At 56.2% G+C, this 102686-nt stretch carries 75 protein-coding genes and 1 riboswitch; of the genes, 36 read left to right on the plus strand and 39 right to left on the minus strand.

Annotated elements, in window-relative coordinates; all coding sequences use genetic code 11:
* Positions 1-105: 105 nt before the first annotated feature.
* Positions 106-798 carry an exopolysaccharide biosynthesis polyprenyl glycosylphosphotransferase gene (locus P1X16_RS30430; RefSeq protein ID WP_277236543.1) on the plus strand — a complete coding sequence of 231 codons (693 nt, stop codon included), beginning with the start codon at positions 106-108 and terminating at the stop codon, positions 796-798.
* Between the two features lie 449 nt (positions 799-1247).
* A complete protein-coding gene (locus P1X16_RS30435) occupies positions 1248-3398 on the plus strand; it encodes a family 43 glycosylhydrolase (RefSeq protein ID WP_277236544.1) in 2151 nt (716 codons plus the stop codon).
* Positions 3399-3483: 85 nt separating this feature from the next.
* Here the strand turns inward: P1X16_RS30435 and P1X16_RS30440 are convergent, their stop codons facing one another.
* Positions 3484-4587 (minus strand): hypothetical protein, encoded by a 1104-nt coding sequence (locus P1X16_RS30440; protein ID WP_277236545.1) that lies wholly within the window; start codon positions 4585-4587, stop codon positions 3484-3486.
* A gap of 496 nt (positions 4588-5083) precedes the next feature.
* Between P1X16_RS30440 and P1X16_RS30445 the strand changes: the two genes are divergently transcribed.
* Both P1X16_RS30445 and P1X16_RS30450 read left to right on the plus strand, forming a co-directional pair.
* Positions 5084-6010, plus strand: coding sequence for an adenylate/guanylate cyclase domain-containing protein (locus P1X16_RS30445; RefSeq protein ID WP_277236546.1), 927 nt, complete (start codon positions 5084-5086; stop codon positions 6008-6010).
* 386 nt (positions 6011-6396) lie between these two features.
* The gene (locus P1X16_RS30450; protein WP_277236547.1) at positions 6397-7689 is read left to right on the plus strand and encodes a cysteine desulfurase; all 1293 of its coding nucleotides are present in this window, start codon (positions 6397-6399) and stop codon (positions 7687-7689) included.
* A 113-nt stretch (positions 7690-7802) separates the two neighbouring features.
* Here P1X16_RS30450 and P1X16_RS30455 read toward each other — a convergent pair whose 3' ends face one another.
* From P1X16_RS30455 to P1X16_RS30465, 3 genes are all read right to left on the minus strand, one after another.
* Positions 7803-10019, minus strand: a complete 2217-nt coding sequence (locus P1X16_RS30455; RefSeq protein WP_277236548.1) for a bifunctional alpha,alpha-trehalose-phosphate synthase (UDP-forming)/trehalose-phosphatase — start codon at positions 10017-10019, stop codon at positions 7803-7805.
* Between the two features lie 54 nt (positions 10020-10073).
* Positions 10074-10955: a cyanophycinase gene (locus tag P1X16_RS30460; protein WP_277236549.1), complete on the minus strand. Its 882-nt coding sequence runs from the start codon at positions 10953-10955 to the stop codon at positions 10074-10076.
* A 1430-nt stretch (positions 10956-12385) separates the two neighbouring features.
* The gene (locus tag P1X16_RS30465; protein WP_277236550.1) at positions 12386-12598 is read right to left on the minus strand and encodes a hypothetical protein; all 213 of its coding nucleotides are present in this window, start codon (positions 12596-12598) and stop codon (positions 12386-12388) included.
* Positions 12599-13182: 584 nt separating this feature from the next.
* Here P1X16_RS30465 and P1X16_RS30470 point away from each other — a divergent pair.
* The 3 genes from P1X16_RS30470 to P1X16_RS30480 all read left to right on the plus strand — a co-directional run bounded on the left by P1X16_RS30470 (position 13183) and on the right by P1X16_RS30480 (position 17671).
* Entirely contained in the window at positions 13183-13590 is a 408-nt protein-coding gene (locus tag P1X16_RS30470; RefSeq protein ID WP_277236551.1) for a hypothetical protein, read from the plus strand.
* 92 nt (positions 13591-13682) lie between these two features.
* A complete protein-coding gene (locus tag P1X16_RS30475; RefSeq protein WP_277236552.1) occupies positions 13683-16061 on the plus strand; it encodes a TonB-dependent receptor in 2379 nt (792 codons plus the stop codon).
* A 53-nt stretch (positions 16062-16114) separates the two neighbouring features.
* Positions 16115-17671: a PepSY domain-containing protein gene (locus P1X16_RS30480; protein ID WP_277236553.1), complete on the plus strand. Its 1557-nt coding sequence runs from the start codon at positions 16115-16117 to the stop codon at positions 17669-17671.
* Positions 17672-17691: 20 nt separating this feature from the next.
* Here P1X16_RS30480 and P1X16_RS30485 read toward each other — a convergent pair whose 3' ends face one another.
* The 5 genes from P1X16_RS30485 to P1X16_RS30505 form a co-directional block, all read right to left on the minus strand.
* Positions 17692-18951, minus strand: a complete 1260-nt coding sequence (locus tag P1X16_RS30485; protein ID WP_277236554.1) for an efflux RND transporter periplasmic adaptor subunit — start codon at positions 18949-18951, stop codon at positions 17692-17694.
* A gap of 31 nt (positions 18952-18982) precedes the next feature.
* A complete protein-coding gene (locus P1X16_RS30490) occupies positions 18983-23404 on the minus strand; it encodes a CusA/CzcA family heavy metal efflux RND transporter (RefSeq protein ID WP_277236555.1) in 4422 nt (1473 codons plus the stop codon).
* Between the two features lie 300 nt (positions 23405-23704).
* Positions 23705-24106, minus strand: coding sequence for a hypothetical protein (locus P1X16_RS30495; protein ID WP_277236556.1), 402 nt, complete (start codon positions 24104-24106; stop codon positions 23705-23707).
* A 421-nt stretch (positions 24107-24527) separates the two neighbouring features.
* Positions 24528-25163: an NAD(P)H-dependent oxidoreductase gene (locus P1X16_RS30500; protein WP_277236557.1), complete on the minus strand. Its 636-nt coding sequence runs from the start codon at positions 25161-25163 to the stop codon at positions 24528-24530.
* A 272-nt stretch (positions 25164-25435) separates the two neighbouring features.
* Complete coding sequence (locus P1X16_RS30505; RefSeq protein WP_277236558.1) at positions 25436-26482, minus strand: LLM class flavin-dependent oxidoreductase; 1047 nt, start codon at positions 26480-26482, stop codon at positions 25436-25438.
* Between the two features lie 1887 nt (positions 26483-28369).
* Here P1X16_RS30505 and P1X16_RS30510 point away from each other — a divergent pair.
* From P1X16_RS30510 to P1X16_RS30525, 4 genes are all read left to right on the plus strand, one after another.
* Positions 28370-29230 (plus strand): aldo/keto reductase, encoded by an 861-nt coding sequence (locus tag P1X16_RS30510; RefSeq protein WP_277236559.1) that lies wholly within the window; start codon positions 28370-28372, stop codon positions 29228-29230.
* Between the two features lie 480 nt (positions 29231-29710).
* Positions 29711-30646 carry a helix-turn-helix domain-containing protein gene (locus P1X16_RS30515; RefSeq protein WP_277236560.1) on the plus strand — a complete coding sequence of 312 codons (936 nt, stop codon included), beginning with the start codon at positions 29711-29713 and terminating at the stop codon, positions 30644-30646.
* A 210-nt stretch (positions 30647-30856) separates the two neighbouring features.
* Positions 30857-31759, plus strand: a complete 903-nt coding sequence (locus P1X16_RS30520) for an AraC family transcriptional regulator (RefSeq protein ID WP_277236561.1) — start codon at positions 30857-30859, stop codon at positions 31757-31759.
* Positions 31760-31859: 100 nt separating this feature from the next.
* The gene (locus tag P1X16_RS30525) at positions 31860-32717 is read left to right on the plus strand and encodes an oxidoreductase (protein ID WP_277236562.1); all 858 of its coding nucleotides are present in this window, start codon (positions 31860-31862) and stop codon (positions 32715-32717) included.
* Positions 32718-32847: 130 nt separating this feature from the next.
* Here the strand turns inward: P1X16_RS30525 and P1X16_RS30530 are convergent, their stop codons facing one another.
* Positions 32848-33210 (minus strand): hypothetical protein, encoded by a 363-nt coding sequence (locus P1X16_RS30530; protein WP_245126500.1) that lies wholly within the window; start codon positions 33208-33210, stop codon positions 32848-32850.
* Between the two features lie 151 nt (positions 33211-33361).
* On the minus strand, positions 33362-34063 hold the full coding sequence (locus P1X16_RS30535; protein WP_277236563.1) for a carboxypeptidase-like regulatory domain-containing protein: 702 nt from the start codon (positions 34061-34063) through the stop codon (positions 33362-33364).
* Between the two features lie 1150 nt (positions 34064-35213).
* On the opposite strand from P1X16_RS30535, the gene P1X16_RS30540 reads away from it, so the two are divergent.
* Entirely contained in the window at positions 35214-36416 is a 1203-nt protein-coding gene (locus P1X16_RS30540; RefSeq protein ID WP_277236564.1) for a trypsin-like peptidase domain-containing protein, read from the plus strand.
* Between the two features lie 354 nt (positions 36417-36770).
* Here P1X16_RS30540 and P1X16_RS30545 read toward each other — a convergent pair whose 3' ends face one another.
* Entirely contained in the window at positions 36771-37751 is a 981-nt protein-coding gene (locus P1X16_RS30545; protein WP_277236565.1) for a tyrosine-type recombinase/integrase, read from the minus strand.
* Positions 37752-38112: 361 nt separating this feature from the next.
* Between P1X16_RS30545 and P1X16_RS30550 the strand changes: the two genes are divergently transcribed.
* Genes P1X16_RS30550 through P1X16_RS30560 form a run of 3 tightly spaced genes read left to right on the plus strand, consistent with a single transcriptional unit; the run spans position 38113 to position 40775 of the window.
* Positions 38113-38577 carry a RidA family protein gene (locus P1X16_RS30550; RefSeq protein WP_277236566.1) on the plus strand — a complete coding sequence of 155 codons (465 nt, stop codon included), beginning with the start codon at positions 38113-38115 and terminating at the stop codon, positions 38575-38577.
* Between the two features lie 20 nt (positions 38578-38597).
* On the plus strand, positions 38598-39701 hold the full coding sequence (locus tag P1X16_RS30555; protein WP_277236567.1) for a D-TA family PLP-dependent enzyme: 1104 nt from the start codon (positions 38598-38600) through the stop codon (positions 39699-39701).
* Between the two features lie 3 nt (positions 39702-39704).
* Positions 39705-40775, plus strand: a complete 1071-nt coding sequence (locus tag P1X16_RS30560) for a membrane dipeptidase (RefSeq protein WP_277236568.1) — start codon at positions 39705-39707, stop codon at positions 40773-40775.
* Positions 40776-41228: 453 nt separating this feature from the next.
* On the opposite strand, the gene P1X16_RS30565 is transcribed toward P1X16_RS30560, so the two are convergent.
* From P1X16_RS30565 to P1X16_RS30585, 5 genes are all read right to left on the minus strand, one after another.
* Positions 41229-41852: a glycosyl hydrolase family 8 gene (locus P1X16_RS30565; RefSeq protein ID WP_277236569.1), complete on the minus strand. Its 624-nt coding sequence runs from the start codon at positions 41850-41852 to the stop codon at positions 41229-41231.
* Positions 41853-41896: 44 nt separating this feature from the next.
* Positions 41897-42526, minus strand: coding sequence for a glycosyl hydrolase family 8 (locus P1X16_RS30570; RefSeq protein ID WP_277236570.1), 630 nt, complete (start codon positions 42524-42526; stop codon positions 41897-41899).
* Positions 42527-42649: 123 nt separating this feature from the next.
* Positions 42650-45331, minus strand: coding sequence for a glycoside hydrolase family 3 C-terminal domain-containing protein (locus P1X16_RS30575; protein WP_277236571.1), 2682 nt, complete (start codon positions 45329-45331; stop codon positions 42650-42652).
* 246 nt (positions 45332-45577) lie between these two features.
* Entirely contained in the window at positions 45578-47158 is a 1581-nt protein-coding gene (locus P1X16_RS30580; RefSeq protein ID WP_277236572.1) for an alpha-L-arabinofuranosidase C-terminal domain-containing protein, read from the minus strand.
* 425 nt (positions 47159-47583) lie between these two features.
* Complete coding sequence (locus P1X16_RS30585; RefSeq protein ID WP_277236573.1) at positions 47584-48210, minus strand: DUF1349 domain-containing protein; 627 nt, start codon at positions 48208-48210, stop codon at positions 47584-47586.
* 371 nt (positions 48211-48581) lie between these two features.
* Between P1X16_RS30585 and P1X16_RS30590 the strand changes: the two genes are divergently transcribed.
* The 3 genes from P1X16_RS30590 to cbiB are packed head-to-tail and all read left to right on the plus strand — an operon-like array spanning position 48582 to position 52043.
* Positions 48582-50054 (plus strand): cobyric acid synthase, encoded by a 1473-nt coding sequence (locus P1X16_RS30590; RefSeq protein ID WP_277236574.1) that lies wholly within the window; start codon positions 48582-48584, stop codon positions 50052-50054.
* 19 nt (positions 50055-50073) lie between these two features.
* Positions 50074-51105 carry a threonine-phosphate decarboxylase gene (locus P1X16_RS30595; RefSeq protein WP_277236575.1) on the plus strand — a complete coding sequence of 344 codons (1032 nt, stop codon included), beginning with the start codon at positions 50074-50076 and terminating at the stop codon, positions 51103-51105.
* Positions 51081-52043 (plus strand): adenosylcobinamide-phosphate synthase CbiB, encoded by a 963-nt coding sequence (cbiB, locus tag P1X16_RS30600; protein ID WP_277236576.1) that lies wholly within the window; start codon positions 51081-51083, stop codon positions 52041-52043. The genes P1X16_RS30595 and cbiB overlap by 25 nt, the downstream gene beginning before the upstream one ends.
* Here cbiB and P1X16_RS30605 read toward each other — a convergent pair.
* The 3 genes from P1X16_RS30605 to cobN are packed head-to-tail and all read right to left on the minus strand — an operon-like array spanning position 52040 to position 59699.
* Positions 52040-53374: a cobyrinate a,c-diamide synthase gene (locus P1X16_RS30605; protein ID WP_277236577.1), complete on the minus strand. Its 1335-nt coding sequence runs from the start codon at positions 53372-53374 to the stop codon at positions 52040-52042. The genes cbiB and P1X16_RS30605 overlap by 4 nt on opposite strands.
* A gap of 45 nt (positions 53375-53419) precedes the next feature.
* Complete coding sequence (locus tag P1X16_RS30610) at positions 53420-55411, minus strand: magnesium chelatase subunit D family protein (RefSeq protein ID WP_277236578.1); 1992 nt, start codon at positions 55409-55411, stop codon at positions 53420-53422.
* A complete protein-coding gene (gene cobN / locus P1X16_RS30615) occupies positions 55404-59699 on the minus strand; it encodes a cobaltochelatase subunit CobN (RefSeq protein ID WP_277236579.1) in 4296 nt (1431 codons plus the stop codon). Before cobN ends, P1X16_RS30610 begins: the two co-directional genes overlap by 8 nt.
* A 263-nt stretch (positions 59700-59962) precedes the next feature.
* On the opposite strand from cobN, the gene P1X16_RS30620 reads away from it, so the two are divergent.
* The 8 genes from P1X16_RS30620 to P1X16_RS30655 all read left to right on the plus strand — a co-directional run bounded on the left by P1X16_RS30620 (position 59963) and on the right by P1X16_RS30655 (position 68253).
* Positions 59963-60595 carry a cytochrome c biogenesis protein CcdA gene (locus tag P1X16_RS30620; protein WP_277236580.1) on the plus strand — a complete coding sequence of 211 codons (633 nt, stop codon included), beginning with the start codon at positions 59963-59965 and terminating at the stop codon, positions 60593-60595.
* 71 nt (positions 60596-60666) lie between these two features.
* Positions 60667-61242 carry an AAA family ATPase gene (locus P1X16_RS30625; protein WP_277236581.1) on the plus strand — a complete coding sequence of 192 codons (576 nt, stop codon included), beginning with the start codon at positions 60667-60669 and terminating at the stop codon, positions 61240-61242.
* 23 nt (positions 61243-61265) lie between these two features.
* Positions 61266-61467: riboswitch (cobalamin riboswitch) on the plus strand.
* Positions 61468-61496: 29 nt separating this feature from the next.
* Entirely contained in the window at positions 61497-62723 is a 1227-nt protein-coding gene (locus P1X16_RS30630; protein ID WP_277236582.1) for an ABC transporter substrate-binding protein, read from the plus strand.
* Positions 62720-63814, plus strand: a complete 1095-nt coding sequence (locus P1X16_RS30635; RefSeq protein WP_277236583.1) for an iron ABC transporter permease — start codon at positions 62720-62722, stop codon at positions 63812-63814. Before P1X16_RS30630 ends, P1X16_RS30635 begins: the two co-directional genes overlap by 4 nt.
* A gap of 3 nt (positions 63815-63817) precedes the next feature.
* Positions 63818-64852 (plus strand): ABC transporter ATP-binding protein, encoded by a 1035-nt coding sequence (locus P1X16_RS30640; RefSeq protein WP_277236584.1) that lies wholly within the window; start codon positions 63818-63820, stop codon positions 64850-64852.
* A 57-nt stretch (positions 64853-64909) separates the two neighbouring features.
* Positions 64910-67114 carry a TonB-dependent receptor gene (locus tag P1X16_RS30645; RefSeq protein WP_277236585.1) on the plus strand — a complete coding sequence of 735 codons (2205 nt, stop codon included), beginning with the start codon at positions 64910-64912 and terminating at the stop codon, positions 67112-67114.
* 4 nt (positions 67115-67118) lie between these two features.
* Positions 67119-67622 (plus strand): bifunctional adenosylcobinamide kinase/adenosylcobinamide-phosphate guanylyltransferase, encoded by a 504-nt coding sequence (locus P1X16_RS30650; RefSeq protein ID WP_277236586.1) that lies wholly within the window; start codon positions 67119-67121, stop codon positions 67620-67622.
* A 22-nt stretch (positions 67623-67644) separates the two neighbouring features.
* Positions 67645-68253: a cob(I)yrinic acid a,c-diamide adenosyltransferase gene (locus P1X16_RS30655; RefSeq protein ID WP_277236587.1), complete on the plus strand. Its 609-nt coding sequence runs from the start codon at positions 67645-67647 to the stop codon at positions 68251-68253.
* A 532-nt stretch (positions 68254-68785) separates the two neighbouring features.
* On the opposite strand, the gene P1X16_RS30660 is transcribed toward P1X16_RS30655, so the two are convergent.
* The 7 genes from P1X16_RS30660 to P1X16_RS30690 form a co-directional block, all read right to left on the minus strand.
* Positions 68786-71005 (minus strand): bifunctional alpha,alpha-trehalose-phosphate synthase (UDP-forming)/trehalose-phosphatase, encoded by a 2220-nt coding sequence (locus P1X16_RS30660; protein ID WP_277236588.1) that lies wholly within the window; start codon positions 71003-71005, stop codon positions 68786-68788.
* Positions 71006-71516: 511 nt separating this feature from the next.
* Positions 71517-72563, minus strand: coding sequence for a M14 family metallopeptidase (locus P1X16_RS30665; protein ID WP_277236589.1), 1047 nt, complete (start codon positions 72561-72563; stop codon positions 71517-71519).
* A gap of 57 nt (positions 72564-72620) precedes the next feature.
* Positions 72621-74003, minus strand: a complete 1383-nt coding sequence (locus tag P1X16_RS30670; RefSeq protein WP_277236590.1) for a DUF3526 domain-containing protein — start codon at positions 74001-74003, stop codon at positions 72621-72623.
* A gap of 3 nt (positions 74004-74006) precedes the next feature.
* Positions 74007-75425, minus strand: coding sequence for a DUF3526 domain-containing protein (locus tag P1X16_RS30675; RefSeq protein ID WP_277236591.1), 1419 nt, complete (start codon positions 75423-75425; stop codon positions 74007-74009).
* 3 nt (positions 75426-75428) lie between these two features.
* Positions 75429-76136, minus strand: coding sequence for an ABC transporter ATP-binding protein (locus tag P1X16_RS30680; protein WP_346771277.1), 708 nt, complete (start codon positions 76134-76136; stop codon positions 75429-75431).
* Between the two features lie 136 nt (positions 76137-76272).
* Positions 76273-78702: a TonB-dependent receptor gene (locus tag P1X16_RS30685; protein WP_277236592.1), complete on the minus strand. Its 2430-nt coding sequence runs from the start codon at positions 78700-78702 to the stop codon at positions 76273-76275.
* A gap of 279 nt (positions 78703-78981) precedes the next feature.
* On the minus strand, positions 78982-79332 hold the full coding sequence (locus tag P1X16_RS30690) for a hypothetical protein (RefSeq protein WP_277236593.1): 351 nt from the start codon (positions 79330-79332) through the stop codon (positions 78982-78984).
* Positions 79333-79577: 245 nt separating this feature from the next.
* On the opposite strand from P1X16_RS30690, the gene P1X16_RS30695 reads away from it, so the two are divergent.
* Entirely contained in the window at positions 79578-80504 is a 927-nt protein-coding gene (locus P1X16_RS30695) for an AraC family transcriptional regulator (RefSeq protein ID WP_277236594.1), read from the plus strand.
* Positions 80505-80609: 105 nt separating this feature from the next.
* Positions 80610-81371, plus strand: coding sequence for an SDR family oxidoreductase (locus tag P1X16_RS30700; RefSeq protein ID WP_277236595.1), 762 nt, complete (start codon positions 80610-80612; stop codon positions 81369-81371).
* Positions 81372-81381: 10 nt separating this feature from the next.
* Here P1X16_RS30700 and P1X16_RS30705 read toward each other — a convergent pair whose 3' ends face one another.
* Positions 81382-81795, minus strand: a complete 414-nt coding sequence (locus P1X16_RS30705) for a helix-turn-helix domain-containing protein (RefSeq protein WP_277236596.1) — start codon at positions 81793-81795, stop codon at positions 81382-81384.
* A 79-nt stretch (positions 81796-81874) separates the two neighbouring features.
* Between P1X16_RS30705 and P1X16_RS30710 the strand changes: the two genes are divergently transcribed.
* Positions 81875-82720, plus strand: coding sequence for an SDR family oxidoreductase (locus P1X16_RS30710; protein WP_277236597.1), 846 nt, complete (start codon positions 81875-81877; stop codon positions 82718-82720).
* Positions 82721-82864: 144 nt separating this feature from the next.
* Here the strand turns inward: P1X16_RS30710 and P1X16_RS30715 are convergent, their stop codons facing one another.
* The gene (locus tag P1X16_RS30715) at positions 82865-83683 is read right to left on the minus strand and encodes a rhamnogalacturonan acetylesterase (protein ID WP_277236598.1); all 819 of its coding nucleotides are present in this window, start codon (positions 83681-83683) and stop codon (positions 82865-82867) included.
* A gap of 776 nt (positions 83684-84459) precedes the next feature.
* On the opposite strand from P1X16_RS30715, the gene P1X16_RS30720 reads away from it, so the two are divergent.
* From P1X16_RS30720 to P1X16_RS30735, 4 genes are all read left to right on the plus strand, one after another.
* Positions 84460-85971, plus strand: a complete 1512-nt coding sequence (locus tag P1X16_RS30720) for an FGGY family carbohydrate kinase (protein WP_277236599.1) — start codon at positions 84460-84462, stop codon at positions 85969-85971.
* A 42-nt stretch (positions 85972-86013) separates the two neighbouring features.
* Positions 86014-87342 (plus strand): xylose isomerase, encoded by a 1329-nt coding sequence (xylA, locus tag P1X16_RS30725; protein ID WP_277236600.1) that lies wholly within the window; start codon positions 86014-86016, stop codon positions 87340-87342.
* A 244-nt stretch (positions 87343-87586) separates the two neighbouring features.
* The gene (locus P1X16_RS30730; protein ID WP_277236601.1) at positions 87587-88579 is read left to right on the plus strand and encodes a substrate-binding domain-containing protein; all 993 of its coding nucleotides are present in this window, start codon (positions 87587-87589) and stop codon (positions 88577-88579) included.
* A 367-nt stretch (positions 88580-88946) separates the two neighbouring features.
* Complete coding sequence (locus tag P1X16_RS30735; protein ID WP_277236602.1) at positions 88947-89996, plus strand: LacI family DNA-binding transcriptional regulator; 1050 nt, start codon at positions 88947-88949, stop codon at positions 89994-89996.
* A gap of 99 nt (positions 89997-90095) precedes the next feature.
* Here P1X16_RS30735 and arsS read toward each other — a convergent pair whose 3' ends face one another.
* The 4 genes from arsS to P1X16_RS30755 form a co-directional block, all read right to left on the minus strand.
* A complete protein-coding gene (arsS, locus tag P1X16_RS30740) occupies positions 90096-91145 on the minus strand; it encodes an arsenosugar biosynthesis radical SAM (seleno)protein ArsS (RefSeq protein WP_277236603.1) in 1050 nt (349 codons plus the stop codon).
* A gap of 124 nt (positions 91146-91269) precedes the next feature.
* Entirely contained in the window at positions 91270-92166 is an 897-nt protein-coding gene (locus tag P1X16_RS30745) for an SDR family oxidoreductase (protein WP_277236604.1), read from the minus strand.
* Positions 92159-93157: an NAD-dependent epimerase/dehydratase family protein gene (locus P1X16_RS30750; protein ID WP_277236605.1), complete on the minus strand. Its 999-nt coding sequence runs from the start codon at positions 93155-93157 to the stop codon at positions 92159-92161. The genes P1X16_RS30745 and P1X16_RS30750 overlap by 8 nt, the downstream gene beginning before the upstream one ends.
* On the minus strand, positions 93157-93849 hold the full coding sequence (locus P1X16_RS30755) for a TIGR04283 family arsenosugar biosynthesis glycosyltransferase (RefSeq protein WP_277236606.1): 693 nt from the start codon (positions 93847-93849) through the stop codon (positions 93157-93159). Before P1X16_RS30755 ends, P1X16_RS30750 begins: the two co-directional genes overlap by 1 nt.
* Before the next feature lie 366 nt (positions 93850-94215).
* Between P1X16_RS30755 and P1X16_RS30760 the strand changes: the two genes are divergently transcribed.
* On the plus strand, positions 94216-95004 hold the full coding sequence (locus tag P1X16_RS30760) for a DUF547 domain-containing protein (protein WP_277236607.1): 789 nt from the start codon (positions 94216-94218) through the stop codon (positions 95002-95004).
* Positions 94994-95668: a DUF6134 family protein gene (locus P1X16_RS30765; protein ID WP_277236608.1), complete on the plus strand. Its 675-nt coding sequence runs from the start codon at positions 94994-94996 to the stop codon at positions 95666-95668. The genes P1X16_RS30760 and P1X16_RS30765 overlap by 11 nt, the downstream gene beginning before the upstream one ends.
* A 91-nt stretch (positions 95669-95759) precedes the next feature.
* Here the strand turns inward: P1X16_RS30765 and P1X16_RS30770 are convergent, their stop codons facing one another.
* The 4 genes from P1X16_RS30770 to P1X16_RS30785 form a co-directional block, all read right to left on the minus strand.
* Positions 95760-96242 carry a hypothetical protein gene (locus P1X16_RS30770; protein WP_277236609.1) on the minus strand — a complete coding sequence of 161 codons (483 nt, stop codon included), beginning with the start codon at positions 96240-96242 and terminating at the stop codon, positions 95760-95762.
* 258 nt (positions 96243-96500) lie between these two features.
* Positions 96501-96842, minus strand: a complete 342-nt coding sequence (locus P1X16_RS30775) for a hypothetical protein (protein WP_277236610.1) — start codon at positions 96840-96842, stop codon at positions 96501-96503.
* A complete protein-coding gene (locus P1X16_RS30780) occupies positions 96839-97600 on the minus strand; it encodes a ParA family protein (protein ID WP_277236611.1) in 762 nt (253 codons plus the stop codon). The genes P1X16_RS30775 and P1X16_RS30780 overlap by 4 nt, the downstream gene beginning before the upstream one ends.
* 455 nt (positions 97601-98055) lie before the next feature.
* Positions 98056-99024 (minus strand): GNAT family N-acetyltransferase, encoded by a 969-nt coding sequence (locus P1X16_RS30785; protein ID WP_277236612.1) that lies wholly within the window; start codon positions 99022-99024, stop codon positions 98056-98058.
* 1018 nt (positions 99025-100042) lie between these two features.
* Between P1X16_RS30785 and P1X16_RS30790 the strand changes: the two genes are divergently transcribed.
* Entirely contained in the window at positions 100043-101332 is a 1290-nt protein-coding gene (locus P1X16_RS30790) for a replication initiation protein (protein WP_277236613.1), read from the plus strand.
* A gap of 157 nt (positions 101333-101489) precedes the next feature.
* Here P1X16_RS30790 and P1X16_RS30795 read toward each other — a convergent pair whose 3' ends face one another.
* A complete protein-coding gene (locus tag P1X16_RS30795; protein WP_277236614.1) occupies positions 101490-101936 on the minus strand; it encodes a MarR family transcriptional regulator in 447 nt (148 codons plus the stop codon).
* A complete protein-coding gene (locus P1X16_RS30800; RefSeq protein ID WP_277236615.1) occupies positions 101929-102348 on the minus strand; it encodes a VOC family protein in 420 nt (139 codons plus the stop codon). The genes P1X16_RS30795 and P1X16_RS30800 overlap by 8 nt, the downstream gene beginning before the upstream one ends.
* Between the last annotated feature and the right edge of the window lie 338 nt (positions 102349-102686).

Genomic DNA, 102686 nt, shown 5'->3' on the forward strand with positions numbered 1-102686 from the left:
TATATCTTATCAATATTCCATTAAAAACTTAGATTTTATGTATCCAAGTCAACGGTAGTGACGTATCTTCGCCACATACTCCTATTATCTTAGATTTTTTCCATAATGAGCACGCTGACTCTCACCTGCGAGCCTACCTCACCAGTAGTACAGCCTTTGCTGAACTTTAATGGTTTCAATCACATCCCCCCCAAACTAGTAGTGCAAGGGTCGCGTCGAAAGCGCGCTTTCGACCTGATTTTTGCTGCCTTAGTTGTGCTGTTTCTACTTAGCTGGCTAATGCCGCTTATTGCCTTACTAATCCGCCTCGAATCGAAAGGACCCATACTCTTCAAGCAACTTCGCACCGGCAAAAATGGCAAGCCATTTTACTGCTTCAAATTCCGAAGCATGCGCACAAGCGCCGATGCTCATCTAAAGCAAGCCACTAAGGGTGACAGCCGTATCACCAAGGTTGGGGCATTTTTGCGCAAGACCAGCCTAGACGAATTGCCGCAGTTTATCAACGTGCTTAGAGGAGAAATGTCGGTTATTGGACCTCGGCCGCACATGCTTCGCCACACTGAGGACTACTCCAAGGTAGTACACAATTTTATGGCACGCCACGCCATCCTGCCGGGCATTACGGGCTTGGCGCAAGTATCGGGCTACCGCGGCGAAACCAAGGAAACCGAGGCCATGGCCAAACGCGTCGAAGCGGACTTACAGTACATTCAGAACTGGTCGTTCGGGCTGGACCTCAAAATTGTGGGGCAGACTATTGTCCAGGGTTTGAAGCCTCAAGAACACGTGTTTTAAACGCTAAAGCTGTCGCCGTCTAGGTGCAGCTTGGAAGCACTTGCGCCGAGTTGAGAAGCTGTGAATTATCTGCGGGTGGGGCAGGGGAGGCGTACGTAGCGGAGGGACGTAATCGCAGAGCTACCTTCGAAGGAACATAGCTTAATTTCAGTAGAGCATACAAATTGGTGCCAGCCGTTATAAGAATGGACTGCTGTGTACCGGCTACTTAGGCTGCAGAGGGATAGTTGATTGCCTAAGGTCTAGGAGAGAAGTCTCCATAGATCTTATCAGTAGAAGATGGCGGAAAATCAGTGAAAAGCGAGTTGTAGACGAATTTCTACCCGTCAAAAGGCTAGTTTACCCCGCTTCCACTACTAGCGGGCGCGCAACCTTTGTAATGAAACTCGATCAGAGTTTACTACTCGTTTCACTCTCGCTTTTCCAAACCCGCCAGCTCGTTTTCATCTATGAAAGCACCTTTTCTGCTGTTGCTCCTATTCCTGAGTGCTGTGCTACTAACGGCGCCGGCCGCCGCCCAGGCCCCGAAAAAAGAGAAGTACAATGCCTATCTGTTTGCCTACTTCACTGGCAACGATAAAAAGGAAGAAGCTATTCGCTTCGCGCTTAGCAACGACGGTTACCACTACGTGGCCCTAAACGGCAACCGGCCAGTTGTCAGCTCTGCTGCCATCAGCGAAACGGGTGGCGTGCGCGACCCGCACATTTTGCGCGGAATTGACGGCAAAACCTTCTACATGGTAGCCACCGATATGGTGTCGGCCAATGGCTGGAGTTCTAATCGGGCCATGGTGCTCCTCCGCTCTACCAACTTGGTGCACTGGACGTCGAGCGTCGTCAATTTGCAAAAGAAGTACCCCGGTCAGGAAGCGCTGCAACGGGTGTGGGCCCCGCAAACCATCTACGACGCTAAAGTTGGGAAGTACCTGATTTACTTTTCGCTGAAGCACGGCCAAGACCCCGACAAAATCTACTACGCCTACGTCAACAAGGATTTCACCGATTTGGAAGGCGAGCCCAAGCAGCTGTTTTTCAGTCCTACTAATGGTGCCTGCATAGATGGCGACATTGTGACCAAGGGTGGGAAGTACTACCTGTTCTTTAAAACCGAAGGCCAAGGAGCCGGCATCAAAATAGCCGTATCCGATAAGCTGACCGAGGGCTACGTGCTGCAAGACCGCTACGTGCAACAAACCAAAGACCCAGTGGAGGGTGCGGGCACCTTTAAGCTCAACAACTCCGACGACTACATCCTCATGTACGACATGTACACGACGGGCAAGTATCAGTTTACTCGTACCCGCGACCTGCAAAATTTCACGGTGGTCGACAACGAGATAAGCATGAACTTTCACCCGCGGCACGGCACCGTGATGCCCATTACCGATCAGGAAGCCGCCCGGCTGGCTGCTCGCTGGCTTACACCGGCCGATGTGCTACAGCGGGCGCAAAACTCGTCTATCCGCTCGCTCAACACGGTAGCGGATACTGTCAGCCGCCAAGTGAAATTACAGGTGATGCCGGGCACCAACCTGCAATCGTTCGACCCGAAATTCGTGGGCTTCGGGTTGAACGTGACGCCGCGCGGGGCGCAGAACTTCGCGAGAGGGCCCGTAAAGTACACGGTAGGTCAGGGCCGCCAGCAGCAAACGTACACCGTCTCGGTTGCTGAAAATCACAACCCGGCGCTACGCGGGTACTACGCCGACCCCGCCATTATGTACGCCGAAAAAACTGGCAAATTCTACCTCTATCCCACCAGCGACGGCTTTACCAACTGGTCGGGTACTTACTTCAAAGCTTTTTCGTCAACTGACCTCGTGAACTGGCAGGATGAAGGCGTGATACTAGATTTGCCGAAAGACGTCAGTTGGGCTAAGAAGAGCGCCTGGGCGCCTTGCATCCTCGAGCAAAAGACTTCCACCGGCTACCGCTACGCCTATTACTTCTGCGCGGGAGCCAAGATCGGGGTGGCCCTGTCCGAGAACCCAACCGGCCCATTCGTGGACTCAGGCAAGCCCCTGCTCGATCAACTGCCCGCCGGCGTCAAGGGTGGCCAGCAAATCGACCCGGCTGTGTTTCGCGACCCCCAAAGCGGCAAGCTGTACCTGTATTGGGGCAACGGGTATATGGCCGGCGCCGAACTCAACGATGATCTGGTATCGCTCAAGCCAGAAACTGTGCGCATTCTTACTCCGGATGCCACTTTCCGCGAGGGTGCCCACGTGTTCTACCGCAACGGCAAGTACTACTTTATGTGGAGCGAAAACGACACCCGGGACCCCGAATACCGAGTGCGCTACGCCACCTCCACCTCGCCGCTGGCTCTGCTCACGGTGCCAGCCAACAATTTGGTTGTCAGCCAAGATCCGGCGGCTGGCATCTACGGCACCGGCCACAATTCGACCATTCAGCTGCCCGGCCGCGACGAGTGGTACTTGGTTTACCACCGTTTCACGTACCCCGAGGGCATCACCATGGGCAAAGCAGCGGGTTTCCACCGGGAGGTATGCCTTGATAAGCTGGAGTTCAACGCCGATGGCAGTATCAAGCCCGTGCAACCCACCCATGCCGGTATTCAGCCGGTGAAAGTAAAGTGAGGAAACCTGGTGGTAGGTAACTGCCCTCGGCATCCGAAGGTCCGCATTGCCGGGAACAGTTACCTTAACATACAGCCTAGTTGCTTTAGAAGCGCAATCCGGCGTTTAGCCCTAGCCAGGCACGCGTGTTGGTGCGGCCATGGGTTTCGTTGAACAGCTCGAGGTGCCGGCCGCCGAGGCGGGAGCCATAGGTTGACCGTTCTGAAGCCCGGTAATTGGAAACCATGACGTTGAGCGTGGGCCCTACGAGAAGGGTAGTGCGGCTCGTAGGCGACAAACGCCACCCAATCATCGGGCGCACCTGATTCAAAAGATTAAGCTCCTTGGTCCAGCCTTTCTTTTCGTTTACTTGAAAAGCGAGAGCGTCTACGCTCAGCGTCAGGCGTTTGGTTGGTGCTATTTCGGTGCCGAAACCGTAGCCCAAGCCCCAGCGGAAGGTGTCGCTGAAGGGCTGTGCGCCCACTGCGATGATGTTATAAAATTGGTGCGAAGCGCCCATCTTGTATGCCGCGTTAGCAGGTAGCGCCTCGCTGGTCCATACTTCGGCTCGGTGGTAGCCGTGCCGCACTAAACTGAGTATCCCAATCGAGGCTCCGGCTACCGAGTCGGCAATGTTGACGGGGGCCAATTGCAAGCCTTTTACCGTGCGGGCTATGTTGAGCAGGCCGGCCACTTGCACGCCCCGAACCTTGCCTGGCGTTACGTTCGCTAAGCCCGCTACCTGGTTGGTAGTGGCGACATTTTCTGCTGAGCCTTGATAATTCAGTAAGCCTGCCACCTGAGCACCCTGTACCGAACGCACCGTAATGTTGGCCAGGCCAGCTAGTTGAGCTCCCTGCGCAGGGCCACCAACTAAGTTAGCCAAGCCCGCCGCTTGTAGCCCCTGCACCGAATCCCGGTCCACGTTGAGCAAACCTCCTAGCTCCAAGCCGTTTACCCCGGCCGCGTAGCCGGCTAGCAGGTTCAGCGAAACCGTATTTATGGTACGCCCTCCATGCAAGCCATTCGTGCCGAGCGGGGAAACCAAGGTAAGTTGAAAAGGCTGTTGTTGGTGCGTTGGCGGAACCACCGGGCCTTGGGTGTCAGGCGTAGCAGGCGTTACGGAAGCAGACTGTGCGTGGGCGCCAAGCAAGGAATTTGCCAGTAAACCGGCAAAGCAAATGGCGTAACGGAAAGACGCGTTTTTCATAAAAGGGTACTGGTTAAGCAAAGATGATTCCGGTGCCAGCTACTTCGTGGGCATAGCTTTCCCGGTAAGCCGTCGAAATGGGTTTTGGCCATGGCAGCCGGCTGGTAAAAACCTTGGTAGGGTGAAAGGAAGAAAGCAGGGCCAACCGCCCGCTTGCATGAAAAAGAGGTGCTGAAGCTTACCGCACGCCCTCGAATGAAACGTTTCAGCTATAAGAGACCTAACCCGGTCTTTACCCCCACGCTAGAATGAAAAAAACTTAAAAACTTGGTTAATCGCTTGATTTGTCACTGACTTTCAGTTGCTTGTAAAATTGCGCTAGGCAAAAAACAAAAGCAATGGGCGCTCTAAGCACTAAGGCTGCTTTTAGCGGTGCTGCAGGTAAGTGGCTGTGGCGGCAGCTGGTAGCAACGTATCCTTCCTGCCGCATGATAGCGGCAAAGAAGCCTTAGTAGCGCATCTTTGTGCTCGTGCTTCCCCTGCTACCTTTTGCTCTATGACGCCGCACCTGTACGTGTTGCCCGACCACCGCGACTTGGCTATTGCTCCCGGTCAAAGCATCTTGGCGGCTACTTTGGCGCAGGGTATTGCCCACGTGCACGCTTGCGGCGGGAAGGCTGAATGCTCTACTTGCCGGGTACAGGTGCTGGAGGGACTGGCCTATTGCTCGCCGCGCAACGCCTGCGAGCAAGCCTTAGCCACGCGGCTGAACCTGCCCGACAACGTGCGCCTGGCTTGCCAGACCACCGTAGCTGGCGGCCACGTGCGCTGCTCACGGCCCATCCTCGACACCCTGGATCTGGAGTTGACGGCCCAGGAGTTTGAAAACCCCGACCAGCAACTTGGCCAGCAGCAGCGCGTGGCCGTGTTGTTCTCCGACATTCAGGATTATACCGTCTTTGCTGATATCCTGCCTCCCTACGATGTGATTCACATCCTGAACCGCTACTTCGGTGTGATGAGCGAAATCGTAGCAACGCACCACGGCTATATCAGCGACTTCATCGGCGACGGGCTCATGGTGGTATTTGGGCTGGAGCACCCGGCTACCGCTGTTACCGACGCGCTGGCAGCTGGGCAGGCTATGCTCCGCAGCGTGGAGAAGCTTAATCCTTACTTGCAGCAGATGTACAACTGCTCTTTCCACGTGCGCATTGGGCTGCACTATGGCGAGGCTATAGTCGGTCATATCGGTGCCCGTGGCTTTCGTAAGCTGGCCACCATTGGTGATACGGTGAACGTGGCCGCGCGCATTGAAAGCGCGAACAAGAAGTACGGCACCCAGTTTCTGGTGTCGGAAGAGGTGGTGCAGGCTGCGGGTACTGCCTTGCAGGTAAATCAGGCCTTCCTAACACCGCTGAAAGGGAAAAAAGGCTTGCACCGGCTTTATGAAGTAGCCATTCAAACCGCTCCAATGGAGTAGGCTCAAGCCTTGCTTGTTGCTTAGCAACATTTGGTGGGGTAGGGGACCTTGGCACGCAAGCAGCTTCTCATTCACTTATTTGGCTGTGCCGGCAAGTATTTGTGCATAAGCCTAATTCACCAAACCGCTTGATTGCTCGCTTGCGGTTGAAGTGCACAATAGGCTATGATGCTCTCAGGGCCTCTAGCGGGTTAGAGACAGGCCTATAGTTAGACAGGGTAGTCCCTAGGCCTAAGGGGAGCTTTTCTGTATTTGTACGGAGCGTAAATGCGGGTTTTTTGGGTTGTAAACGCAGGTTGGGGCTCGTATAACACTGGATTAAACTCCACCCAAACCGGCCGCGCTTTCATGCTTTCGTGGAGCGCAGCCGGCAACCCTTTTGCTTTATGACACCCACCCAAACCGCCACCGCCCGCAACCACACCGGGCAGGCCTCAATTCCCTCGGCCTACGATGTAGCCCGCATCCGTGCCGATTTCCCCGCCTTGCAGCAGCAAGTCAATGGTCAGCCCCTGATTTACTTAGATACTGCTGCTTCCTGCCACAAGCCCCGCGTGATCGTCGAGCACCTGCAGCGGCTGTATCTGCAAGACTACGCCAAGCCCAATGAAAACCACCCCATGAGCGTGGCCATCACCGAGCAGAAAGAAGAAGCCCGGCAGAAGGTGGCTGATCTGCTTAATGCTTCCAAAAACGAAATAGTGTTCGTGCGCGGCTGCACCGAGGGCATCAACCTAATAGCTACTTGCTTCGAGCGTAGCCAGCTACAGCCCGGCGACGAAATCATCGTCACGATGATGGCCCATCACTCCAACTACTTGCCTTGGGAGCTGGCTTGTCGCCAAACTGGGGCTCTGCTAAAGGTGCTGCCCATTACGCCCAGCGGCGAAATGGACTTAGACCAGCTAAAAGACGCCATTACCGAAAAAACCAAGCTTGTTGCCGTCGAACATTCCTCGCATGTGCTAGGGACCATCAACCCTATCAAGCAGATTGTGCAGCTAGCGCACAAGCGCAACGTGCCTGTGCTGGTCGACGGGGCGCAGGCTGCCCCGCACATGCCCGTAGATATGCAGGATCTAGGCTGCGACTTCTACACTTTCTCGGCCCACAAAATGGGTGGCCCTAGCGGGGTAGGCGTACTCTACGGCCGCAAGTCTTGGCTAGATAAGCTGCCGCCCTATCAGCTTGGCGAGGATATGGTGGACACCGTTAGCATCGCCCGCACTTTTTCTTCGGCTGAATCCAAGTACAAATCGGCGCCGGAACGCTTTGAGGGTGGCACTCACGCCTTTGCCGAAATCATTGCCTTCGGCCACGTCATCGACTACCTCAACGGCATCGGCCGCCAACAGATTCAGGAATATGAGGAAGGGTTGCTGCACTACGTTACTCCCAAGATGGAAGTCATGGACCGGGTGCGCATTATCGGCACGGCCCCCGAGAAAGAGCCGTTGGTTTCCTTCACCCTCGACGGTATTAAAGCCAAGGATGCGGAAAGCTGGTTCAACAAGCACACCGGCATTGCGCTGCGCGCTGGCGACCTTAGCGCCCAGCCCCTGATGAAGTCGTTTAATTTGGAAGGCGTCCTGCGCATTTCCTTCGGGTACTTCAATACCCACGACGAAATCGACCAGTTTATGGACGCGCTACAGCAGTGCATCCGTGAAAAAGGCTAACGCCGCTCAGATAACTAGTTACTTAAAAACGAAAAAGGGCCAGGCGTTTCGCGCCTGGCCCTTTTTGAGTTTGTACTGGTATAGCTCGCCTGAAATTAGTAGGAGCCGACCTTTCAAGCATTAATGGCAGTAGGTTGGCTTACTACCTCGGTCTGGAGCAAGCTACCGAGAAGCTTGCGCACGTCCGTTACGTCGGTAACGGCAAAGCGGGCCAAGGAGCGGGGCATAGGACCCACTTTTATTGTGTACGCCTCGGGAGGCATGGCCCCAAAAGTGTCCTCGTCGGTGCGGTCGTCGCCTAGGGCCAACACAAACCCTGGGTGCTCGGCTCCGAGCCACTGGGCGGCAGCAGAGCCTTTGTTGATGGCTACGTGTTTGACTTCCAGTATCTTATTGCCTTCCAGTACCTGCAGGTCGGTGTTGGAAGTCATAAAGCTTAGGTGGCTAAGTAAGTCGCGGGTGCGCACGTCTGCAAGTCCAGGGTCGGCGCGGCGGTAGTGCCACACCAGCGAGTGACTTTTCTCTTCGACGAAGGCCCCGGGCGTGCGGCTCACATACTGGTCTAAAATAGGCAGGAAGTCGCGTTTCCATTCGGCCCGCAGCCCTTCCTGAATCAGGTGCCACTCGCCACCGGCCCGGCGGAGCCACACCCCATGCTCGGCAATAAAGTCCACAGGTAAATGTCCGAGCCAGCTTTCCAGGGAAGCCCGGTCGCGCCCGCTGATAACCACCACCCGGTTGCGCGCATCCGAGGCTAGTTGCGCTAACAGCGTAAGCAACTCGGGGTCGGGCTGGGCGTGTTGCGGATTGGCTTGAAAAGGCACCAGCGTGCCGTCGTAATCGAGCAGCAGCAGGCGCTGGTCGGCCACCTGATAGTCGTGGCGCAGCTGGGCTTGAACCTCGGCATCGAGCACGTCGGTGGCCAGGGTGAGCTGCTTGATTTTCGCGTACGACAGACGGTCCATAAACAGCTTGGTCCAAGCAAATACGTCGTACTGCTGCACCAGCGCTTGCATGGCCGTCATGCGGGTACGCTGCTCTTCTTCGGGCATGAGCAGGGCTTCGTGCAACGCCTCGGCTAGTTGGCCGGTGTCGGTGGGGTTGATGAGCAGCGCCTCGTTCAGCTCCTGCGCCGCCCCGGCCCGCTCGCTTAAAATCAGCACTCCCCGCTGGTTGATTTTGCTGGCAATAAACTCCTTGGCCACCAGGTTCATACCGTCCCGCACGGGCGTTACCAGGGCCACATCGGCTAAGCGGTACAGCGCAGCCAGTTCATCGAAGGGAAACGAGCGGTAGAAATATTGAATTGGGGTCCAGCTAATGGTGCGGTATTGGGCGTTGATGCGGCCTACTAGCTCGTCGATTTCTTCTTTCAGCGCCGCATACTGCGCCACTTGGTCGCGCGAGGGCACCACCACCATCAGTAAGCTGACACGACCCACCCACTCGGGATGGCGCTGCAGCAATAGCTCGAAAGCCCGCAAGCGCTGGGCAATACCCTTGGAGTAGTCGAGCCGGTCGATGGAGAGTACCACGCGCGCATCGTGCAGGGCCTGGCGGTAGGTTTGCTCGTGGGCCTGCGCCGCTTCTGAAGCTGCCGCCTCGGCGTACCGCTGGTAGTCGATACCCATTGGAAAGGCATCCACGAGTACTGTCCGCGAAGGCGTTTCAATCAGCCCGTTGTGGTTGGGCAGCCCTAACAGGTGCGACACGGCACTGAGGAAGTGGCGCATGTAGCCGTAGGTGTGGAAGCCGATAAGGTCGGCGCCAATCATGCCCTGAACCAGTTCGGTCGCCCAAGGCAGTACCCGGATCAGCTCGTAGGAAGGAAACGGGATGTGCAAAAAGAAGCCAATGGTAGCATCGGGCCGCTCCCGGCGCAGCATCTCGGGTAAGAGCAACAATTGGTAATCGTGCACCCAGATGGTATCGTCGGGGCCGGCCAGGGCCAGCACGGCCTGGCAGAATTTCTTGTTGACGGTCACGTACGCTTCCCAGTGCTCGGGCTCGTAGGTGGCGTACTGCGTGAAATAGTGGAAAGTCGGCCAGAGTGTGGAGTTACTAAAGCCTTCGTAGAAATCCCGAATTTCGGCATCCGTCAGAAACACCGGGGCCATGCTATCTGCTTTCAGCTGCTCGGTTACGTGTGCTTGCTCGGCAGGCTCTTCCACCGACAAGCCGGGCCAGCCTACCCACACATTGCCTTCGGCCCGGTAGATGGAGCCCAGGCCTGTGGCCAATCCGCCTTCGCTGGGCTGAAACGTGAGACCCTCGGAACTGCGCTGCACCTTGGTAGGCAGGCGGTTGGAAATGATTATTGTTCTGGACATCTGTCTTCAACGCTAGTAAGGGGCACCGGCAACGCCGCCGCAAATGATAGGAGCTTAGGCCGGGCTGCTGGCCATTGAAGAGGAATACGTTTCCTCGACACCATTGAAGCCCGGCAGGGTAAACAGTTGACCTTTGGAAAGCATGTGCAGCCGCAGGTCGCGAATAGAAAACACTTGGCCGGCCGCAATTTCATAGATGGTATTGCCGCTGCAGTTGTGGCCGTCCACCACTACTACCATGCCGTTGCCGAGCACTTCCAACTCACTTCCATTGCGCACGAGCACGGCCGTATCTTCTTCTAAGCCCAGGCCAATGCAGCCAGGATTGGTAGCAATGATCTGGGCCATGCGTACAATACGGCCCCGAGCCACAAAATGGGTATCGATGGCCACGTCGCGCAATAATTGTAAACCAGTGGTAATGTGAATTTCATCTTTAACAAACCCGGCGTTGTTTCGGCCTTGATAAATCATGGGCGTACTCATGGCCGCGGCTCCGGCGCTGGTGCCGGCAATCAGGATGGGCTCTTGTTGATAGCGCTCGGTGAGGCGGTGCAGCAGCTTGGTGCCACCGAGCAAAGCCGTGAGTCGCAACTGGTCGCCGCCGGTCAGCATCACGCCGTCGGCCCGGTCGATGACTTCTACGGCGTCCGGGCTGTTGGCTTGCTCACGGCTCTGAATGTTAAGCACTTCGATGCGCTTGATGCCTAAGCTTGAAAACACATCGACGTAGTCCTGAGCCGCTTCTTCTGGTTCTTCGGAAGCCGTCGGTATCACAACAATGGTGCGCGAGCCAGCTAACTCATCAACGAAGCGCTGCAAAATAAAATCTGCCGAAGTTTCGAGGCTACGGCCTTGCTGTTCGGGCGTTTGGCGCTGTTCGTGGCCACCAATTGCGAGCAGACGGCCTTTAGGTTGGGGAAAGTAGGAGGGCATGAAAGCAGAGTAAAATAAATCATTGGCCCCTGCTCCTGAGTTGTGCTGAGTAGTAGCATAACTCAGTGGTCGAGCCGATGCGGCGCACTAGCCCTTGTGGTAGCTAGCCACGCCAAATGGTTTTAAAGCATGTGCAATGCGTGCAATCAGCGAAAGCAGCGGCCTTACCAAAGCCAGCTTGCTTTGTGCCTAGCTAGCAAATGAATCTTGGGGTTGTGGTAACCACTCCTGTTAAGGCGTGGCTTCACTTGCTTGCAAGCTCTGGGCTTGGTTTTGACCGGATGCATTGAAGGCTTGTTCGGTCATCCGCGGCTGATGGGGGTTGATTGCCACAATTGCCCATCGCCGGTGGGCAAGCAGTGCAGGCGGTAATAACCGCGCAATATTTCCCCACTGAAAGTAAGCCGAAGTGTACCCTGAGCTAATTCCGCACGCAAGTTGGAGGTGGCACCAAGTCTGGCAGATGCCCATTGTACTAGGCCTGTTTCCACGCACGACAACGAATCAGAACAAGTAGCGCCCGTTAGCAACCACAGCAACACGGGACGCTTTGGTAAGTGCTTGAGGGGTTCTGATATTACCCAACGCGCGAAGCTCCCGCAGGAGTCTTCCAACACTAGCTCATAATAAGCAGGAATCTCCCGTGAGCAGCGAACAGCAAAAGTAGGCGCGAACCGGGAAGGCAACGCAACCACCTCAGAGAAATTCAGTTCGGGATTCATAGCAAAGGTAGGGCGTGACATTAACATGCTTTTGTAACGGCGCCCGGCCTAGTTGCAGCGGTAAGAAAAGTACTGATTTTGATATAGCGGCCTTCCACTAGATAATCCGTATTAATGCGGAGAACCTGATTTTACTTGTTGATAATAATTTAATAATCAAATGTATAGGTGTATTGCACCGAGTGTGTGAAGTGCTCACACACTGGTTTGTTTCACTACTCGTAGTTGCACAATCAATAGTATAGATAGTAGCCACACTTCTTTTTGACGGGTCAAGCTGAAGCGCACCTGTGCTACCACGCAGGTACAAATTACCTCATGAGGTACCCCACCGTCTAAGCACGATTCAGAACAGGCTACGTTGAGGAGCCGCATAACGCCTGGCTTACGCCAGGTAAACTCAGCACGAAGACAGGCGTGCATGTCAGATCTAGCTGAGAATCTACAGCTGCAGGCCGCTATATTCTCCCAAATGAGTAACCTGAACTCTTAAGCTAAACGTGGTTGGTTTGGTAGCATTAGTATCTCCTTTTAGCCACTAGTATAGCAATGCCTAGGTAATATACTTTGCCATTGGAAACCTAAGAGTCTACTATTTGCTATGAAGACCCTGTATAGAAGATGTTGGCAGTGGAATAGAATTGGTTTGCTATAAAATGGCAAAGCCCCTCGGTAAGAGGGGCTAATGACAACGCAGCCGCAAGCGTATTAGATACTGGCGCTAATAGGATTATAAATAGAACGATTGGCACCGAACGCACCTATGAGCAAGCCGCCAACTAACAGAGCGTGGCCTCTTTGTAAGGCGGCTTCACCTTCAGCGTGAGAGATGCTGTGACCGTCGATAGTAGCGAAATCGGGAAGCTGGCTTTGGGCTTGCGGGTTATGTGCCAAGAAAAAAGCGAGAGCAGTGAGTTCCATTAGGTGTGTGGTAGTAGATTGATGGCGTTTATGCCATCAAAGCTCGGGGGTATACCTACTGAAATAAAGGACAAACAGACTGCTTTTGCGACTTGTACTATACTAATATTGGGCGATACAAATAATTGATTTAGCCGACAACTAATTTGCGTTGCTACAAAGCAAGAGTTATGGTCGAGCTAAATACTATCAATGTGTGACATCTAACACTTGCGAATCACAACACAGAAACTGATAAGCTACCCATAAAACAACGCTTTCGGTTGTAGCAGAAGCTTGAAAGCAACCGCGGCTTTTCGCGCCGGTTCAGGTAATGAGAGGTTGGTATTGACACCCAACATAGAAAAGTCCGATACGCTCCATGAACAACTATAAGTCTGATATAATGCGTGCAAGCTCTTAAGCAAGAGGGGTATAGCCTGCTGTAAGGTCAAGCATTCAAGAAAACGGCTTAGCTGCCTGATCAGTCAGTAGCGTCCTGCTGAGCGGAATTGGTGGCGAGATAACAAAGGCAATAGTTTGGTGCTTCAGCTTTCCGCATGTTCCTTTGCTAGCCCGGCCGACTGCTAAAGTCGGGTCCAAGTATGCGTCAGGCCATTGCCATTTTGCTTCTTTGTTCGCTTTCGGTGCACTGCGCCGGGCGGCTAGGCATTGTGGCCAATTGGTGGCTCAACCGACACTATGTGGCCCGCGTGCTGTGCATCAACCGCGACAAGCCGGCCATGCATTGCAACGGCAAATGCCACCTCGCCAAGCAGCTGCGGGCCGCTGCCGCAACTGAGGAGCAACAGCAACCCCTTGGTGGCAAGCAAGCCTTTCAGGAAATCACCCTGTTTTGCGCGCCGGTATTTGTGTTGCGGGTACTGCCACCGGCAGCTTACCGCTGCGCGTCGCCGCTGTATGCGGCCTTGCGCATGCGCGCCTATAACTGGGACCGGCCGGGCCCCGATCACCCGCCTGCTGGACAACTGATGAGTACTCGTTTTTCCTGAGTTCTGGCCTGCTCGCCCGAATTGGCTTCCGTGTGCCCATAGGGTAGCGTGGAACCGAGGCGGCCGGCTATTCATCGGTTATTTCCTGCTTTGTGAAACACATTTTCTTATTGCCCTTGGCTCTGCTAATGAGCCAGGCGGGCTTGGCGCAGCGTACCCTGTCGGGGCACGTGTTCGACGCCATCACCAAAGAACCTTTGGTTGGGGCCACGGTGCGCACTCTTGATAGTAGCACTGGCACCGCCACCAACTCTGCGGGCTATTTCACTTTGCCTACTGCCGCCACGCAGGTGGTGGTGTCGGCCCTTGGTTACCAGCCTCTTACCTTCACACCTGCAGCTGGCCAAGCCCTGCGCGTAGGACTGAAGTCGGCCGTAGAAAACCTGCAAACCGTGGTGGTAACGGCCAGTCGCGAAGCCCAACTGCGGACCGAAGCGCCGGTGGCTATCAGACAACTCTCGCCCACTGTTATTCAGGAAACCAAGGCTACTCTGCTGACCGAACTACTCAACAAGGTGCCTGGCGTGGTGATGCTCAATTACGGTAACGAACAGCACGGCATGGGCATCCGCCAACCCTTCGGTACCAATGCCTACTTCCTGTACCTAGAAGACGGCATTCCGCTGCGACCAATGGGCGTGTTCAATCACAACGCGCTGCTTGAGTCCAACCCATTAGCTATTAGCTCGATAGAAGTGGTGAAAGGACCGGTTTCGTCGCTCTACGGGCCCGAAGCAGTGGGTGGAGCCATTAACCTGCTCACCAAGCGGCCAACCAGCGTGCCTACGCTCAGCGTAGGACTGCAGGGCGACCAATACGGCTACCGGCGCGTGCAACTCGGCGGGGGCGGGATGCTCACTGCCAAGCTTGGCGCTTACGTAAGTGGCTATGTGGCCCGGCAGCGCAACGGCTGGCAGGCCCAGTCCGATTACGACAAGCAGTCGGTGAGTGGGCGGCTGGAATACGCCTTGACCGACCGTACCCGCCTCACGGCCGCGCTATCCTACAACCACTACAACTCGCAGACCAGCAGCGCAGTGGACAGTGTTGCCTACTACCGGCGTGAGTATTCTTCGACTTCCGCCTTCACGTATCGTAAGACGACGGCCTTGCGCGCCCGCCTAACCGCCGAGCACCAGTGGAATTCCCAGCACGCCACCAGCCTGACCACGTATTTCCGCGACAACAGCGTGGGGCAGAACCCGAGCTACGGCATCCGTTGGAATAGTGGGGCTACCACGGCAAAAGGCGAGGTCAACGTCAACGCTTTCACGAGTTACGGCGTCCTGGCGCAGCACAGCGTGAAGTTCAACTGGCTTGGCGCGCGGCTGCTTGGTGGCGTCAGCTTCGACTACTCGCCCACCCATTACGATGCCCACCAGCTCGATTTGACAGCTCAGTTACGGGCCGACAAGAAGTCGGTGGCGCAGTACTTGGTGGCGGCGGACCGGCCCGATCTGCTTGTTGCCAACTACGATGTCGACCTGCGCAACTCAGCCTTGTACGCCCAGCTCGACTTGCATCCGTTGCCCACAGTACCGGCATTACAGCTGACGCTAGGCGGCCGCTTCGACCGGCTGGCCTTCGATTACCAGAACTACCTCGACCAATCTACTGGCGCCAAGCACTACCAGCAGGCCACCCCGAAAGCGGGTTTAACCTACGACCTAGGCCACGGCCGGGGGCTGTACGCCAACTACTCGCAGGGCTTTTCGCCGCCCGGTTTGACCACCATTTTCCGGGCGCGGCCGAACACGCCCGTCGGGGCACCAGCCGAATTCTACTATAATCTGGAACCGGCGCGCTTTTTCAACCGCGAAATCGGGGGCTGGGCTGCTTTCCTCGACCACAAAGTGTACGTGGACGGCGCGTTCTACCAACTCGATGGACGCCACGAACTGCTTTCCATTCGGCAGCCCGACAATTCCACGGACTACCAAAGTGCCGGCAAAACCTTGCACCGGGGCGTGGAGTACGGCCTGACGTACAAGCCTACCAAGGAGCTGTTTTTCCGCTTTGGCGGCACCAACGCCGTGCACCGCTACGAAGAGTTTGCTCTTAGCGCCAAGGCTACGGATGCGGTGCAGAACGTCAATGGCAAGGAAATGCCGCAGGCCCCGCGCTGGGTAGCCAACACCGAACTCACCTACAAGCCGAAGTGGCTACCCGGGCTGCGCATAGCGGGTGAGTACCAACGCATTAGTGCTTGGTACCAAAACCAAGTCAATACAGTACGCTACGCCGACAAGGGCCTGTTTGGGGCCGAGGGCATGAGTGTGCTCAACGTCCGCACGGGCTACAATTGGCACGACACGTGGGAACTGTTCGTGAATGTGCTCAACGTCACCAACGAGCGGTATGCTACGGCTGCCACCCGCGGCAATGCCGGCACTGACCGTTCCACTTACACGCCCGGGGCCCCGCGCACTGTGTCGGTGGGTGGGCAATTCAACTTTTCAGGTTCGCACTAACTGTTTTTCGGCTGCCGCGGCCGGTGACAGTTGTCGGCCGCCCTGACTATTTTATGGAAACCCTTATTTCTCGCCATGCCGCGCCGGCCCGTCCGGGGCGGGTGCGCCGCTACGTGCAGCGCAACATCTACCGCTGGCACCGCCTCGTGGGGTTGCTCACGCTGGTACCCGTTATCTGCTGGACACTCAGCGGCCTGCTGCACCCGCTGATGAGCAACTGGTTGCGGCCTTCCATTGCCAAGGAAACCCTGCCTCCGCAGCCCGTTCCGCATCCGGCTTGGTCGCTCAAGCAGGTGTTAACCCACAATCACCTCATTGCGTTGCGCAACGTGCGTTTGGTGCAGTGGCGGCAGCAGCCCACCTATCAGGTCCAAACTGGTTTGCCCACGGCCGAGCCTCGCTACTTCAGTGCCACAACCGGCCAGGCACTAACTCCCGATGCTGACCGGCAATACGCCGAGCAATTGGCCCGCTACTTCACCCAGGATTCAACGGCCCGCCTGGTAGCGGCCGAGCGGCTAACTCGCTTTAGCGCCGACTATCCATTTGTGAATCGCTTGCTGCCCGTCTGGAAGCTGACCTTCGAGCGGCCTGGCGTGCGCATGGTGTACGTGGAAACTATGCCCGCCCGGCTGGCGGCCTTCAACAACCCTACGCGGGCCGCTTTCCTGCAATTCTTCGCCTTGCTCCACAGCTGGAGCTGGCTGGAACTGCTGGCCAACAACACGGTGCGGGTAGTTGTGATGCTGCTCTTGCTAGGCATTATCTTGGTTTCTACCCTGAGTGGCTTGGTGCTGTACGGCCTTATGTGGGGCAAATTCAGAAGGCCACGCAACGCACAGGACCAAGTGGGCTGGCTGCGCAAATACCACCGCGCCGTAGGCTTGGCCGTGGCGCTGGTTACTTTCACCTTTGCCGGCAGTGGGGCCTTCCACGTGCTGCTCAAACTGCACCCCGATGAGCGGCTGCGTTTCCAACACGCCCCGGCTATACCAACGTCTCGCCTTTCGATTGACTTAACCCAGCTTCCCCTCGACTGGCAGCAGGTGCAACAAGTGGCGTTGGTTGAGCTGAATGGACAAGTTTACTACCAAGTGACAACCCTCCCAGCTGGGGAGCAAGGCAGTAAATCAGTTGCCGGTGTCAGTACCGGCCAACCCGTGGAAGCTGTGCGCTCCTCTTTGGTTACGTATTACAGCGCTGCCACCGGGCGCGTCCTCACCAACGGGCAAAAGCAATACGCTGCTTTCCTAGCAAGTACCTTCTGGCGGCAAGCCAACGGAGGACCCACCCCGGCTATCGAGAAAATCGAGCAGATAAACCATTTCGAGGGGGAATACGGCTTCGTCAATAAACGGCTGCCGGTAATGAAAGTGGTGTATCGCACCCCGCAGCACACAACGCTGTACGTGGAGCCGGCTACGGGCCGGCTGGCGGCCCGCGTGGAAAACACCGACCGTTACGAGGGCCTGAGCTTTGCTTTCTTACACAAGTACCACGCTGTGGGCAGCCTCGGCAAAAACGTCCGCGACGCCATTACCATGCTTTCCGCGGCGGGGGTGCTGGCCGTATCGTTGCTAGGGTTTTGGCTGCTCGTGAAAGGGAGGTAAATGGACTGTTCCGGCGGTAGTTACTCCTGGCCTTTGGTGTATTCTCCTTCCAAGAAGTATGCCCCTCGCCGCACGACTTGGGTGCTGTCGGGCAACGAATCTAGGGGTGTGATGGGCACGTCGCCGTAGTGCACCGGCCCGGCCTTCACTTTGTAGCGCCGGAAATGATAGCCTTCGGCAGCGGGCTGCACGCGGGCGTAGACGTAGCTCACGTCACCAGCCTGGATAACGGCGTCTTCGGGAAGGGTACGCTGGCGGGCGCCATCCGTTTGAATGCGGGCGGCTACATACTGGCCTGGCAGCAGGCCGCTAGCGGCCTCTTCCTGCAAGTGCGCGTGCACCGTAACCGTGTGGGCGTCGTTGTCGAAGGCTTTGCCTACCAGGTACACATTGGCCCGTTGCTGCTGATCGGCGCGGCTATTGGCCAGCTTGAAAAGCACAGTCTGGCCGGGGTGCACCTGGGCAATGTCTTTTTCAAACACCTTTAGTTGCAGGTGCAGATCCGACCGGTCCACTACCTCTACCAGCACGTCCTGCGGGTTGACGAACTGGCCGGGATTGATATTCACAGCTTTAACGTACCCCCCGATGGGGCTGGTTAGCGTAACGCTAGGCGTGAGCGAAACGGCCCGCAGGCGCTCGGGGACTAGCCCAATCAAACGCAGCTGGCCGGCCAAGGCCCGTTCGGTGGCTTGCTCGGTTTGGTAGTCAGCCTGGGCCTGTTGCAGCCGGCGCTTAGCGCCCACATCTTCGGCGTCCAGTTCCTTCTGGCGGGTTAGTTCTTGTTGCAGAAATTGCAGCCGGGCGCGGGCCTGTAAGTACTCTTGCTGCAGCTTCAGGTAGTCGGGGTGGCGCAGCACGGCCACCACGGCACCTTTGGCTACAAACTGACCCGGCAGCACCTTTACCTGCTGCACGTAGCCGCCCATCACGGCGCTAATGGAAGCGTAGCTCTGGGGCGGCACGTCGATGACGCCGTTGGCTGGTACGTCGGAAGTCATGTTCTGGTGCGTAAACCCACCTAGCGTAATGCCCGCAGCCTGGTACTGCGCCGGGCTGATGGTGAGTTCGGTAACCGCGCCAACCGAAGCGGCAGAATCAGCCGCTGGCACCTGGGCTCCCGCGGGGGTCTCTATTGTACTTGGCTCACTGCGCGACTGACAAGCCGGTAGGGCGCCGGCTGCTAGCAGCAAGGCTGCCGCAGCCAAGTTGCGGCCGGGTTTATAAACAAGGAAAAGCAAAGCCTGCCGAACGGGCAGCACAAGCAAGGAGAAAATCATAGAAAGAAAAGGAAAGAGGCCGCCACGGGCGCTATTGAACATCCGGTCCGGCTAGTGCCTGTAAGGCAAAAACCAGCTCATTGTATTGGGTGGCTTGGTCGAGGTAAGCGGCCTGAATCTGCCAGGCCGGCTCGGTGTTCACCACGTACGTAACGTAGTCGATGTCGCCGGCGCGTAAGCTTTTCTCGGCGGTGGTAAGAATGAGTCGGGCCTGCGGCAGAGCTGTTTGCTCGTAGTAAGCTACCGACGCCTGGGCCCGGACGAGTTGCTGACGCAAACCAGCCAATTGTCCCTGCAACTGCACCGTAGCGTAGGAAAGTTGCGTAGCGGCGGCCTGCTCGGCCACGCGGGCGGCGGCCACCCGGTTTTTCTGCACGCCGCCTAGCAGTGGCAACGACAGCCCCACTTGCCCGACGTTGTAGCCGCCTTCCTGGTTGATGGTCTGATTGAAATAGCCCGCCCGCAGATCAGGCAGGCGGCGCAGCTGCTCGACTTTGGTTTGCTGCTGACTCACGGCTACTTCCTGCCGTAGCACTGCCAGCGTTGGGTTAGCGTCAGGGCTGAGGCCGGCGGTGTCGGCAGCAGTAAATGGCGCCAGCAACTGGGTGGTGGTGTCGATGGATATTGGGTTGTTGCCAGCGCCCAGCAGCACGCCGAGTTGCTGGCGCTGCACCTGTACCTGCGTGCGCAAGGTGGCCAGGCGGTTGCGTAGCTCCAGCGAGCGGGCCGAAGCCGATACCTGCTCGAGGCGGTTGGTTTCGCCGGTGCGGTAGCGCACTTCGGCGGCCCGGGCGGCCCGGCGGTAAAGGCTATCCTGCCGACGTAGTAGGGCCGTGCGGCGGTAGTCGGTCAGCAGCTGATAGTAGGCGCTACGAATTTGCTGGGTGAGTTGTCGGCGCTGCACCCGGCCGCGCTGCTCGGCGGTTAGCACCTGGCTTTCTAACAGTTGGCGCTGGGCGGCATACACCATAGGCAGCGAAGTTTGCTGAATGATGTTCACCGTCCGGTCGTTGAGCGGCCCCTGAATTTTGCCGTACTGAAAATCGACCAGCGTGCGCGGAATATCATAGCCCGTGCGCGTTAAGGCACGCTGCCGGCTAACTTCCAGCGTAGCTGATTCCACCAGCAGATTTTGCTGCAAGCCTGTTTGTAGCGCCTGCACCAGGGTGAGCGGCGTACCCGGAGCCAGCGGCGTAGGCCGGGCGGCGGTAGGCCTCGTCTGAGCTTGAGTCGGAATAGTTAGCCCGAGCAAGCTCAAGCCCAGCCCCACGAGCAATATGCTACGCAATGCGGACCCTGCCACGGCATGGTGAGTTGGCGCTTCGGCGGGCTCGTCGACTTCGGTGGGGCTCGGCTCCCCGTCCTTGGTGAAGACGGTGTAGAGCACCGGCAGTAGCACCAATGTGAGTAGGGTAGCCGAAAGCAAGCCGCCGATAACCACCGTCGCCAGTGGCTTCTGCACCTCGGCCCCGGCCGCCGTCGACAAAGCCATAGGCAAGAAGCCCAGTGCTGCCACCGAGGCCGTGAGCAGCACCGGCCGGAACCGCTCGGTGGTCGCTTCAAGTACCCGTTCCCGTACGCTATCCACGCCGGCCTGCGCAAACTCGTTTACGCTGGCCAGCAGCACTATACCGTTGAGCACGGCCACCCCAAACAGCGCAATAAAGCCTACGCCGGCCGAGATACTGAAAGGCATACCCCGCAGCCACAACGCCAAAATGCCGCCGATGGCCGCCAGCGGAATGCCGGTGAAAATCAGCGCGGCCTGCTTCACCGAGCGGAAGGAGAGGTAGAGCAACAGGAAAATTAGCCCCAATGCCACTGGCACAGCCACTTGCAAGCGGGCCTTGGCTTGCTGCAAGTTCTCGAACTGCCCACCGTAGCTTAAAGTATAGCCCGTGGGCAGCGGCAGGCTCTTGGTTAGTTTCTGCTGAATATCACGCACCAAGCTTTCCACGTCGCGGTTGCGCACGTTCACGCCAATGTTGATGCGCCGGCGGGCATCGTCGCGCGACACCTGGGCGGGGGCATTGCGGAAAGCCACCGTCGCCACTTCCGACAGCGGTATTTTTCCGCCGCCCGGCAAGTCCACGTACAGGCTATTGAGGTCCTGCAAGCCCCGGCGGCTGGTGGAGTCGAGGCGCACCACCAAGTCGTAGCGTCGCTCGCCCTCGTACACCTGCCCGGCCACGTCACCAGCAAAAGAGGCCCGCACCAGCGCGTTCAGGTCGGCCACATTCAGGCCGTATTGGGCTAGCTTCTGCCGGTCGTAAAGCACGCGCATCTGCGGCAGCGCCACAATTTGCTCGACCTTTAGGTCGCCCACGCCGGGCAGCGGCCTGATTAGCGTAGCCGCCTGGTTGGCTTTGTCATAGAGCACGTCCAGATCGTCGCCGTAGATTTTGATGCTGATGTCGGACTTCGAGCCGGAAATCAACTCGTTGAAGCGCATTTGGATAGGCTGCTGAAACTCGAGGGTGATGCCCGGAATACCCGCCAACGCCTCGTTCATCTTGCCCGCCAACTCTTCGCGCGAGTGAGCCGAAGTCCATTTACTCTGGTCTTTAAGCACCACAATCTGGTCGGAGTCTTCCAGCGACATGGGATCGGTGGGAATTTCCGAGGTGCCCACTTTGCCTACTACTTGCTCGACTTCCGGAAACTTGTCTAGCAGTATCTTCTGGACTTGCGTGGTGGTGGCAATGGTCTGGGAAAGGGAACTGCCCGGCTTGATGCCCACGTACACGGCAAAGTCGCCCTCATCGAGCTGGGGCACAAACTCCCCGCCCATTCGCAGGAAGATGACGGCAGCCAGCACGAGCAGGCCCACCGCCCCGCCCACTACTACTCCGCGCAAACGCAGCGCCCCGTGAATAAGCGGCTGGTAGCCCCGGAACAAGAACTTCATAATGCGGTCGGCTAGGGTGCCTTCCTCCTTGATGTTTTTGCGCAAAGCCCAAGCCGCCACTGCCGGCACATAAGTCAAGCACAACAGCATGGCCCCCAAAATGGCGAAGCTCACCGTGAGGGCCATAGGCCGAAACATTTTGCCTTCGATGCCGGTCAGGGCCAGTATGGGGAAGTATACAATCAGGATGATGAGCTGCCCAAACAAGGCCGAGCGCATCATGCGCGTAGCGGCTCCTTCAGCCACCTGATCCATGGTTTCGTGCGCCGACTGCGCCCGGTGGTGAACCAGTTGAAATATCATGGCTTCCACAATAATCACAGCCCCGTCGACAATGAGGCCGAAGTCTAGGGCACCCAGCGACATTAGGTTGGCCGACACCCCAAAGGCGCTCATCAGTCCAAGCGCGAACAGCATGCACAGCGGTATCATGCTGGCCACCACAAGGCCCGCCCGCAGGTTGCCGAGTAGCACCAGCAACACAACCACGACGATGACGCCGCCTTCAATTAAATTCTTGCTGACGGTATGTATAGCCTTGTCAATAAGCTTGGTGCGGTCTAGAAACGGGTCGATGGTTACGCCCTTGGGCAGCGTACGCTGGATTTCAGCCACCTTGGCTTTCACGCCCTGAATGGTTTCTTCTGACGAGGCGCCCTTGAGCATAAGCACAATGCCACCCACGGTTTCGCCTTTGCCGTCGCGGGTCATGGCCCCGTAGCGCATGGCGTGGCCGAAGCCCACCTCGGCCACGTCGCGCACCAGCAGCGGTGTCGTGCCCGACTGCTTCACCACGATGGTGCCGATGTCCTGTAGGGTGCTGACGCGACCTTCGCCGCGGATAAAGTAGGCGTTGGGTCCCCGCTCGAGGTAACTGCCGCCGGTGTTGGCGTTGTTGGCCTGCAGGGCCCGAAATAGTTCGGCCATGCTCACACCCGCCGCGTTGAGGCGGTCGGGGTTGACGCTCACCTCGTACTGACGCACGTAGCCCCCGAAGCTGCTCACGTCGACCACGCCCGGCACGCTGGCAAGCTGCCGCTTCACCACCCAGTCCTGCAAATCGCGCAGCGCGGCCAGTGAGAACTTCTGCTCGTAACCGGGCTCCACGCGCAGCGAGTATTGAAAAATTTCGCCGAGGCCGGTGGAAATTGGGCCCATTTCTGGGCTGCCGACGTCGGCTCCCAGGTTGCCTTCAGCCGCTTTTAGTTTCTCGGCCACTAGTTGGCGGTTGCGGTAGGTGTCGGCCTCATCGTCGAATACCACCGTAATAACCGAAAGGCCGAAACGGGAGGTGGAGCGTATTTCCTTCACGCCGGGCACGGTCCGTAGTTGCAGTTCCAGTGGCACGGTAAGCAGTTGCTCCACTTCCTGAGCAGCCAGCGCCGGCGACTGAGTCAGGACTTGTACCTGGTTGTTGGTGATGTCGGGAATGGCATCCAGCGGCAAGTGCACGGCCGAGTAACCTCCCCACGCAATTAGTCCCACTACGAGCAAGACCACGAAGAGCTTGTTGCGGATGCTGGCCGCAATGATGGATGAAAGCATGTGGTAGGAATTAGCGTCTGGGCTGGCGCAAGGCAAGCTCTACGCGGCGAAGAAGGCCACGCGAAAAGCGCAGGGCCCGACTTCGAGTCTTGCCCGTACTGGGCAAGCAGACGCAACAACAATAAAGAAAAGGAATGCCTACTGCCCGGGGCCAGCGGGAGCATAGTGCGCGGAATCTTACCGATACAGGCTCGGAGCACAAGCAGGCAACAAAAGAAACAGCCGCGAACAAGGACACTGGCGCGACATTGCCGACCACATTGTGGTGTGGGCACACGTCTGCCAGTCAGGCCCTGAAACTTAAGCTCGAGGCGGCTGGAGAAGGGCAGCGCCTTCTGCGTCGAGGTAGCGTGGGGGTGAGGCCAACCGGTAAGCGGCGGTGCGCCAAGACAGAGGGAGCTGCTGAGTCAGCAGCCGAGTGGCGGGAACCACGTACTCCAGATTAGGCAAGCGGTGCTGCCCATGCAAGGGCAGCTGGTCGTGTTCCGTTGAGGGCGGGCACTGCTGGATGGTGGAGCCTCCCAAGTTGTAATGAGCACTCAGGAATTGGCGGAAAGACATCGAGCCACCCTGAGGAGTTTGGTGGTATTGGAAATGCTCCAGTAGCTGCGGCAGCTTGCCCAGTTCCTCCACATCGTTGTGTGGCATGAGGCCACCCACGAACATGATTAGGCTCAGAAAAAGTGCAAGGGCCGCTTTCATTTCAAGCGCAAAGATAGGGCGTCAGCCTATATAGTTGGGTCTACTACTTGAAAAACGCCCCAGGCAGGCCTGATCTGTTACAATAATTCGACAGAGAAAATTTGCGTTTCACCACCGGGACTATGGCAAGTCTTGTTCAACTACCAAGTTGGTTGAATAAGGTAACGTGCTTGAAGTAGCAAATAGCTGTGTGGTATATGCGGTATAATTGGAAAGGCTTACTATGGATCTACAGAGGTCGATTAGCTTTCATGGATAGTATGGCCAACCACGTAAGCACGTTACTAAGCAAAAGGTCCCGCTCTATGCATAGAGCGGGACCTTTTCTTGTAGCCCTATGCCTATGGTTGATGCACAGGCAAGAGCAATTATTTCGCTTAATCAGAAACGTATGTTCAGCAAAGGCAATACGTGTGGATGCTTATGCAGCTACTGCTTGAGGAGTAGCTGCTTGGCGTGCCCGCTCAACTGCCTCTTGGCGCCGGGCCGGAAGTTGAGTTGCATCCATAGCCAAGCCTTCGGCCAAGATAAGTTGCACGTCAGTGATGCCGATAAAGCTCAGGAACGTGGTCAGGTAGCTGCTAGTGTGCTCCATGGCCTGGGCTGGGCCACTGCTATAAATGCCGCCGCGGGCCTCGCACACCACCACCTGCTTGTTGCCAGCCAGACCTACTGGTCCCTCTGCGGTGTAACGGAAAGTTTTGCCGGCCACGGCTATGGCGTCGAGGTAGGCTTTCACCATGGGCGGATAGCCGAAGTTCCACATAGGCAAGGCAAATACCACCGTGTCAACTGCCAGGAACTGATCCACTAGGTTACTTAGACGCTGCACTTTGTGGCTTTCCACAGCAGTGAGAGGTTGCTGGGCAGCAAGCTTTCCCCAACCGCTGAATACATCCTCGTCCAACAACGGTACCTCATCGGCATAAAGGTCAAGCACTGCTACTTCAGCAACAGGATGATTGGCTTGATAGGTTTCGACGTAGGCTTGTGCCATTTGTAGCGACACAGATGCCTCTGCAGACTTCGGGGTGCCTTTGATCAACAAAACGTTCATAATGACTTAGATTACAAGTAGTCTTTAAGAAAATGAGGTCGGCAAATGAATTGCTCCTCAACGAAGCGCAAGTACAGCGGCTTGTTGATGTATATACATATAATGTACATACATAGTTTCATGACTTCCTTTTTTCTACAGGTGAAATCCTAGAGCTTAAACAGCCTTATTCTCTGCATGCTGTAGCCAAGTAGTCAACCTGGGCTAAGATCAATCTTGCTGAAGACGGCAGAATCTATACCAGGTAGGCCGCAGACTGCAATAAGTGTGGATTAGAGTGCCACTGGTGTGTTAGCCTGGCGCAATAAGGGTGCTACACGCGTGCCAAGCAGCTCGACGGCCTTCATAATATTGGCGTGCGGCAGAGTAGCTACGTCCATTTGGAAGGTGACTCGGGAGATACCACCTAGCGCTTCGCTGTGCCGCAAAATCTTGGCCGCTACTTCTTCGGGGCTACCCACTAGTAATGCCCCACGTGGACCTACTTGCGCGTCAAACTGCGGCCGGGTGACGGGCATTCCGCCTCGCTCTTTGGCGCGGGCAGAGAAGGTACGAGCGTATCCCGGAAAAAAAGCCTCGTGCGCTTCCGGTGTAGTTTCTGCCACGTAGCCAAGGGAATGCAGACCCACAGGCAGTTGCTCGGGGGTAAAACCCGCCCGGCGGCCAGCTTCGCGGTAAAGGTCTACGAGCGGCCGGAAACGGTGGGTATCGCCCCCAATGATGGCCACCATCAGCGGCAAGCCTAGCATACCAGCCCGCACAAACGACTCAGGCGTGCCGCCAACTCCCAACCAGATGGGCAACTGTGCTTGCATTGGCCGCGGATATACTCCTTGCCCGTTCAGAGCAGGCCGAAACTGTCCCGACCAATAAATCTTTTCTGTTTTACGGAGAGCTAAAAGCAAGTCGAGCTTTTCAGCAAACAGCTCGTCGTAATCGTCGAGGTTGAACCCGAACAGCGGGAATGCTTCAATGGATGAACCACGTCCCACCACCATTTCGGCGCGGCCTTGCGAAATCAAATCTAGCGTGGCAAACTCCTGAAACACGCGCACCGGGTCGGCGGCGCTAAGCACGGTCACGGCGCTGGTCAGGCGAATACGCTTGGTGCGGGCGGCGGCCGCCGCCAAAATGACCGCCGGAGCGGAATCTAAATACTCAACCCGGTGGTGCTCGCCGATGCCGAACACATCAAGTCCTACTTGGTCAGCCCGCTCGATGCGGTCGAGTAATTGGCCCATGGCCTCTGCACCGCTCAAGGTGGTGCCGCTGTTGTTGCTCAGTAGGTGCGAAGCGAAACTATCAATGCCAATTTCCATGATACGTTAATTTAAGTACTACTATAAGCCTTTAACTATACAAATGTACGTACATTAAATGTATATACATAATTTAGCTGGCTTTTGTTATACTCTGTGAAAAGGCATTGTTAATATCTCTACAACTCGAAATAGGATATTCTTGTCGAGCTAGCGAAAGCAGTGCACAACCAAGTGGCTAGCATACCCATGAGCTTGCGCTACATCACCTAGTGTAGCGGTGATGACTTCTTACAGAGCTTTATGCACATCTCGCCTGTGAAGGCAGACGAGACATCAGCGCTTGGGTAACGGACAAAAATTGTCGTTCTATCCATGCAGATGGTGCACGAACCCATACAGCAAGGATAGGAAATACCGTCTGGATATAGCTTGCACAACGTTTTAATGGTTGAGGCAAGGTTCTCGTACAACGCTTACTTGTCAGCAGCAGAAAGCAGTGTGCTTTCAACTCGATGAGACGATCTAACGTGCTCAAAGCTCAGAACTGGCCACGTACAAAGCAGTAGAAACAGCTCAATTGTAAAAAGGGGCAGAACTTGGTTCGGTCAGCTAGCCTGCACGAAGCCACAAGTGCAGTGTACACCTTAAAAGTATCCTCACTCGCCCATAGTTTTCGCTCTAGACTCCATTGCTAGAGGCGTAGAGGCGGGCACTTGCTTCCGATGAGCAGTTGTAATAACAACTAAAGTGTCTTTAATCGTCCTTTGAAGAGAGGTGTGTAGAAACTGCCACGTACTGAGTGCAACCTTACCGGGAGGTGCCAGAACCAGCGCCTGTTGTTCCAACAAATTAAGGTTCTGCAGCAGTGAGTAGCGCTGCCGGGCAGGAAGCTCCTGCATGTACAAGTCGCGTAGGTTCCGAATGGTTGTGGAAAGTCGCACCCGAAGGCCAAATTGGTCTTCCGCCTCATGGAGCGGAACTGGTTGTGCTTGCAGACGTGCTAGGGTTTGCTGCAGTTGGAAGTGTATAGTTTGCTGCATAAAATAAGTAGGCAAGGAAGGTGTTATGAAGAGATAGGAGAGCAGAAAGTGTACTTGTATACGGTTGAGTTAGTTATAACGCCGGCCCTACAGCAACATTTGTGGAGCAAGGCGATTAATAAAGTATTCATTGCTGCGAAATAAGAAGCCGTTTCTGTAGAGCTACACCATCTATAGAATAAGTTGAGGTTGATTTTACTTTTCCAGAAGCAAGCTAAAAGCTATTAGCAACATTTCAAGGTGTTGAAGCGAAGAATTGCCTTAAATGAGACTGACGGTTGGTAAATCTGAGTTTAACAGGTGTCAGTTAGATACAGGAGCAGCTAGCACTTCGGCAAAAAGTCTGTCCAGCCAGCTAGAGTAAAATATTGGTATGAGCTGGCTTCAAATTGATGCTTTACTTCTAGATAGGGTGCAAATTTTATTGCTACTTATATGTCTCATTGTTTTGGTATATTATAGATAAAAGGCTCGTTTTTTCTATTTGCCTATTGGTTGAGTTGCGTGCCTTCTGCGTCACTAGGGTGCTCGTACAACTAGCAGGCTATATTGATGTAAACCGCGCCTCTCTTGTTGACTGTTTCCGGCGAGAAATTAGGCGCTGACTTGGCGGGCGGTGCAGTGTCAAGTAGGTTCTTTTGAGAAGAAATTTCAACCGGCTTTGACTGGCTGAAGGCATTACATTGACCAAGCAACTTTAGGTAGCAATACGAAAAGTAGTTGGGGACGAGAGCCTTACTACTAAGCATCTCCTATCTATTCTAGCAACGGATACCAGTCGGCTTGTTCCACAATTTGTGGCATACAAACCGGAATTTGGATAGCTCGACCAGCTACCTGATAGCCGAATTTTGCCTCCGCAATGCTGCTATAGCAGCAACTCACTACTCAACTACTCTCACTCATGAACAACATATTGCCTGCGGAAACTACCTTTTCAATCGGAGGCGACTTACCGGTTAACCGGCTCGGCTTTGGCGCGATGCGCATTCCGGGGCCGGGCCTTTGGGGTCCACCGTCTGACAGGCCCGCTATGCTCGCGCTGTTGCAGAAGGCAGTGGAGCTCGGCGTTACCTTCATTGACACAGCTGATATGTACGGCCCTTTCGTGTCGGAAGAATTGTTGGCCGAGGCCCTGCATTCCTATGCAAATGGGTTGGTGATCGGCACCAAGGGCGGGTGTGTACGCTTTGGCCCTGGCCCAGAGGGCGTGCTGCTCGATGGCACGCCGCAGCACTTGCACGATGCCCTAGCTGGCAGTTTGCGCCGCCTCAAGCTAGAGCGCATCGACCTGTACCAACTGCACCGCATCGACCCTCGCGTGCCGGCCGAGCGCACGTTCACGGCGTTGGCTGATTTCCAGCGCCAGGGCCTAGTGCGGCACTTAGGACTGTCCGAAGTATCGGTGGCTGATATTCAACTGGCTCAGCGGTATTTCCCAGTGGTTTCGGTTCAGAACCGCTATAGCCTATTTGACCGGGCATCGGAACCGGTGCTGGACTACTGCCGCGAGCAGGGTATTGCCTTTATTCCGTGGTTTCCTATTGGCGGGGGCAAAGTGCAGGAAACCGACAGGGTGCAACGCATAGCCGCACGGTACCAAGTGTCGGTGCGTCAGCTTGCCCTAAGCTGGCTGCTGCATCATGCGCCTAACATTTTACCTATTCCTGGTACCACTAGCCTAGCTCACTTAGAAGAGAACATGCAGTCTGCTTCCATACAACTGACCGCGCAGGATATGCAGGAGTTAGATAACCTCAGCTAAAAGCTCATAGTAAACCATTTTGATTCATGCGTGTGTAAACTAAGCAGTGTGCCACGGTAAGCGCATCAATGTTTCTACTTGCCGAATCCACTCACACCCCATGACACACGTTCTATGAGCATGTGTCATGGGGTGTGAGTGACTTTTAGTACACGCCAGTTTGCAGTTGTACCCTTGAGACAAGCTGAATTTGCAAGACACTCGCTGATAAATAAACGTAAGCAGGTACAGGTTGCCTAACATAACAAGTCTGTTTTCAGCTGCATGTTGGGCAGTGGCTCTTTGGCCGAACAAGCTTGTATGCAAGGCTAAATGAAACAGTGGGTAATGGAAAAGCAGAAGATTTAAGACACGGAGCCTATGCCGATAAAACACGTTGTCCAAGTACCTTGTTGTAACAACCTGCGGATTGCTAGCTGCTGACCTCTAGGCTCAGCGCACAAAATGTCAACTTCGTAGTAGCAACGTTCTCCCATACCTATGAAAGCCTCAACGGCCCGCTTTGCCGTCTTAGAAACAGTAGCCGACTTCACGCAGCATTATGGCTTTGCCCCACCTAGCCATCCGCTCGTGACGGTTATTGACTTGGCTCAGTACCCAGTGCCCGAATTGCTCGCCAAACCTGCTCTGCGCTATCTCTACCTCATCGTTTTGAAGCGGCATTTTCACGGGCAACTTTCCTACGGACAACAAGTGTATGACTATCGGCAGGGTGTGCTGGGATTTTACGCTCCTGGCCAGCCCGTGCAATTCTGTCCGTCGGGTGATGCTCCTACCGCAGGAAAGGCGGAGGGCTGGATGGTGGTATTTCACCCCGATTTGCTGGTTCGTCGCCCGCAGGGACAGTTTCTGGGGGGCTACCCGTTTTTCACTTACCGCGTGCAGCAAGCCTTGTCTTTATCAGCTGCCGAAGAGCAATTGCTGACCCACGCCGTGACCGGGTTACGGCAAGAAAGTGAGCAACCTGCCGACGTCTTTAGCCAGCAACTGCTGAGCACTCAACTCGATGTGCTGCTGCAATATGCTGGCCGATTTTATTACCAGCAATTTCCCGCACAGCCAGCTATCGGGCCCGACCTGCTTAGCCGTTTCGAAGACCTGCTTGCTACCTATCTTGATAGTGCCGCAGAGCAGCCCTTGCCCACCGTGCAATATTTTGCCGAGGCGCTACATGTATCGCCTGCCTACCTAGGCGATGTGCTGCGCACGCATACAGGGCAGAATGCGCAGCAACACCTGCACTATGCACTACTCGAAAAAGCTAGACGCTTACTCCTCAGCACTTCCTTAAGCATTCGCGAAACCGCTTTTTATTTAGGCTTCGACAACCCTTCGTACTTCAGTCGCCTGTTCAAGCATAAAACAGGTCTTACCCCCGCCGAATTTAGACAATCAGTCGTTCACGCAGTGAACTAGCTCGCTGACTGCCATGGCATGCACTGCCCTATAAATAAAGGCTTGACTTGAAGGATCAAGTGAGAAAGACGGTAGTAGAGCTTTCCTGTATCCTACCATTGCCAATAGGGTTGACTAGGTTTGCTGTAACCTATTGAAACAAGCAGTTGGACAGTCTGAATTGGCGCCAAACCAGTAGCTAGGTTAGTTTGAATTCGGTAAGTTTATACTATGCCAAAGCCTGAAACCCTTTCCGAGTTTTATCGATACCACTTCCAGCCTTTGCCTTACAATTCACCGAGCGCAATTGGTCAAGCCAACGTGTTTCGGCTGGAGGATGTGATGGCGCCAAGCGCCGAACCGGTGCCCTACAGTCGCCGCGATTTTTATAAAATCACCCTTATCCGCGGGTGCAATGTGTACCATTATGCCGACAAAAGCCTGGCAGTAAATGAGCCGACCCTACTGTTTTTCAACCCCCAGGTGCCGTATACTTGGCAGTCCCTCTCCGACGATACAAGCGGCTTTTTCTGCATTTTTCGCGAAGAATTCTTCACCGGATGGGGCAACCCGAGCCTGCTCGAACTGCCATTGTTTCGGCCCGGTGGCGAAACGGCGTTTCCCCTCACAGCCACCCAGGATGCGGAAGTGAGTGCGCTCTACGAGAAAATGTTGACGGAGCTTAATTCCGATTACTCTCTGAAGTATGACCTACTGCGCAACTACGTTTCAGAAGTAATTCACTACGCTCTTAAGCTACGGCCTTCTGAAGTCCGCTATCAACATCCGGATGCTAAGTCGCGCCTGACGGCTGTGTTCCTCGAACTCCTCGAACGGCAGTTTCCTATTGAATTCCCGTCTCGGCGGTTTGGGTTGCGCTCGGCCCGCGACGTGGCCCAGCAACTCGCAGTCCACGTTAACCATCTGAACCGTTGCGTGCGTGATACGACGGGTAAAACTACCACTGAGCATATTGCGGAGCGTTTGACCAGCGAAGCCCACGCGTTGCTCCGGCACACGGACTGGAACATCGCCGAAATCGGCTACAGCCTCGGCTTCGATGAACCGGCTCATTTCACCTACTTTTTCAAAAAGCAAACCGGTCTTGCTCCTTCTGGCGTGCGGCGCGTTTGAATTTAGTAAGTATCCGCTTGTATTCGGTAAGTCCTGACCCTGCCGGTTGACTGAACTTTGTAGTCGTCAATCAAGCCAATTAACGGACAATCAGACAAGCATGAACACGCAAGTACAAACGCAGCACGTATGGTTTATCACGGGTGCTTCCAAGGGGTTCGGACTGGAACTAGTTAAGCAATTGCTGGAACAGGGCAAGCGAGTAGCGGCTACCTCCCGCAACATAGATGAGTTGCGCCGGGCTGCCGGCCCTGAATCAGCCAGTTTTCTGCCTCTAACTGTCGATTTGGCTAGTGAAGCCAGCGTAGGCGAAGCTGTTGCAGCGACCATCAAGCAGTTCGGACGAATCGATGTAGTCGTGAATAACGCGGGCTACGGACAACTCGGTAGCCTAGAAGAATTGACTGATCAGGAAGCGCGAGCAAATTTCGAGGTCAACGTATTCGGTACACTGAATGTCATTCGGCAGGTGATGCCCCAATTGCGCAAGCAGCAGGCCGGGCACATTTTCAACTTCTCCTCTATTGCTGGCATTTTGGGCACGTTTCCCGGTTGGGGAGTGTACTGCGCCACCAAGTTTGCAGTAGAGGGATTATCCGAGTCACTGTCGGCCGAAGTAGCGCCGTTCGGCATCAAAGTCACCATTGTAGAGCCAGGCTACTTCCGCACCGATTTTCTCTCGTCTGATTCTTTGCGAGTTTCCCAGCAGCAGCTAGCCGAGTATGCCTTAGTGCGCGAGTCCATAGACGTACACCAACAGCACGTGAAAGGCAACCAACCCGGCGACCCGCAGAAGGGAGCCGCCGCTCTTATCCGAATTGCTGCGGAAGAGAATCCGCCCTTACACTTGTTACTGGGCCAAGACGCCTACGACATGACAGAACTGAAAATCAAAGCACTGCAGGAAGACATGGTTCAGTGGAAAGAGCTGTCAGTTTCCACTGGTTTTACAAAATAAGTCGACCCCCATATTCCTGGAGCAGGATAAGGTAGAGGGGAACACCCGTTTACTGGCGCCTACAAGGATTGATATAAGCACAAAAAAAGCCGCTAGTGCAACTAGCGGCTTTTTTCATTAGGCTGAGGTATTAGTTCAGGACAGCAGTGTGGGCTTTCAGGATCTGACGAGCAACAGCCAAGTTGGTGTCGCGGGCATTAACAGCCAGGTAGATAAACTTGTCCCCTTTCGTTGACAGCTTAATCACGTGTAACTGGTCGGTCAGGGTCAGCAGGATATCCTGGATGGTCTGGTTCAGCTTCAGAGCCGAAATGGCCTTCAACTTTTGCTTTACCACTTCCGTGTTATAAGCTGCAGCCGTATCGATATCGAAATCAGCAATATTGGAATGAGCGGCTAGAGCCATGCCCGTTTCCGTTTCTACAACGGCTACAGCCAGTAGGGTGGGGAGTTCAGCAAGAATTTCTTTAACGGTTTGCTTAGCAGAAGACATAAAACAGAAGAAAGAGGTAAAGAAGTATAGAAGGAGAAAATTGAAAATTTGTAAGAGAACAGGCCAGTAGGTATGCGCAGAAAGTGCGTACTAGATATACGGCCGTCGTGAATACGTACGGGCTACAAGCTGCCGCCCGTACCGCTCACGACTAGAACTGCCACCAGTGGTGCTTTTTGGTTTTAGCTTGGCGGGGCAGCAGCGTCACGTTGTGGGTGCCGCGGCTGGTGAGCTGCACTTCCTCTTCGCTGTAGCCGGCATAGCCGTACTGCAACACAGGCGTCTGCGCGGCCGGCACGAGCAGGGTGTAGTTGCCCGCTGCGTCGGTGCTCACGCCCCGGCCACTGACTTTGTCGATGACGGTAGCGCCAACCAGGGGCTTGCCGTTCTCATCGAGGATGCGGCCACGCACGCTGCTCAGGCGCAGGGTCGAGGCAGCACTGGCACTGGCGCTGCTCTCGGTCGAGGCCAGCAGCTCGGCGGGCAGTTCAGTAACAGTTACGCTGGAGGTAGCTTGCTCGTTGGTGGGCAGGGAGGTGCCGGCGAACACGGCCCCGCCGAGCAGGGCGCTGCCGGCGACCAGCGTGGTGGCGCGGCGGCGGAAGCGTTGGGGCTCGGTGCGGATGAGCTCGAACTGGCGAGATACCCAGCCCAGGGCCTGTACCTGATGGCCGGCGTGGGTGAGTTCGTAGTAGCGGCGCAGCGTGGCGTCGCCGTGTTGGCTGTTGGCTTTGAGGTAGGCGTCGACGGCGGCCGTGTTCTTGCTGGTCAGGTCGCCGCGCAGATACGCGTCGCGGTAAGAGGGGAGCAGGTCGCCGGTTACAGGGTGAAAGGGGTGAGCGCTGAGTTTCATAAGGATAAAGGACAAGAGGTGTGGTAAGTGCTTCAGAACGAGAGCAAAGATAGAGCAGTGAATTGCACTTATTTGCATGCTATTTATAGCAAACCGATTAAGTCATATCAGGTAAAAACACCTCGTTTCCGACGAACACATCAAATCACACCTCCAACAACGGGAATTGTTAGCCAAATAAAGTTATATGGAATAGGAATAAGTAAAAAATATTTACAGATTCTTAGAAAATTTATATGTGTAGTAATTCAAATTAGGAATATCTCACATATGCTGTCCCAATATGGGATTTGGTGTGCCGCAAATTAGCCTCGTTTTCAACCACCATGCGCTGAAGCAAAATATAACTTAACTTATAAATATTTGCTTATTAATAAACGTCACACATCAGCGGGTTTGCTGTTACATACATAACTGAAGTTTTGCTCGGGATTAAGGTGTTGCATCAGTCCTCACCCATAATAATTACCTCACGCAGTGAGGTGTGTGCTTGTCAATACTTATGTGGCTCATGGTGACAACTGCCAGCACGAGTTCTGTGCCTCTACTTTATTTGCTCCAGTGATCAATGCTAAGCTATAGTAACCTATTCAGGACTATTACAAGGGTATACTGTATCAAAGGAATACACGGTAATAGCCTTCAACATGACGACAATTATGCGAAGCTTGTCTGTGGATTTCTCATAAATAACTACGGGATATGGCTAGAAATAGAGGCCAATTCAAATAGGTAAGCACCTCTTATGCGTCCAATTACGTTTAAATGGTTTTCTCCGCTCCGCTGCGAAAAAGTAATTCCTTCTCAGGCGTTAAGCAGTGGTTTTGACATTATCCGTAAAACAACCCCAATGAGAAAACAGACGATCCTTTTGCTTGCTGGTAGCTTTTGCCTCGTGCAGCTAACAGAGAGTAGTTGCACCAGCAAAAAAAGCTCGGATGAACGGTACACCAACGCTCGACATCCTTCTGCATTTCTAGCTGACAATGGTTCGCCAAGTAGGAGCTCATCGGGAGTTGGCAATTTTGTGACTGCTGCCAAAGCAGCGACTCCTGCGGTCGTACATATCAAGACTACATATTCTACTGCGGAGGACTACAGCAGTCCTTTCGACCAAGCTTATGGCTCACCATCTGGGGGCGGCACGGCTATGGCATCCGGTTCAGGGGTACTTATTGCCAGCAATGGGTATATTGCCACTAACAACCACGTGGTGGAAAATGCGTCCACCATCGAAGTTGTTTTGCCAGATAACCGACAGTTTCCTGCGGAACTAGTTGGCCGGGACCCGAACACCGACTTGGCTCTGCTCAAAATCAAGGGCGATAATCTGCCTACCATTCAGCTCGGTAATTCTGATAGTGTGCAAGTAGGAGAGTGGGTGGTGGCGGTAGGGTATCCATTTTCCCTAAATACAACCGTCACGGCTGGTATTGTCAGTGCCAAAGCACGTAGCCTTGGCATTATCAACCGGCCTGGCCGCAGCAATGGTGGCGGGTACGCGGAGCCCACAGGCAACACGGGCGTGGAATCCTTTATCCAAACGGATGCGGCTATTAATCCTGGCAACAGCGGGGGCGCCTTGGTTAACACCAACGGCGAATTGATTGGCATCAACTCGGCTATTGCTTCGCAAACCGGTAGCTATGCCGGGTATTCGTTTGCTATTCCTGTGAATCTAGCCAAAAAGATTCTGGGTGATTTGCGGGAATACGGCTCGGTGAAACGTGGGCTGTTAGGCGTTTCCTTCCCGGCGCCTCCTGCCGAGGCGCAATATCTGCGCCAGCAAGGCTTGGAGCCGGGCGCTGTCAAGGGAGTTTATATAACTGGAGTGCTTGGTAATAGTGCTGCGGCTGCCGCTGGTTTGCAGCAGGGCGATATCATCCAGAGCATTGATGGTGTAGCGTTAAATTCGTCCTCGGAATTTTCGGAGCGCATTGCCCGCCACCGCCCCGGAGATGTTGTCAAGCTCACCTATCGGCGTAATAATAACACCCGTTCTACTTCGGCTACGCTAAAGGGAGAGGAAGCCACAGTAGCAGCCAAAAGCAACGCCGATCTAGACAAAATCTACAACAAGCTCGGGGCCATCTTTGCTCCCCTGCCAGCTTCGCTGAAACAACAACTCAATTTACGCGCAGGAGTGCTGGTAACTGAGGTCCGACAAGATGGTTTCTTTGACCATCTTGGCATTCCGAGCGGTACTATTATCGCCTTCGTCAATGGCAAATCTATTGCAAGCCCCAAGGATATAGAAGCTGCCTTGCTCTCGGCCCAAAGCGGCATGGTTCAAATGCTAGCCATTGCTCCCGATGGCTCGCGAGTGGTCTTCAACTTCCCTTTGGGTACATAGGCTGAAACTTAAATCCGCATGCACTACCTGTGGACTTTGTAGCTGCATTCAAACGCTAATTGCTGACTCAAATACGGGTTCGTGGTAATGTTTCTGCTCCTCAATCAAGCAGCTTTGTACTCGAACGTAACCGTACTGTCTAAGAGGTTGGAGTACACCAATAACATGATTATCGTGTCTATAACTGTATAGACTGTCGTACGCTTTCCACTTTCATTTTATGAAGGTGGAAAGCTAAAGTGTTGGTTAAAAGGAGTATTGTTTTTCAACGAAATACCCGGACTAACGATAACACGGATACCTTCCTTTTGTCATATGAATAGTTGCCAACTAGCACAGAGCAGTTTATGCGGATTATAGTCCTAGGTGCTGCGCAGCGTTGAATCGTTTCACATCATCCAGACGGGCATATCGTTCTATCATGGCGTCTGTTTTTTGTTTGGTTTGATTCTTTATGGCCTTGTTTGACTGCCCAGCTTCGACTGCAACGGTAACAAATGAAGCACGCAAAGAGTGAGCGGAATAATTAGCTCCTAGATGCCGTTGCACTAAATCATTTACGCTCTGGTCTGTTAACCTGTTTTTCCCTGGCTGAGCAGGTCGATTCCGGTTGCCGCGGCTCATACGGGTGAACAGCGGGCCAGTGGTTCTATTCAAACACTCAATCCATTCCTGTACTGCTCGCACCGGACAGAAGTGGGCGCTTGGAGCGTAGAACACTGCTTTGTCTTCTTCCTGTCCGTACTGGTTGGTTTTACTCTGGCGCAGATGTATTACCAACGCCTGACGAGTTAACTCCACATCTTCAACATTAAGTGCCACCAACTCGGAGCGGCGAAAGGCTCCTGCAAAACCCAGCAGTAGCACGGCCCGGTCCCGGAGGCCCGTGGGCGTAGTCAGGTCCATAGCCCTAATAGCTTGCTTGAGCTCTGCCACCGTAAAGGCCGGCGCCTGACGTTGTCGTTTGCCTACTATCCGGGCAATGCCGTCCAGTACCACGTTCAGGGCCTCGTGATTGGTTGGAGAGGGTTGCCCAGCCAATTGGTGGAGCTTGGCAATAGCTGCCACGTGCCGCCGTATGGTTGCTAACTTCATTCCGCGGTCGGCCAGCTGTGACACGTAACCCGCAACCGTCGTAACTTCAGCTGGTAGTTGCAGTAGCTGATGATGGTCGCAGTAATCCTGAAAGCTACGCAGGTCGGCGGCGTATCCGCGTTTGGTGTTCTCGGCACCATGCAAGCCAGCTTCGACGTACCTAGCCACCGACGGTGGCAGTTCCACCAAGGAATGCGTACGGGTGGGCACGATAACGGGCAGCGAAGACGATTTTTCCATAGACCTATAGGTAAATGAGCCAGCCGAGCGAATTTGTACTTGAAAGTAGTATAAAACAACTTAGTACTGATAAGTGAAGGTTATCGGTACTAAGTTGAGCAGCGCGCTTTTTTACTAGTGGTGCTATTCGGTTGGCTTGGCAGTGGACTAACAGAATTGTAGCCTTACTCCATAGCCTATGCTGAGTGTGCCGTTTGCTGAGCTTGCTTGGTAACGATGCCAGTTTCTGAATACTCAAAGCGTACTTTTACTTTGGTCGGAGAAACTTGCCTTACTTGTACACTACCATACGCGCTTAGTTTGGTGCCAGCAAAGGCATTAGCATTTGCTGCTTACTCAACCTTGTCACTACTAACTCTTCATGGCTACTCCCGAGGAAAACTTCGCTCAAACGGGCCTGCGCCTGCCCCCGGCTCCCACGCCGCTTGGTGTTTACAAACCTTGTCTGATTGACGGCAACTACCTGTATGTTTCGGGGCACGGAACCGTGCAAGACGACAAAAGCCTGATTATTGGCCGCATTGGCGAAGCCCTCGACATGGAGCAAGGTAAGTTGGCCGCCCGGCAAGTTGGCCTAGCTATTTTATCGACTATTGTTGCCAACCTTGGCAGCTTAAACAAAGTCAAGCGGGTTATCAAAGTGCTTGGCATGGTCAACTGTACTCCCGACTTCGAAAGGCATCCCTACATTATCAACGGCTGCAGCGAGCTATTTGCACAGGTGTGGGGCCCCGAAAACGGAGTTGGCGTGCGCAGTGCCGTGGGCTTTGGCTCTCTGCCCGACAACATTCCGGTGGAAATAGAGGCGCTTTTCGAGTTAGCTTAAGTACACGCACGGTCATCAATATGGAAGAGTGGTTCAGCATTACTAGTGTTGACAAGCTGGATACGCCTGCACTAGTGGTATATCCGGACCGGGTCAAGCAAAACCTGACGCAGCTAAAAGCTAGTATTGAGGATGTAGACCGGTTGCGGCCGCACGTGAAAACGCATAAAACGCAGGAAGCCGTGCAACTCACAATGGCGGCCGGTATTCGCAAATTCAAGTGCGCCACCATTGCCGAAGCTGAAATGCTGGCCCTCAGTCACGCGCCCGACGTGCTGCTGGCTTATCAGCCCATTGGGCCCAAAGCGGAGCGTTTTGTGCAGTTGGTCAAGCATTACGCCCACACCAAGTTTTCATGCCTGATTGATAACTACGCCGCGGCCCAGCACCTCAACGCCCTAGCCGCAGTAAGCGAGGTATCCATTCCCGTTTTCATCGACCTGAACGTTGGTATGAACCGGTCGGGCATTGCCCCGGCGGCGGCATTTGCCCTGTACGAGCAGTGCATGCCTCTGCCCAACATCAAGATTGTGGGGTTGCACGCCTACGATGGTCACCTTCGCGACGAGGACATAACTGTGCGCACCGAGCGTTGCCACCAAGCTTTTGCACCAGTTGAGGCACTGGCCACCCAACTACGAGCCGTTGGCTTAGACCCTATTATAGTGGCGGGTGGAAGCCCCACATTTCCTATTCATGCCACCCGCCAAGGTGTTGAATGCAGCCCCGGAACGTTTATTTACTGGGACGGTGGCTACGGGAAAACCTGTGAGGAACAGTCGTTTCTGCCCGCAGCGCTGGTGTTGAGCCGAGTTATTTCCCTGCCCGATGCTACCAAGTTGTGCGTGGATCTGGGTCATAAATCCATTGCCGCGGAAAGTCCGCTAGATAAGCGTGTCACCTTTCTGAATGCTCCGGAACTACAAGCAATTAGTCAGAGTGAAGAGCACTTGGTGTTGGAAGCCGGATCCAATCACGGGTACAAAGTAGGCGACGTGCTTTACGGTCTGCCCCATCATATTTGTCCTACCGTTGCTTTATACGAGCGGGCCATTATCATTGAGAACCAGGAGCTAACCGGCGAGTGGAAAACCATTGCGCGCGACCGTAAAATCAAGTTCTAGCGTATGCTGATAGTAGATGCCCATCTGGATTTGAGCATGAACGCGCTGGAATGGAACCGGGATTTAACCCAACCCGTGGCAGCCATAAATGCCCGAGAAGCCGGCTTGACCGATAAGCCCGACCGAGGAAAGGCAGTGGTAAGCCTGCCCGAACTGCGCAAGGGCAACATTGGGCTGGTAGTTGCCACGCAAATTGCCCGCTTCGTTGCGCCCGACAATGCCCTGCCGGGTTGGCACTCGCCGGCGCAGGCTTGGGCCCAAACGCAAGGCCAACTTGCGTGGTACCAAGCCATGGAAGCATCCGGGGAAATGGTGCAGATAAACAATCGCGCCACCTTGGAACAGCACGTAGCGCGTTGGTCCGACGACACGCCCACCGAACACAAGCCTATTGGCTACATCTTGAGTCTGGAAGGTGCCGATTCCTTGATAACCGTAGCCCACCTGGAGCAGGCATATAGCAACGGACTGCGGGCCGTAGGCCCCGCGCACTACGGTCCCGGCCGCTACGCGCAAGGCACCGATGCCACCGGTTTCATGGGGCCGGCGGGTCACGAGTTGCTGAAGGAAATGGAACGCCTGAACATCATTCTCGACGCAACTCATTTGTGTGATGACAGCTTCTGGGAAGCCCTCGACCATTTCAATGGCCCCGTATGGGCGAGCCACAACAACTGCCGGGCGCTGGTGAATCACAATCGCCAATACAGCGACGAGCAGATTAAAGCCCTGATAGCGCGCGGCGCGGTGATAGGGGGCGCTTTGGATGCGTGGATGATGGTACCCGGCTGGGTGAGGGGCGTATCAACTCCGCAAAGCTTGAACTGTAACCTGGAAGTGCTGGTCGATCATATCGATCATATCTGCCAGTTAGCCGGCAACACGCTGCACGTTGGCATGGGTACCGATCTGGACGGCGCCTTCGGCCGCGAGCAATGTCCCTACGACTTGGAGACCATTGCCGATCTGCAAACTATACCAACACTGCTAGCCAAACGAGGCTACACCACGCCGGACATCGAGAATATGATGCACGGCAACTGGCTGCGCTTCTTACGAAATGTGTGGCAATAGATAAGAGAAATTCATCTGTTACCTCGCTAACTAAGCCGCGCGTTTAGCGCATCATGAGCCGCTTAGTCGCCTCTCCCTCCTTGGTTTGCACGCGCACCGAATAGGCACCGGCTGCCAGTGGCCCGATTATCACATCGGAATGAGGAGCCTACCACACCTCTCCCGCACGACTTGACCAGTATGTTGAGTACACATACTACCCTGATGGGATATGTAACCCGAGTCGAGGTTACCGTCGCCGTCTACATCACCACCTTGAGGCTAAGCGGACTGTTGCCTACCTCAAGTTGTTGTTCGGGTCGGCATATTCAATACACTAACGAAAATGAGGGTGTAGGCTTGCCAGCGTTAGTAAGAATGAACCAAAGGCGGACGCGAGAAACAGGGCCAAGTAAAAGACGCCGCAATACGGAGTAAGGTCAGGCAAGAAATTGCCGTGTATCGGCTGTATTACTATTGCCCAGGTTTGATAGCCTGGTACTTACCGCTCAAGTGCAACAAACTGAACAGGTATAGAAGACCGTCGTAGTACGGGTCAAAGTAGGCATCCTCGTAGGGCGCTAGCTTGGCGTTCCAGAGGGCGTGCACAAAAGCTAGGTTTTGGTCTTGCCGCATAAGCGAGGCCGATGCGCTGGTAGCCACTAGCCCCAGCGAGTGTCGCAACTTTTTGACGTCGCCAGCAGGCAGAATGAAATCGGGCCGCGAGCCATCTACATTGAATTGGTCCTCGAATGTATTTAGGCCCTTGCCGCGCAGAAACCCCTGAAAACGCCGCGCATATTGCTCCTGCCAAGCTTTGTCCTTGCCGAACCACACATAGTCCATGGCAATGTTCATGGGTACCCGCCACGAATCGTAGCGAAAAGCTGGCGGCGCCCACTTGGTGGCGTGGGGCTTCCCACTGAACTCGGTGTAATCGTAGTTGAGGCCGGTAGGGGCGGCGCAGGCGCGGTGCAGAAACGCGCGCGACGTATCGGCGCACGCCCGGTAAAACTGCTCGTGCCCATCCTTGGCGTAAGTGGCCCACACCTCCAGAAAAGCAGGCAGGTGATATGAGGGGTCGGTCCAGGTGTACATATCCCCAACCGGCACAAAGGATATTTGCTTGTGCTCTGTGTTTATCAGGTTGTATACGTCGCCAGTGCTATCTTTTTTCCATGAGGCATCCAGTATCCGGCGGGCCTCTTGGTAGTAATTGATGCCGGTGTTATTGCCCAGCGGTTGGACGCAAATAGCAGGCTCGTAACAAAATACAGCTCCCCATCGGAAGCAGGTCCTTCCGAATTGAGCTTCATCGTAGTAGTGCTGTAACTCCAGGCGAAGTAGCCTTCCAATGGGCCGCTCTGATGCTGCAAGTTCTTCTTCGACCAGCGCCAGAGACGGTCAAACACTTCCTTCTTGTTGAGCTGCACGGCCACCATCATCCCGTACGACATGCCTTCGGTGCGAGCATCGTGGTTTTTCACGTCCGACACGTAGGCCATCGAGTCACCCACTTCGAAGTACACCTTATTAGGTCCTTCAAACACGTCGTGGTAGGCTTTCGCGACTTTCTTATCGATATCGGCTTGGCTGTAGCCGGCTTCCCGGAGCAGATTGGGGTACTTGCCCGTGTAAAAAGCCCCTTTTTGGCTAGCAGTCGCCTGTTTACGCTGACTTTGTGCTGTTACGCTTGTCAGGCCGACAGGCACCAGGCAAAGCAGCAAGACAACGCGCTTGCCCTGCTGCAAAAGTCTAGTAAAGAAATTCATACGTTAACAAGGTGGGCGTTCTGGTTGGCGCTCTGCGCTACTTAAGTGATGCGAGAACGGATTAAGGCAGAGTAAACAGAAAGTCGGCGCGGGTGTGAAGCGCGCCGACTTCTGATTAACCTCTTAGTCAAGCTTCACTTGGGTTCCGGTCAGGGTCAGATCGGTTTTCAGCACCTTGCCGGCCGACACATCGGCGGCCAGCGGCTGACTACCGCCCACAAATACCTGCACTTGCTCGGGAAGCTCGACCCGCTGGGCCTGCTCATTGAGGCGTGAGAGCTGCCGTGGCGTGAGCGTAAACTCCACTGTTTGCTTGGCGCCCGGCGCGAGGTTGAGGCGGCGAAATCCTTGCAGGGCGTGGCGCACCCCGCGGCTCGCGGCGCCCGGATGCCGCACGTAGAGTTGCGCCACCTCGTCGCCGGCCCGCTGACCGGTGTTTTGCACTTCCACGCTAACCTTAATCGGCTGGCCGGTTACCGTCTTCGACAGCACTTTCAAGTTGTTGTATCTGAAGGTGGTGTAGCTCAGGCCGTGACCAAACGGGAAGAGTGGCTCCCCGGTAAAGTAACGATACGTGCGGCCCGCCATGCTGTAGTTGTCGAAGGCCGGCAGTTGGCTTTCCGACTTGTAGAACGTAACTGGCAGACGGCCAGCCGGGTTATAGTCGCCGAACAGCACATCAGCTAGGGCAGTGCCGGTGGCTTGTCCGCCGTACCAGCTGTTAACGATGGCCGGCAGGTTTTGCGCTTCCCAAGGGCAACCAAGCGCGCTGCCCGTCATCATCACGAATACCACCGGCTTGCCGGTGCTGTGCAGCACTTTTAGCAACTCAGTCTGCACCTTGGGCAACGCAATGCTGGTCCGGTCGCCGCCGCTGAAGCCTTCCACGTTCACTTTCATTTCTTCACCTTCGAGCCGGGGCGAAATGCCGCCTACAAATACCAGCGCGTCGGCATCCTTTACCTGCGCCCTAATGGTGGCCGCATTCATGGGCACTACGTGGGCGCCGCTAAACTTAAGAATGGTGCGGCTTGTGGCCTGGAAGTATTCGATTTTCAGGTTTAGCTTCTGGCCGGCCTGTACTTTCATCGTGTGCTGGGTGGTCGAAACGCCGCGGCTTTTCCAGTTGTCGAGCACCAGCTTGTCGTCAACAAACAGCCGGTAGCCGTCGTCGCCGGTTAGTTGGAAAGCCATTTCCTCGGTCTTGGTCGGCGTGAACGTGGTCTGGTAGCGGGCCGACACATTCTCGGACGGCAGGCCCGGCACAATTTCTTGCTTGACGTTGGCTAGGTACCGGTCCAACCCTGCTTCTTGCTGCGTAGCTACCGGCTGGCCTTCCAGATTAGTGCCTTTGAAGTATTCGGCTTTGAAGCCTGACTTGCCTCCGTACGTTAAGTTCTGGTTGATGTCGAAAGATTCGTAGACAGTGTTGCTGGCGTAATCGACGCCCTGAATGTAGCTCACTTGCGTGCCAGGACCCACCTTGGCCCGAATGCCTTCCAGCGGCGTCACGTTGTTGGTTGGGAAGCCGTTGTAGTTGCCGAGCTGCACGGCGTCGTTGTCGGCGTTAGGACCGAGTACCACAATCTTTTTTAGGTTTTTGCGCAGCGGCAGTGTGTTCTTCTCGTTTTTGAGCAGCACCACAGATTCGCGGGCCATTTTCAGGGCGTGGGCTTGGTGCGGCTGGCTTTCCACCACGCTCATCGGAATCTGGGCGTATTTCACCCGCTCCACGGGGTCGAACATACCTAGCTGAAAGCGGATTTTGTAGAGCCGCTTCACCGACACATCGAGTTGCTGCTCGGTTATGAGCCCTTTTTGTACCGATTCGAGCAAGGAGTTATAAGTAAACAGCTTGCCGGTGGCGCACTCGATGTCGGTGCCGTGCAGTACGGCGTTGGCCGCTGCCGTGGCCGCGTCGGGGTCGGTTTTGTGGTGCTGCCAGAAGTCGTTTAGGCCGTCGCAGTCGGAGGTGACGTAGCCTTGGAACTGCCATTTCTTGTAGAGAATGTCGTTCATGAGCTTGTCGCTGCCGCAGCAGGGCTGGCCGGCATAGGCGTTGTAGGCACACATCACCCCGGCCACTTTGGCGTCCACAATCAGGTCGCGGAAAGCGGGCAGGTAGGTGTCCCACAAGTCATAGTCACTGATTTGGGCGTTGAACTCGTGGCGCGACGGCTCGGGTCCGCTGTGCACGGCAAAGTGCTTGGCGCAGGCCGTAATCTTGAGATACTTTGGATCGTCGCCCTGAAAGCCTTTCACTAGCGCAGAACCGAGTTGCCCGGTCAGATACGGGTCTTCGCCGTAGGTTTCCTGTCCTCGGCCCCAGCGCGGGTCACGGAAGATGTTGATGTTGGGAGTCCAAAACGTTAGGCCTTGGTAGATGCCCCGCTCGCCGCGCCGCGCGTATTCGTGGTGCACGGCCCGCGCTTCGTCGGAGGTGATGGTGGCCATGCGCAACATGGCATCCTGGTCGAAGGTAGCGGCCATGCCAATGGCCTGCGGAAACACCGTGGTTTTCAAACTGGTACGAGCCACACCGTGTAGGGCCTCATTCCACCAGTTGTAAGCCGGAATCCCGAGCCGATCAATGGCCGGCGAGGCGTTGAGCATCTGCGAAACCTTTTCGGGCAGCGTCAGCCGGCCCACCAAATCATTGACGCGCTGGTCGATGGGCAGATCAGGGTTCTGAAAAGGGAGTTGTTCGGTTATGCCCAGCTGGGTGGCCACTGGGTGGTTGCTTGCGAATTGAGCGCCCGTGAATGTGAGCAGCAGCAAGCCAAGTAAAGGTTTAAGTGGTTTCATAAAGATGGAAAAGTGGGAGAGCGTCTTTTACAGGTCGTTGGTGTTGTGGTCATATGGAAGCACAACATGCCGTCACCGTCGCTTCAAGTAACTGGGCTCAGCAGCTTGGTGGGTAGTAACCTCGGCTGCCGAGCACCGTCTGATTTTCAGTTTTGCAAGAGCCTTTTCGGGCTAGCTTAAGCAGCTGGAAAGCACTAGTCCTTAGCTAGTCACTAGCTTTTCAAGCAGTGTGCCCGAGGCAATAACCTATTTCAGCTCCAGCACTACCACCGACTGAGGGGGCAGCTCTACAGCTAGATTGCCGCCGCGCTTCTTAGCCCCGCCGAAGCTGGCAAGCTTCACCTTGTTCGGATTCTCGAACGTATTGTAATCGTTGACTTTAGAAGAGGTCAGAATGCGCCCCGAAACGGTTTTCCAATTCACGCCAGCTAGAGTCGTTTCCAGCTTCAGCGTCTTCTTGGTATCCAGATTTACCAGCGAGATATGCACTGCGCCGCTGGCATCCTTCGAGGCCGAGGCGTTGAGAGCGGGCAGCTTCTGGCCGTCTAGTTCGTACTCGGGGCTGGTGAATTGTAAGGGCAAGTACTGCGCATCCTGGTGCACCTGATAAAGGTCGAAGACGTGGTAGGTGGGTGTGAGCAGCACCTTCTCTTTATTGGTGAGCACCAAGGCTTGCAGCACGTTCACGGCCTGGGCCAGGTTGGCCCCACGCACCCGGTCGCAGTGGTTGTTGAAGATGTTGAGCGTGGTGCCCGCTACCAAGGCGTCGCGCAACGAGTTTTGCTGGTACAGAAAGCCAGGATTGGTGCCAGGCTCCACATCGGTCCACACACCCCACTCGTCCACGAGCAAGGCCACCTTCTTGTCTTTGTCGTACTTGTCCATGATGGCGGCGTGCTTGGCTACCACCGCGTCCATTTTCAGGCAGTTCTTCATGGTGTTGAAGTACTCCTGCTCCGTAAAGCCGGTGGCTTTGCCCTTGCTGCCCGTCCAGCTGCCCGTGGGCAGTGTGTATTGGTGCAGCGTAAGGCCCCACATTTGGTTGAGCGGAATGTTCTTCATGCACGTCTCAGTCCAGTGCGCATCGTCGCCGTTGGCTCCGCTCACAATTTTCTTGAGCGGGGGCGAAGCTGGGTAGCTGTGGGCAAAAGTGGCGTAGCGCTTGTACACGTCGGTGTAGTATTCGGCCGTCATGTTGCCGCCGCAGCCCCAGCTCTCGTTGCCGATGCCCCACCAGCTGACCTTGTAAGGTTCAGCTTGCCCATTTTTCCGGCGCTCCAGCACCAGAGGCGTGTCGTCGTTGGAATTGAGGTACTCCATCCAGCCAGCCATTTCCTGCACGGTGCCGCTGCCCACGTTGGCCGCCAGATAGGGCTCAGTGTTAAGCAGCTTACACAGCTCTAAAAACTCGTGGGTTCCGAAGCTGTTGTCTTCCAGGTTGTTGCCCCACCACATGTTCAGCATTTTGGGCCGCTGAGCCGTAGGGCCTATGCCGTCGCGCCAATGGTAGGTATCGGCGAAGCAACCACCAGGCCAGCGTAGGTTCGGCACCTTAATCTTGCGCAGCGCCTCCACAATATCCATTCGAATCCGGCCTTGCTTGGGTACGTTCAGCTGCTCATCAACCCAGAAACCGTCATAGATGCAGCGGCCCAAGTGTTCAGCAAAATGCCCGTAGATGTGTTTGCTGATAACTTGTTTGGGGTCGCCAGCTTGTACGGTTACGGGTATCGTCTGTGCTGATACTGTGGACGAAGCCCCATAACCGAGACCTATGCCAACCGCGGCTGCTAGCTTTGCAAACGTTTGCCGGTGCAAAAAAGGCATCTTGAAAGCGGCCGAAGTCGCTAGTGTTCGTGTGAAGTTTAGGCTGATCATTCAGGATGGGGAATTCTTATTTATGAAATGGTTAGAGGTCAAATTCAACTTGCAGCATTCCGGAGGGTAACCATTAGCAGAAAAGTAATCGAGCTAAGCAAACAATCGATTGACTTGCTTGGCAACGCACCTACTACATAATGCTGGCCCTCGTGGTTAAGGCTACACTAGCTTCAACCACCTCGCTGACGAAAGCTTAGGCGGGTCGTAAAATAGCAGCTATTCGGGAAAAAGTTGTTTTTCAGAATAGCGGTTGAATTAAACTATGAAATCCGACAGAGCAGACTACAGGCTTGAATTGCCCACTTCAACAAACGTATTCTGTCGGTGCCGGCGGCTACGAAGCCTAGCTCTTTGGTATTGCGCTTGACAATTTATTTGGTGACAGGAGGCTTGCTGATAGAAAAGTCCTCGAATTCGACCGGAAAGCCCTTGCCATCGGGGGCGGCGCACATAAGGCCAATCTGCACTTTTTTACCCGGTGTGGGGGGGAAGTAAGCTAGGCGTAGCATCCGAAAATCCTTGTTATCGAAAGAGTACTGGATTTCCACATAGTCGCCCTTGCGCAACAAGGTGAGCCACACGGCGGCCGGACTGTCTTGCCGCGGCACCACCGACCAGTCGGATACCTCACGCGTAACAACAGCGCTTACGTTCTGGACCCCTTTGACGTACTCGATACCGGTTTTGATCCAGTTTTTCTCGTCCAAGCGGATCATGAGTCCAGCTTGGTCGTAGAGGTCTTGGTAGTGTCCTACTACCTTCACTTTCGCCACAAAATCACCTTCGTGTTCTTGGTAGAGAAAGTGCCCATTGTCGCGGATGAAGCCGTAATGCGTGACCCGCCAAAAATCAGTACCGCCGTCAACTTGCACCTGCACCTTGGAGGCGGTGATAGTAGCTTTTTTCGGGGCATTCAACCAGCGCATGGCAGGCAGGGACTGCGCCGAAACCGAGAAAGCGCCTAGGGCTAAGACAGCGGAAAGCAAAAGGACTTGCATGAACAGAGGTTCGTTTGGTAACGGGCGTAAGCTAAAGAGAAATCTGCACCGCCGGCACTGAATAAGGCCGTATCCCGCTGCTGACCTTGTCTGAGCAGTACTTGACATCAGCTATAGACACCTGTCCCTCTTGCCTTTATGTAGCAGCTTCACCGGCATGGCACCAGTGAAGTTGCAATGGAAACCCATACTGCTCTGCCCTGATATCCGACAAAGTTTAGGCTCGGGCATGCTTGACACACGGTTATAAGTGCCAGTAGAGTCAGTGTTTACTTGTAGTACAGGCGTTTCTGGGCTTTTGAAGAGAGGCACTGTCTTGAATCAGTTCAAGCCCTACCTTTAGCGTTCTTACCACTGGTTGTTCTTGTCTTATGCTTCGTCCCATCATGTTTGTCGGCACCGCTTCCGACGTGGGCAAAAGCGTTATCACAGCCGGGTTTTGTCGAATTTTCCGGCAAGACGGCTACCGGCCAGCCCCGTTCAAGGCTCAGAACATGTCGTTGAACAGCTATGCCACGCCCGAAGGCTTGGAAATCGGGCGGGCGCAGGCCATGCAAGCGGAAGCCGCCGGCGTGCCCTGCCACGTCGATATGAACCCGGTGCTGCTCAAGCCCACCTCCGACCAAGCCTCACAAGTGGTGCTCAACGGCCAGCCCATCGGCACGCAGTCGGCCTATGAGTACTTCCGCGAAAATGACCGACACGAGCTGTTTGTGGCCGCAACTCAAGCTTTCGACCGGCTGGCCGCGCGCTTTTCGCCGGTGGTGCTGGAAGGTGCAGGCAGCATTTCGGAGCTGAATTTGAAGCGGCGTGACATCACCAACTTACGCATGGCTCGCCACGCTGGTGCCGCTACCTACCTGATTGCTGACATTGACCGAGGCGGCGTATTCGGCAGTGTGTACGGCACGCTGGCCCTGTTGGAACCCGAGGAAAAAGCCTGCATCAAAGGCATTCTGATCAACAAGTTCCGGGGTGATGCCCGGCTGTTTGCCGACGGCCGCCAGCAGCTGGAAGCCCTGACGGGGGTGCCCGTGGTGGGCGTGCTGCCCTACTTCCGCGACATTTTTCTGGAAGAAGAAGACTCGGTGGCGCTGGCTCGCAAGCAGCGTGGCACGGGGCCTGCCAGCCGCGTGCAGGTGGCTGTGGTACTGTTAGGCCGCATGTCCAACTTCACCGACTTCGACGTACTCGGCCACGACCCGCGCGTGCACCTGTTCTACACCCACGACGCCAGCGAAATAACCGAAGCCGACATTATTATCCTGCCTGGCAGCAAGAATACCATCGACGACCTGATAACACTGAAAAACAGCGGCTTGGCCGCGGCCATCGTGCAGGCACACCGCGCCGGCAAAACCGTGGTGGGCATTTGCGGTGGTTACCAGATGCTAGGCCGCTCAGTGGAAGACCCCGCGGGCATGGAAAGCCACGTGGCCGCTACTGCCGGCCTCGGGCTGCTGCCCGTACGCACCGTATTGCAGGGCACGAAAACCACCGAACAGCGGCGCTTCGCCTTCCGCGACCAAGCCTCAGCCGACTGCCAGGGCTACGAAATTCACATGGGCACTACTACCACTGATGGCCCTGCGCAGCCCGTGGCTACCCTCGCTAATGGTACCCCCGACGGCTATTTTGCTGGCCCAAGCTGCTGGGGCACCTACCTGCACGGCATCCTCGACAACCCCGTCGTGGTAGACCAGTTGTTAGCGCCCTACGCAAAAGCAGTGACGAGTGCGCCGTTTGATTTTGCGGCTTTCAAAGACGAGCAGTTCAACCGCTTGGCGGCTCTTATCCGCGAGAACGTAGATATGCCGCAGATTTACGCCGCACTGCAACCTTGATGTACTTTACCTCTGTTTTATGCTGCACGGCCACGGCGACGACGGCTACCGCCACTCCTCCCCTATCGTAGCCGATTTTAGTACCAACGTATGGTACGGGGGTGAGCCGGCCGGCTTGAAAGACTATGTGTTCAGCCAGTGGGCCAACGTGAACCGCTACCCCGAGGTGCTAGCCGAAAGCCTGTCGGACCAGATAGCCGCTCACCACGGCGTGTCGCCGGCGCAGGTGCTGGTAAGCAGCGGCACCACGGAGAGCATTTACTTGGTAGCACAAACCTGGGCTGGGCAGCGCAGCACGGTGCTTACCCCCGCCTTTGCCGAGTACGAAGACGCTTGCCGCCTGCACCGCCACCAGTTACACTTTCTGGCTTGGGAAGACTTGCAACTCGACAGTTCTATAGGTAGTGAGTTGCTGTTTGTTTGCAACCCCAACAACCCGACGGGCAGCGTGCTGACTCCGGAGGTGCTGACTGGTTTGCTGGCCGCCAACCCACGCACCTTGTTCGTGCTCGATGAGGCTTTTATTGAATTCACAGCCAGCATCTCGTCGGCTATTCCCTTGCTGGAGCAGTTTGATAATCTACTGATCATGCGCTCCTTGACCAAGGTCTACGCTATTCCGGGCTTGCGGCTTGGCTACGTGGTAGCGTCGGAGAAACTTGTTCACCAGCTTCGCCAGCATAAGGCACCGTGGGCAGTAAATGCTATGGCGGTAGCTGCGGGCCATTTCTTGTTCGCGAATTATGCTCGGGTGCAGCCACCCATCAGTCAGCTGCTGGCGGATAAGGCCACGCTGAGTGCTCAGCTAAGCGCAAACGCTGGGCTTGAAATCTTCCCCAGCCACACACATTACTTTCTGGGTGCCACGCGGCGCGGCACGGCCGCCGAGCTAAAGCACTGGCTTGTAACCCACCACGGGCTGCTGATTCGGGACGCGGCCAACTTCCGGGAACTCACGCCGGCCCACTTCCGCATCGGCACGCGCAGCCCGACCGATAATCAACTCCTCGTAAACGCCCTGCAAGCATGGACCACCCTTTCGCCCGCCTAGCTGCACCCCTAACAGCGGGCTACCTGCTCGACCTGCTGCTGGCCGACCCCGAAAACTGGCCCCATCCGGTGCGTATTTACGGTACTCTCATTGCAGCCGGTGAGCGGGAGCTAAACCACGGCCCGTACCGCTTCGGCAAAGGAGCCGTGCTGGCCGGCGGCTTAGTGGGTGGCACATTCCTCCTGTTCAAGCTGCTTGATAAAGTTTGGGAGAAAGCACCACCAGCTCTGGGAATTGCTATCAACAGCGCCTGGGTGTTCTATGGGCTGGCCAACGCCGGTTTGGTGCGCGAAGGGCGGGCAGTATTCGAGGTGCTGGACCAAGAGGGCTTGGAAGCCGGCCGTCGCCAGCTGGCCCGCATCGTGGGCCGCGACACCACTCAGCTCGACGTTCAGCAAATCCGCACCGCCGTCCTCGAAAGCCTGGCCGAAAACCTCAGCGACGGGGTGGTGGCACCGCTATTTTACTACGCGCTGGCCGGTGTACCGGGCCTGATGGCGTACAAGATGGTCAACACCCTCGACTCGATGGTGGGCTACCGCAACCCACGCTACGAGCTGTTTGGCAAGTTTGCTGCCCGCCTTGATGATGTAGCTAACCTAGTGCCGGCCCGGCTCACGGCGGGGCTGTTGGCGGCATTGGGCGGGAGCAAGCGGGGCTGGCGCTTTATTCTACAGTACGGCAATCAACACAAAAGCCCTAATTCTGGCTACCCCGAAGCGGCAATGGCCGGCGTGCTTAACTGCCGCTTCGGGGGTCCCAATTACTACCACGGCCAGCTCGTGCCCAAACCATACATCGGCGATAACCCACGCTTAATAGCACCCGACGAAATCAACCGGGTGGCCCGCCTCAACCACAGCGTGTGCGCGGTAATGGTAGCCGGCATTGTCGGGGCACTATGGTGGCGCCTAAGCCAGCGCAAGCACGGTGGCTAGCTTTTCGCTTCGAGCAGTTGCTTGATGAATGTGGCGTCTTCGCCCCAGTACAGGTGCACGTAGGAAGCCCACACGTTGCCGTGGCGGTATACCTGAGTGGGCACCGTGACTCCTTTCGCATTGGTGACACCGATGGGGGCAGCGGTCAGGCCTTCGTCTTCCAGCCGAGAGTAATGGAATTCGTGGCCTTTAATAGTCAGATCATTCCAAGACAGGGCGCGGTATCCTAGGGTCATTCTGGCCTTTTCCATGGAGGTAGCGCCAAGCAGCGCCCCCACCATAGGGAAAGATTGACCCTGAGCAGTGGTAATGGCCCTACCTAGGTACATGAGGCCACCGCACTCGGCGTAAGCCACTCCGCCGCCGACGCAGTACGTCGCTATGCTTTCCCGCATGGTGGTGTTGGCGCTTAGCGCCTCGGCAAACAGCTCAGGATAGCCGCCGGGTAGGTACAGAAAATCGGTGCTGGCGGGGAGTTCTGCATCCGTCAGCGGGCTGAAGTACACCACCTCGCCAAACTCGCTTAGCACCTGCAAATTCTGGAGGTAGGTGAAGCTAAAGGCAGCATCACTGGCCACGGCGATGCGGCGGTGCCCAACGGGCATGGCCGCTAAAGCAGGTGGCGAGGCCGGAACAGATGTGCTGGTAACGGCCAGCAATTGGTTTAGGTCTACCGTTTGGGGTAGCGCATCAGCCAAGGCTTCCACAATGGCTTCGTACTGAATGTCGGTGTCAATCGACAATCCCAAGTGGCGGGAAGGAATGGCAAAGGCCGGGTTATTGGGCAGGTAGCCGAGGGCGGTTACGCCTACATCTTCACAGGCTTCGCGCAGAAAGTGGTAGTGCGAAGCGGTGTTGACAAAGTTGAAAATGGCCCCCACCAGCTTGATGCCCGGATAGAAGTTCTTGAACCCAAACAGCAGCGGGGCCACCGAATAGGCCATGGCTTTGGCATTCACTACCAGAATAACCGGGATATCAAGCAATTCGGCCACGGCTGCCGCGCTGCCCTGCATGCGGTCGGCCCCATCGAAAAGGCCCATCACGCCTTCCACCACGGCCACGTCGGCGCGGGCAGTGTAGTGGGCGTAAGTAGCCTGAGCGTGCGTGGCCGATGCCATAAACAAATCCAGGTTGAGGCTGGGGCGGCCAGCGGACTGGGTGTGGTGGTGGGTATCGAGGTAGTCGGGCCCGCACTTGAAAGGCTGCACCGTGAGGCCCCGCCGGGCCAGGGCCCGCAGTAGCCCTAGCGTGAGGGTCGTTTTGCCGCTGCCGCTGCTAGGCGCCGCAATCAGAAACTGGGGCTTCACGGCCGCTGTAGATAAAGACACAAGAGGGGTAGTAAAAGGATTTTAACTCAGCATCAGCCCAACAGCTTACGAGCGGCTGCTGATCGTGAGAATGGCATTGGTTAGGGAAGTTGCCGACAGTTCATCAAGCGGCAAATACTGCGCGCCTAACGCGGTAGCTAGCTCCTTGGCTTTGCCCAGGCGGAGGTAGCTGGTATCAGTGTCGAGCACCAGGGCAGGAATATTTTGCCCCCGCAGTGACTCGGCCAGCTGCTGAGTTTGCTGCCATGCGTCGCCCCCGCCAGGCAAAGGCACGTTGGCTTTGCCGTCGCTTAGTACCACCAGCAAAGGTTGCAACTCATGGGCGTTAGCGGCCTGTTCCAGCAACTGGCTAGCTAGTTGTAGGGCGTGCGGCAAAGGAGTGCGCCCCCCCGTGGGCAACGAACGCAGGGCCTGTTCTGCTACCTCCACGCTGCGCGTGGGCGCCAGCAGCACCTGCGCTGCCACGCCCCGGAAGGCAATAACGCTGACCGTAGCACGCTGCTGATAGGCATCCGTGAGCAAACTCAGCACGGCACCCTTCACAGCTTCCATGCGGCGGCTGGCACTCATCGAGCCCGAGGCATCGACCACAAACAGCAGCAGAATACCGGTTTTGGCGGTGCGCACTTTCTGGTGGAGGTCGTCGCGGGTAAGCTGCCAGGCTTCGGGGTCGCGGAGTACCGCCTGCCGGACCGTCGCCTCCAGTGCTAAGTCCGAGGGTGCCGGGTCAGGCACGGCGCGCACGTAGTGGCCCCGCGACGCCTGACTAGCCAGCCCCCGCAGACCCGTAACGGCGGGGGCTGTAGCGGGCTGAGGTGGCACCTCCACCCGAAGCGGGCGGGTAGCGGGCGGGGGCGCAATACCGAAGACCTGCTCCGGGGCTTCCCCTCCTGAGTCCGACGGGGAGGCATCTAACTCGGGTTGCTCAGTCGGTAGCTCAGAAGGGTCTGCAGGTGCATCCGGCGTTGTAGCGGGAGGATCTGACGGCGGGGGCGCATCGGCTGCTTGCTGCATTAGCTCATCCAGCGCATCGGAAGGCAACGAGCTGTTTTCGAATGGCTTGCTGCGCCGCCGATGCGGCAGGGCTAGCTCGGCGGCTTGGCGGACGTCCTCGGCGGTTACGGTGGTGCGGCCGGCTAGAGCGGCTAGGGTCAGGGCCGTTTTGTAGAGCACAATGTCGGCCCGCAGACTGGCTACGCCGAGCTCGGTGCACAGTTGGCTGATTAGCGTTAGCAGCCCGTCGGGCATCTGCACGGCTGGGAGCAGTTGTTGGGCGTTGGCAATTTGTTGTTGCAGGGCTTGTTGGGCGGGTTCCCACTGGGCCGCGAAGGCAGGCCCGTCCTGCTCGAAGGCGATACGCCGGCGGACCACTTCGGTGCGCTCCGGCACGTCGCGCGGGGCACTGATATCTACCATCAACCCAAACCGATCCAGAAACTGGGGCCGCAGATTGCCTTCCTCGGGGTTCATGGTGCCAATGAGCGTAAACTGCGCCGCGTGGCTTACCGACAAACCCTCCCGCTGCACGGTGTTGACGCCCATAGCGGCTACGTCGAGCAGTACATCCACCAAGTGGTCGGGCAACAGATTCACTTCGTCGATGTACAGCACGCCCCGGTGAGCGGCGGCCAGCAAGCCTGGTTGCAGCTTGCGCTGGCGCTCCACCAGCACCCCTTCCAGGTCCAGGCTGCCTAGTACCCGATCTTCCGTAGCGCCTAGGGGCAGGTTCACGAAAGGAGCGGGCACCAGCTGCAACGTCTCGGGGGCAGCCTGCGTGCACGCTGAGCACAAGCCCGATAGTTGATCTGGGGCACAGTTAAACGGGCAGCCCGCCACGGTATTTAGCCAAGGCATTATGGCCGCTAGGCCGCGCACCGCTGTGCTTTTGGCCGTGCCCTTATCTCCCTGAATCAGCACCCCGCCAATGGCCGGGTTGACGGCGCATAGCAACAGGGCCTGCTTGAGGGTTTCCTGGCCTACTAAGGCGGCAAACGGGTAGTGGGAACGTTGCAAGGGGGCGTTGGTGGGGTTACTCATTCCGGGCTTCCAGTAGGGTTTCGCTCTGCTCGTAGACTTGGCGCAGGGCCTGGAGCGTATCGGGGGATGGGGCCGCCCACAGGCCGCGCTGGGCCGCTTCAAGCAAGCGCTCCGTCACGGCCTGCAGGGCCCAGGGGTTGCTCTCCGCGAAGAACTGCTGCATCTCCGCGTCCAGGGCGTAGGTTTCGGCTACTTTCTCGTACATCCAGTCGTCCACCACCTGAGCCGTAGCATCGTAGCCAAACAGGTAGTCGACGGTGGCCGTCAGCTCCAGGCCGCCTTTGTAGCCGTGGCGCTGAATGCTGGCCAGCCACTTGGGATTGACTACGCGAGAGCGGAAAACCCGCAGCGCTTCCTCCTTCAGGTCGCGGACGGCTGGCCGGGCGGGGTCTTGTGTGTCGCCGAAGTAGTGCTTGGGCTGGCGGCCGGTAAGGCTGCGGATGGTGGCAATCATGCCCCCATGAAATTGCAGGTAGTCGTCGCTGTCGAAGATGTCGTGCTCCCGGTTGTCTTGGTTGTGCAGGGCCACTTCCACCCCCGCGAGCCGCTGCCGAAACTCCTGCCGGGCCTCGCCGCCGCTCACGCTGCGGGTGTAGGCGTAGCCGCCCCAATTCACGTAGGCCTGGGCGAAATCGGCGTCGGCGTGCCAGTTTTTCTCGTTGATTAGTGGCAGGATGCCCGCGCCGTAGCTGCCGGGCGCCGCCCCAAATATGCGGTAGCTAGCCCGCTGCTCGGCTTCCTCCAGAGGGATGTCCTGCGCTTGCAGTTCGCTCAATTCCGCCAGGTAGTGCTGCCGAACAAAGTTTTGGTCCAGGGGCTCATCGAGGGCTAGCACCAACTGCACGGCGTCATCCAGCAGCTCAATTAGGTGGGGAAAGGCGTCCCGGAAAAAGCCGCTGATGCGCGTGGTCACGTCGATGCGGGGCCGGCCGAGGGCTGCCAGGTCGATTACTTCCACGCCGGTTACCCGGCGGCTCTGGGCCTGCCACACCGGGCGCACGCCAAGCAGGGCCAGGATTTCGGCTACGTCGTCACCGTAGGTGCGCATGGCGCTGGTGCCCCACACGCTCAGGCCCACGCTTTCGGGGTAGCGGCCGGTTTCTTTCAAATGGCGGTCTAGCACCTCGCGGGCCAACTGCTGCCCTACCTCCCAGGCCGCCTGCGAGGGTAAGGCCCGCGGGTCGACGGCGTAGAAATTGCGGCCAGTAGGCAGGATATGGGCCATGCCCCGCGTAGGCGCCCCGCTCGGTCCGGCCGGCACGTAGCCGCCCGAAAGTCCGTGCAGCAGGTTGGCTACTTCGTCGTAGGTCTGGGCCAGATTAGGCAACACCTGCTCGCCCACAAAGGCTAGCGTACGGCGAATGTCGGCTAACGCTGACTCGGAGGGATCCACGGCCAAGGCTTCAAACAGCACCTCATCCACTGCCTCTGCCCGAAATTGCCGCTGCTGCCATACCAGCAGCAAGTGCCGGGTCAGCTCATCCAGCACTTCCAGCGCATCCGCTCCGGTTACCACGGGCCGGCCCGCCAGCTCCTGAAACACCGGGGATACAGCCGTCAGCTTTTGTCCTTTCGCCTGCAGAATATTGTCCAGAGACAAGCCGTAGAGCGTGGCTAGCGCGGTCTGCAGGCCGGGTGCGCCAAGGTTGGGCAACCGGGTTAGGGCCTGTACCATGTCTACAAGCGCCTCGTCTTCCGGTACTTGCCCCAGAATGTGCAGCCCATTGCGGATTTGCGCCGCGCCCAGCTCGCAGAGGTAACCGTCGATGTCCTCGATGAGGTGAGCCACATCTTTGCCATCCATTTCGGCCAAGCTTACGGGTACGCCTTCGGGCGTCAGCTCGTCGTCCCAGTCGTGCGTATGGTCGCCATGGTCACGGCGCAGCAGCAGGGCCAAATCTTTGTCGAGGTTGGTTTGCTGCACCAAGTCCCAGATCTGGCGTTGCAACAGCGGCAGCTTGGCCGGGTCGAGGGCTTCCACCTGGTAGTACTCATCCACGAGCTGCGTGAGCTGGGCCAGTTCGCCGTAGCTGTCGGCGGTGGTCATGGGCGGGGTCAGGTGGTCGACAACCACGGCGTGGGCGCGGCGCTTGGCCTGTGAGCCTTCGCCGGGGTCATTGATGATGAAGGGATAAAACAGCGGTAAATCCCCTAGAAAGGCATCCGGAAAACAGGTTGCAGACAAACCAATGCCCTTGCCGGGCAGCCATTCCAGCGTGCCGTGCTTGCCCACGTGCACCAGCGCATCGGCACCCCAACCGTCGCGCAACCAGCGGTACAGGGCGTAGTAGTGGTGCGTGGGTGACAAATCGGGCTGGTGGTAGATGGCGTCGGGGTCCATGCCGTAGCCACGGGGCGGCTGCAGCACCACCAGGGCGTTGCCCAGCGCTAGGCCAGCCAGCGCAATGTGGCCGTCGTGCACGTAAGTCTCGCCGGGCGGCGCCCCCCACTGCTTTATCATCTTCGCTTGCAAAGTGGCGGGCAGCTCGGCAAACCACGCGGCATACTGGGCGGCCGGCACCTGCCCCACGGCCTGGCTTAATTGCTCGGGCGTCAGGTAGGTTTCGTCGTAAGAGCAGCGGTCAATTAGCTCGTGGATAAGCGCCGTGCCGCTTGGTGGTAAGTCCGTTAGCTGGTAGCCTTCGGCCTGCATGGCTTGCAGCAGCACCAGTAAGGACGCCGGCGCATCCAGACCCACGGCATTCCCTATTTGCGAGGCTTTGCTGTTGGAATTGGTGAAGATGAAGGCAACGCGCTTTTGCTCATTGGGCAGGTGCCGCAGCCGCGCCCACCGCGCTGCCAGACCGGCCACCCGCTCAATACGGTCGGGCAGGGCCTCGTAGCCCTGGGCTTCCCGGTTCTTTTCCTTAAAAGAAATCGGCACCGTGATAATGCGCCCATCAAACTCGGGAATGGCTACGTTCATGGCCGTATCCAGCGGGTTCAGCCCCCGGCTCGACGACTCCCAGGGTCCGCGGGCCATGCCGCTGGTAATGGCCTGCAACACCGGCACATCCAGCTGTTGCAACGCCTCCACCGACCACCCCGCGCTGGTGGGTCCGTCGGGGTTTACGTCGCTCATGGCAAAGGATACGGTATTCAGCAGTACATCAATCAGCGGCCCCTGCTCATCCCGGAAAAACCCGAACGCCCGAGGCCAGCCCGACTCCGCATCAACCGCCTTAAGCGAAGCCGTATAGACCGGCAGCACGTTGACATTCCGGGTTTCCAGCTCCCGCACCAAGGCATCCACGAAGGCCGTGTTGCCGCTAATCCAGTGGGCCCGGTAAAAGGTGATGCCCACGCTGGGTCGAGCCGGGTCGCGGTGCTGGAGCCAGTCGGCCAGCTCGGCGTTTTCCGGCAAATCGGGGTGGTAAATGCCGTGCTCGGGCAGCGTTTGAGCGGGCTCGAAGCCGAAACCTGTCATCAGCAGCTGGTCGGCCAGAAAGTACAGTAGGGAAGTCAGGTTGGCGTAGCCCCCGGCTTGCAGGTAAGCCAGCGCCTCGTGCAGCACCGCCGGCGACACCGTGGAAATAGCCGCAAACTCCGGGTTCAGGTCGCCGGTGCCGCTGAGCACCAACAGATGCTGACCCTGGCTCTGGGCCCGCCGCACCAGCTCACTGAATCCCGGGATGCTGCTCGGCCGCCCCAGCACGCGCAGCACTATCACTCGGGCTGCCGCCAGCTCCCGGTCGAGCAGCTGGGCCATGTGGGCTTCGGTTTTGATGGCCAGCAAGTTGATGCCGAGCGTTTTGGGAAAATCGGCGGGCAACTCCTGCACGCTGCGGTGCAGGGTGAGCAGGTCGGTGTCGGCGTGGGTGAGAAAGACGATGCCCTCAGCCCCTGGTGCTAGGCTCGGGAGGCTAGTAGCGGAGGTTTCGGCCCCGTTCCAGCTGTAAAATTGGAACACGTATTCGGCCAGTTCGGCGGGCGGGGTCAGGTAGCCATCAGCGGCCACCATGCTGTCGATATAGTCGAAGATGGCCCGCACTTGCCACTCGCTGTTGATGGAGTGAAACCAGGTGGAGCGCCCATCAAACAGCAGCGTCACCACATTGGCCAGCGTGCAGGGCCCCAGGCAGCCGCCCTTGGTCATGTGCACGGTGTTGCGCAGCTTGCGCCGCAGCCATTCCGATTTGTACAAATCTACGGGCACGGCCGCGTAGCCTCGGTCTACCCGGCCGCAGCAGCAGGCGTTATAACAATACGAGAGGTGGCCCCGGCGCAGCACCAGGTTGATGGCTTTGCCATCGGGGCGCAGCACCCGCTGCCGTTTGATTTCACGCATGCTAATGAGGTAAAAGGGCTAACACAAGAATAACTTAACCTGTTGTATTGCAGAATATTGCTTCTATAATCAACTCCTAAATGAAGTTGAATCTGGCGGTCTGGATTTGCGGAAGGTAGGTGAGCTTTGCAGCTGTTACAATCGGCAGGCAAGTATGTTTAGACGCATTGCTTTCCAAGTTGACTGCTTCAAGCAGCTTGGCGATGCCTTTTCCAGGTACTATGTAAATTTACTTTTTCAAGGATAGTGTCTTTCGTTAGTCTATGCTCAATCCACTACTTTTTGACTCGCTACTGCTCGGTATTCACCACTCTTTCGAGCCCGACCACATGGCGGCGGTTTCGGTGCTGGCCACCGAGCAGAAGCAGGGCACGGGCCGGCTTTGGCGCATCATCTGGCGCTCTTCCCATTGGGCGTTGGGGCACTCCTTTACGCTCATCCTTTTCGCCAGTCTGATTCTGCTGCTGAAATCGAGCCTGTCGTTGCAGGTGGCGGCGCAAGTTGAGTTGTGCATCGGCCCCCTGATGATCTGGCTCGGGGTGCTGGCCATCCGGCGCAACTTTCAGAAAAGCCAGCCACTTGCCGCTACTGCGGAGCCTCGGGGTGTGCTCAGCCGCTCGTTCTGGGTGGGCATGGTGCACGGCCTAGCCGGCACTGGCGGCGCCTGCACCATTGCCTTAGCCTTGGCCGCCCGCGACGCCCGCACTGCCGTCTGGATTATCGTGCTGCAAAGCGTGGGCATCCTCGTCTCTATGACCACCTATGGCTACCTTTTTGCCGTGTCGGCCACCCGTTTTTCCAGCCGCTGGCAGCCCTCGCTCAAGTGGCTCAACTATGCCGTAGGGCTGCTTTCCATAGCCATCGGCTTGTATACGCTCAAAGAAAGCTTGACCTAAGCACGCTAGCTAACAATTAGATAAGAAACTTAAGTAACCTGCTCTACAACAACCCAACGGCCAATAAACTCATGGCGCAGTTTCTGATTTCCGGCGGACCCGGCGCGGGCAAATCCACGTTGCTGGCAGCCTTGCAACAGCAGGGCTATGCTGGTGCGGAAGAGGCGTCGCGGGTTCTGATCCAGGAGCAAGTAGCGTTGGGAAGCGGCCTCGTGCCCTGGCAAAACCTGGCGGGCTTCGCCGAGCTTGCACTAGCCCGCATGATAACCCAGTACGAGCAGGCCCGGCAGCGTGGCGGTGTCACGTTTTTCGACCGGGGCATCCCCGACATCATTGCCTACCTGGAAGTTGGTGGCATTTCCGTAGCCCGGACCTACTACGACGCGGCCACGCAGTACCGGTACCACCCCCAAGTACTCATGGCTCCGCCTTGGCCGTCCATCTACGTCAACGATGCCGAGCGCTGGCAAACTTTTTCCGAAGCCGTGCAGCTCTATCAAGCCCTGAGTCGGACCTACCAACGCTTAGGGTACCGGCTGGTTGAGCTGCCCCTAACCTCGGTAGCGGGCCGGGTGCGTTTTGCGCAGGATTGGCTGGCGCTAGAGGGAATGCCGGCCTCTAAATCAGGGAATTCAGGCAAAGAATAGGCTTTGTAGCAATTTCGCTTACCTTTGCCGCCAGTAAGGGTAGCTGGTCCGGAGCACTTTCGGGCTAACTTTAAAAGGGAATCCGGTGCGAATCCGGGACAGTCTCCGCTGCTGTAACCCCCACCAAAAACCGGTCGATACGTCGCGCCACTGTTCCGCCAGGGATGGGAAGGCCTTCGACCGGTGGGGGAAGTCAGAAGACCTGCCACTTACTACATACAGTCACAGCTTTCGGCAGAAAGGCTCGTTGTACCATGCCCCAGACCTCGCTTTCCACCGGCCGCGCCGGGGGTATTTCCTCTCTTTTTTCGTGTTGGCGCAACTTGGCGCTTTTGGGCCTGCTTTTGCTCAGTCCTGTGGCGGGTTTCAGCCAGAGCTCCACAACCAAGCCAGCTTCCAAACCCGCCGTCAAAGCAGTGGCCGCAGTGCGGGGCCGCACCAGCGTGCAGTACGCAAAGGGCTTCACGCTCAGCTACGCCGACAATTACAAGGTTCTCACCATCCTGAGCCCGTTCGAGCAGAAAACCACCGCCACGCGCTACCTGCTGTTGCCGCGGGGTACCGCCCGGCCAGCTGGCTTTGCCGAGGCGCAGGTGATAGAAACTCCCATCCGCACGCTAGTAGGCTTATCGTCGATGCACGTGGCGCTGGCTAGCTTCTTGGGGGCCGACAACGTGGTGGTAGGCTTGGGTAGCTTCAAATATGTCTCGGCCCCGAAAGTGCGCCAGCGCATAACGGAGGGCAAGGTATTGGAGGTTGGCCAAGGCAAACAAATGAACAACGAGCTACTCGTCGCTCAGCACCCCGACCTGGTGATGGTTACGGGCTGGCCGGGTGAGAGTTTGCCCCGTTTTCAGACCCTGGCCGCCGCCAACATTCCGGTTATGATCAACTCGGAATGGGTGGAAACTACGCCCCTTGGCAGGGCCGAGTGGGTGAAGGTAATGGCCGCCTTGCTTGATAAAGAAGACCTCGTAAATCAGAAATTCGACCAGGTAGTGCGCGACTATAAGCGGCTGGCCGCCACCACCCGCACCGTAGCCAAAAAGCCTACAGTGGTAGTAGGCATGCCCTTCAAAGACGTGTGGCACGTGCCGGATGCGGACAGCTACATGGCTCAGTTCCTGCGCGATGCAGGCACCACGTATCCCTGGGACAAAACCAAAGCTCCCAATGGCAGCCTGGCACTCTCGTTCGAGGCTGTGGCACCCGTGGCCCTTGCCGCCGACTACTGGCTGCATACGGGCTCCACCAAGTCGAAAGCAGAAGTTGCGGCGCAGGACCCCCGCTACGCTGCCTTCGCGCCGTTCAAGCGTGGGCTGGTGTACAACAACAACCGCCGCACCAACGCCGTGGGCTCCAACGACTATTGGGAATCCGGCGCCGTACGGCCCGATCTGGTGCTAGCCGATTTAATTAAGATTTTGCACCCCGAGCTGTTGCCGACTTGGCAGCTGCGCTACTACCAGCAGCTAAAGTGAGTGTTGTGCAAACGTCGGCCGTGCCCGAAACCCGCCTAACGCAGGCCGCTAATTACCGCCGCGGGGCTTGGCTGGTGGTGTTGCTCGGCTTGGTAGCCCTGGGCTTTGTGCTCGACATCGGGCTAGGGTCGGTGCGGATTCCCCTGCTTGCCGTGGTGGATATCCTGTTAGGCAACCCCACCGACACGCCGGCCTGGAAATTCATTGTTCAACAAATTCGTCTGCCCAAAGCACTGACTGCTTTAGTGGTAGGCAGCGGCTTGGCAGTGAGCGGCTTGCAGATGCAGACTCTGTTTCGTAACCCCTTGGCCGGGCCTTCCGCCCTCGGGTTGACGGCGGGCGCAGGGCTAGGCGTGGCTGCCGTGATGTTGGCCAGCGGCAGCGTCGCGGGTAGCTTTGCCATTCGGGCCCTGGGCGTGGGCGGCAGCTGGGCTTTGGTGCTGGCCGCCACCACCGGCGCGGGACTAGTTATGAGTTTGGTACTAGTGCTCTCGGCCCGCTTGCGCGATAATGTGATTATGCTGATTGTGGGGCTGATGGTAGCCAGCGTGACGGGGGCCATAGTCAGTTTGTGGCAATATTTCAGTGCCCCCGAGCAGATTCAGGAGTACCTGATGTGGACGTTTGGCTCGCTGGGCGGAGTGGTTGGTAGCCACCTGATGGTGCTGAGCACGGTCGTGGGCGCGGGGTTAGTATTGGCCTTTGCTTCTGCCAAACCACTGAATGTTTTGCTGCTAGGTGAAAACTACGCCCGCAGCATGGGGTTGGTAATCGGTCGTTCCCGCACGCTTATCATCTTGAGTACCAGTTTACTGGCAGGAGCCATTACGGCATTCTGCGGCCCCATCGGCTTTGTGGGTATTGCCGTGCCCCACCTCACTCGGGGCTTGCTACGCACCGCCGACCACCGGGTGCTGCTGCCCGGGGCCTGCCTGGTAGGTGCCGCCCTCACCCTGGGCTGCGACTGTTTGGCCCAGCTGCCCGGTAGCCAAACCGCCCTGCCGCTCAACGTGGTGACTTCCCTATTGGGGGCGCCGGTGGTGCTGTGGGTGGTGCTTCGCCGCCAGAATATTCGCTCGTCGTTTTCCTGATCTATGGTAGCGCCCGCGCCCCTGCTTGCCGCCGAAAACCTGGCAGTGGGTTATTTCACTTCTCGAAAAACGCCCCACGCAGTGGCCGAAAACCTACGCTTGGCGCTGTGGCCAGGCGAGCTGGTGTGTTTGCTCGGGCCTAATGGGGCAGGCAAATCAACACTGCTGCGGACCCTGGCGGGTTTGCAGCCGCCGGTGCGCGGACAACTCATGCTCGGCGACGCTCCCATTCAGAGCATGAGCGCCCTGGCACGAGCCCGCCAACTGAGCGTAGTGCTTACTGACCGGCTCGATGCGGGCAACCTGACCGTACAGGAGCTAGTGAGCTTGGGCCGCCATCCGCACACGGGCTGGCTCGGGGGCCTTTCCGCCCACGACGAAGCCCAGGTATTGGCCGCGCTGGCCGCAACCAATACCACTCGGTTTGCCCGCCGCCCGGTGGGCGAGCTTAGCGACGGTGAGCGGCAAAAAGTGCTGCTCGCCCGTGCCTTAGCCCAGGACACGCCCCTGATCTTACTCGATGAGCCCACTGCCCACTTGGACCTACCAAACCGCGTGGCTCTCATGCGCTTACTGCACAACCTGGCCCGCCAAACCGGCAAAGCCATTCTGCTGTCCACCCACGAATTGGACCTGGCTTTGCAGGCTGCCGACCGGGTGTGGCTACTTTCGGCCACGGGTACGCTGCACGCCGGTACGCCCGAAGATTTGGTACTGAGCGGCACGTTTGCGGCCGCTTTTGCGCGGGAAGGCCTTGCCTTCGATCCAGCTACGGGCACTTTCGCCTTGCATGCCCCGGCCGGACCGGCCGTGCAGCTGCTCGGCGAAGGCGCCGCCGCATTTTGGACCCGGCGGGCGCTGGAGCGGGAAGGCTTCGTGCCCACTACCTCCCCTGCTCCCTTGCGCGTGACCACGCCAAGCGCATCCGGCGTTGGTTTCTGGCTTTGTGAACTGCCGGGTCAGCCTGCGCAGCAGCACCAAACCATAGAAACGCTGCTCGCCGCGTTGCGCCTCCTTCCTGAAAATCATCCTGTTTGATTTTGGCACCCGTCGCGGCGGCGGGTGGCCCCATTTTATTCCCTTGTTGCTAAAGCAATGAAGAAAAGTTCTTTACCCGCTTCATCTACTTCCCCTTACGTGATGGTACCGTTGCTAGGTACCGCGCTGCTTTCGGCGGCCGGAACCACAGCACAGGCCCAGGTAGCGGCCGACTCGTTGAAGCGTCAGAGCCTCAATGAGGTGGTCGTGACGGCGACGCGCTCAACCACGGAGCGCCGCAAAGTGCCGCAGCAGATCGAGGTGATTTCCCGGCAGGATATTCAGCAAACTCAGGCGCTGGACTTCACGGATATACTAAAGAAGAATGCTTCGGTGGATGTCATTCAGTATCCGGGGCTTTTGTCGGGAGTAGGCATTCGGGGGTTCCGGCCCCAAACCAGCGGGCTAAACCAGCGGGCGTTGCTGCTGGTAGATGGCCGGCCAGCGGGTACTTCCAATTTGTCTACACTGGATTTGGGCAGTGTGGAGCGGGTGGAAGTGCTGAAAGGCCCGGCCTCGGCGCTCTACGGCTCGCAGGCCATGGGGGGCGTGGTAAACGTGATTACGCGCCGCTCCCGCGGACCAGTACAAAGTAGGGTCTACACCGAATACGGTAGCTACGAAACGTTCCGGGCGGGCGGGGCCACCGGCGGCAACATCACCGAAAAGCTGGATTTCGACCTCTCGTTCGGGCTTTTCGACCGGGCACAGGACTACAAACTAGGCAAAAAAGGCCTGTTTCGCGACTGGCTCGATGCCAAGAGTGCCACCAAAACCTTTGCCGACGGCCGCTCCGAGGAAACCGACGACCAGCGCGGCGACGGTATCCGGCGCAATTTCACCAAGCTCAACTACTACTCCGGCGCCCTGCGCCTCGGCTACCAAGTAGCCGAGCACTGGCACGTAGATGCTAGGGTGGAGCGCTTCGTGGCTCGCAACGTGCAGTCGCCCAACGACATCTTCTACGGCAACACCGGCCCCTCCACCAAGGACATCGAGCGGCAGAACCTGGAAATCAGCGCGGTGGGCGACTACGCGCACCACCAGCTATTCGTGCGGGGCTACGGGTCGGGGGAGTTCAACAACAACAATACGCTGCCGGCTACGGCGCCCGCCTACCGCTCGTTCCAAAGCAAAAACTACTGGAAAGGCGTGCAAGTGAAAGACGTTATCAAGCTTGGCGAGCAGCAGCTAACCGTCGGCATCGACCACAACGAGGCCACCAGCCGCTCGCACCGCTTTAGTGCCACTAGTGCCGAAATGGCGCCGTTCAATCCCAACTACGAGCTCAACACCACCGGCCTCTACGTGCAGGGCCAGTTTAGCTTGCTCGACGAGAAACTGATTGTGACGCCCGGTGCGCGCTACGACTTCATCACCTACGACGTGAAAAGCACGCCCCTGCTCACTACCTTCACACCGGGCAAAGAAACCAACCCATTTTTCAGCCCTAGCCTAGGGGCGCAATACCGGGTGCTGGAGCCGCTGCGCGTGCACGGCACCATCGGGCGGGCCTACGTAACGCCGGATGCTTACAACGTGGCGGGCTACTCGCAAACCGTCAACGCCAGCAACCAGGCGTCGGTCACGCAGGGCAATCCCGATTTGAAAAACGAAAACAGCGTGACCTGGGACGCGGGCTTGCGCTTCGATAAATCCGAAATGGGGTTAACCGGCGACGTCACGTACTTTTCAACCCGGGTGAAGGACCGCATCACCACCCGCACCACCAACCCCACCGGCGAAACCACCCCAGAAGGCTACGTAGTCCGTTCGCGCACTACCTACCTCAATGCCAACGACAGCCAGATCCACGGGCTGGAAGCGGAAGTTGGCTACGATTTTGGAGCAGCTAGTGAGTACGCGCATTCGCTGCGGGTGTATGCGGGCGGCACCCGAATGCTGAAGGCCGAAGACGTAGTCAACAACACGGATGGCAGCGAAACTCGCCGTAGCATTCAGAACGTGGCCCGCTTCAGCCACAACTTCGGCGTGTCGTATGACAACTTCAAGTACTTGAATGCGCGCCTGAGTGGGCGCTACGTGGGTCGCCGCCGCGACACCGACTTCACCGACGTGAATTCGCCCCAGATTCTCTACCCCGAGTACATGACCCTGGATTTCTCGGTGACGGGCACTTACGCCCAGCGGCACGCCCTCACGCTGTACGTCAATAACCTGACCAACGAGAACTACTACGAGAAGCGTGGCTACAACCTGCCCGGCCGCAACGTTGCCGCCCGCTACACCTTAACTTTCTAGGTCGATGCTCTATTATATTTCCGGCGGGCAGCGCTCCGGTAAAAGCCGGTACGCCCAGGACTTTGCCTTGCAGCTCAGTTCCTCGCCCGTATATCTGGCCACTTCCCGCGCTTGGGATGAGGACCACCGCCAGCGTATAAACCGGCACATAGCCGACCGCGACGCACGTTGGACCACGCTGGAAGAAGAAAAGCATATCGGCCGCCTGGACCTAGCGGGCCGCACCGTGGTGTTGGACTGCGTAACGCTCTGGCTAACCAACTTCTTTACCGACACCGACTACCAAGTGGAGCAGGCCCTGACCTTGGCCCAGCAGGAATTCGACTTGCTGCTCCAGCAAGACTGCACCCTGCTAGTTATCAGCAACGAAATCGGGATGGGGCTGCACGCCCCAACCGAAGCCGGGCGCAAGTTCACTGACTTGCAGGGGTGGATGAATCAGTACATTGCTGCGCGGGCCGACAAGGCTATTTTCATGGTTTCCGGCCTGCCCCTCTCCCTTAAATAATTACCTGACTAAGCTCAAGCCCATGAAGATTTACACCAAAAAAGGCGACAAGGGTACCACCGGTTTGTTTGGCGGCTCTCGCGTCGACAAAGACGACGTACGGGTGGAGTGCTTCGGCACCCTCGACGAAGTGAATTCCACTATCGGGTTGCTGCGCGTAAAGCTCGGCCCGGAACACGCGTGGCAGCCTAACTTGCACCGGATTCAGAAGGACATGATGGACATGATGTCGCACCTGGCCCGGCCTTCCGATGCCAAGAAAGTGAATACCAACCCCATGCCCACCGACGGCGCTGCTTTCTGCGAAACGTGGATCGACGAGTTGGAAGGTCAGATGACTACTGCCTCGGACTATTTCTTGCTGCCCGGCGGCAACGAAATTTCGGCGCTCTGCCACGTTGTGCGCACCCAAATGCGGCGGGGCGAGCGGCGGCTGGTGTCCTTGATGCGCGTCGATACGGTCGATGAAGCAATTCCCGCCTATATCAACCGCCTCTCCGACTTGTTTTTCACGTTGTCGCGCGCGGAAATGGACAAGGCCGGCGTGGCCGAAGAGAAGTGGCAGTTGTTCTTGTACAAGCGCTTCAAGAAGGCAGAAGACCTACCCAAAACTGAAGACCCAGCAGCTTAATCTTAAGCAGCTTCTCTTGATCTGCAATTCTCTGTGTGAGCTGCCCGTGTACTTGGCTAACAAGCGCACGGGCAGCTTACTTGTATAAAAGAGGTGCTTGTCTTTTTTCCGCTTAATGCTTAATTTCTATGGCCGTTTCAAGCAAGAGCTAAAGCCTGAAATAGTGCCGGTCCAAGATAAATTAGAAATAAATCATTTCTGCATAGTTTATTCGCAGTGAAATTCACTTAGCACATATACTGTAAAGCACTACGCTCATGCGCTATTTTAAGGATAACCGAGACACAGTGAATGAGTACGCCGCTCGCTTAATTGCCACCGTTGTGCTCTTAGGCTTGGGCGAGGGAGCTTGGCTAACCTGGCATTGGCTGGCAGCTTTCTTTAAGTAAGGCTATGTGCAACAGCTGCTTTTTGCGTAGGGAAGCAGCCCAAAAGTCTAGACTGCGAAAAGCGTTAGACAACGCAGCGAAGTACAAGTCTACTATGCCAGACCAGGCGCCAAAGCCTAGGTTTGCTTGCCTAATTCTTAGAGCTACGGAAAAGGCCTGCTCGGCACCGATGTAGAGATGGGCGCCGACGAACGCAAACTGCGCAGCAATTCCAGCGCATCGTTGATGCGGGAAACGTGGTAGCGGGCCTGCGAACGGGCCGACTCTCCAACTTTAACTGTGAAGGCCTCAGGGGGCAGCACCCGGAACATATCTTCGTCGGTGCAGTCGTCGCCGAGGGCCAGAACGAAGTCGGGTTGGTACAAGCTTAGCCAGCGGGCCGCGGCAGCACCTTTGTGAATACCGGCGTTGCGAATCTCTACCATTTTGTCGCCTTCCAGCACCTGCAGGTCGGAGTTGGCGGCCAGAAACAGTAGGTGGCTTACCAGCTCGCGGGCCCGCCGACGGCCCAGGTCGGGGTCGACCCGGCGGAAGTGCCACACCAGGGAAAACTCTTTCTCCTCGATAAAGGACCCACTGGCGCGCACCACATATAAATCCAGCACGGGCCGTAGCTCCTGTTTCCAGTCGGCGCGCAGCTCGTGAAACAAGGTCCACTCCTGATGAGGCGGACGCAGCCAAGCGCCTTCCTCGGCAATCAAGCCCAGGGGCAAGTGCCCGAACCACTCGGTGAGCGTATGCCGGTCGCGGCCACTTACCAGCGCTACTTGCGTTTCCGGACTTTCGCTCAGCTCTTGTAGCAACGCCAGCAGCTCGGCGTTGGGTTGGGCCCGCTCGGGGTGGGCCCGAAACGGCACCAGCGTGCCATCGTAATCGAGCAGCAAGAGTCGTTGCCGGGCATGCCGGTAGGCCTCTACCAAGGTATGCGCCGCTTCCGGTTCGAGCGGCGTGGTGGCCAACGCCAGCTGCTTGGTTTTCACTTCGGTTAGCTGCGCTGAAAACCGGCGGCTCCAAGCAAAGGCATCGTATTGCTTGACCAACGCTTGCATGGCTGCCATGCGCCGGCGCTGTTCGTCCTCGGGCATGAGCAAGGCGACGTGCAGGGCATCGGCTAGCTCGCTGGTATCGGTGGGATTGATAAGCAGCGCATCGGCTAGTTCGCGGGCGGCCCCAGCTCTCTCGCTCAGAATCAGCACCCCGCGCTGGTCGGTACGACTAGCTACGTACTCCTTGGCCACCAGATTCATGCCGTCGCGGATGGGCGTTACCAGCCCAATGTCGGCCAGCGAGTACCAGGCAGCCACTTCCTCGAACGGTAGTGAGCGGTAGAAATAATGCACGGGGCGCCAGTTGATGGTGCGGTACTGGGCATTGATGCGGCCCACCAACTCGTCGATTTCCTCCTTCAGCTTGCGATACAATTCCACCTGCTCGCGCGAAGGCACTACCACCATCACTAAACTTACCTGGCCCTGCCATTGCGGATAGCGCTGCAGCAGCTTCTCGAAGGCGTTGAGTCGCTCGGCAATACCATTCGTGTAATCCAGCCGGTCAAGAGAAAGAATGACGCGCGCTTCCCGCAAGGCTTCACGGTACGAGTGCGCAAACGTCTGTGTAGAAGCTGTCACGGCTGCCGCCGCGCAGCGGCCGTAGTCGATACCTATGGGAAATGCTTCTGCCCATATCGTCCGGGAGGGAGTCTCGATCTGGCTGTTGTGAGTGGGCAAACCAAGCAGTTGCGAAACCGAGCTTAAGAAGTGCCGCATGTAGCCCAGGGTCTGAAACCCAACCAAATCGGCCCCGAGCAAGCCTAGCAGTAGTTCTTTGCGGCACGGCAGCACACGCAGCAGCTCATACGACGGGAACGGAGTGTGCAGAAAAAAGCCGATGGTGGCGTGGGGGCAGGCTTGGCGCAGCAATTGCGGCAGCAGCAGCAACTCGTAGTCGTGCACCCAAATTCGGTCGTCGGGACCAGCTAGGGTTAGTACGGCCGCGCAGAATTTCTCGTTGGCATCCACGTAGGCGGCCCATTGCTGGTGGTCGAAGGCCGAGTACTGGGCAAAGTAGTGGAAAGTGGGCCACAAGGTGCCGTTGCTAAAGCCCTCGTAGTAGTCACCGACTTCTGTTTCCGAGAGAAATACGGGAGTCATGTTCTCGGAGCGCAGCATCTCGGCTATTGCTTGCTGCTCGGCTTCGTTTTCGGGGGCCAAGCCGGGCCAGCCCACCCACAGGTAGTCGCCGGAGCGGTACATAGGGTCGAGCCCGATGGCTAATCCTCCTTCACGAGGCTGCAACAGGAAACCCGCGTCAGTGCGCTGCACTTTCAGGGGGAGGCGATTCGATACAAGGATGGTTTTACCCATGCGGTGGGGTTAGGTGGCACAATCATCAAACGACAAGGAAAGGACATGGCGTTAGTGTCACGTTAACCTGGCGTTAGAAAACATTAAGCGGTAGTTGTTCCGCCTTTCAACACGTAACCCGACCCTTGCCGGGTAAGTGAGTACACCTCTGACTTGCGCAAGTAAGTGACTTACTTGCTTCCTACTTCCACTACAAACGTACGGCTTCTCCTTGAAAGCGAGCTGTAGGCCGGCTGCTGTGCTTCCCGACCAAGGGAGCACCCATGCTGCATTTACCTGCCAGTTGGTTTGCTTGCGGGAGCTTCGCTTCCTGCGCTAAGTTGCAGAAGGTCAAAATAATATAACAGGCTAATGCAAGCCGGTGATAGCGCCTTTTGGCTGCAAAAGGGTCTTCCCTTCCGCGGGGTTGAGGCAAACTACAACAAAACGCACACTACGTCAGCTGCTCTTATCCTGCTGCTTTCAGTAACGTTCTGTTGATTGCAGAGCACACCGCCCGGAGAGCATCTGTTTACAACTTCCCTTGCATTGGGAGGTGACCTATACTCAGCAAACTTTCTCCAGTACTGATGGGCGGCGTAGCTGTCATGTAGAGCACTACCCCATCAACTGGAGCTACTACGTCGGTGAGCGGAGTACCAAACAGGTCGGTGATGGTGCCCAGTTTGCGGCCCTTGTGAATCAACTCGCCGGCCTTAACCAGTGGGTAGAAAAAGCCGGTGTGGGAACTGCTGACGGTAGTGCGCTGAGCAATCAGCAGCGGATTGTTGGGTGCGGGCTGTTCGCCAGCCATAGCCAAGTGGCCGAGCAGCCGGTGCAGGGCCTGCTTGATATGGATTACCGCTTCTACCTCGGGCAAGCCAAAACGGCCACACTCGATGTCCACGGCGGGAATACCGCGCTTAATGGCTTCGCGGGAACAGTAGACGGCCGCTTGATTTTTTAGCGTCGCCTCATTGCCGAACTGCACCACGTAAGGAAAACCGAGGGCCACGGCCATCTGCCGGCCAGTGTCGGAAAGTTCGGGCGTGTCGAAGTAATTGTAGTAGCCGGCGTAGGGCCGCAAATCATCGAGGGCGTCGCCGGCGTGCACGTCGATGACGTGCGTGCAACGCCCGATAACGTCGTTGCCGAGCCGCCAAGCTAGGCGCTCGGTGATGGTGCCATCGGGCCGGCCCGGAAACACGCGGTTGAGGTTCTTCTCGTCCTGCGGGTTCACTTGAATGCGCCGGCCCAGGAAACCCGGAACATTGGCCAAGTGCACTAGCAGCACAGTACCGCGCAGCTCGGCTGGGTTGATTTCGCGAGCCAGCTGCTGGGCGGCTAAGATGGGCGGGTATTCATAGCCGTGTACCCCGGCAATAATACCCAGCACCGGACCCGGCCGGCGACCGTGGAAAACTGTCACGGGCACCACGGTGCTGTCTTGGCCTGCCGTTACGTGCAACAGTGTGGAAACCTTATTGCCCGGCGCCACCGTCTGCCCGTTGAACATAAAAGGCTTTAGAGGAGCAGCCAGTGACACGAGGGCGAAAAACAACAGAGCCTGGAGCAGCAAGAAAAACGAAACAACATAAGGGAAGGGTGATAGTCAGAGAAAACAGCTGCGCAACATTTAGCGGGGGCTAATGGGGCGCAGCCGCAACAGCCCCGCACCCAGCGCATACATGGCTGCCACGCTTAGCAGTAGCTTAACCAAGCCGCCATAAGCAGTGCCTAGCTCCGGCTGGCTGGTGAACGTGTGGGTAGGTTCGCGGGCATAGTCGGCGTGGGTGAATTCGACTTTGCGGAAAAGGAAGGGGTAGTAAAAAGCACGCAATGAATCGTGGAAGCGGGCAGCGCTGCGCTGAAACTGCAGATGAGTGGGCAGGTCGGTGCCCGCTAAGGCGTTGAAACTGCTCTGGGCGTTGATGGCCGGCGAGAGTAGGTTAAGCTGTTCCACCAAGTCGTAGCGCTGCTGCAGACGGTGGGCGTAGGCGGCGGCTTGCGGGGCTACGGCCTGGTCGCCGAGGTGCTGAAAGGCGTAGTACCAGCGCCATACAAACCGCTCCCGAATACTGGTTGTGTCGCGCCACTGTGGATAGAGGGCGAAGAACCGGTTCATGGTCTGCGCTTTCGGCCGGTCCCAACCGGCATGAATTTCCTCGCGCTGCTTGATGGTAAGCTCAATGCCTTGGGGCACGGGCCGGGCCGCAGCTACGCCCAGGTTCAGCAAGCTTGGCACCAGCACCACCAGCACCAGCCACACCCCGAGCAGGGTTACGGCATTCACGGCCGAGGTGCGCTGCAAGGCCGTTACTACCAAAGCCACCCCAAACCAGAACAAGCAGTAGAGTATCGTCAGGACTAGCCAAGCAACCACTCGCATATCTAGGGGCACTTGGGCCCACAGCATTCCTACCACCGAAAGAGCCAGGGCCAGCCCCAGTACCACGCTTATCCGGAAAGCTAACTTGGCTCCTACTACCGTGGCCGGACCAACCGGCTGAGCTAGCAGCAACACCAGAATACCTTCCTCCCGCTCACTGGATAGTAGGTTGAAGCTCAAGGCAATAATCAGGAGTGGAAACAGATACACCAGCACGAACGCCAGATCGAAGTTGCCGCTGAGCACCTTCATGGGGTTGGTGTTGTCGGCGGCGTAGAGTTGGTTTTGCAGCCCCAGTAGGCGCAGCTTCACATAGGAAGGGTTTACGTCGCGCAGCCCCAGTGAGAGGGCCGCCCAAGGGTCGGGGTGGTGCACGGCGAAGGTGGTGTGATAGTAGCCGATGTCGCCGGCGTCGGCGGGGCCAGGAAACTTCACCTTCAACTCTTCCACGTTGCGGCGCGTGAGTTCGGGCAGGGTCGCCAGGTGCTGGCGCTGCCGCTCGATTTCGGTGGTGCCGTAGTAGATGCCGTAGAGGCCGGTAGCCAGCAGTAAGCAACATAAAAGCACTAGCCCCTTGGCGGCGCGGAAGTGCCGCCCCTCGTAGGAAAACAGAATCCAGAAGTTACGCATCAATCAAGCAACAGGTGTTTTGGAAATCAGGCGCAACCCCAGCCAGCTCAGCAGGCCGGCCCAGAGTAACAGCGCCATAATCGGTAGCAGTAGCTGGGGCAGCACCCAGCGCAGCGGGGGCGCTTGGTAGGTGAAGACGGGCAACTGACGCCAGGTGCTGGCATCGAGGCGGCGTTCCTTGTCGCCGTAGCCCATATCGGCTTGCAGCTGGTTTAGGCGCTGCACTAGGTTGTAGCGGTAGGTTTCGGCGGCCTGCTGGAAGTGCACGTAGTGGGCGAAGTCGGAGCCAGCTAGTCCCATGGACAGCGGACGGATAGCCTGATAAGGATTGAGCAAGCCAGCCCAATCGGAAAGGCGGTTTTGGCGCTCGTAGGTGGCGTTTAGGGCCGCAAAATGCTGCTGGTACACTTTAGCGGAGTACTCCTCGCCCGCTGCCATTTGCAAGCCCGCCAAGCTCACTGGCAGCTTTTCCTCGGTATCGACGCCGTACTTTTTCAGAAGTGCGGCTTTCAATTCCGCCGAGCGTTTGTCCTGCGGGTCGTGGCCGTTGATGCCGTGCTGGGCTTCTTCGTGTACTTCAGCGTCCATTTGCGCTTTGGTAGTAGTGGGGTAAAGCGAAGCGCCCAGGTTGGCCGTGGCTTTGGGCAGGATAATGCACCCCAAAATCCAGAAGCCGAGCAACGTCACGAGGGCCGCTCGAGAGCTGGCCTGCTTAGCAGACACCACCACGGCCCCCACCACAATCAGAAAAAAGTACACCCCGTACCCCAGCACAAACAATGTTAGCCGGGCCACCAAATCAACCCCTGAGCTAAATTCTTCGCCGGTAAACAGCAGGGCCGCCGCCAAGGCCAAGGCCGGCGTTACGACCAGCGCCACGGCTTGGCTATAGCCCCAGATTTTGCCCCAGGCTACTTGTCGCAGCGTTACGCCTTGGCTGAGCAGTAGCTTCAGGGTGCCGGTTTCGCGCTCTTGCGTAAAAGCCCCGAAACACAGGAAGATGATAAGCAGCGGTACGAGCAGTTGCAGTACAAAAGCCACGGTCATCTCGCCAAACCGCAGCAGGGAACCCGACTGCTGGGCCTGGCTGAAATTGACGCTGTTCTGCTGATGAGCCTCTAGATACACGGCGCTGCCCGTAAACGAGTCCACTCCCGTATCCAGCAAGCTCAGCCCCGACTTTGGCCGGAAAGCAAACGAGCCGTAGTGCGCGACCCGGTGCGGATGCCGGGCCGGCTGGTTGCGAAACTGCTCGTTGACGGTGCCTTGGGCCAGCTGCCGCTCTTGCTGCAAAGTGCGGTACGAGGCGCGGCCCACCAGCGTGGCGGCCAGCAGCAAGGCCAGCACTAGTACGCTCAGTACGGCAAACCGCCGGTCGCGCAGCGTACTAACAAACTCCTTCTGGGCAATACTATCCATCATCGGTTAGTGCATGTAGGTGAGGTAGAGTTGCTCCAGCTCCTGGGCATTAAGGGCGGCGGTGGGGCGCACGTCCACCAGCTCCCCTTCCCGCATAATGCCCACGCGGGTTCCCACCTCCTTGGCCCGGAAGATGTCGTGGGTGGCCATGAGCACGGCTGTGCCCTGACTGCTGAGGCGACGCAGCAGCTCGGAAAACTCGTTGGAAGCTTTGGGGTCGAGGCCCGAGGTAGGCTCGTCGAGTAGCAGCACCTTCGCATGCTTGGCCACGGCAATGGCAATGCCCACTTTCTGGCGCATACCCTTAGAGTAAGTGCCCACGCGCCGCCGCACTGCTTCTACTGGTAGACCGGCCTCGGTGAGATACTCCACTAGTTCCGTCGGCGAGTATTTGTAGCCAGCCAGACTGCTGAACAACGCCAGGTTTTCCAGCCCGGTCAGGTGCGGATACAGCATCACCTGCTCGGGAATATACGCCAGATGCTCTTTGATCTTGAGTGGGTTAACTGCCACTTCCAAGCCGTTGACGAAGGCCGCACCCGCCGTGGGTAACACAAAGCCGAGGAAGAGGTTGAGGGTCGTGGATTTGCCCGCGCCGTTCTGGCCGAGCAGGCAAAACACCTCGCCTGGGGCAATCTGCAAATTCAGCCCGCGCAAGGCCAGCTTATCGGCATACTGCTTGCGCAGGTCTTTCGCTTCGAGAATGTAAGTCATTCTTTATTAATAAGTAATGAGCGTCCTACTGCGCTTGCTGAAGCTTTTCTTCGCTCGCACCTCAGAGGTTAGTTTGGTGGTCGAAAGGCTTCAGCAAGTGCAGCCTGCCGACTTTTCGGTTGGGTTCTTCTGCGCCTTAAAAAGCGTAGCCCACGGTGGCCATGAAGTTGCGGGGGGCACCGGGGCTGGCCCGGAAGTAGTCGTAGCCGCCGACGAAGTAGTACTTGTCGAGCAGGTTGTTCATGTTGACGTGAAAGTTGAACTTGCCCTTGGTGTAGAATAGGGCCGCGTCCAGCACCGTGTAGGTCGGCCAGTGCGCCCAGTACAGCTCGCCGGTACTGGTATCCACCACTTGGTTTTCGGTACGCCGACGGCTAACGTAATTACCGCCCACGGCCACGCCTAGCCCGCGCAAAGCCGGCGTCACGAAGGTGTACTTAGTCCAGAGGCCCGCCGAACGTTTGGGGGCGTTAGCCAAGCGCTGGCCGTTTTCTGCCGCCAAATCAGCTTCTAATACCTTGGAGTAATTCAAGGCGTAGTTGGCGTTTAAGCTTAGGTTAGACAAGATGTTGCCAACTAATTCCAGCTCAACTCCGCGGGAGCGGGCCTGGCCATTTTGCCGGTACACCGGTGCCCCATCGGCGGTGAGGGAGCCGGTATTCACTAGCTGGTTGCGCTTGATAATCTGGTACACGGCTACTGTGCCTAGCAGACCTTTGTTGAAAAACTCACCCTTAAGGCCAGTTTCCAGTTGGTAGCTGGTTTCGGGGTCGAAGGCAGTGCTACGGCCGTAGCGCTCCGGGAACCGGATGTATTCGGGCTTAAGGGGGCGGAAGCCGGCACTGTAGGAAGCAAAGTAATTCAGGTTGTCCAGCAAGGCATAGGTCAGGCCGGCGCGAGGCAGCAGCTGACGCTGCCTGATGTTCTTGCTTCCGTCGCCGTAGTCCCGCTCGTCGGCAAACAGTTCGTAGCGTACTCCCAGCAGCAAGCCCAGTCGCTCGGTCACGTCTACTTGGTCTTGCACGTAAAGGCCAGTGGTATGGTACACCGAGTTGATGTAGTCAATAAAGAACTGCGGCAGCGGCCGGCGGATGTACTTCGTAGGATCCTGAATTTCGTAGAGCGGGCTCTTCAAGTCAAACGTCAGTGGCGAGGTTATGCCGTTCACTTGCTTCTGCCGGGCCTCGAACATAGTGCTCTGCGGGTCGGTGTTGTAGCGGATATAGTCCACGCCCGCTACCACCTTGTGCGCCACCGAGCCGGTGGACTGATTGAGCACGAAGTAGGCGGCCAAGTTCTTGGTGTACTCCTCGGCCCGGCGGTCAAAGTAGCGCAAGTTCATCACCGTGTTGGCCGGGGCGTCGGCAAAGGTGTTCAGGGTGCGGTGCTCACTCAGGTCTTCGTGGTAAGTGAAGTCGAGGTACGAGGCGTTGAACGACAGCCAGTCGGTGAATTTATGGTTGAGCGAGGCGTTGAGGTAGTAGGTGCTAGTGCGGAAATAGTCGCTGGGCTGGCTTAGCGAAAACGAGCGGGGCAGCGCGTACAAGTCGCCTCCCCGGATAGGCAGGCCCCGGTCCAGGTAGCCGTCGATGTGGGTGTAAACCAGTTCGGCATTGAGCGTGGTTTTGTCGGTGGGCAGAAAGGTGACGGTGGGCGCTACCATCAGGGAACGAGTGTCGTTGACGGCCCGGAACGTGTTGCTCTTCTCGAAGCCGGCATTGAAGCGGTAAAGCACATTTTTCTGCTCGTTGAGCGGGCCGGTAAGGTCGGTAGTGGCGCGCATGGTGTTGAAGCTGCCCGTCGAAAACGTTAAGGCCTGGCGAGCCACGTCGAGCGGCTTTTTGGTGACCATGTTCACCGTGCCGCCGGGGTTGATGTCGCCGTACAAGGCCGCACCGGGACCTTTCAGCACTTCCACTCGCTCCAAATTAACCGTTAAGGGCGCCTGCGTAAACGAGTTGCCGTAGCTGAAGCCCGAGCGCAGGCCGTTGAGCAGCCGGAAGCCGCTCTCGTAACCGTTGCGGAAGCCGCGAATCGTGAGGTCGTCGTAGTGCGAATACTGCGTGACACCGGCCACGTTCTTCACCACGTCCGGCAGGCGCAGCGCTTGTCGGTCCTCGATCAGCTCCTTGGTTACCGTGGAAATGGACTGCGGCACATCGATGGGGCGGGTAGCCGTTTTGGTGCCCACAAAGCTGTAGTCGCTCTTGTACGTGGTTTCCTTGCGGCCCAGCACTTCCACCTCCTGCAAGGCAGTGGTAGTAGGCTGCAAGGTGAAGTCAACGGTCAGGCTAGAGGCTTCCGAGCTTAGCACCACCGTGCGCCGCACTTCCTGGTGACTTAAACTGCGGGTGATAAGGATATGCTCGCCATAAGGCAAATCCAGCGAAAAGTGCCCGTCGGCCCCGGTCAGCGTTGCAAAGCGCCCGGTTTGCTCTAGAATAGAAATTCCCTCGAGCCCACGCCCGTTTGGGCCGTTGACGTGGCCATCAATGCGGCCCATAGAAGATTGCCCCGCTACCAGCAAAGGCCAGAGCAGCAGCAGACAGATTAAAAGTCGTTGCATGAAAAAGAGGCATGCCCAGGTTAGGCGCTGGAAGCACCGGCCGGGTTGAAGTCAGGAAAAAGAAAGGAATAGCGGCAACCGATGCGTATGGTCGCACCAGGGCCTGAGAAAGCGCTAACTAAGAATTACAGTGACGCTACCTAGTAAGGCAGTGCAAACCATAACAGCCACGGAAATGAAAGCGCGGCTATGGCTACCTCCGTCAAGCCATAGGCACAGGCGCCTAAGCAAGCATCTGTGTTGGGGGGTTGTACAGTGTCCTCTAAAAAAGCAAGATGCTTAAGCGCCGCGAGTTGGTGGCCCACGCAGGGAGGCGCCATCGAGTAGGTGCGAAGCGCGGCATACGGGCGCTTGCGGGCGATACACAGCATACGCTAGCAGGCGCACCGGCTCGTCTAAAGCGACTGGTGCGACTGGTTGAAAGGGAGCGTTATAAAGCTCATCGACGTGGCAGTGCTGGTGCTTCACCGAAAGCTCGGCTTGGTAGCTGGACTTGGTAGCTCGAGCAGCCACAGGCGCATCTTCCGTATGCTGGTGCTGGTGCAGACGCAATACGGCAGCCTCGGGTGAGAACACCCGAATCAGCAGCACAATAAGCCCCCAAGCAATACTTCTACGCCAATTTTGCACTCCACTCTTTGGCTAGTGAGACGCAAATGTAGAAATGAATCTTGGTAATGCATCATTGATGCATTTATAAACCAAGTATACATGCTAGCCCTAATTTTTTGCTGGACCGTGCAAAGCACTGCTCTTCAACCAGCCATTTGCACTCGTCCGCGGCAACGTATCTACTTTTGCCTGTCTTAACTTCGGTGACGAATAGGCTCTTCCAGAGAGCCCACCACCTACTGTAATCTTTAGCAACAGCCGTCATGAAAGCTACTTCGCTCGAGCAATTTTACCAGCGTCTAGCAGCGGCAGTCGGGACGGAACCGCACACGCTCCTACCGCCCGATGGGGAGCGGGCCACCGGGCATTTCAACCTCTTTGACATAGCCGACCAATTCCGGGACTACCCGCAGTTGCCCATGCCCTATGACCGGCGTGCGTACTATAAAATCAGTTTGATCCGGGGCCGGAGCCGGGCCGAGTACGCCAACAAAGTCATTGAACTCGAGCAGAATGCTCTGCTCTTCGCCACGCCCAAGGTACCCTACCACTGGCTACCGCAGGATCCGGCGCAGGCCGGGCGCTTCTGCGTGTTTACCAGCGAGTTTCTGCTACCGGCCAACAGTGGCGTGGTGCTCGACGAACTGCCGCTGTTTCAAGCCAGTGGCTACCCCGTGTTTCAGGTATCGGAGGCAGAATGGGAAGAGCTGGACGCCATTTTCCAGAAGATGGCGCGCGAACTGGCTTCGCCTTACCCTTATAAATACGATTTGCTGCGCGCCTATGTACTGGAGCTCATTCACGCCGGACAAAAGCTGCAGCCTCTCCCCACCCGGCAGCCCGCCCCGACGGCCGCGGCGCGGATTGCCTCGCTCTTTACCGAATTGCTAGAGCGACAGTTTCCGCTTACCACACCGCACCAACAGTTGCAACTGCGCTCGGCCAAAGATTTCGCCGACCGGCTGGCCGTACACGTCAACCACCTCAACAAGGCCTTGAAGCAGCACACGGGCCGCACCACCACCGAACTGATAGCCGCGCGCTACGCCGAGGAAGCCAAGCGCCTGCTGCTGCAACCCACTTGGACCATCACCCAAATTTCCGACAGCTTGGGCTTTGCGGAAGTGGCAGACTTCTCCCACTTTTTCAAGCGTCACACCGCGTTGTCGCCAGCAGCCTTCCGGCAGTAGTGAATTGGATTGAATCGAGCAACAACCGGATTGCTGCGCCCAACTGCCTAACTGGCTGGGTGGGGGACCTTTGCCTACACATTGGTAACCCACTTCAAATCCTGTATGAACACCTCCAAAATTGCCTTAGTTACGGGCGGCAGCCGCGGCATCGGCAAAGACACTGCCTTGAGTTTAGCGAAACAAGGCATCAACATTGTGCTCACGTACCAGAGCAAAGAGTCGGACGCTCAGGCAACCGTCGCCGAAATTCAAGCTTTAGGGCAACAGGCGGTAGCCCTGCAACTCGACACGGCTAACGTGCCAGACTTCGATGCTTTTTACGCGCAACTAACCACAACTTTACTGACAACTTTCGGTGCCAAACGCATCGATTTTCTAATCAACAATGCCGGCTCTGGCTTGTCTGCCTCATTTGCCGACACTACGGAAGCGCAGTTCGATTACATGCTGAACGTGCACTTCAAGGGCGTATTTTTCATGACTCAAAAGGCCTTGCCCCTGCTCCAAGATGGAGGGCGCATCGTGAATATTTCCACCGGCCTTACGCGTAGCACTTTCCCAAACCGGGCGGCCTATGCCAGCGTGAAAGGTGCCATTGAAGTCCTGACCAAGCACCAAGCCCAAGAACTAGGCCCGCGCGGCATCACGGTTAACGTAGTAGCGCCCGGTGCCATCGCCACCGACTTCAGCGGTGGTATCGTGCGCGACAACCCGCAGGTTAATGCCCACATTGCCGAGGCCACGGCCCTGGGCCGGGCCGGCCTGCCTAGCGACATCGGGAGCGTGGTGGCCTTCCTCTGTTCCGATGCAGCCCGTTGGATTACGGGCCAGCGCCTCGAAGTTTCGGGCGGCATGCATTTGTAAGTACTCGGTCTTAACTAGCTAGTTTGCTGTTCCAGTGCTGCTGAACATCAGGAAAGCTAACTTCCACCCAATCAGCGAGGGCCCGCACTTTCTGCGCTGCTTGCTGGCCAAGTGGCGTCAGAGTGTATTCGACATGGGGCGGCACTACGTCGTAGGCTACCCGGTTCACTAAGCCATCGGCTTCCAGCCATTGCAGCGTTTGGGCCAGCATCCTTTCACTAACGCCGTCAATTAAGCGGCGCAACTCGCTGAAGCGGCGGGTTTGGCCGTCTTCCAATACCATTAGGGTCAGCACTCCCCAACGGCTGGTAATATGCTTGAGCACTGTGCGCGAAGGACAAGCCGCCGACAGCAAGTCGCCACGCTGCAGCTTTTCCGTGAGAGTGAATGCCTCTGCGGCCGGAGCAAGAACATCTTTTTTCATACTTACCTTTCTGTACGTACTTACTTTGCGTAAGTATAGCACATACTTTTGTTGCCACCATCATTTAACGGACTACAACATGAGTATTGCTATCACCGGCGCAACGGGCCAGCTAGGCCGCCTTGTCATCGAAAAGCTCAAAGCCACAGTACCTACCGACCAGATTGTAGCCTTGGTGCGCACGCCTGCTAAAGCCGCCGACCTAGGTGTAGAAGCCCGCGAAGCCAATTACAGTCAGCCTGAAACGTTGGTAGCAGCCCTGGCGGGCGTCGATACCTTGCTGCTAATTTCGTCGAGCGAAGTAGGCCAGCGAATCACTCAGCACCGCAACGTTATTGAGGCAGCTAAAAAGGCGGGCGTTCAGCGCATTATCTATACCAGCGTGCTGCACGCCGACAATTCGCCGCTAAGCTTGGCTGAAGAGCACCGTGCTACGGAAGCCGACTTGAAGGCTTCGGGAGTTGCCTATACCTTGCTGCGCAACGGCTGGTACACCGAAAACTATACTGGTTCTATACATGGTGCCGTGGCTGGTGGCGCCTTGCTTGGTAGCGCCAAAGACGGTAAGATTTCCTCGGCCACCCGCGCTGATTTTGCTGACGCTGCGGTAGCGGCTCTCACTGGCCAAGGCCACGAAGGCAAAACGTATGAGTTGGCCGGCGACGAGTCGTACACGCTAACTGAACTGGCCGCTGAAATCTCGCGCCAGACGGGCAAGGATATTCCCTATCGCAACCTGCCGGTAGCCGACTATGCTGCCGCCCTCGCTAGCTTCGGTATTCCGGAAGGCTTTGCGCAAGGTATTGCCAACTGGGACGCCAACGCCGCTGAAGGCGCCTTGTTCGACGAAAGCCACCAGCTTTCGCAGCTTATCGGCCGCCCAACAACACCTTTGGCAACAGCCGTTGCTGATGCGTTGAAGTAAGTTTAATTTCCTAAGGCCAGCGCATGCCGGACCCATCGTTTCACCCCGCATATAGGGTGGAGCGGTGGGTTCTTCATTTAGTTAAGGGTAAGGAATCAGTGCTTTTTATTGATCCTATTGCGGCAGGAAAGTCCGATACTGCTATCAGGGGGTTGTAGGCTGTTCGTCTTTGCCGGCGGGAACAGGCGCTACAGCGTTTTTGGCAGTAGGCTTCGCCAAATGATCGGCAAGCAACGGTAACTTTTGTGCTACCACTTGGCTTACTACCAACTGCGCCATCTTGCGGGCGCCTAGCTCGCTGAAGTGCGTGTTGTCTTGCTTGCCGTAGGGATAATTGGGATGGTCGCCGGGTGCGAGTTGCAAAAACAGCAATTTGCTGTTTTCCTCACCGAACTGCTGCAGTAGCTCGCGGCTCATCTTGTCGAGGTCAATCAGTGGCACTTGGTAGGCTCTAGCCACCTCAATTGTGGTGGCCGAGTACGCCACGTGTGTTTCCTGCTGCTGTCCTTGCTGGTTGAATTTGCGACGCGTGACAGGTGTAATCAGCACTGGGTAAGCTTTTCTACTACGCGTTTCTGTCACAAACTTGATTAGGTTTTTGCGGTAATCAGCAGGCGAAGTGTAACGGTCGGTGTAGTTTTCGGCTTCGTCGTTATGCCCGAATTGGATGAATACGTAGTCCTGGGGCTGTAGCGCATCCACGATAGGCTGCCAACGGTTATCCGTTAGATAAGTACGGGTGCTGCGACCGTTTTGGGCGCGGTTGTGCACGGTTACGGCGGCAGTATCGAAAAAGGTGGCAAGCGGCATTCCCCAGCCAGTTTCAGGAAACACCTGCTGCACTTTTTGCGCGATGGTGGAGTCACCAATCAGGTACAGCCTGATTTTCTTAGGTGGAATAGGTGTCGTGAAAGCCGTCAGCAAGGCGAGCAGCAAGCTCAAACAAGCAATTTTATTGAGCATGACTATAGAGTTAGACTACCCTAGATACAGTGGTTGGTCGTAAGTAATTGATTGCCCTGTCAATACCAGTCTGCTCCTTGTAGTGCCAAGAATAGCCAGTTGCCGTAGGATTTGACGTAAGTCAATAAAAAATTAAACCGCAGTCGAAACGTAGGCAAGCAAAGTGTCACTAGTTACTTCTAAGTGCCAACATCAGCACTATAATGTTATAACCAGAAAAATGAATTCGTTGTATCGGTAACGGTTCCGATGCTATAATGCAAATGGTATTACTCCTTCAACAAGACTCATTATAGAAACTAGCACCGGCATCGTTTCCGGATGAGGTAGTAAAACAAACTATGAACTATTGATAAGCTACAGTTTGCTACTAGCGAATTAAACGTTTTAGCTTGATGAGGACTCCATCAATCGGCGCTTGCTGGCCAATGAATAGCTTATTGTGTTAGCAGTAAGCAATAATAGGTGTCTGCAACAAGTAGATTTTTATTCTCTTACCGCTTAATAATATCCAATCAGACTACTACTGAACAGTAGCAGGCAATAGAGTCTATTGCAAACTTAACTAATCAGGTTACTTAATTCCGGTACCGGTTCCGAATTGCATTTATAGCTAAAAGAAGTTTACCTTGCTCCCCAAACGTGGTGTTTCTTCCTAGACCAGTCCATTATAGCTCCTGAACAGCCCGCTAGCTTCTGCATCCTTTCCCTTACAGCCTCACGCTGTCGGTGGTTTGATTGCTCTAGCAGTAACCAACTCCTAATCACAAAGACCTATGCTTCTCTTAGGAATAGATATCGGTACTTCTTCAGTGAAAGTCTCGGTAGTAGATGCCGAAACGCAGCAATGCCTAGCCGCAATAAGCTACCCCGAAACCGAGCGGGAAATTTTGACCCGGCAGCCCGGTTGGGCCGAGCAACAGCCCTTGCAGTGGTGGCAGGACGCCAAGCAGGCCATCTTGCTGGCCCACGCCACTCAGCGCTATAATCCACAGGACATCGGCGCCATTGGCATTGCTTACCAAATGCACGGCTTGGTGCTAATAGACGAGCAGCATCATGTGCTGCGTGATGCTATTATCTGGTGCGACAGCCGCGCCGTACCCTACGGCGAGCAGGCCTTCCAAGCTATTGGGCCCGAGCAGTGCCTGACGCACTTGCTTAATTCGCCCGGCAACTTTACGGCGGCCAAGCTGGCTTGGGTTAAGGAGCACGAACCGGAAGTGTATCAGCGCATTCACCAAGTGTTGCTACCCGGCGACTTTCTGGCGCTGCAACTCACAGGTGAAGCCACAACCAGCATTTCTGCTTTGTCGGAAGGCATCTTCTGGGACTTCGCCGAAAACGAGTTGTCCGAGGATGTATTCCGCTTTTTCGGTTTCGAGCGCGAACTGATTCCGCCAGTGCGCGCCGTATTTGCCGATCATGGTCACTTACGCGAAATAGTGGCCGAAGAGCTTGGGCTGCGCGTCGGCATACCCGTCACTTACAAAGCCGGCGACCAGCCCAACAACGCCTTGTCGCTGAACGTGCTGCGCCCAGGCGAAGTAGCTGCTACAGCTGGTACCAGCGGCGTAATCTACGCCGTCACCGACGAGCTGTTTGTCGATGCCCAGTCGCGCGTCAATGCCTTTGCCCACGTAAACCATGCGCCCGAGTTGCCGCGGCTAGGTGTGCTGCTGTGCATCAACGGCGCTGGCAGCATGAACCGTTGGGTGAAGCAGACAGTTGGGCACGAACTAAGCTACCCCGAAGTAAACCAGCGCGCGGCTGGTGTACCGGCGGGTTCCGAAGGGCTGCTGTGCTTGCCGTTTGGCAACGGGGTAGAGCGCATGTTGGCCAATGAGGCAGTAGGCGCGCACTTCCTGAACTTAGATCTGAACGTGCACACCCCTGCTCACCTGTTGCGGGCGGTGCAGGAAGGCGTGGCTTTCGCGTTTCGCTACGGGCTCGACATCATGCGCGAAAATGGGCTTCACCCGACCGTCGTCAAAGCCGGCAAAACCAACATGTTCTTGAGCGAGCTTTTCGGTCAGGTTTTCGTCAACGTTACCGGGCTGGCGGTGGAGCTTTACCAAACCGACGGCAGCGTGGGTGCAGCACTCGGGGCCGGTATTGGCGCCGGTCAATACGCCTCACCCGACGACGCATTCCGCCATATGCAACGCTTGCAACTGCTAGAACCTAACGCCGAAGCCTCTGCCTACGAGCAAACCTATCAGCGGTGGAAAGCAGCCCTGCTTTCATACCTGCACTCCACCCCAGAGCCGGCGCCTAGCCAAGCCTAGCTGTCTTATTTGCTTGCCTTTTACCTTTCCACATACACGCTCATGAGTTCTGTTCTCGACCAAAAAACGCTTTTTAGCGCCATTCCCCAGATAAAGTTTGAGGGAGTGGATAGTGACAACCCGCTGGCTTTCCGCTGGTACGACGAAAGCCGCGTGGTAGCAGGCAAGCCCATGAAGGAATGGCTGCGCTTCGCCGGGGCCTATTGGCACTCGTTCAATGGCTCCGGGGCCGACCCTTTCGGTGAAGCCACCCACCTCTTCCCCTGGGATGCGGCGGCCGACCCAATTGCGCGCGCTAAAGCCAAGATGGATGCTGCCTTCGAGTTCATGAGCAAGCTCAGCCTTCCGTACTACTGCTTCCATGATGTAGACGTGGTGGACTACACCAACGACGTGGCCGACAACGAGCGGCGCCTGCAAACCATGGTGGAGTACGCCAAGCAGAAGCAGCAGGAAACGGGCATCAAGCTGCTCTGGGGCACTGCCAACTTGTTCTCGCACCGTCGCTACATGAACGGGGCCAGCACCAACCCCGACTTCCATGTGCTCACGCACGGCGCAGCGCAAGTGAAAGCCGCCTTGGACGCCACCATTGCCCTTGGTGGTGAGAACTACGTATTCTGGGGTGGGCGCGAAGGCTACATGACCCTGCTCAACACCAACATGAAGCGCGAGCAGGAGCACTTTGCGAAGTTTCTGCACACGGCCAAGGACTATGCTCGCCGCCAGGGCTTCACGGGCACGTTCTTTATCGAGCCTAAGCCCATGGAACCTACCAAGCATCAGTACGACTACGACGCAGCTACCGTCATCGGCTTCCTGCGCCAGTACGACCTGCTCGATGATTTCAAACTGAACCTAGAGGTAAACCATGCCACGCTGGCGGGCCATACCTTCCAGCACGAGTTGCAAGTGGCCGCCGATGCAGGGTTGCTCGGTTCCATCGATGCCAACCGCGGCGACTACCAGAACGGCTGGGACACCGACCAGTTTCCCAACGACATCTACGAGCTAACCGAGTCCATGCTCGTAATTTTGGAGGCCGGTGGGCTACAAGGCGGCGGCATCAACTTCGACGCCAAGATTCGCCGCAACTCCACCGACGTGCAGGACTTGTTCTACGCCCACGTTGGCGGCATGGACATCTTCGCCCGAGCCCTGATTACGGCCGACAACATTTTGCAGAAGTCGGATTACCGCCAGCTCCGTCAGCAGCGCTACGCTTCTTTCGATTCGGGCGCTGGCCAAGCCTTCGAGCAGGGCCAGCTCACGTTGGAGCAGCTGCGCGACTACGCCGCCGAGAACGGCGAGCCGGCTACCATCAGCGGCCGTCAGGAGTACCTGGAGAACTTGCTTAACCGCTTTATCTAAGTGGTGCGGGGCAGGCGGCATTCACTTGGTGCTGCCACCTGCCCCCAACCGCTATTGCCGTTAGGTGGCTTTGCCTACGGGCGAAGCATTTCGCTTTTCTAGCGGCAATTGTTGGGCGGGCTAGTCCTGATCAGAAGACTAGTTTGAAAGGTAGGCCTGGCTGTGTTTCTGTTTCGCGTGAATTCAACAACTATACCCCACCCCGCTGCTTTCACAGGACCCGATGAATAACCTAGCCCTTTCTTTGCATCACGCAAACGATTCGCCTGCCGGCGTTCAAAGCTTCGGCGAAAGCAAAACTCTTGCGGTCTTCATCCCGGAAGTGCCCAATCATTTCTTTTCGTTGGCCTTGAAGGGCATCGAGGAAATGGCCCGCAGCTACCACTACCAGGTGTTGGTTTACCTCATTTCCGAGGCCAGCCAGCCCGAATTAGCTGTGGAGCGCTTGCTGGCTAGCGGCCGCGTCGACGGGGTGCTGGTATCGGCAGCGGCTGGCCCTTCCGCATTGGAGCACCTGCGAAAGCTACAGGAGCGCAACTTGCCCATCTTGTTTTTCGACGACGTGTATGAGGAGTTGGAAACCGCGAAAGCTTCGACCGACGACTACGAAGGCAGCTACCGGGCAACCAGTCATCTTGTGCAGATGGGCTGCCGCCATATTGTGCATGTAGCGTTACCACAAAACCTGTTGAGTGGCCGCCGGCGCTTGCAAGGCTACCGCGATGCGCTAACGGATTGTGGTCTGTTATTCTATGACGACTTGGTACTGACCACCAAAAGCGACCAAACGAAAGATGTTGCCCAGATTCAGTACTTGCTGCAAAGCCGACCCTATATCGACGGCATTGTAGCGGCCTCGGAAAACGCCATGACCAATAGTTACGCGGCATGCCACACTCTAGGCCGGGCTATACCCCAGGATGTTAAGGTGGTTGGTTTTCCCGCGCTGAAGATGGCTACGGCAATTGATGCTGCGTCTACTACCAGTAAGCAGCCCACATACGCTACGGGCATAGAAGCTACCCGCCTGCTGCTACTAGCTCTTTCCACCAACCAGCGCGTATCAACCAGTGAGAAAGCAGTCCCGGAACGCGAGCTGTCAATCAATGAATACCAAGGCTGTCAGCTCGGCGTAGTTCACTCACATACGGACCAGCATAGCGCACTGGCTAGAAGGCAAACTATTCCGTTGAACACCCAAGTGAGAGCCGATCATATGCTAGGCCAAGCTGGCTAAAGCAACTAGTCTTATGTCTTGCTGCATGTGCTGGACAGCGCAGTCAGAAAACAAAGAAGGTGGCTCGATTCAGCCACCTTCTTTGTTTTCTGACTGCGCTGACAAGGGCCAGACTTACTTATTAGCCGCGAATATGCGTGCTGCATGACACCACCCTTTACCAGCCAACTCCTACTTTTACGAATAGCACTTCCATTGTGCCCCTTGCGACGATCAGCAGGTTGAAGCTCGATTTCTTTAGTAGCGTACTCTCCCGTTTTCGCTCCTAATAAGCTGTTATCGTTGTTAGGCAAGCTTACTTATCTTGCGTGTCCAACTGCTGCGTTGGCAAACCACCTAACCCTACCTGATCTTCTTTTGCTTTTTCATGGCTAAGGCAAACAAGCGCATTTCTATTGCCGATCTTGCAAAAGAACTAGGGCTAGCGAAATCCACGGTTTCGCGGGCGCTCAACAACGCCGTTGATGTGAGCGAAGCCACCAAAGCGCAGGTCAGGGCACTGGTGGAAAAGCTGAACTACCAGCCCAACGATTTGGCGGCGGCTCTGCGCCGGGGGCGCAGCAATGTGCTTGGCGTGATTGTGCCCCACATCAATGGTGCCTTTTTTCCGGCTGTCGTTCATGGCATCGAGGAAGGAGCCAGCAAAGCGGGCTTCAACGTAATGATTTGCCAATCGACAGAAGACGTTGAGCGCGAAAGAAAGCACGTGCGGACTCTGCTCAAGGCCCAAGTCGATGGCATCATGGTTTCCATGTCTAACACCACCCGCGAGTACGCACACTTCGAGCGGGTGCGCAGCCACGGCACCCCGCTGGTGTTTTTTGACCGCATGCCCAGTATGCCCGATGTATGCGGAGTGGTGGTCGACGATTACCGCGGGGCTTACCAGGTAATGGAGCACCTGATTGGGCAGGGTTGTCGCCGAATTGCGCACCTAGCCGGGCCGCAGCTTATTAATACCACCTATAACCGGTTCCGGGCATACCAGGACGCGCTGCAAGCCCACGGCCTACCCTACGACGAGAACTTGGTCGTTCACCTTAGCAGTTCGAGCACGGCCGCTGGTCGGGCCGCCATGCACCAGCTTCTGCAGCTTAAGGAGCGGCCCGACGCCGTATTTTCAGCCTATGATTTCCCTGCCGGCGGGGCTTTGCAGCTACTAGAAGAGGAGGGTATCCGCGTACCCGAAGAAATTGCTTTAGTTGGCTTCAGCAACGAGCCGTTTACGGCTATGGTTAAGCCGCGCCTAACCTCGGTCGATCAGCGGGGCAAGCTGATGGGCGAAGCAGCAGTCCAACTCGTGTTGCAGTTGCTCAAGCGTACCGATTCTTTTACCGGACAAAAAGTGGTGCTCAAGCCCAAACTCGTAGTTCGGGACTCCTCCCTGCACGGTCAGTTAGCTACCGACCGGCACTAGTAGCTTACCAGTTAGCAAGTTGCAGTACGCAACCCGAACCGCGGCGCGCACTATCAACGAACGGAAAGCGGTAAACCGAAAGGCAGCAACGCTAGTCTGCTACGCCACGGTGCCGCCGCAGCTAGACCCAGCCCCGGCTGTGCAGCCATAGCAATGCTGGTTCACAACCACGGCCCGCTCACTCAGGGTCGTCACGTCGAAGTCGCGGATGTGTTGCACCGGGCTAGCCACGTGCAGATCCAACATCTGGTTGAAGTCGCAGTCGTAGAGGCCACCGTCCCAGCCCACCGAAATCGTAGAGCGGCACATCACCCCTGCCGCCGCCGCCGGGTTGAAGGCATTAACTAGCTTTTCCATGTAGCCGGCGTAGTTGCCCGACTCTATCAGGTAGTCCAGGTAGCGGCTCACCGGAATGTTGGTAATGGCAAACAGGTCGTTGAAGACAATACCAAATTCTTTGAGCAGCACCCGCTTGAATTGATCCTGCAAGCCTTTCTGCCCACCTGGCAAAAACGCGCCAGCAGGATTGTACACCAAATTCAGCACCAAGCCCGACCCAGGCTGCCCGTAGCCAACGGCATTCAGCATCTTCAGCGCCCGTATTGAGTCCTCGAACACGCCGTCGCCACGCTGCCGGTTGGTTTTTTCGGCACTATAGAACGGTAGAGAGCTAACTACTTCCACCCCGTGCTGCTTAAAGAACTCGGGCAGGTCGTAATACTTTTTATTGGCTACGATGATGGTCAGGTTGCAGCGCACAATAACGTGGCGCCCGAGCCCACGAATTTGCTCCACAAACCAGCGAAAGTTAGGATTCATTTCGGGGGCTCCACCCGTCAAGTCTACCGTCGGAATATCGGTTTGGGCCAGCGCATCCAAACAGAGCTGCATAGTTTCACGGGTCATGATTTCCTTGCGGTCGGGGCCAGCATCAACGTGGCAGTGCCGACACACCTGATTGCACATCTTGCCCACGTTGATTTGCAGCACGGTAGGCGCCACCGGGGTCAGGGGAAATAAGCTGGCCCCGCGCAGTTTCTCGTGAAATAGCGGCAGGTGCAGCGTGTCTGCCACTTCCCGCCGCAGCACCGTAAGTTGAAAAGCGGAGTCAGCCAAATCGTGGCCGGTGGCCTTGAGGGATTTTGTCATCAGGTTGAAATCAAAAGCAGTCGGGTCTGGTTGGCAGGAGCGGCCCGTGGTGGAAGGAGTTGAAGCGTGGCGGCAAACTAGCAGACATACGAAAAGGAGATGTTTGCCGATTTAGGTTCCGCGCTCATTCGTAGAAATGCCGCAGCCGGCGAATAGTGGTCAGTACTATCCAGTCGCCGAGCCGTGGGAAATAGGTGTGTACGAGCACAATGAGCTGACCTAAGGCAGAAATAACTGTCCGCTGCCGCCGCCGCCGGATATGGCGCAGAATAATGCGCGCCACTTCCGTCTGCGACTTTTGCCAGCGCGGCGGACGGTGGGCAATGGGCACGGGTAAACCGGCCGCATCGAGTACGCGCTTATCGGTGTCGTTTTGGGTGAAGCCAATATGCACCACACCAAAATGAATGCCGGTGTGGGCCAGCTCTAACCGCAGCGTATGGGCCAAGTTGGCCACGGCTGCCTTGCCGGCGCAGTAGGCCGAGCCGCTAGGCATACCGTTGAGTGCCGAAATTGAGGAGATAAATGTGACACTGCCCCGTGTGCGCGTCAGGTAAGGCAGCGCAGCCTTAAGTGGGTACACCGTGCCGTATACGTTGCTGTCGAGCACCTGGCGAAACACGTCGGGAGCCATATCGGCAAAATACGCCCGCTGGGAGATGCTAGCATTGGTGACCAAGATATCGAGTTGCCCAAACGCCCGAATAGCCGTATCAATCAGTACCTCACAAGCCCCGTAGTCGGTCACATCGGCCACGCAACTGGTTACGACAAAGCCCGCGGCCTCGAATTCCTGCCGGGTCTGGTCCAGCCGTTCGGCGTTGCGGCCGTTGAGTACCACGGCTGCCCCTTGCTGGCATAAGCTCCGGGCCGTTTCCCGCCCAATTCCTGATTCCGAGCCGGTGACGATGGCTACTTGGCCTGCAAATACGCCGGCACCCACCCGAGCAACGGGGCCGCTGGTGCGCGCAGACCTTGCGGACGGGGTAGTTACGGCAGACTCCGGCTGGGCATCATACATACTGATGAACTTTAAACCAATGGAAGGCTTCCGAAACGGCCGTTTCCAAGGCAGTTTGGGGCAGAGCCAGCTCAGTGCGGGCCTTATGCACGTTGAAATAGTGGCCGTCGTTGGCCACGGCCGTCATGGCAGCGTTTACTTGGCCAGGACGCCCGGTCAGCCAAGCTTTCAGGCTGCAGTATTCCCCGTACAACTGCGTAAGGCCCGCCGGCAATGGCCAGCGCGGCGCCTGAACTCCCATCACCCTTGCCATTAGCGCAAAGGCTTCGCGGTAGCTTAGGTTCTGGTTGCCTAGGATATAGGATTCCCCCACGCGGCCCTGCACAAGGGCGTTCACCGTGGCAACAGCCACGTCGCGGACGTGCACGTAATTTTTTCCGCCGGGTGGATAGCCGGGCAGTTGGCCGCGGTAGAGTTCGAGCAGCAAGGCGTTGGAAGTAGGTTTGGCATCACCTGGGCCCAACATAAACGTAGGATGCACCAGTACGGCGGGTAGTTGCTCTTGCGCTACGGCGCGCAGCACCAAGTCGGTGGCCGCACGCTTGCTGTCCATGTAGTCGAGGCCATAGTGTTTGCCAGCGTAAGGCCGGGTTTCGTCGCCGGGGTGCTGCTGGCTGCCGAAGCCAAAAACATTGGCTGTACCCACGTATACAAAGCGGGCAACGCCGGCTTTCCGGACCATACGCAATACATTCTCGGTGCCTGCCAGGTTCACAACCCCTATCTGCGGGTGGCGAGCCGGATTTACTTGGGCCAGCGCCGCTGCATGAATGATGGCCGCGCATCCAACAGCAAAGTTCTGCATTTCGGGAAAATTGGTTGGCCTTCCCAGGTCAGCCTCACAATAGCTTACGCCCCATTCTGCCGGGAAGGCCGCCCCGGTGCCTGGCCGCACCAACGCCCGTACGCCGTAGCCCCGGTGCAGCAATTCCTGCACGAGGTGGCGACCCAAAAAGCCGCCGGCACCGGTTACGAGCACGGTTTCGGGCATCAGCGGTAGTTGAGCATGGCCTTGTAGGTGCGGGCAATGCGGGTGGGCGCCACCCGGAGGAAGAACAACGAAAAGGCCGTCAGGTTGGCCACCTGTACCCGCAGCCAGCTGTTGGTTTCGTACTTGCGGGCCGACACCACCACGTCCTGGGGCACAATAAGAAAGCGCGCCTGCCGACGAATGCGTTGGATGATGTCGAAGTCTTCCATGATGACGTAATACTCGTCGAAGCCCTGCAGGCGCCAGAATAAGTCGCGGGTCACAAACAAGGTTTGGTCGCCGCCGCGGCTCATAATGCCTCTAAACCGGGTGCCGAAGCTGTTGAGGCGTAGCAGCGGGTGCTTGGAGTCAAACCGAAACCGGTAACAACCCGCCTCGTAGCCTTGCGCAACCGCCTGTTGAATAGTAGCCACGTACTCGGGATGAATACCGACGTCGGCGTGCACAAAGTATAGAATGTCGCCGCTGGCCTGGCGGGCGCCGTAGTTCATCTGGGCCGCGCGGCCAGCCTTAGGAGCGCGTAATACGGTGGCGCCAGCCACCCGGGCTAGCTCCATGGTGTTGTCGGAACTACCAGCATCCACGACCAGTATTTCCACTGTACCAGCAGCATCATAATGACGCAGTTGCTGGATCAAGCTTGCAATGCTGCCGGCTTCATTATACGTAGGTATAATTACGCTCACCTTCATAAGACGGTACGATAGGAAAACACAAGTTCCTGATTTTTGTCATATTGAAAAGCATTTCAGCTTAAACTTAACTGCATCGTCAAGAATGAGCTAAAAGCAACTAAGCGACGGACAAAGTGAGAGCCTATACACTGAAGGGGTGTAAGTTGAACTATCCCGCTTTATCATTCGCACCTTCGTCTAGAGCAGTGTTGCTATAAAAAGAAACGAATTTCGTTAAGCTCAACAGTGCAAGAAAGAAGAGCATCAGTTATAACCTACATTCTTTAACCTTACGAAATGCTAGGAGCTTAAAGATTGCCTAAGCCCCCAATCTCTCCTATCTGCTGCAGCCGTATATGTTCTTGATTGAGCTTGAATATGAAGATGTACACTTTCTGTTTTGCTTACTTAGCTGCAGTGGTCTTGGCAACGGGACCGATTATTGATCGGCCAGCACTAGCCGCGGCGGGTCCAACTACGGCGCCCGTAGCGGAACCGGTAGACCACAGCGCCTTTGATAAGCTGTTGAAAAAGTATGTCAACGACCAAGGGTTAGTTAACTACAAAGCTTGGAAAAACGACCAAGCAGCTTTCAACCAGTACTTGGCCCTGCTAAGCAAGAATCCGCCTACCGCCAGTTGGAGTAAGGCCGAGCAGATGGCTTACTGGATCAACGCGTACAACGCCTACACCATCCGCCTGATTCTCGACCACTACCCGGTGCAGAGCATCAAGGACATTGGCACCAAAATTCAGATTCCCTTCGTGACTACGCCCTGGGCGGCCAAGTTCTTCACGATTGGGGGCACCAAGATGAGCTTGGACAACATCGAACACGGCACGCTGCGCAAAAAGTATAACGACCCCCGTATCCACTTCGCGCTGGTGTGCGCGTCCATCTCGTGCCCCCGGCTGCGCAACGAAGCCTACACCGCCGCCAAACTCGACAGCCAGCTCGACGAACAGGGCCGTGACTTCTTGCGCAATCCAAATAAGAACAAGCCTGGCAAGACCAGCGCCCAACTCTCCAAGTACTTCGACTGGTATAAAGGCGACTGGACTGCCAATGGTCAAACGGTTGTGGGGTGGGTGAACAAGTATGCCGCCACCAAACTAGACAACACTGCCAAAATCAGTTACCTCGATTACAACTGGAGCTTGAATGAGCAGTAGCAACGCCTCGGGGCGTCATGTTGCATTCATGAACGTACGACTGGCTTGGCTGCGACTGGCCATACTGGTTAGTGCCTTGCTAGCCAATTCTGCAGCGGCAGTCCAAGCGCAAAGCCAATCAACCTCGCAAACCCGGCGCTACGCTATTGAAGTGGCCGGTCTGCGCGTCGGCACGATGACTGCTACTCGTCAACTTGGGGCGAGCAGTGAGGTGGTTACTACCCTCACCAGTGATGTGCAAGTGAATTTCTTGCTTTATCACTTGAAAATCTACTACCAGGTTATCAATCGGTTTCGAGGCGGGCAACTACTGCTTTCTACCGTCGAAGCCCACACCAACCAAGGCAACTTTGCCTCGCGTACTGAATGGAAAGCAGACCACTACGATATTGTAGCCGATCAGTACAAGCACCACTACCGCGCCATCGAGCTGCAACCTATTACCTACACCGTCACCGACCAATTCTTCAACGAACCCGGCCGTCATTCCCGAGCCTTCGCCGAGTATTTCGGTGACTATTTCACCCTCACTCCTACTGCCCCAAGCACGTACCGCGCGTTGCGTGATGGGCGGGAAGACGAATACCGCTACGCAAACGGACAGTTGGTCACTATCATAAAGAAGAACCCGCTGAAAAACTTTGTAATCCGGCTGCTCCCATAAGCAGGTCCTAGCCGCTGCGAAGCCACTTCTCGGTATAGTGTCTTACACTCTCTCTCAGTGACTTTGCTGCTTTCAACCTGGTAATTTCACCCTAAGCTGGTGACTCTGATGCCGTGGGTTCGCCAACGGCTTGAAGTTCAACTTCGAAGTAGCAATCCCAAAAGCCATTGTCGAGCCGATATACATTGACGCGGTGCAGCAGCCCCGTGCGCGGGTGCCGTTCTTTTACTTGCCCACGCCAGATAACCCGGCCAGCCTGATTCGCCGGGACAGGTTGCACTGGCTGCCCGATAGCATAAGTGAACGGCGAAGGTGCCCAACTCTGTACGGGTTGTTCAACTGCCTCTGGCTCGTTAAGTAAAGGCTTGCTTGCCTCAACTGCGGCTGGCGCACTGCAAGCTTCTTCGTGCCAAGCTAGCAACTCCCCACACGTTGGGCATAAAGCCGCCACTACGTCGTCGGCCGTTTCGCTGGCCTCGTTGCTTCCGTAAGCCAGCGTATCAACGTCATCTATTTCTTGTTCTACAACAGGATCTAAGACGAGGGTTTGCGGATTTTTTCTTCTGACAGCCATTGCCAACCAAGTAAATGTTTTAGCTAAAATAGCTAGCACTAACTGTTTTGGCAAACCAACACCATTTATCTAATTTTTCATCGGCAGCCTAGTGCGCTCATTTTACTGGTTTTGCAGGACCAAGTAAATAGCGTCACCCGGGCATGATATCATCATGGCCCGGGCTGTTTAGCCTTTTACTTTTCCGCTTCGTGCGTCTGCAATTTGCTCTCCTATTGTACCCTAAGCAAAAGCAGAAAAGCCAGTCTACTATTCTGCTTAGCGTAACTTTTTACTGCTGCGCAATAGCTTTTCCAGCGCGGCAGGCGGCAAAGGTTTATCGGCGTTCGGATAGTTCTGCAACTCTTTTACCAAGGCAGCTTCTGTCACTTCCTTGAAGAAAAAGGCTGGCTCCCAGTATTCGGCCTGCTTGAGCTTCATATAGGTTTCGCGCGTGACGGCCGTGGTAAAAGAGACCCACACTGTTTCCTGCTTTTCCGGCACCGATGCAGTTTCGGTTACGGGTTGGGGCGCTCCAGCCGCTTGTGCTGGCTCGATGCGTTCGGTGATAGCAGCCAGTACTTTGTTGCCGAACTTAGGTTTGGTTTTGCTCTCGCTCATAGCCGGGAAAGTATTTCAGTGGTAAGGGCCTCGTAATCCTGGGCACCGGCCGATTGAGGAGCCCAATTGTATATGTTTTCCTTTTCGATCTGTGCTTCCACTAAACTCACATTAGGCCGCACCGTGGTACGCATGACCAGTGGGCCGAACACGGCGTGAGATTCGAGCAGATTCACCATATCGCGCTGGGCGCGACGCCGGTCGCTGCGGTTGTACTGAGTGAAAAACAGTCCCCCAACTTTCAATTTCTTGTTGAGCCGCTTCTGCACATGCTGGCAAACCTCAAGTAATCCGACCAAACCCTCGATACCATAGTACTCTGGCTGCGCAGGAATAAAGACGGCATCAGCTGCAGTCAGAGCCGCGTATGTGAGCTTGCCCAAACCGCCTGGCGTATCTATCAGGCAGAAATCTATTTCCTCTACCTCGTCGAGCACTTCTTTGAGGGCAAATTCGGCCCCTGGTTTTTTACTGATGCGCTCTTCCACTTCCGCTAGATCGGAGGCACTAGGCACCAGATACAGCCCCTCCCCTACTTCTTCCACAACATCCGATAAACTCGCTTGGCCCAGCAAAACGGTACCAATGGTTTTATTCTCGGGTGCCCGATAAGCAAAGCTTTGAGATAGGTTGCACTGGCTGTCACAATCGACCAGTAGCACGGATTTGCCGAGTTGAGTCAACGCGTAGGCTACGTTCAGGCAGGAAGTGGTTTTACCAGTTCCTCCCTTATGATTCGAAAAAACAATTGTCTGCATGGCTGCAATGTAAAGCATTCTGCAAATTGTTTGTATAGCCACCACGCCAGCTATTGCAGCAATTCTAACAATTGTTAGAATTGCTGCAATAGCTGGCGTGGTGGCTATACATGGGCTACTTTATGCATTTACATCAATAGGAGTAACCGTCTTGTCTGTTCTTGAACAGGCATGCTTCAAACCTTATTGTCTAAAGCCTATTCTTACTATTCTTACTATTCTTACTATTCTTACTATTCTTACTATTCTTACTATTCTTACTATTCTTACTATTGCAGCAATTGTTGAATAAGGCTGCTAATATGAGCCGACTACTGGTCAATGTTTTACCGATACAAACTAGCGTCCAATTACAACTATGACTGACTGGTATCGGCAGTTAAAGCCACCTCTCAAAACTTTCTTAGAGAAGGTTTTGAGAGGCAATTTTTAAAAACTGTAGCAAGCTGCTCAGCTTATTTGTCAGTCTGCTCGGACCCAAGGAGCAATTCCATTTGGATGTTGCACCGCTCATAAGGAGAGGGCTGACCAGCTACAGTTTTCCGAAAACCGAGTTTGTGATACAACTGCAGAGCTGGGGTTAGCTTGGTATTGCTTTCCAAGTAAAGTCGGCGGGCCCCAAGGCGACGGGCATGCGCAATAGCGGCCTCACCTAGTCGCAAGCCTATACCTAACCCTTGCACGGCAGGGGAGACGGCCATCTTCGCCAGCTCGAAGCTACCATCATCGAGTAATAACAGCGCGCATGTGCCCACAATGCGGTCTTGGTAACGGGCCAAGAAAATGTGGCCGCCGCGCTGCAAAATATACTCCTCAGGATGATCCAAGGCTTTCAAATCGGCCTCTTCCACGCGGAAGTAGCGTTCAATCCATTCCACGTTTAGCTGTTTAAAATCCGGTTGATACTGGGATTCGTATGCTAGCACCTTCACCTGAGAACCTACGCGAGCATCGCGGATTGCCTTAACCCGACTGGTTAGGCTGCGTTGAGATAAGGCATATTCAATTTCTCCCAAAGCTAGCCAGAGGTTGTGCCGGGTTTCAGCTAGTAAGGCTTCCGAAGCTTGGCGAACATCAGATACTTGTTGCTGCAAGACAGGCCAGAGAGCGGTGCCTTTTTCCGTGAGAGCAACTACGCTACGGCGCTGATCTACCTGCCCACGCTGCACACATACTAATTCATGGCGGGCCAGTTCTTTCACTACTTGGCTAACCGCAGCATGCGTCTGTCCAATGCGTTCAGCAATTTCGCCTACATGCCGGCCTGGGGCACTAGCAACTGTATAAAAAACTGGAAACCACCGTGGCTCAATGGCCACATGATACAGCCCATAGATCTGGGCTGCTTGGCTGGTCACTAAATCGGTAAGGTGACGCAACCGACTACCTAAGGCACTTGGGCCCACTTCATCGAAGAAATCCATAGAGCAAGTATACAAAATTTAGGTAAGTACTTACACATATGACTTACCGTTATCAATGATAAATAATTTTGCCTCGCGTTTGAATACAGATACATAACTCAAAATCAGGATAAAATAGGAGGTATGATTGTCCATAAGTCTTTGGCTCAAATAGCAGAAGAAATGTATTACCTAAAGCAAGCCAAGCTGCTACCTTTTCAACTCCAAGGGTAGAATGGTAGCAACTTACCTTTGGTCCATGCCACTTGCGTCCTTACTATCGGCACAGCTAATAACTGGATGTACCTGAGCTTTCTCACCGAACACAGGCTGCTACTACTCATAAGCTGGCAACTGAGCTTGCCAATGAAGTGCGTAGGGTGTTTCGGTAGCACTTGTATGCGGGCAATGAAGAAACTGCTACCATTTCACCACAATAAGGGTCGCACAACAAAATATTTTTTGAACCCCAATAAGGGTGTTTTGGTAGCAGTTTACCTTGGGTACCCCCGTAGGGTGTTTTGGTAGCACCCTGAGGTTTTCACTTAGTTATGCGGGATTATTATGAAATCAGCAGGTTGTTTTGGTAGCAGGTTTTGTACTATAGTCTCTCCCCAAAACGGTATAAGGTTGTTTTGGTAGCACCCTCTTTTTCAGTTGCTAAACCCGATAGAACATTCTTGTTTTGCGTAACTTCAAGGCAGAAGCACAATCTACTTAAAAATCAAGCCTTTAAAGCATAAAAAGGCACAATTTTTATATGGCGTTGTGCCAATTTGTACTTTAACAGTCTTTTTTGGGTGCTACCAAAACAACCTTAAAAAAATCAGACTAGTCTTTTTATACTTTATATTATTTACTAGTTATAGGGGCCATAACTAATTGATTTAGCGATGATTATGATGATAGAGTGCTACCAAAACACCCCATTTCTGCTACCAAAACAACCTAAGCTTGCTACCAAAACAACCTAAGCTTGCTACTAAAACAACCCATTTCTGTCAGAGTTGCTACCAAAACACCCTTAGTGCCGGCCTTCATGGATGAAATAACTGAACCTGCTACCAAAACACCCTTGCTAGGGGGCCTTCACCCCGACACGGAAGTTGCCGTCGTTGCCGTTCGGGTTGATCCGGAAGCATTCATTAAGCAACACAATGCGCTGATCAATGCCTCATTCAACCTGATAACGCTAGAAATGCGGTTGTTTGTAAGCTTGCTCGCCCGCATTCAGCCCGAAGACGAGTCGTTTCAGTACCACTTTGTACACACGAAAGAACTAATCCCGGAACGTAGCGGCGGGGCCATCTATCAGGAGGTGCGTCGCATGGTGGATTCTATCGGTGCTCAGATGCTTAAAATTGAGCGGCTGGTAGAGGACGGCGGCAAACTGAAGCGACGCAAAAATCCCAACTATGAGGTAATTCCGCTGATGGCCCGGGTGTACTACGATACGCAGGCTGGGGGCGTAATTGCCTGCTTTAACCCGCTTATTGTACCCTACTTGCTGCGCCTCAAGGCCAACGGCAACTTCACGTCGGCCCGGCTGAATCAGGTACGCAAAATCAAGAATCCGTATGGGCACCGCATCTATTGGTGGTGCATGGAATGGGTGAATTTTGGTCGTAATGAACGAACTATCGAGTTAGATAAGCTGAAGTTCATGCTAGGCATGACCAAGGGCGAATACGAAGGACGGTTCAATAATTTCAATAGCAAGGTATTGCTTAAGGCCCAGCAGGCGTGTGCCGAAACTGACCTGCCCTTCAGCTACCGGGTGAACCGGGAGCGAGGGATACCCGTAAGCATTACCTTCCATTTTCAACTGGTAACCTCGGAAGAAAAGGCTGCTACCAAAACACCCTCGGAAAGCGAATCAACGGCGCCTTGGGAAGCGGCTCTGCTCCAAGCTGGGATTGGCAAAGCCAGCTTACCTATCATTCGCGCGCAACTCGCTGCCCAGGAATACGACGAGGGATATCTACACTACGTGTTGCGCATAACCGAAAAGCAACAGGCGCTAGGCAAGATCAAGAAGTCTGCTAAGGATTATCTTTACAAGGGCATCATTGAGAAGCACATGCTGGAAGACTATCTGCACCAGGCCTTACCCGCCGTGCCAGCCAAGATGTCGCCGGCTCCTGTAGTGCAGAACCGACCCCGGGTGGTATTTCAATACTGGGAGGTGGAAGGCTTCTACCAAGACGAGCAGAAAATTAAGCGCACAACAGAAACCTTCCCCGAATTTTTGGAGCGCAAGTATTTGGCGAAAGGCTTCCGTGTAGTGGAAGAGGGTGGTAAAAAGTTTGTAGTGCGCGAAGCGCAGTAGCAAGTTGCTGCTAGAGTAAGTAGTCATCCTTTGCTCAAGCAGGGGAAGTGCTAACAGCGAGCGGGCGAAAACTGGCTATGTCTTCGCTGCACCCTCTTACGTTTCACTTGTAGTGGCTGGGGGAGCACGATAATCTCTACTTCGGCAAGCAACGGCACTAGCCCATTAAGCGGGATAGCAACTGGCTAAATAGCCCCGCCTCGGCCTGCAGGGGACCGAAGAATTGGGCATCTACCTGTTCCACAACGGCGTTAGCTTGCCGAAGTAGGGTGTCGCCGGCGACGGTCAGCCGCAGCTGCTTGGCCCGACCGTCCTGCTGGTGGCTATGGCGCTCGAGCAAGCCCTTGCGCTCCAGCGTCTGAAGGACTTTAGAAGTCATCATCCGGTCGGTATTGGCATAATCGGCCAGGCGCTGCTGAGTTACGGCTTCTCCCTGCCGATGTAGCCAGTACAAGCCGGCCAGCAGCGAGAACTGTGTCAGCGTGAGGTCCAGTGGGCGCAGCTGCTGGTTCATCTGTAAGTGCCAGCCCATGGAGACCTGCCAGAGCAAGTAGCCGGCTTTTTCCTCGGGCTGCACATAGGAGAAGATCGGATTATCACTCATAGGGGTTAGCAGTTATGGCTGGGCGAAGTAACGCAATCCTTTGTGTGGCAGGTACTTCTTGCAGGGTCAGCCAGTAGCCGTCCGGGTCGGCAATGATGGCCGTGTTACCAAAGGGTGTGGCTTGCAGGCCGCGGATCAGGTGAGCCTTGCCGTGTTGGCGCTCTAGGAACGCAGTCAGCTCGGGCATGCCAAACCAGAGGCTTACGCCCCATCCAAGTTGGCTTGTGGCCTGTAGGTCCACTATGGGGGTGCGAATAGCAAACAGCGCGCCGCTTTGCGTGGCAAACAGGTACGCATCCGGGGGCGACGAAGGTAATAGCTGGAAGCCGAGAACCTCGGTGTAAAACCGGCGAGAGGTTTCTAGGTCACTCACTTGGAGTGAAACGAAGCCAAGTTGGGTAGGAGCTAGCATGCGAAAAGTGATTTAGTAGTCGTGACTACAAATATAGGCATCAAACCCGGTATTGTGTGGGTGCAAACGGGTGATTGTTGCGTTGCTCACATACAGTAACTCCTGGCCCTTGTAGATCGTGAGCTTCACGATTCCTCCTTGTTTCAGCGAGTCTCAACGGTGTATTCAAGATGATAACACGCTAATATTGTTGTACTATAGTAAGAAAAATTATATCTTATCAATATTCCATTAAAAACTTAGATTTTATGTATCCAAGTCAACGGTAGTGACGTATCTTCGCCACATACTCCTATTATCTTAGATTTTTTCCATAATGAGCACGCTGACTCTCACCT

The organism is Hymenobacter sp. YC55 (assembly GCF_029433095.1).
Classification (GTDB): Bacteria; Bacteroidota; Bacteroidia; order Cytophagales; family Hymenobacteraceae; genus Hymenobacter.

Excerpts from the sequence above, each read along its gene's own strand:
- P1X16_RS30430 (WP_277236543.1), top strand. The coding sequence starts at position 106 with ATGAGCACGCTGACTCTCACCTGCGAGCCTACCTCACCAGTAGTACAG.
- P1X16_RS30435 (WP_277236544.1), top strand. The coding sequence starts at position 1,248 with ATGAAAGCACCTTTTCTGCTGTTGCTCCTATTCCTGAGTGCTGTGCTA.
- P1X16_RS30440 (WP_277236545.1), bottom strand. The coding sequence starts at position 4,587 with ATGAAAAACGCGTCTTTCCGTTACGCCATTTGCTTTGCCGGTTTACTG.
- P1X16_RS30445 (WP_277236546.1), top strand. The coding sequence starts at position 5,084 with ATGACGCCGCACCTGTACGTGTTGCCCGACCACCGCGACTTGGCTATT.
- P1X16_RS30450 (WP_277236547.1), top strand. The coding sequence starts at position 6,397 with ATGACACCCACCCAAACCGCCACCGCCCGCAACCACACCGGGCAGGCC.
- P1X16_RS30455 (WP_277236548.1), bottom strand. The coding sequence starts at position 10,019 with ATGTCCAGAACAATAATCATTTCCAACCGCCTGCCTACCAAGGTGCAG.
- P1X16_RS30460 (WP_277236549.1), bottom strand. The coding sequence starts at position 10,955 with ATGCCCTCCTACTTTCCCCAACCTAAAGGCCGTCTGCTCGCAATTGGT.
- P1X16_RS30465 (WP_277236550.1), bottom strand. The coding sequence starts at position 12,598 with ATGGAACTCACTGCTCTCGCTTTTTTCTTGGCACATAACCCGCAAGCC.
- P1X16_RS30470 (WP_277236551.1), top strand. The coding sequence starts at position 13,183 with ATGCGTCAGGCCATTGCCATTTTGCTTCTTTGTTCGCTTTCGGTGCAC.
- P1X16_RS30480 (WP_277236553.1), top strand. The coding sequence starts at position 16,115 with ATGGAAACCCTTATTTCTCGCCATGCCGCGCCGGCCCGTCCGGGGCGG.
- P1X16_RS30485 (WP_277236554.1), bottom strand. The coding sequence starts at position 18,951 with ATGATTTTCTCCTTGCTTGTGCTGCCCGTTCGGCAGGCTTTGCTTTTC.
- P1X16_RS30490 (WP_277236555.1), bottom strand. The coding sequence starts at position 23,404 with ATGCTTTCATCCATCATTGCGGCCAGCATCCGCAACAAGCTCTTCGTG.
- P1X16_RS30495 (WP_277236556.1), bottom strand. The coding sequence starts at position 24,106 with ATGAAAGCGGCCCTTGCACTTTTTCTGAGCCTAATCATGTTCGTGGGT.
- P1X16_RS30500 (WP_277236557.1), bottom strand. The coding sequence starts at position 25,163 with ATGAACGTTTTGTTGATCAAAGGCACCCCGAAGTCTGCAGAGGCATCT.
- P1X16_RS30505 (WP_277236558.1), bottom strand. The coding sequence starts at position 26,482 with ATGGAAATTGGCATTGATAGTTTCGCTTCGCACCTACTGAGCAACAAC.
- P1X16_RS30510 (WP_277236559.1), top strand. The coding sequence starts at position 28,370 with ATGAACAACATATTGCCTGCGGAAACTACCTTTTCAATCGGAGGCGAC.
- P1X16_RS30515 (WP_277236560.1), top strand. The coding sequence starts at position 29,711 with ATGAAAGCCTCAACGGCCCGCTTTGCCGTCTTAGAAACAGTAGCCGAC.
- P1X16_RS30520 (WP_277236561.1), top strand. The coding sequence starts at position 30,857 with ATGCCAAAGCCTGAAACCCTTTCCGAGTTTTATCGATACCACTTCCAG.
- P1X16_RS30525 (WP_277236562.1), top strand. The coding sequence starts at position 31,860 with ATGAACACGCAAGTACAAACGCAGCACGTATGGTTTATCACGGGTGCT.
- P1X16_RS30530 (WP_245126500.1), bottom strand. The coding sequence starts at position 33,210 with ATGTCTTCTGCTAAGCAAACCGTTAAAGAAATTCTTGCTGAACTCCCC.
- P1X16_RS30535 (WP_277236563.1), bottom strand. The coding sequence starts at position 34,063 with ATGAAACTCAGCGCTCACCCCTTTCACCCTGTAACCGGCGACCTGCTC.
- P1X16_RS30540 (WP_277236564.1), top strand. The coding sequence starts at position 35,214 with ATGGCATCCGGTTCAGGGGTACTTATTGCCAGCAATGGGTATATTGCC.
- P1X16_RS30545 (WP_277236565.1), bottom strand. The coding sequence starts at position 37,751 with ATGGAAAAATCGTCTTCGCTGCCCGTTATCGTGCCCACCCGTACGCAT.
- P1X16_RS30550 (WP_277236566.1), top strand. The coding sequence starts at position 38,113 with ATGGCTACTCCCGAGGAAAACTTCGCTCAAACGGGCCTGCGCCTGCCC.
- P1X16_RS30555 (WP_277236567.1), top strand. The coding sequence starts at position 38,598 with ATGGAAGAGTGGTTCAGCATTACTAGTGTTGACAAGCTGGATACGCCT.
- P1X16_RS30560 (WP_277236568.1), top strand. The coding sequence starts at position 39,705 with ATGCTGATAGTAGATGCCCATCTGGATTTGAGCATGAACGCGCTGGAA.
- P1X16_RS30565 (WP_277236569.1), bottom strand. The coding sequence starts at position 41,852 with ATGTACACCTGGACCGACCCCTCATATCACCTGCCTGCTTTTCTGGAG.
- P1X16_RS30570 (WP_277236570.1), bottom strand. The coding sequence starts at position 42,526 with ATGAATTTCTTTACTAGACTTTTGCAGCAGGGCAAGCGCGTTGTCTTG.
- P1X16_RS30575 (WP_277236571.1), bottom strand. The coding sequence starts at position 45,331 with ATGAAACCACTTAAACCTTTACTTGGCTTGCTGCTGCTCACATTCACG.
- P1X16_RS30580 (WP_277236572.1), bottom strand. The coding sequence starts at position 47,158 with ATGCCTTTTTTGCACCGGCAAACGTTTGCAAAGCTAGCAGCCGCGGTT.
- P1X16_RS30585 (WP_277236573.1), bottom strand. The coding sequence starts at position 48,210 with ATGCAAGTCCTTTTGCTTTCCGCTGTCTTAGCCCTAGGCGCTTTCTCG.
- P1X16_RS30590 (WP_277236574.1), top strand. The coding sequence starts at position 48,582 with ATGCTTCGTCCCATCATGTTTGTCGGCACCGCTTCCGACGTGGGCAAA.
- P1X16_RS30595 (WP_277236575.1), top strand. The coding sequence starts at position 50,074 with ATGCTGCACGGCCACGGCGACGACGGCTACCGCCACTCCTCCCCTATC.
- cbiB (WP_277236576.1), top strand. The coding sequence starts at position 51,081 with ATGGACCACCCTTTCGCCCGCCTAGCTGCACCCCTAACAGCGGGCTAC.
- P1X16_RS30610 (WP_277236578.1), bottom strand. The coding sequence starts at position 55,411 with ATGAGTAACCCCACCAACGCCCCCTTGCAACGTTCCCACTACCCGTTT.
- cobN (WP_277236579.1), bottom strand. The coding sequence starts at position 59,699 with ATGCGTGAAATCAAACGGCAGCGGGTGCTGCGCCCCGATGGCAAAGCC.
- P1X16_RS30620 (WP_277236580.1), top strand. The coding sequence starts at position 59,963 with ATGCTCAATCCACTACTTTTTGACTCGCTACTGCTCGGTATTCACCAC.
- P1X16_RS30625 (WP_277236581.1), top strand. The coding sequence starts at position 60,667 with ATGGCGCAGTTTCTGATTTCCGGCGGACCCGGCGCGGGCAAATCCACG.
- P1X16_RS30630 (WP_277236582.1), top strand. The coding sequence starts at position 61,497 with ATGCCCCAGACCTCGCTTTCCACCGGCCGCGCCGGGGGTATTTCCTCT.
- P1X16_RS30640 (WP_277236584.1), top strand. The coding sequence starts at position 63,818 with ATGGTAGCGCCCGCGCCCCTGCTTGCCGCCGAAAACCTGGCAGTGGGT.
- P1X16_RS30645 (WP_277236585.1), top strand. The coding sequence starts at position 64,910 with ATGAAGAAAAGTTCTTTACCCGCTTCATCTACTTCCCCTTACGTGATG.
- P1X16_RS30650 (WP_277236586.1), top strand. The coding sequence starts at position 67,119 with ATGCTCTATTATATTTCCGGCGGGCAGCGCTCCGGTAAAAGCCGGTAC.
- P1X16_RS30655 (WP_277236587.1), top strand. The coding sequence starts at position 67,645 with ATGAAGATTTACACCAAAAAAGGCGACAAGGGTACCACCGGTTTGTTT.
- P1X16_RS30660 (WP_277236588.1), bottom strand. The coding sequence starts at position 71,005 with ATGGGTAAAACCATCCTTGTATCGAATCGCCTCCCCCTGAAAGTGCAG.
- P1X16_RS30670 (WP_277236590.1), bottom strand. The coding sequence starts at position 74,003 with ATGCGTAACTTCTGGATTCTGTTTTCCTACGAGGGGCGGCACTTCCGC.
- P1X16_RS30675 (WP_277236591.1), bottom strand. The coding sequence starts at position 75,425 with ATGATGGATAGTATTGCCCAGAAGGAGTTTGTTAGTACGCTGCGCGAC.
- P1X16_RS30680 (WP_346771277.1), bottom strand. The coding sequence starts at position 76,136 with ATGACTTACATTCTCGAAGCGAAAGACCTGCGCAAGCAGTATGCCGAT.
- P1X16_RS30685 (WP_277236592.1), bottom strand. The coding sequence starts at position 78,702 with ATGCAACGACTTTTAATCTGTCTGCTGCTGCTCTGGCCTTTGCTGGTA.
- P1X16_RS30695 (WP_277236594.1), top strand. The coding sequence starts at position 79,578 with ATGAAAGCTACTTCGCTCGAGCAATTTTACCAGCGTCTAGCAGCGGCA.
- P1X16_RS30700 (WP_277236595.1), top strand. The coding sequence starts at position 80,610 with ATGAACACCTCCAAAATTGCCTTAGTTACGGGCGGCAGCCGCGGCATC.
- P1X16_RS30705 (WP_277236596.1), bottom strand. The coding sequence starts at position 81,795 with ATGAAAAAAGATGTTCTTGCTCCGGCCGCAGAGGCATTCACTCTCACG.
- P1X16_RS30710 (WP_277236597.1), top strand. The coding sequence starts at position 81,875 with ATGAGTATTGCTATCACCGGCGCAACGGGCCAGCTAGGCCGCCTTGTC.
- P1X16_RS30715 (WP_277236598.1), bottom strand. The coding sequence starts at position 83,683 with ATGCTCAATAAAATTGCTTGTTTGAGCTTGCTGCTCGCCTTGCTGACG.
- P1X16_RS30720 (WP_277236599.1), top strand. The coding sequence starts at position 84,460 with ATGCTTCTCTTAGGAATAGATATCGGTACTTCTTCAGTGAAAGTCTCG.
- xylA (WP_277236600.1), top strand. The coding sequence starts at position 86,014 with ATGAGTTCTGTTCTCGACCAAAAAACGCTTTTTAGCGCCATTCCCCAG.
- P1X16_RS30735 (WP_277236602.1), top strand. The coding sequence starts at position 88,947 with ATGGCTAAGGCAAACAAGCGCATTTCTATTGCCGATCTTGCAAAAGAA.
- arsS (WP_277236603.1), bottom strand. The coding sequence starts at position 91,145 with ATGACAAAATCCCTCAAGGCCACCGGCCACGATTTGGCTGACTCCGCT.
- P1X16_RS30745 (WP_277236604.1), bottom strand. The coding sequence starts at position 92,166 with ATGTATGATGCCCAGCCGGAGTCTGCCGTAACTACCCCGTCCGCAAGG.
- P1X16_RS30750 (WP_277236605.1), bottom strand. The coding sequence starts at position 93,157 with ATGCCCGAAACCGTGCTCGTAACCGGTGCCGGCGGCTTTTTGGGTCGC.
- P1X16_RS30755 (WP_277236606.1), bottom strand. The coding sequence starts at position 93,849 with ATGAAGGTGAGCGTAATTATACCTACGTATAATGAAGCCGGCAGCATT.
- P1X16_RS30760 (WP_277236607.1), top strand. The coding sequence starts at position 94,216 with ATGTACACTTTCTGTTTTGCTTACTTAGCTGCAGTGGTCTTGGCAACG.
- P1X16_RS30765 (WP_277236608.1), top strand. The coding sequence starts at position 94,994 with ATGAGCAGTAGCAACGCCTCGGGGCGTCATGTTGCATTCATGAACGTA.
- P1X16_RS30770 (WP_277236609.1), bottom strand. The coding sequence starts at position 96,242 with ATGGCTGTCAGAAGAAAAAATCCGCAAACCCTCGTCTTAGATCCTGTT.
- P1X16_RS30775 (WP_277236610.1), bottom strand. The coding sequence starts at position 96,842 with ATGAGCGAGAGCAAAACCAAACCTAAGTTCGGCAACAAAGTACTGGCT.
- P1X16_RS30780 (WP_277236611.1), bottom strand. The coding sequence starts at position 97,600 with ATGCAGACAATTGTTTTTTCGAATCATAAGGGAGGAACTGGTAAAACC.
- P1X16_RS30785 (WP_277236612.1), bottom strand. The coding sequence starts at position 99,024 with ATGGATTTCTTCGATGAAGTGGGCCCAAGTGCCTTAGGTAGTCGGTTG.
- P1X16_RS30790 (WP_277236613.1), top strand. The coding sequence starts at position 100,043 with ATGGATGAAATAACTGAACCTGCTACCAAAACACCCTTGCTAGGGGGC.
- P1X16_RS30795 (WP_277236614.1), bottom strand. The coding sequence starts at position 101,936 with ATGAGTGATAATCCGATCTTCTCCTATGTGCAGCCCGAGGAAAAAGCC.
- P1X16_RS30800 (WP_277236615.1), bottom strand. The coding sequence starts at position 102,348 with ATGCTAGCTCCTACCCAACTTGGCTTCGTTTCACTCCAAGTGAGTGAC.